Origin of the sequence: Streptomyces zhihengii, from assembly GCF_016919245.1 — a bacterium.
Taxonomy (GTDB): domain Bacteria; phylum Actinomycetota; class Actinomycetes; order Streptomycetales; family Streptomycetaceae; genus Streptomyces; species Streptomyces zhihengii.
The window spans coordinates 5047501-5162843 of the sequence record NZ_JAFEJA010000001.1; the positions used below are offsets into that span (position 1 = coordinate 5047501).

Genomic DNA, 115343 nt, shown 5'->3' on the forward strand with positions numbered 1-115343 from the left:
GGGTGAAAGGCCAATCAAACTCCGTGATAGCTGGTTCTCCCCGAAATGCATTTAGGTGCAGCGTCGTGTGTTTCTTGCCGGAGGTAGAGCACTGGATAGGCGATGGGCCCTACCGGGTTACTGACCTTAGCCAAACTCCGAATGCCGGTAAGTGAGAGCACGGCAGTGAGACTGTGGGGGATAAGCTCCATGGTCGAGAGGGAAACAGCCCAGAGCATCGACTAAGGCCCCTAAGCGTACGCTAAGTGGGAAAGGATGTGGAGTCGCAGAGACAACCAGGAGGTTGGCTTAGAAGCAGCCACCCTTGAAAGAGTGCGTAATAGCTCACTGGTCAAGTGATTCCGCGCCGACAATGTAGCGGGGCTCAAGCGTACCGCCGAAGTCGTGTCATTGCAGCGTATAGCCCCAACGGGTGCTGTGATGGGTAGGGGAGCGTCGTGTGCCGGGTGAAGCAGCCGCGGAAGCGAGTTGTGGACGGTTCACGAGTGAGAATGCAGGCATGAGTAGCGATACACACGTGAGAAACGTGTGCGCCGATTGACTAAGGGTTCCTGGGTCAAGCTGATCTGCCCAGGGTAAGTCGGGACCTAAGGCGAGGCCGACAGGCGTAGTCGATGGACAACCGGTTGATATTCCGGTACCCGCTTTGAAACGCCCAATATCGAGCCCATTAATGCTAAGGCCGTGAAGCCGCCGGCTGAGTCTTCGGACGAGGTCGGAGTGGTGGAGCCGCTGACCCAAGGTGGTAGTAGGTAAGCGATGGGGTGACGCAGGAAGGTAGTCCAGCCCGGGCGGTGGTTGTCCCGGGGTAAGGGTGTAGGCCGTGTGATAGGCAAATCCGTCACACATTAAGGCTGAGACCTGATGCCGAGCCGATTGTGGTGAAGTGGATGATCCTATGCTGTCGAGAAAAGCCTCTAGCGAGTTTCATGGCGGCCCGTACCCTAAACCGACTCAGGTGGTCAGGTAGAGAATACCGAGGCGTTCGGGTGAACTATGGTTAAGGAACTCGGCAAAATGCCCCCGTAACTTCGGGAGAAGGGGGGCCATTCTTGGTGATCCGATTTACTCGGTGAGCTGGGGGTGGCCGCAGAGACCAGCGAGAAGCGACTGTTTACTAAAAACACAGGTCCGTGCGAAGCCGTAAGGCGATGTATACGGACTGACGCCTGCCCGGTGCTGGAACGTTAAGGGGACCGGTTAGCTTGGATTCGTCCAGGCGAAGCTGAGAACTTAAGCGCCAGTAAACGGCGGTGGTAACTATAACCATCCTAAGGTAGCGAAATTCCTTGTCGGGTAAGTTCCGACCTGCACGAATGGCGTAACGACTTCTCGACTGTCTCAACCATAGGCCCGGTGAAATTGCACTACGAGTAAAGATGCTCGTTTCGCGCAGCAGGACGGAAAGACCCCGGGACCTTTACTACAGTTTGATATTGGTGTTCGGTTCGGCTTGTGTAGGATAGGTGGGAGACTGTGAACTCTGGACGCCAGTTCAGGGGGAGTCGTCGTTGAAATACCACTCTGGTCGTGCTGGATGTCTAACCTGGGTCCGTGATCCGGATCAGGGACAGTGTCTGATGGGTAGTTTAACTGGGGCGGTTGCCTCCCAAAGGGTAACGGAGGCGCCCAAAGGTTCCCTCAGCCTGGTTGGCAATCAGGTGTTGAGTGTAAGTGCACAAGGGAGCTTGACTGTGAGACCGACGGGTCGAGCAGGGACGAAAGTCGGGACTAGTGATCCGGCGGTGGCTTGTGGAAGCGCCGTCGCTCAACGGATAAAAGGTACCCCGGGGATAACAGGCTGATCTTCCCCAAGAGTCCATATCGACGGGATGGTTTGGCACCTCGATGTCGGCTCGTCGCATCCTGGGGCTGGAGTCGGTCCCAAGGGTTGGGCTGTTCGCCCATTAAAGCGGTACGCGAGCTGGGTTTAGAACGTCGTGAGACAGTTCGGTCCCTATCCGCTGTGCGCGTAGGAGTCTTGAGAAGGGCTGTCCCTAGTACGAGAGGACCGGGACGGACGAACCTCTGGTGTGCCAGTTGTCCTGCCAAGGGCATGGCTGGTTGGCTACGTTCGGAAAGGATAACCGCTGAAAGCATCTAAGCGGGAAGCCTGCTTCGAGATGAGGACTCCCACCTCCTTGAGAGGGTAAGGCTCCCAGTAGACGACTGGGTTGATAGGCCGGATATGGAAGCCAGGTAACTGGTGGAGTTGACCGGTACTAATAGGCCGAGGGCTTGTCCTCAGTTGCTCGCGTCCACTGTGTTAGTTCTGAAGTAACGAACTCGCCTTTGCCGGCTGGTAGTTCGACATCTTCATAGTGTTTCGGTGGTCATAGCGTTAGGGAAACGCCCGGTTACATTCCGAACCCGGAAGCTAAGCCTTTCAGCGCCGATGGTACTGCAGGGGGGACCCTGTGGGAGAGTAGGACGCCGCCGAACAATCATTGTGGGGAAGCCCCGGAACACTGTTCCGGGGCTTTTCTGCGTTCACGGCCCGATGAGGGCCGCACGCATTCGTGCCCGGTCACCCTCAATGCGTGTGGCGACCAGGCACGAATGCGCGGAGAGTCAGAGCCGGCCGGCCGCCTTGAGCGCCAGGTACACATCCGCCACCGCCGGTGCGAGCTTCTCCGGGGTGGCGTCGACGACCGTGACGCCATGCCGTTGCAGCAGCTCCGCTGTGCGCCGCCGCTGTGTGTGCGCCTGGGTGCCGGCGGCCGCCTCGTAGACGTTCTGGGCGCTGCCGCGCGACCGTGTCATCCGCTCGATGCGGGGATCGGCCACGGAAGCCACGACCACCGTGTGGCGCCGGGTCAGCTGGGGCAGCACGGGCAGCAGGCCGTCCTCGACGGGGGCGGCGTCCAGGCTGGTGAGAAGGACGATCAACGAGCCACGCGGAGCGTTCCGCAGCGTGGCCGCACTCAGGCCCCGTGCATCCGTCTCCACCAGCTCCGCCTCCAGCGGAGCCATCGCGGTGACCATCGCCGGGAGCACGTCTCCCGCGGAACGGCCCTGCACATGCGCCCGTACCCGGCGGTCGTACGCCAGCAGGCCCACCCGGTCCCCTGCGCGGGACGCCAGGGCCGCCAGGAGGAGCGCGGCGTCCATGGAGGCGTCGAGGCGCGGAACGTCCCCCACACGGCCCGCCGCGGTGCGGCCGGTGTCCAGGACCACCAGGATGTGGCGGTCGCGTTCGGGGCGCCAGGTCCGGACGGCGACCGCGCTCCTGCGGGCGGTCGCGCGCCAGTCGATGGAGCGGGTGTCGTCGCCGGGGACGTAGTCCCGGAGGCTGTCGAACTCCGTTCCCTGGCCCCGGACCAGGACACTGGTGCGGCCGTCGAGTTCACGGAGCCGGGCGAGACGGGACGGGAGGTGCTTGCGGCTCTCGAAGGCCGGCAGGACCCGTACCGTCCAGGGGATCCCGTGGTTGCCCTGCCGCGCGGCCAGACCCAGCGGGCCGTAGGAACGGACGGTGACCCGGGCCGAGTGCCGGTCGCCGCGTCGGGAGGGCCGCAGCAGGGTGGTGAGGCTGCGCCTCTCCCCGGCGGGGACCCGCACCCGGTGCCTGGATGCCTCCGTCGTCGCGTCGGCGGGCCAACTGCTCGGCGGCCAGGCGTCGCGGAGGTCGGCGCGCAGCGGACGCGGCGAGGGATTGGTGACGGTCAGGTGCACCTGAGCCTCGTCACCGAGTCGAACTGATGTGTCACCGGATCGGGTGAAACGAAGCGTGCGCACTGGCGCGGCGAGTGCGTAGTCGCACAGGATTGCCAGTGAGAGCGGCGCGTTGACAGCGAGCATCCCCGTCCAGCTGGGGGCGAGGATGCCTACGGGGAGTGAGCCGAGAGCCGCGAGCAGTGCGGTCCGTCCGGTGAGGGCCATCTGGACGCCTCAGCGGGGTACGGGGACGTGGGCGAGGATCGCGGTGATGACGGAGTCCGGGGTGACACCTTCCATCTCCGCCTCGGGCCGGAGCTGGACACGGTGGCGCAGCGTGGGGAGTGCGAGGGCCTTCACATCATCGGGGATGACGTAGTCGCGACCGGTGAGCCAGGCCCAGGCACGGGCGGTGGAGAGCAGTGCGGTCGCGCCACGGGGTGAGACGCCCAGGGTGAGTGACGGGGATTCACGGGTTGCGCGGCAGATGTCGACGACATAGCCGGCGATCTCGGCCGACACCGAGGTCTTGGCGACGGCGTCCCGGGCGGCCTCCAGGTCCTCGGGGCCGGCCACCGGGCGGACGCCCGCGGCCGTGAGGTCCCGCGGGTCGAAGCCGGCGGCGTGACGTGTGAGGACGCTGATCTCGTCGTCGCGCGTGGGCAGGGGCACCGTGAGCTTGAGGAGGAAGCGGTCCAACTGGGCTTCGGGCAGCGGATATGTGCCCTCGTACTCGACGGGGTTCTGCGTCGCCGCCACCAGGAACGGCTCTGGCAGCGGGCGCGGTGTGCCGTCGACCGTCACCTGACGCTCCTCCATTGCCTCGAGGAGGGAGGACTGGGTCTTGGGAGGGGTGCGGTTGATCTCGTCGGCGAGAAGGAGGTTGGTGAAGACCGGCCCCTGCTGGAAGGAGAACTCCGAGGTGCGGGTGTCGTAGACCAGCGAGCCCGTGACATCGCTGGGCATGAGGTCGGGGGTGAACTGGACGCGCTTGGTGTCGAGTTCGAGGGATGCGGCGAGCGCGCGGACCAGGAGGGTCTTCGCGACACCGGGTACGCCTTCGAGCAGCACATGGCCCCGGCAGAGAAGGGCGACGACGAGACCGGTCACGGCGGGGTCCTGGCCGACCACGGCCTTCGCGATCTCGGTGCGCAGGGCCTCGAGGGAGGTCCGGGCGCGGTCCGGGTGATCGGCGGTCTCGGGGGTCGAGGCGCTCATGCGGTGCGTACCTCTCTTTCGAGGGCGTCGAGTTGGTCGGCCAGAAGGACGAGGGAGGTGTTGTCGGCCGGCGGAGGGCCGAACAGCAGATCGTGGATGTCCCGTTCGGGACGGTCCAGTTGGGCGGCGACGGCCGGGAGCAGGACGGCCGGTGTCTGGGCGTCGGCGGTGGACACGCCCAGTTGCGGAGCGAGGCGTGCGCGCGCCGCGGAACGGAGGGAGGCCGCGGCCCGGTCGCGGGCGTTCGCCTTGTGGTAGAGGCGGGCGCGTCCCTCGGTGGCCTCGGACGCGCGGACGGCGACCGGCAGGCGCTCGGTGACCAGCGGACCGAGCCGTCGGCCTCGCCAGACGGCGGCGAGTACGGCGGCGAGGGTGAGCTGGAGTGCCGCCCAGAGCCAGCCGGACGGGACGAGGTCGAGGAACGACTGCTCGCCGTCGGTCTCCTCGCCGGGGGTCTCTCCGCTCTGCCCTGCCGCGGCGGGGTCGTTGAGAGACGGCATGTACCAGATCAGCTCGGGCCGGGACCCGAGGAGTTGCAGGGCAAGGGAGGCGTTGCCGTGTTCGTCGAGATGTTCGTTGCGCAGCAGGTCGGAGGAGCCGAGGAGGACGGTGTCACCGCCGCTTGCCGTGTTCAGCCTGAGCAGGCTGGGCAGGCTGGGCAGGCTGGGCAGGCCGTCACCGGGGTAGCAGCCATCGGCTTCCGCCGCGTCGGTGGAGTAGCGCTCGCCGCCGAGGGTGACGTCACCGGCCCGCCGGGCGGGGGCGTAGTCGCACCGCGGGTCACGGGCCGAGATCCGAGCGGGGTCCTCGGCCGTCACGCCGGGGGCCAGGGCGTCCAGCGAGGCGGGGCCGGGGGAGAGGAGGACGGTGCGGCCGCTGGCGGATCCGGTGGCCGTGGCGAGCGTGGCCTGTTGGGAGCCGGTGAGGAGATCCGGATCGGTCAGCAGGATCGTGACGCCGGGGCCTGCGGCGTCCGAGGCGTCGCCCACCGTGGTGACGACGCGGATCGAGACGCCTTGCGCCTTGAGCAGCTCGGCGAGCGCACGGCTGCCGGCGGGGTCGGCCGAGCGGGGGTCCAGTGCGCCGTGATGCGTCCCCGAGCGCAGGGCGGCCATGGTGATGCCGGCGACGACGAGGAGCAGCACGGCCAGGAGCAGGCCCCGGGCGCGGGTCCAGACCTGGCGGCCGGTGAGGGACAGGGATGTGGCGGAGGTCCCGGTCACGAGGCGCCTCCCGGGCCGGCGTCCGCGAGGAGCGGCTTGGTGCCGTCGACGGCGTCGTCGAGGTGGCGTATGCGCTCGTACATCTGCTGGTCGCCGGTGCGGCCGCCGTATGTGACGTCGTCGAAGGAGCGGGCCGCGGCACGCAGTTCGCCGGCGTGGGAGGGGAGGGCGCGGCCTGCTTCGGCGGCGGCCTCGTCGGCGGTGCGGCCCGGGCGGGGGGTGAGCAGGGCGCGTTCCTCGAGAGCCCGGACGATGGCGCGCATCCGCTCCTGCACGGCCTGGTTCCAGCGGCCGGCGGAGGCATGCTCCGCGGCCGCCGTGCGGTGTTCCGCGGCGCTGCGGGGGCCGTCGTGGAAGAGGGAGTCCGAGGCGGTGGCGCCGCGCCGCGGCGTGCCGAGCCGCCACCAGAGGCCGCCCACGAGGGCGGCGGCGAGGAGCACGACCACGATCAGACCGACGGTGCCGCCGGGCCCGCCGCCCACCCCTTCGAAGATGCCGCCGACCCAGTCCCAGAAGCTGTCGAGAGCCCGCTGGAGCAGGTTCGGTTCGCCTTCGCCGTACTCCGGTCTGGACAGCTCGCGTTCCGCCGCCTCACGGGCGGGGACACGCGAGATGTCCACCGGTATGTCGTCCCTCGCCAGGACCGGCAGACGCCCTGCCGTCCCGCCCCCCGCGCCGGGCACCGCATCAGCCCCCGGTGGAGACGTTGCGGGGCGGCTCGGTCCCGTAGCCCGGCACACCCGCGGCACGGGCGAGTTCGAGGTCGAGGGCCTCGCGGCGGATGCGCTGGTCGACGTAGAGCAGCGCCGTCACCCCGGCCGAGATCGGGTACGTGATCGACGAGGCGATCACCGCGCCGATGCCGGTGATGATCAGGAAGGGCCAGCCGATCGCGGAGTCGCCGCCGTCGAGGAAGTCACCGAGGGAGACCCCGTCCACGGCGAAGCCCGCGATCGCGAAGGGGATGCCGATGACCATGCTCACGAGGAAGGAGATCAGCACGGTCAGCGCGGTGATGCCGAAGATGCGCCACCACGTGCCCTGCACCAGCTTGGCCGAGCGCCGCAGGGAGGCGAACACGCCCTGGCGCTCCAGCACGAGCGCAGGCGGGGCGAGCGCGAAACGGATCATCAGCCAGACGACGACCACGATCGCACCGATGCCGCCGAGGACGGAGAGCAGCACACCGGCACCGCCGATGAGCAGGCCCGGAAGGATGCCGACGGTCATGATCGCCGCGCTGCCGAGGGGCAGCAGGAAGGTCAGACCGAGCAGGTGGGGCAGTCGGGGCCGGGCCTCGCGCCAGGCCTCGGACAGCGTGACCTGGCGGCCCAGCACGGACCGGCTGATGACCACGGTGAGCACGGCGGTGGTCAGCAGGGTGCCGATCAGCGTGATGAGCAGCGCCGGGCCCATGGCGATCATGCTGGACTGCAGGGACTCCAGCGACTGCTCGAGCGCCTCCTCGGGCGTCGCGTCGGGGTCGACGACCGGCGGTGCGGGGAGGAGATAGCGCTCCACGAGGATGCTGGCGATCTGCGTGATGACGGAGACGGTCACGGTCACCGCGAGGACGGTGCGCCAGTGGGTCCGCAGGGTCGCCACAGCGCCGTCGAGGATCTCCCCGACGCCGAGCGGGCGCAGCGGGATCACTCCGGGCTTCGCGGCGGCCGGCGGGCGTCCCCAGGCTCCCGGGGGCCGGCCCCCTCCCCAGCCGGGAGGAGGCGGCCCGGGCACGTGGCCCGGGCCGGTCGGCGCGGACCACTGCCCCGCGGGCGGCTGCTCCTTGGACCACTTCGCGGACGGACCGTCCGCGGGCGCGGCTGGGCGCGGTACGCCCGGGGTCTGCCCGTCGGGGGAGGGAGCCGATCCGGGCGAGGCCCAGCCCGGAGAGTCGTTCACGGTCGTCCACCTCATGCGTTGGTCACGGGGCCGGAGTGGGGGACCGGCACCTTCACGGTGTGCGTCCGCCAGGCAGGGCGGCCGGTTGGCAGCCATCGTGCCACGCGCGGGCTGCCGGTGGGCGGGGGCCCGTATCTCGTTCGTGCCTTCTCTGCCGGAGCGGCGGCGGGCAGACTGGGCGGATGGCTGATCAGCAGGTACACGACGCCCCGGGTCCGGTACCACCGCAGCTTCCGGTGCTGCGCTGGGCACAACCGCCCGAAGGGCCGGTGCTGGTGCTTCTCGATCAGAGACGGCTGCCGGCGCACGAGACCGAACTGGTGTGCACCGACGTCCCGGCCCTGGTGCACGCCATCCAGACACTGGCCGTCCGCGGTGCGCCGCTGCTGGGCATCGCGGGGGCGTACGGGATCGCCCTCGCCGCCGCGCGGGGGTACGACGTCGTCGAGGCCGCCGGCCTGCTGGAGGTCGCGCGGCCCACCGCGGTGAATCTTCGGTACGGGGTGCGGCTGGCGGCCGACGCCCACGGGCGGGCGGAGGCGGCGGGCGCGACACCGGAGCAGGCGGCGGGCGCCGCGCTGGAGGCCGCGCGGGCGCTGCACCGGGCCGATGCCGAGGCCAGCCGTCGAATGGCCGCCCACGGGCTGGCGTTCCTCGGCGAGCTGCTGCCCGGAGGCGGGCACCGGATCCTGACCCACTGCAACACCGGGGCGCTGGTCTCCGGCGGGGAGGGCACGGCGTTCGCGGTCGCGCTGGCCGCGCACCGGGCCGGTGAGCTGCGGCACCTCTGGGTGGACGAGACCCGGCCGCTGCTGCAGGGAGCCCGGCTGACGGCCTGGGAGGCGGCGCGCAACGGCATGCCGTACAGCCTGCTCTCCGACAACGCGGCGGGTTCCCTGTTCGCCGCGGGCGAGGTGGACGCGGTGATGATCGGCGCGGACCGGATCGCCGCCGACGGCTCGGTGGCGAACAAGGTCGGCAGCTACCCCCTCGCGGTGCTGGCGCGGTACCACCATGTGCCGTTCGTGGTCGTGGCGCCCACGACCACGCTGGACCTCACCACGCCGGACGGCTCGGCGATCGAGGTGGAGCAGCGCCCCGCCCGGGAGGTCACGGAGGTGCCCGTGCCCAGGGGAGCTGTTGCCGAGGCCGGAAGCGGGGTGTCCGTGGCGCCGCTCGGCACGAGGGCGTACAACCCGGCGTTCGATGTCACACCGCCCGAGCTGGTGACGGCCGTCGTCACCGAGGAGGGGGTACTGTCACCCGTCACCGGGGACGGCATCGCCCGGCTCTGTGCCGCTGCCCGGCGCGGGAGCGAGGGCTGACCGGAGAGCACGACGGGGGCCTCGGCGCCGCGGCCGGACGAAGCGTTGCCTTCCGTCCGGGCCCGGCGACGGTCGGCGGCGGGCCCGAATCACCCGGACGGCGACGCTCCGGAGCCGGCCGGTCCCGCTGAGCGGCGGGAAACCCGGGCGGCGACCACGCACGGAAATCGGCCGGTACGACTATCGTCACTGGCCAGTGAGCTACCTCACCAGCACGTCGGACACTGTTACGAGAATGGGATGATGTCGATTATGAAGGGACGAGTCCTTGTCGTCGACGACGACACCGCACTGGCCGAGATGCTCGGGATTGTGCTGCGTGGTGAGGGTTTCGAGCCGTCGTTCGTGGCGGACGGCGACAAGGCGCTGGCCGCCTTCCGCGAGGCCAAGCCCGACCTGGTGCTGCTCGACCTGATGCTGCCCGGCCGGGACGGCATCGAGGTGTGCCGGCTGATCAGGGCCGAGTCGGGTGTGCCGATCGTGATGCTCACGGCCAAGAGCGACACCGTCGATGTGGTGGTCGGGCTCGAATCCGGGGCCGACGACTACATCGTCAAGCCGTTCAAGCCGAAGGAGCTCGTGGCCCGCATCCGGGCACGGCTGCGCAGGTCGGAGGAGCCGGCGCCGGAGCAGCTCGCCATCGGTGACCTGGTCATCGACGTCGCAGGTCACTCGGTCAAGCGTGACGGCCAGTCGATAGCGCTGACGCCGCTGGAGTTCGACCTGCTGGTCGCGCTGGCCCGCAAGCCCTGGCAGGTGTTCACCCGCGAGGTGCTGCTGGAGCAGGTGTGGGGCTACCGCCACGCCGCCGACACCCGGCTGGTGAACGTGCACGTGCAGCGGCTGCGCTCCAAGGTCGAGAAGGACCCCGAGCGCCCGGAGATCGTGGTGACCGTGCGGGGCGTCGGTTACAAGGCGGGGCCGAGCTGACATGTCCGGTGGCAGCATTGCTCCGAAGCCCGGGGGTCCGGGAGTCCGTACGGGGCGGGCTGCCGGAGGGGGACGGGGACGCGCGCGGTTCGGGCGCCTCCTCCAGGACGGCGCGCAGGGCGCGCCGATACCGAGGCTCTTCATGCGCTGGCTGCGGCGCCCGTTGCTGCCCGCCCTGCGGCTGTGGCGGCGGAACATCCAGCTCAGGGTGGTCGCCAGCACGCTGCTGATGTCACTCGGCGTGGTGCTGCTGCTTGGTTTCGTGGTGATCGGCCAGGTCCGCAACGGTCTGCTGGACGCGAAGAGCAGGGCCGCCCAGAGCCAGGCCGCCGGCGGATTCGCCGTCGCCAGGGAGCTGGCCAACGCCCCCGCGGGCCCCGCCGGCCAGGACGGATCGGCCTCGGGTGCCAGGAACGCCAACTCGTGGCGCTCCGACCTCGTGGCCCAGCTCGCGAGCGGCGGGCAGGGCTCGTACAACGTCGTCGCGCTGAGCGCCGACTCGGAGCGGAACGGCCCCGGCCGCGCGCCGCGCACCTCGGGCCTGGTGGACCCGGCGTCCATCCCGCAGGTCCTGCGGGACGACGTGGGCCAGGGGACCGGGACGTACGAGACGTTCGTGAGCATCCGCTACTGGAACAACGCGTTCGACGCGGAGCCCGGGCTGGTCGTGGGCACCCGGCTCAACGACATCGAGGGCAAGCCCTACGAGCTGTACTACCTGTTCCCGCTGTCGCAGGAGGAGGAGTCGCTGACCCTGGTCCGCGGCACGCTCGCCACGGCGGGGCTGTTCGTCGTGGCGCTGCTGGGCGCGATCGCCTGGCTGGTGGTGCGCCAGATCGTCACACCGGTGCGGATGGCCGCCGGGATCGCCGAGCGGCTGGCCGCGGGCAAGCTCCAGGAGCGGATGAAGGTCACCGGCGAGGACGACATCGCCCGCCTCGGCGAGGCCTTCAACAAGATGGCGCAGAACCTCCAGCTCAAGATCCAGCAGCTGGAGGAGCTGTCGCGGATGCAGCGCCGGTTCGTCTCCGACGTCTCGCACGAGCTGCGGACGCCGCTGACCACCGTGCGGATGGCGGCCGACGTCATCCACGAGGCGCGCCAGGACTTCGACCCGGTGACCGCGCGGTCCGCCGAGCTCCTCGGGGACCAGCTCGACCGATTCGAGTCGCTGCTGGCCGACCTGCTGGAGATCAGCAGGTTCGACGCCGGCGCCGCGGCGCTGGAGGCCGAGCCGATAGACCTGCGTGAAGTGGTGCGCCGGGTGATCGGCGGGGCCGAGCCGCTGGCCGAGCGCAAGGGTTCCCGGATCCGCGTCGTCGGCGACGAGCAGCCGGTGGTGGCCGAGGCCGACGCGCGCCGGGTGGAGCGCGTCCTGCGGAACCTGGTCGTCAACGCGGTGGAGCACGGCGACGGCAAGGACGTCGTGGTGCGCATGGCGGTCGCGGGCGGGGCGGTGGCCATCGCCGTGCGGGACTACGGCGTGGGCCTGAAGCCGGGAGAGGCGACCAGAGTGTTCAGCCGCTTCTGGCGGGCCGACCCGGCACGGGCCAGGACCACCGGCGGTACCGGTCTCGGCCTGTCCATCGCGGTCGAGGACGCCCGTCTGCACGGCGGCTGGCTCCAGGCATGGGGCGAGCCGGGCGGCGGCTCGCAGTTCCGGCTGACGCTGCCGCGCACGGCGGACGAGCCGCTGCGGGGCTCCCCGATCCCGCTGGAGCCCGAGGACTCCCGCCAGAACCGGGAGCGTGCGCACGCGTCGGGTGATCCCGCTGCGAACGGGCACCGGCTGACGTCCGTGCCCGTGCAGCCCGCGCCGGACTTCTCCCGCCTGCCCGCACAGGCACGCGGCGGCGCACCCCTCGGTGTCGACCCCGCGGCACTGCCGGGCAGCGGTTCCCGGGTGGTGCCCCGGTCCGCGGGGGAGCGGGCCGACGAGCCCGCGGAACACGTCTCATCGAAGCGGGAGGGCACGGATCGTGGGCGCTGAGCGTCGTGGGGGCCGGGCGCGGGTGCTGCGCCTGACGGCGCTTCTCGGGTGCGCCGGTGTGGTGCTGACCGGCTGCGCGTCGATGCCGGACAGTGGTGACGTGCACCCGGTGAAGGCGTCGCAGCGCGGCGACTCGCAGGTGCGGGTCTACGCGGTGCAGCCGCGCAAGGGCGCGACACCGGACGAGATCGTCACCGGCTTCCTGGAGGCGATGACCAGCGACGACTCGAACTTCGCCACGGCCCGCTCGTATCTGACGGCCGAGGCGTCCAAGCGCTGGCAGCCGGAGGCGAGCACCACCGTGCTGACGGCCGCGCCCGACCCCGGTGCGCCGATCCTCGGCGGCCGGGACAAGCCGGGCCGCAGCTACCCCCTCTTCGGCCGGCAGATAGCCACCGTCGACGCCCAGCGCGCCTACCAGCCGGTGACGCCGACGGACTACCGCCGGACGATCCACCTGTCCGAACAGAACGGTCCCGACGGCAAGGAGTGGCGCATCGACAGCCTGCCGCCCGGACTGCTGCTGGGCGCGTCCGACTTCGAGCGCAACTACGTGTCGGTCAACAAGTACTACTTCGCCTCGGGGCGCAGTGTCGTGGTCGCCGACCCCGTCTACATCCGCCAGCGGCAGGACCCGGTGACCCGTCAGGACCCGGTGACGCAGGCGGTCTCGGCATTGCTCGAAGGGCCGACGAACTGGCTGAAGCCGGTGGTCGAGTCACGGTTCCCGACCGGGACGGCGCTGAAGAAGGGCACCCGCTCGCTGGAGTTCGACGACCGCAACGGGCTGAAGGTGCCGCTGAACGAGAAGGCGTCCTCGGTGGGCCGTCCGCAGTGCACCAAGATGGCGGCGCAGATCCTGTTCACGCTGAAGGACTTCTCGTCGGCCCGGGTCGACCAGGTGGAGCTGCTGAGGGCCAACGGCTCCCAGCTGTGCGTGCTCAGCAGCGGCCAGGCGGAGGAGTACGCGCCCGACCACGGTTCGGGCCGGCTCGACAGCCAGTACTTCGTCGACGAGCAGGACCGGCTCGCGCTGCTCGCGAGCGGATCCAAGGACGCCGCCGAACCGCACAACGTGCCGGGCCCCTTCGGCGACGGCAGGCTGCGCATGAGCCGGGTGGCCGTCGCCCGCGACGAGCAGACCGCCGCCGCGGTGTCCAAGGACAGCAGCAAGCTGTACGTGGCGTCGATCCTCACCGGCTCGGAGCTGCGGAACGCGGTCGTCGGCAGCTCGGGCGGACAGGCGGAGAACCGTCTCTCCGCGCCGAGCTGGGACGGCAGGGGCGATCTGTGGGTCGCCGACCGCAACCCCTCGGACGCCGCGCTGATGCGGGTGCCGTCCGGGACGGGCACGCCGCAGGACGTACGGATCGTGCCGGGCATCGACGGTGCGCGGATCGAGGCGGTGAAGGTGTCGGCGGACGGCGTGCGCATCGCGCTGCTGCTCACCAAGGACGGCACGACGACCCTGAAGATCGGGCGGGTGGAGCGGCACGGCCCCGAGGACGACCCCGCGGTGACCGTCACCGAACTGCGCCCGGCGGCACCGCACCTGGAGACCGTCACGGCGGTCTCCTGGGCGGGCCCCAGCAGGCTCGTGGTGGTCGGCAAGGAGTCCGGCGGGGTGCAGCAGGTGCGCTACATCCAGACGGACGGCTCGACCGCCCCCAACTCGATCCTGCCGGGTCTGAACCAGGTGCGGTCGGTCGCCGCGTCGGACGACGAGAGCCGGCCGCTGGTGGCGTACTCGCAGGAGGACGGCATCGTCCGGCTGCCCGCGGGCGCGAACTGGCAGACCCTGGTCAAGAGCGGTACCTCGCCGGTCTACCCGGGCTGAATCACGCCTCCGGGAGGCCCCGGCGGTCGTCCCGGAGGCCGTGTCGCCGAGGTCGCCGGCGTTGTCCACAGGGCGTTGTCCACAGGGGTTGGCCCGGCTCCGGTGGCCGGGCACCCTGAGGTCATGCGGGGATGGTGGTGGCGGGAGATCTCCGGCCTGGTGCTGCCCGCCGACTGCGCGGGGTGCGGGCGGCGGCGCACCCTCCTGTGCGAGAGGTGCGCGCGGGTGCTGCACGGCGGGCCGGTGCGCCGGGCGAGACCGGTGCCGGAGCTTGCGGGGCTGCCCGCGGTCCACGCGGCCGCGGCGTACGGGGACGCGGTACGGGCCGTGATCCTGGCCCACAAGGAGCGGGGAGCCATGGGGCTGGCGGCGCCGCTGGGGCGGGCGCTGGCGGGAGCGGTGCGGGCGGCGGCGCCCGGGAGCGCGGGCGGTGCGGGGCCGCTGCTGCTGGTGCCGGTGCCGTCGGCGCGCCGGGCGGTCCGGGCCCGGGGCCACGACGCCGCCCGGCGCATCGCGTGCTCCGCCGCCGCCGAGCTGCGGCGCTCGGGGCGCTCCGCGGCGGTGCTGCCGTTGCTCCGCCAGGTGCGTCCGGTGGCGGACCAGGCCGGTCTCGGGGTGCCCGAGAGGCTGGCCAACGTGTCCGGCTCGATGCGGGCGCGGGACGCCGCGGTACGACTGCCGGCCTGCGGTGTGCCGGTACTGGTCGACGATGTGATGACGACGGGTGCGTCGCTGGCGGAGGCGGCCAGGGCACTGCGTGCCGCGGGCGGCGGCGGGCATCCGGATTTCCCTGGATTCGCACAGGTGAGCGCGGCGGTCGTCGCAACTGTTCCGCTTCCTTCGGTCATAAACCGGAACTGACGGGGAACTCGCAACGTTGCAGGTAGTGAGAGGGCAAAAACGCCTGATCGGAGGTACCTTCGGGTAGCGGGTGCCGACAGTGGCCCGCTGGGACTATGTTCGGTTGTAAGGAATGGTGAATCCGTTCCGAGCCGAATGCAGTGCCGTGTTTTCCGGCCAGGGTTTCGGGACAGAGACCTCTCTGAATTGGGTGGGTGGAGATCTTGTCGACTGGGGAGGAGGAGGTGAAACTCACCGAGTCCGCGCCCCGGTGACCACCGGGGCCTGGTGCCAGAAATTGGGAGAAGCTCCGCGGCCGAGGAGAAGCGGCGGGGCGATCCGGGAACGGAGTTCTGCGTGGACATCGTCGTCAAGGGCCGCAAGACCGAGGTGCCCGAGCGGTTCCGCAAGCACGTGGCCGAGAAGCTGAAGCTGGACAAGATCCAGAAGCTCGACGGCAAGGTGATCAGCCTCGACGTCGAGGTGTCCAAGGAGCACAACCCGCGGCAGGCCGACCGTTCCGACCGTGTGGAGATCACGCTGCGTTCGCGCGGCCCGGTGATCCGCGCGGAGGCGTCCGCCGCCGATCCCTACGCAGCGCTCGACCTCGCCACCGGAAAGCTGGAGGCAAGGCTCCGGAAGGAGCACGACAAGCGCCACACGCGGCGGGGCAACGGGCGTCTCTCGGCGGCCGAGGTCGCCGACGTCGTCCCGGGCGTCGCCGAACTGAACGCCAACGGCCAGCCGGTCGCCCTGGAGGAGACGGACGCCGTTCCCACCACCAGGATCGGCTCGCTCGAAGTGCAGGGCGAGGGACCGCTGGTGGTCCGCGAGAAGCTGCATACGGCAGCCCCCATGACGCTCGACCAGGCCCTCTACGAGATGGAACTGGTCGGTCACGACTTCTACCTCTTCGTCGACGCCGAGACGAAGCAGCCCAGTGTCGTCTACCGGCGGCACGCGTACGACTACGGCGTGATCCACCTGGAGACCGACCCGCTGGCCGGGGCCGAGGCCGGCGGTGCCGGGGGCGCGCTCGGAGGCTGACACCCCGCCTCGCACGCCCGAAGCGGCCGTCGCCGGCCCCGAGCCCATCGCGCTCCGGCCGGCGCTGGCCCCCGGTGGCCGGTTCCGCACCGGCCCCCTGCCAGGGTCAACAGGCCCCGGACACGCACCCGTCGGGGGCACGTCCGGGTGAATCGGGAACAGCAGCAAGGAGTCAGGTGCCCCTGGAGCGCCCCGTGCGCCCCCAGGGGCACCATCGTGCGACCGCGGGATCACCCCTTCGCCGTCCCGGCATGAAAGCATGACCCGGCAAGCCAACGGATGTGCGGCGCACTGAGGTTGGCAGACCAGACATGATCTCGGGCCACGGCCTTCAGGGGGAGGAACGATGGCGGACAGCTTCGGGCCGATGCACGGCGAAGCGGGCCGATCCGGTCGGCCGCTCGCCGTCGACACCGGCGAGGAGCCGGCCGGTCCCCACGCGGCGGAGCCGATCAGGGTGCTCGTCGTGGACGACCACGCGCTCTTCCGGCGAGGACTGGAGATCGTCCTCAAGCAGGAGGAGGACATCCAGGTCGTCGGCGAGGCCGGCGACGGGGCGGAGGCGGTGGACAAGGCGGCGGACCTGCTGCCGGACATCGTGCTGATGGACGTACGGATGCCCAAGCGCGGCGGCATCGAGGCCTGCACCTCCATCAAGGAGGTCGCCCCCAGCGCGAAGATCATCATGCTGACGATCAGCGACGAGGAGGCGGACCTCTACGACGCGATCAAGGCGGGCGCCACGGGCTACCTCCTCAAGGAGATCTCCACCGACGAGGTCGCGACCGCCATCCGCGCGGTGGCGGACGGGCAGTCGCAGATCAGCCCCTCGATGGCGTCCAAGCTGCTCACCGAGTTCAAGTCGATGATCCAGCGCACGGACGAGCGCAGGCTGGTGCCCGCGCCCCGGCTGACCGACCGGGAGCTGGAGGTGCTCAAGCTGGTCGCCACCGGGATGAACAACCGGGACATCGCCAAGGAGCTCTTCATCTCCGAGAACACCGTGAAGAACCATGTGCGCAACATCCTGGAGAAGCTCCAGCTCCACTCCCGGATGGAGGCCGTGGTCTACGCGATGCGCGAGAAGATCCTGGAGATCCGCTGACGGCCGCCCGGGCGGGCTCGCTCAGTCGAGGGCCTTGACCAGGTCCGCGGCGAGCCCCGGGTGGTCGAACCGCTCCACCCGCACCGTGTCGCAGCCCACCCAGGAGGCGGCCTCGCGCAGCGCCTGGGCCATCGGGGCCACGGCCCGGGGGCCCGCCAGCGACACCTGACGTGCGACCAGCGTGGTTCCCTCCCGTGCCGGGTCCACCCGGCCGAGCAGCCTGCCCCCGGCGAGCAGCGGCATCGCGAAGTACCCGTGCACCCGCTTCGGCTTCGGCACGTACGCCTCCAGCCGGTGGGTGAAGCCGAAGATCCGCTCGGTGCGGGCGCGTTCCCAGATCAGGGAGTCGAAGGGGGACAGCAGGGTGGTGCGGTGCCGGCCGCGCGGCACGGACGCCAGCGCCTCGGGGTCGGCCCAGGCAGGCTTCGCCCAGCCCTCCACCGTGACCGGCACCAGTCCGGAGTCGGCGACCACCGCGTCGAACTGCTCGCCCTTGATGCGGTGGTAGTCGGCGATGTCCGACCGGGTGCCCACGCCCAGCGCCTGCCCGGCCAGCCGGACCAGCCTGCGCAGGCACTCGGTGTCATCCAGGTCGTCGTGGAGCACCGCGTCGGGGATGGCGCGCTCGGCCAGGTCGTAGACCCGCTTCCAGCCCCTGCGCTCGGTGCACACCACCTCGCCGTACATCAGCGCGCGCTCCACGGCGACCTTCGAGGCGGACCAGTCCCACCACTCGCCGCCGTTCTTCGCGCCGCCCAGCTCGGTGGCGGTCAGCGGGCCCTCGGCGCGGAGCTGGCCGATGACCGCGTCGTACGCGCCGTCGGGGAGGTCGTGGTGCCACTGGGGGCGGGCCCGGTAGGCGCGGCGGCGGAACGCGAAGTGCGGCCACTCCTCGACGGGCAGGATGCACGCGGCGTGCGACCAGTACTCGAAGCTGTGGCCCTCGGTCCAGTAGGCGTCCTCGACCGTCCGGCGGCCCACGGCGCCGAGCCGCGCGTACGGGATCAGCTCATGGGAGCGGGCGAGCACCGAGATGGTGTCGAGCTGCACCGCGCCGAGGCCGCGCAGCACGCCCCGGACGCCGCCCCGGCGGTCGGGGGCCCCGAGGAATCCCTGGGCGCGCAGGGCGATGCGACGCGCCTCGTCGGCGGAGAGGGTGGCGGAGGGCGGCACAGTGGTCATGCCCGCACCTTAGAGCCCGCCACCGACAGTGCGGGACGCCCCCGGGGGGTTCCGGAACCGGCCGGGAGGCGGCGGCCCGGTGGGGTTCAGGGACCGGCAGGGAGGTAGGCGTGGGTGCCGGTCAGCCCGAGGTCGGACGGGAGCAGGGAGCCGACCCAGGTGTCCCGCAGGGTGTCCTTGTTCAGCAGCGCGGCCCGCAGACAGCCCTCCACCCGGAATCCGGTCTTCTCGGCCACCGCGCGGGAGCCCGTGTTGCCCACCTCGGCCCGCCATTCCAGCCGGGTGGCGCCCAGGCGCATGAAGGACCAGTGCGAGACGGCGGTCACGGCCTCGGCCATCACCCCGCGGCCGCGGTGCTCCTTCCCCGTCCAGAAGCCGATCTCCCAGGTGCCCGAGAAGGTGCGCAGCGTCACGCTGACCGACGCCATGAGCGGCCCGCCCTCGCGGGGCAGCACGGCGAAGGTGCACATCGTGCTGTTGCGCCAGCCGTCGGGGACCATGTGTTCGGTGAACTCGGCGGCGTGCTGCCACTCGTACGGGGAGGGAACCGTTGTCCACCGCTGGATGTCCGGGTCCTGGCAGGACCGGTACACGGCTTCGGTGTCCTCGGCCGTGAACGTCCGCAGCAGAAGGCGCTCGGTGGTCAGTGTGATCGGCTCCATGCGGGGATTGTGGTCAGGTCCCGCGTGCGATGCGAGCACTTTTGCGGCCTTCCCGGCACCTTCCGCGCGCCTTGTGCGTTCTCCTGATGGCGGACAGCGGGGCCTCGATGGCCATGGACCTCCCGGCGCGGCGGGGTCCTCGCTTACGATGGCCGATGCGGTGGGGCCCACCTGCCGTGCCCGCGCCAGTGTCCGTCACACGACCCAGTGCCAGGCCCGACCGGCAAGGAGACCAGCCTCAGTGTCCGTCTTCAACAAGCTCATGCGTGCAGGCGAAGGCAAGATCCTGCGCAAACTGCACCGCATCGCGGACCAGGTCAACTCCATCGAAGAGGACTTCGTCAACCTCTCCGACGCCGAGTTGCGGGCGCTCACCGAGGAGTACAAGCAGCGCTACGCCGACGGCGAGAGCCTCGACGACCTGATGCCCGAGGCGTTCGCCACCGTCCGCGAGGCCGCCAAGCGCGTGCTGGGCCAGCGCCACTACGACGTCCAGCTCATGGGCGGCGCCGCCCTGCACCTCGGCTATGTCGCCGAGATGAAGACCGGTGAGGGCAAGACCCTCGTCGGCACCCTCCCCGCCTATCTGAACGCGCTGTCCGGCAAGGGCGTCCACCTGATCACGGTGAACGACTACCTGGCCGAGCGCGACTCCGAGATGATGGGCCGGGTCCACAAGTTCCTCGGCCTCGAGGTCGGCTGCATCCTGGCGAACATGACGCCGGCGCAGCGCCGCGAGCAGTACAGCTGCGACATCACCTACGGCACGAACAACGAGTTCGGCTTCGACTACCTCCGCGACAACATGGCGTGGTCCAAGGACGAGCTCGTCCAGCGCGGCCACAACTTCGCCTGTGTCGACGAGGTCGACTCGATCCTCGTCGACGAGGCCCGTACGCCGCTGATCATCTCCGGCCCCGCCGACCAGGCCACCAAGTGGTACGGCGACTTCGCCAAGCTGGTGACCCGGCTCGCCAAGGGCGAGGCGGGCAACCCGCTCAAGGGCATCGAGGAGACCGGCGACTACGAGGTCGACGAGAAGAAGCGCACGGTCGCCATCCACGAGGCCGGTGTCGCCAAGGTCGAGGACTGGCTCGGCATCGACAACCTCTACGAGTCGGTCAACACTCCTCTCGTCGGCTACCTGAACAACGCCATCAAGGCGAAGGAGCTGTTCAAGAAGGACAAGGACTACGTCGTCATGGACGGCGAAGTCATGATCGTCGACGAGCACACCGGCCGTATCCTCGCCGGCCGCCGCTACAACGAGGGCATGCACCAGGCGATCGAGGCGAAGGAGGGGGTGGACATCAAGGACGAGAACCAGACCCTCGCCACGATCACCCTCCAGAACTTCTTCCGCCTCTACGACAAGCTCTCCGGCATGACCGGTACGGCCATGACCGAGGCGGCGGAGTTCCACCAGATCTACAAGCTGGGCGTCGTGCCGATCCCGACGAACAAGCCGATGGTCCGCCTCGACCAGTCCGACCTGATCTACCGCACCGAGGTCGCCAAGTTCGCGGCCGTCGTCGACGACATCGCCGAGAAGCACGAGAAGGGCCAGCCGATCCTGGTCGGCACCACCTCGGTCGAGAAGTCCGAGTACCTCTCGCAGCAGCTCAACAAGCGCGGCGTCCAGCACGAGGTGCTGAACGCGAAGAACCACGAGCGCGAGGCGACGATCGTCGCCCAGGCCGGCCGCCGCGGAGCGGTCACCGTCGCCACGAACATGGCCGGCCGCGGTACCGACATCAAGCTCGGCGGCAACCCGGACGACCTCGCCGAGGCGGAGCTGCGCCAGCGCGGTCTCGACCCGGTCGAGCACGTCGAGGAGTGGGCTGCGGCGCTGCCGGACGCGCTGGAGCGCGCCGAGGCGGCCGTGAAGGCGGAGCACGACGAGGTCAAGGACCTCGGCGGGCTCTACGTCCTCGGCACCGAGCGCCACGAGTCGCGCCGTATCGACAACCAGCTCCGCGGCCGCAGCGGCCGTCAGGGCGACCCGGGCGAGTCCCGCTTCTACCTCTCGCTGGGCGACGACCTGATGCGCCTGTTCAAGGCCGCGATGGTCGAGCGCGTGATGGCCATGGCGAACGTCCCCGACGACGTCCCGATCGAGAACAAGATGGTCACCCGGGCGATCGCCTCCGCGCAGTCGCAGGTCGAGCAGCAGAACTTCGAGACGCGTAAGAACGTCCTCAAGTACGACGAGGTCCTCAACCGCCAGCGCGAGGTCATCTACGGCGAGCGCCGCCGGGTGCTGGAGGGCGAGGACCTCCACGAGCAGGTCGTCCACTTCATGGACGACACCATCGACGCGTACATCCAGGCCGAGACGGTCGAGGGCTTCGCCGAGGAGTGGGACCTGGACCGCCTGTGGGGCGCGTTCAAGCAGCTCTACCCGGTGAAGGCGACGATCGAGGACCTGGAGGACGCGGTCGGCGACCGCGCCGGCATCACCGGCGAGTTCATCGCCGAGTCGATCAAGGACGACATCCACGCGCAGTACGAGGAGCGCGAGAAGCAGCTCGGCTCGGAGATCATGCGCGAGCTGGAGCGCCGTGTGGTCCTGTCGGTCCTCGACCGCAAGTGGCGCGAGCACCTCTACGAGATGGACTACCTCCAGGAGGGCATCGGCCTGCGCGCGATGGCCCAGAAGGACCCGCTGGTCGAGTACCAGCGCGAGGGCTTCGACATGTTCACCGCGATGATGGAGGGCATCAAGGAGGAGTCCGTCGGCTACCTGTTCAACCTGGAGGTCCAGGTCGAGCAGCAGGTCGAGGAGGTCCCGGTGCAGGACGCGGCCGAGAAGACCTCGCTCTCCAAGGAGGACGCCGTGCCGGCCGGCACCGGGCGCCCCGAGATCCGCGCCAAGGGCCTGGAGGCGCCGCAGCGCCCCGACCGGCTGCACTTCTCCGCCCCGACGGTGGACGGTGAGGGCGGTGTCGTCGAGGGCGACTTCGACAACGACGGCGGCGAGTCGGCGTCGGGCTCGGACGGCATGACGCGTGCCGAGCGCCGCAAGGCCGCGAAGGGCGGCGGGCGCCGCCGCAAGAAGTAACCGCCCCGGCCACGCCGCACGTGGCCACCGGGCGTCCCGCGGGGCCGGACACACACGCTGTGTCCGGCCCCGCGCGCTTGCCCGACCGCGTGCTTGCCTCCGCATGGGCGGCGGGCCGGGCGCGTTCCTGTCGGGGGAGCGGCGGCGTGCCGGGGCGCGTTCCCGTCGGGGGAGCGGGGGCCGAGGGGCGCCTGCTGCTGGGTGCGCTGGGGTGCGGGGCTCCGGTGCGCGTGCCGGCGGGGTGCCGGAGCCGCCCGTAGCAGGCGCCGTGAGGGCGCTGGGCCGGGTGCACTCCGGGGCACGTGCGCACAGGCGGCGCCGAGGCTGCCCGCAGCCGCTGTGAGGGCGCCGGGGCCTGCTGGAGGAGCCCTCGGGCACTCCCGGCCGCACAAGCCCCGTCCTGCGGCGTTTGCTGGGGTGTCCTGGCGCCCGGTGGCCCCGGGGCTGCTCGGTGCGCGCCACGGCCGCGCAAGCCTGCGCTGCGGCGCTTGCCGGGGCGTCCTGGCGCCCGGCGGGCGGCGGCCCGTCCCGAGGCAGGCCGCGCGGGCGGGCCCGGCCCCCCGGCTCTGCGGCCGTGTGTGCGCGTGCCCAGGTGTCGCGGAACCCGCGTCGGGCCAGGGCGGCTCCCCGGCAGGGGCGGCCGTCCCGCGTCGCCGCGCGTTCGGCCCGGCTGCGCCCCGAGAGGGGGCGGGACCCCGGTCGACGCGGGCCGGGCGGCGGGTGCGGCGCAGCCGACGAGGGCCGCCCGGTGGGCGGCGGGCCGCCGGAGGCGGCCCTACCCGTCGGGCCGGGCCCCGGTCACCGGCCCCGTCCTCAGGGGGCCGGGGTGCGTTCGCCGCCGAGTTCGACGGCGGCACAGCGCCAGCGGTGGTCCGGGCCCTGTTCGAGGCGGAAGGCCATGGCCGCGACGCGTTCGCCGGAGCCGATGCGGGCGAAGGCCTCGATCACGCCGGGGCCGGGGTGGAACTCGCCGCAGTGGCGGACCACCGGTGTCGCGTGGTCGGCCGGCCGCAGCGGCGTCCCCGGGGCGAGGCGGACCAGTTGCTCGTACGCCTCGCCGATGGTGTGCCCGAGCATCCAGTGCACGGGCCGCCGGCCGCTGAGGACCGCCAGCAGGCGGTCGGCGAACCAGTAGTGCGGTTTGTGCTGCCTGCCGCGGGCCCGGGTCAGCGCCGCCGCGGCCGCCGCCGGCCTGCGCTGGTCGTGCCGTCCTGCGGGCCTGGTCCTGTCCATGCGCATCGCCCCGATGTGCCGGTCCCGGGCTGAGTACCGGGAAGTAGCTTCGACGGGGGAACTTCTATGGCGTGCGCCGCGGCACCCGCAACGTGCCCCGAGGCCCCCGGGGCCCCTCGGTCGATGTCACCTATCAGGGTGAACAGGCCCATGGGGCGCCAGGGAAGGAGGCGGACGCCGATCGTGCCGGGTGGACGCCGTGAAGCCGGGGACGGGCACCTCGATCGGGGACGTCGCACGTATCCTGAGGGCGCATTTCCGACTACGAAAGCGGCCCGCATGCGCGTCTACGTCCCCCTGACCCTTCCCGGTCTCGCAGCGGCGCACCAGGCGGGCGAGCTCGGGCCCGGCCCGCTCACCGCCTACGCGGTCACCCCCGGGCTGCGCGAGTGGTACGTCTCCGACGACATCGAGGAGCTGGAGTACGCCGCGCTGAACCGTGCCGCCGCCGCCTCGCTGCGGCTGCTCGCGGGAGCCGTCGGCGCCCCCCGCCGGCGTGTGGTCGTCGCCGTCGACGTGCCCGACCGGGACGCGGTGGCCGACCCCGGCCAGCCGCTCGACGCGAGCGCGCTCGGTGAGGTCCGGATCGCCGGAGCCGTCCCGCTGACCCGGGCCGCGGCCGTCCACGCGGACGCCGACGACGCCGTGGAGGACGTGTCCGCCGCGGTCGACGCGCTGGGTGCCGCCGACCACGGCGACGACGACGCGCAGTTCGTCGTCGACGGGGCGGAGGACCACGAGCTGCTCTGGTTCGGCGTGCAGGAGATCCCCGCCCTCGTGGGCTGACCCCGCTCCGGTGACCCCGCGCCAAACGCACCGGCCGGCACCGCCCCCGCACCAGCCGCCCCCGGGCCGGCACCGGTATCGCCCCCGGGCCGGCACCGGTATCGCCCCCGGGCCGTCACCGGTACCGACCCCGCGCCGGGAGCGCTGTCGGACCCTGCCGGTACCGTTTGCCGACATGGGGAAGACGGGGAATCACGGCGCCCACCTGGTCTGGGACTGGAACGGCACACTGCTCGACGACATCACCGCGGTCATCGGGGCCACCAACGCGGCCTTCGCCGAGGCGGGTGTCGCGCCGATCACGCTGGAGCGCTACCGCGATCTCTACTGCGTGCCGATCCCGCTCTTCTACGAGCGGCTGATGGGCCGCCGCCCCAGCGAGGCCGAGTGGGAGGTCATGGACGCCGCCTTCCACCGCTACTACACCGAGCGCCGCTCCGGCTGCGGGCTGACCGCCGGGGTGGAGGAGCTGCTGCGCGACTGGCAGCTCGCCGGGCGCAGCCAGTCGCTGCTGAGCATGTACGGGCACGAGGAGCTGGTCCCCGTCGTGCGCGGCTACGGCATAGAGAGCCGCTTCCTGCGGGTCGACGGGCGCACCGGGCCGTCCGGCGGGTCCAAGGCCCGCCACATGGAGCGCCATCTGGCGGCCCTGGAGGGCGCCGACCCGCGGCGCACGGTCGTGATCGGTGACGCGGTCGACGACGCGGTGGCCGCCGCGCACGTCGGTGCCCACGCGGTCCTCTACACGGGCGGCTCGCACAGCCGGGCCAGCCTGGAGGCGGTCGGCGTCCCGGTCGTCGACACCCTGGCCGACGCGGTGCGGGAGGCCCTGCGGCTGGCGTCCTGAGCGCGGGGCGCGGGGAGCGGGCCGCCCCCGGCGGAACGGCCCGTCACACGGCGTGAGGCCCGCCCGGGCTCAGGTCGGCGGAGCCGTCGTGCGCAGCAGCTCGACGAAGGCGCGCATCCACGCCGAGTGGTCCGGCCAGGCGCGGGCGGAGACGAGGGTGCCGTCGACCACGGCCTCCGCGTCCTTGAAGGTGGCCCCCGCCGCCTGCATGTCGAGTTCCAGCGCCGGGTAGGCCGTGACCCTGCGGCCCTCCAGCCCGCCGATCGCGGCCGTCAGCAGCGGACCGTGGCAGATCTGGGCGACGGGCTTGTCGGCGTCGAAGAACGCCTTGAGGATCTTGCGCAGCTCGCCGTCGTTGCGCAGATACTCCGGCGCGCGGCCGCCGGGGATGACGACGGCGGCGTAGTCCCCCGCGTCGACCTCGGAGAAGGCCAGGTCGGCGGGCCAGGTGTAGCCCGGCTTCTCGGTGTAGGTGTCGAAGCCCGGCTCGAAGTCGTGCACGACGAACCGGAGCTGTTTGCGGCTGGGGGCGGCGATGTGCACCTCGTAGCCCTCCTCCACCAGCCGCTGGTACGGATAGAGGACTTCGAGGGACTCCGCGGCGTCGCCCGTGACGATCAGGATCTTCGTGGTCATGGCTGCTCCCGGTGGTTGGTTGCCATGAGGGCCTGTGTCGCTGTCCAGAGTGTCAAACTTCGGGCCCCTCTTTTGTACACATACGGCTCATGACGGCGCGGGGGGCAAGGGCGATAGCCTGGGGGCGTGATCAGCGCGATACGCCGTGGGGGCAGCGAAGCCCCCGGCGGCCACCGCCCAGCCACGGCTGGGGGAACGCGCCCGGAGCGCCACAGCGTCCGGGCGGTGCCTGATCATCTTCCCGGTCCGGCCCTTCCGCCTCAATCGGCTCGAAAGCGCCCGGACATCTCTCATCGCGGCATAACGTCGACAGCGACCGGACACCCCGCGTCGTGGCGTTGCGTCGCAGCATCTTTCACCTACGTCACGCAACGGCGCGCGACAGGAGCCAGAGGACATGCAGACCAAGCTGGACGAAGCCAAGGCCGAGCTGCTCGCACGGGCCGCCCGGGTAGCTGAGAACAGCCCGCTCGGGGGGAATCTTCCGACCGGGGCCGAGCAGGGGAAGCGACCCGACCGGGACCTTCTGCTCACCTACCTCCAGCGCTACTACCTGCACACCGCTCCCGAGGACCTCACGGACCGTGACCCGGTCGATGTCTTCGGTGCGGCGCTTTCCCACTACCGGCTCGCCGAGAACCGCCCGCAGGGCACGGCGAACGTGCGGGTCCACACGCCGACCGTCGAGGAGAACGGCTGGACGTGCAGCCACTCCGTGGTCGAGGTGGTCACCGACGACATGCCGTTCCTGGTGGACTCGGTCACCAACGAGCTCTCGCGCCAGAGCCGCGGCATCCATGTCGTGATCCACCCGCAGGTCGTCGTCCGCCGTGACGTGACCGGCCGGCTGATCGAGGTGCTGCCCGAGGGCACCGGCCTCAAGAAGCTGCCGCACGACGCGCTCGTCGAGTCCTGGATCCATGTCGAGATCGACCGGGAGACCGACCGCGCCGACCTCAAGCAGATCACCGCCGATCTGCTGCGGGTGCTGTCCGACGTCCGCGAGGCCGTCGAGGACTGGGAGAAGATGCGCGACTCCGCGCTGCGCATCGCCGACGGCCTGGCCGACGAGCCGACCGCCGAGGACCTGTCCGCGCAGGAGGTCGAGGAGGCCCGCGAGCTGCTGCGCTGGCTCGCCGCCGACCACTTCACCTTCCTCGGCTACCGCGAGTACGAGCTCACCGAGAACGACGCGCTCGCCGCCGTCGCCGGCACCGGGCTCGGCATACTGCGCTCGGACCCGCAGCACTCGACCGACGAGGACCACCCCGTCAGCCCGTCGTTCAGCCGGCTGCCCGCCGACGCGCGCGCCAAGGCCCGTGAGCACAAGCTGCTGGTGCTCACCAAGGCCAACAGCCGGGCCACCGTCCACCGCCCGAGCTACCTGGACTACATCGGCGTCAAGAAGTTCGACGCCGAGGGCAACGTGATCGGTGAGCGCCGCTTCCTCGGCCTGTTCTCCTCGGCCGCGTACACCGAGTCGGTGCGCCGGGTGCCGGTGATCCGCCGCAAGGTCGCCGAGGTCCTCCAGGGCGCCGGCTTCTCGCCGAACAGCCACGACGGGCGCGACCTGCTCCAGATCCTGGAGACGTACCCGCGCGACGAGCTGTTCCAGACGCCCGCCGACCAGCTCCGCTCCATCGTCACCAGCGTGCTCTACCTCCAGGAGCGCCGCCGGCTGCGGCTGTACCTGCGCCAGGACGAGTACGGGCGCTACTACTCCGCGCTGATCTACCTGCCCCGGGACCGCTACACCACCGGTGTGCGGCTGCGCATGATCGACATCCTGAAGGAGGAGCTCGGCGGCACCAGCGTCGACTTCACCGCCTGGAACACCGAATCGATTCTGTCCCGGCTGCACTTCGTCGTCCGGGTCCCGGCGGGCACCGAGCTGCCCGACCTCACCGACGCCGACGCCGACCGGGTCGAGGCCCGGCTGGTCGAGGCCGCCCGGTCCTGGGCCGACGGCTTCGGCGAGGCGCTCAACGCGGAGTTCGGCGAGGAGCGCGCAGCCGAGCTGCTCCGCCGCTACCAGCACGCCTTCACCGAGGGCTACAAGGCCGACCACTCGCCGCGCTCGGCCGTGGCCGACCTGGTGCGCCTCGAGCAGCTCACCCACTCCGACAAGGAGTTCCAGCTCTCCCTCTACGAGCCGGTCGGCGCCGCGCCCGGCGAGCGCCGCTTCAAGATCTACCGGACGGGCGAGCAGGTCTCGCTCTCCGCGGTGCTGCCGGTGCTCCAGCGGCTCGGCTGCGAGGTCGTCGACGAGCGCCCCTACGAGCTGCGCTGCGAGGACTCCACGCACGCGTGGATCTACGACTTCGGCCTGCGGATGCCGCTGGCCGGGGGCAACGGCGACTACCTCGCCGACGACGCGCGCGAGCGCTTCCAGGACGCCTTCGCCGCGGTGTGGACCGGCCAGGCCGAGAACGACGGCTTCAACGCGCTGGTCCTCGGCGCCGGGCTGGACTGGCGCGAGGCCATGGTGCTGCGCGCCTACGCCAAGTACCTCCGCCAGGCAGGGTCGACTTTCAGCCAGGACTACATGGAGGACACCCTCCGCAACAACGTCCACACCACCCGGCTGCTGGTCTCCCTGTTCGAGGCCCGGATGTCGCCGGACCGCCAGCGCGCCGGCACCGAGCTGACCGACGGCCTGCTGGAGGAGCTGGACGGCGCGCTCGACCAGGTCGCCTCCCTCGACGAGGACCGCATCCTGCGCTCCTTCCTCACCGTCATCAAGGCGACGCTGCGCACCAACTTCTTCCAGACCACCAAGGACGGCGGCCGGCACGGCTACGTGTCGATGAAGTTCGACCCGCAGGCCATCCCCGACCTGCCGGCCCCGCGTCCCGCCTTCGAGATCTGGGTGTACTCGCCGCGGGTCGAGGGCGTGCACCTGCGCTTCGGCAAGGTCGCGCGCGGCGGTCTGCGCTGGTCCGACCGGCGCGAGGACTTCCGTACCGAGATCCTCGGCCTGGTCAAGGCGCAGATGGTCAAGAACACCGTCATCGTGCCGGTCGGCGCCAAGGGCGGCTTCGTCGCCAAGCAGCTCCCCGACCCGTCCGTCGACCGTGACGCCTGGATGGCCGAGGGCATCGCCTGCTACCGCACCTTCATCTCGGCGCTGCTCGACATCACCGACAACATGGTCGCGGGCGAGGTCGTCCCGCCGGAGCGGGTGGTCCGCCACGACGAGGACGACACCTACCTCGTGGTCGCGGCCGACAAGGGCACCGCGTCCTTCTCGGACATCGCCAACGAGGTCGCGGTCGCCTACGACTTCTGGCTCGGCGACGCCTTCGCGTCCGGCGGTTCGGCCGGCTACGACCACAAGGGCATGGGCATCACCGCCCGCGGCGCGTGGGAATCCGTGAAGCGGCACTTCCGCGAGCTGGGCCACGACACCCAGACCGAGGACTTCACGGTCGTCGGCGTCGGCGACATGTCCGGCGACGTGTTCGGCAACGGCATGCTGCTCAGCGAGCACATCCGGCTGGTGGCGGCCTTCGACCACCGGCACATCTTCGTCGACCCCGCCCCCGAGGCGGCGGCCTCCTACGCCGAGCGCCGGCGCCTGTTCGAGCTGCCGCGCTCCTCGTGGGCCGACTACGACACCGGCCTGATCTCGCAGGGCGGCGGCGTCTTCCCGCGCAGCGCCAAGTCGATCCCGGTCAGCTCCGCGATGCGCACGGCCCTCGGCATCGAGCCGGGCATCGCCAAGATGACCCCGGCCGAGCTGATGCAGACCATCCTCGAGGCGCCGGTCGACCTGCTGTGGAACGGCGGCATCGGCACCTATGTGAAGTCGGCCGCCGAGACCCACGCCGACGTCGGCGACAAGGCGAACGACGCCATCCGCGTCAACGGCGAGGACCTGCGGGTCCGTGTCGTCGGCGAGGGCGGCAACCTGGGCTGCACCCAGCTCGGGCGCATCGAGTTCGACCGCACGGGCGGGAAGATCAACACCGACGCGATCGACAACAGCGCCGGTGTGGACACCTCCGACCACGAGGTCAACATCAAGATCCTGCTCAACGGGCTGGTCGCCGAGGGCGACATGACCGTCAAGCAGCGCAACAAGCTGCTGGCGCAGATGACCGACGAGGTCGGCTCGCTGGTGCTGCGCAACAACTACGCGCAGAACACCGCCCTCGCCAACGCCGTCGCGCAGTCGCCCTCCCTGCTCCACGCCCACCAGCGCTTCATGCGGCGGCTGGAGCGGGACGGATTCCTGGACCGGGGCCTGGAGTTCCTGCCCAGCGACCGGCAGATCCGCGAACTGCTGAGCGGCGGGCGCGGGCTGAGCCAGCCGGAGCTGGCCGTTCTGCTGGCCTACACCAAGATCACGGTGGCCCAGAACCTGATCGGCACGGACCTGCCGGACGACCCGTACCTGCGCCGGCTGCTGCACGCCTACTTCCCGAAGCCGCTGCGGGAGAAGTTCGCCGAGGCGATCGACGGGCACGCGCTGCGCCGGGAGATCGTGACGACCGTCCTGGTCAACGACACCGTGAACACCGGTGGTTCGACCTTCCTGCACCGGCTGCGGGAGGAGACCGGCGCCTCGCTGGAGGAGATCGTGCGGGCGCAGACCGCGGCGCGCGAGATCTTCGGTCTGAGCGCGGTCTGGGACGCCGTCGAGGACCTGGACAACAAGGTCGACGCGGGCGTCCAGACCCGGGTGCGGCTGCACTCGCGCCGGCTCGTCGAGCGCGGCACCCGCTGGCTGCTCGGCAACCGGCCGCAGCCGCTGGAACTGGCCGGGACGATCGAGTTCTTCGCGGAGCGCGTGGAGCAGGTCTGGGCCTCGCTGCCGAAGATGCTGCGCGGCGCGGACCTGGAGTGGTACCAGGGCATCGTGGACGAGCTCACGTCGGCCGGTGTGTCGGAGGACCTGGCGCTGCGGGTCGCGGGCTTCTCGTCCGCCTTCCCGACGCTCGACATCGTGGCGATCGCGGACCGCACGGGCCAGGAGCCGCTGGCGGTGGCCGAGGTCTACTACGACCTGGCCGACCGGCTGTCCATCACCCAGCTCATGGACCGCATCATCGAGCTGCCGCGGGCCGACCGCTGGCAGTCGATGGCCCGCGCCTCCATCCGCGAGGACCTGTACGCGGCCCATGCCGCGCTGACGGCGGACGTGCTGTCGGTCGGCAACGGCTCGTCCACGCCGGAGGAGCGCTTCAAGGACTGGGAGCAGAAGAACGCGGCGCTGCTGGGACGGGCGCGGACCACCCTGGACGAGATCCACGGGTCGGACACGTTCGACCTGGCGAACCTGTCGGTGGCGATGCGGACGATGCGCCAGCTCCTGCGGGCGCACAGCTGATCCGGTGACACCGGGGCGGGGCGGGGATCCTCCCCGCCCCGCCCTTCGTCGTCTCCGCCCGGCCGCCGCCGCGCGGGCGGTCAGGGGCGCAGGCGCAGCCAGGGGAAGGTGCGGGGGTCGGTGGCGCGGGCCAGGGCGGTGATCGCGGAGGCCAGCGGCCGGGGCAGCCAGTCGCGGGCCGGGGCCGCGGCGGCGAGGGCGTCGCAGAGGGACGCCGTCTCCGCCGCCGTCGGGCGGTCGGCGGGCCGCGGGGCGAGCGTCGCCGCGATCAGCTCCCGCAGCGGGGCGGGGTGGGCGCCGAGGTCCGGCGGGTCGTGCTCGGTGCCCGCGATCCGGGTGGCCACGACCAGACCGCCGCCCTCGCCGTAGGGGTGGCGCCCCGTGACGGCCTCGGCGGCGACCAGGCCCAGGGTGAACACGTCCGAGGCGGAGGTCAGGTCGCGGCCGAGGGCGTGCTCGGGCGACATGTACCGGGGGGTGCCCACCATCCGCCCCACCGTGGTCAGGGCGGAGGTGTTGCCGGTGTCACGGGCGATCCCGAGGTCCATCAGCCAGGGCCCCTCGGCGGCCAGCAGCACATTGGCCGGTTTCACATCCCGGTGGACCAGCCCCGCCGTGTGCACCGCGGCCAGCGCGTGGGCCGCGCCCGCCGTCAGGCGCAGCGCCGCGCCCACCGGCAGCGGCCCGAACTCCCGCAGCGCCTCGTCGAGCGGCACCCCCGGTACGTAACGGGTGGCCAGCCAGGGCAGTTCGGCCTCCGCGTCATGGTCGACGACCGGGACGAGATGGGGCCCCTGGACGGAGCGGGCCACCTGGACCTCGCGGGCGAAGCGGCGGCGGAACCGCTCGTTCTGCGCATGCTCGCGCCGGATCAGCTTCAGGGCGACGGGCCGCCGCCCGTCCCGCTCCCGGGTGAGGAAGACGGTCCCCATGCCGCCCTCGCCGATCCTGGCCCGCAGCGTGTATCCCGCGACCTCGCGCGGATCGTCCTCGCGCAGCGGCTGTGGCCCCCGTGTCCCGCTCATTGACTCCCCCTCGGTCGACGGCAGCAGGGGAGCCTACCCGGATCGGCCGCCGGATCAGCGCCGCCCGGCCGGTGGGCCGGTGAACTCCTCGTACGCCGCCACCACCTCCCTCGCGGGCCCGTCCATCCGCAGCCGCCCCGCCTCCAGCCAGATCGCCCGGTCGCAGGTCTCGGTGACGGCCGAGTTGCTGTGGCTGACCAGGAAGACCGTGCCGGCCAGCGCCCGGAGTTCGTCGATGCGCTCCCGGCTGCGGCGGCGGAAGCGGGCGTCGCCGGTGGACAGCGCCTCGTCGACGAGCAGCACGTCGTGGTCCTTGGCGGCGGCGATCGAGAAGCGCAGCCGGGCGCCCATGCCGGAGGAGTAGGTGCGCATGGGCAGCGAGATGAAGTCGCCCTTCTCGTTGATGCCGGAGAACTCGACGATGCCGTCGTAGCGTTCGCGGACCTGCTGCCGGCTCATGCCCATCGCGAGAGAGCCGAGCACCACGTTCCGTTCGCCGGTGAGGTCCGACATCAGCGCGGCGTCGACACCGAGCAGCGAGGGCCGGCCGTGCGTCCAGACCGTGCCCCGGGCGGTCGGCAGCAGACCGGCGATCGCCTTGAGCAGCGTCGACTTGCCGGAGCCGTTGGATCCGATCAGCCCGATCGACTCCCCCCGGTAGGCGGCGAAACTGACGCCCTTGACGGCGTGCACCTCGCGTACGCCGGGCGCGGCACGGCGGGAGACGATCCGGCTGAGCGCCGAGGTGGCGCTGCCGCGCCCGGTGCGCCCGCCGTTGACCCGGTAGGTGATGTGGACGCCGTCGACGACGACGGTCGGGACCCGCTCGGTGTCAGCCACGGCCGTACCTCTCCTCCGCCTTCCAGAACCAGACGAACCCGGCGGCCGCGCACCCCACGGCCCACAGCGCCGCGGCGGCCCAGACGTGCGGGGGCAGCCGGTCGGCGGTGAACGACCCGATGAACGCGAAGCGCGTCAGATCGATGTAGAGCGCGGCCGGGTTGTAGCGGATGAGGGCCGCCACGGCCCCGGGCACCCGCCCGTCGGCGAGCACCGTGTCGATCGACCACATGACCCCCGAGGCGTACATCCAGGTCCGCAGCAGGAACGGCATGAGCTGCGCGATGTCCGGGATGGCGGCGGCGATCCGGGCCATGGCGAGGGCGACGCCGGTGACGAAGAGCGCCTGGAGCGCCAGCGCGGGGACGGCCAGCAGCCAGGAGGCGCGCGGGAACTCGCCGAAGCAGCACAGGATCACCGCCAGCGCGCCCAGCGAGAACAGCAGCTGCTGCACCTGCTGGAGGGCGAGCGCGAGGGGCAGCGAGGCGCGCGGGAAGTGCAGCGCGCGCACCAGGCCGAGGTTGCCCGAGACGGCACGGGTCCCTGCCATCACCGAGTTCGCGGTGAAGGTCCAGATGAAGACGCCGGTGACCAGGAAGGGGACGAAGTCGGGCACGTCGTCGCCGGTGCCGAGCAGGACGCCGAAGATCAGGTAGTAGACGGCCGCGTTGAGCAGCGGTGTCGCCAGTTGCCAGACCTGGCCGAGGCGGGCCTGGCTGTACTGCGCGGTGAGCCGGGCCGTCGCGAACGCGGCGATGAAGTGACGCCGCGACCAGAGGCTGCCGATGTACACCCCGAGGGAGGGGCGGGCGCCGCTCACGCCGAGCACGTGCCGGGCCGCGAGCGCCGCGAGGTCCACCGGCGGCGCGGGCTCCGCAGCGGGTGACGGCGACGGAGGCGGCGCGGACTCGGCAGGGGGCGGCGGCGGTGCGGGCTTGCCCGGCGGTGACGGCGGGGGTGGAGCGGCCTGAGGGCGTCCGGGGGCCGCGGGGGCGGTGGGGGCTGTGGTCACGCGAGGTCGCTTTCGGTGGCGGTGGTCAGGGCCTGAAGCGGTGACGGTGCGGCCGGTGACGCGGTGCCGGGGCGGCTCCGGACGGACGGGAGCCGTGCCCGGGCGACGCGGGGCGGCGGTGGTCTCCACGACGGAACGGGACCGTTTCGTCGCTACGGTGACACTAGGACGCTCGCACGTCGGGACGCAACCGTTTCGTCGTCGCGGGTATGCTTCCGGGCATGGCCGAGACCCCGGGAACCACCCGCCGAGCCCCCGCCGGAGCCGCCGTGCTCCGGGAGGACGTCACCGACGCGATCCGGACCGCCGTGTTCGAGGAACTCGCCGCCGTCGGCTTCGCCCGGATGTCGATCGAGGGCATCGCCCGCCGGGCCGGCGTCGGCAAGACGGCCGTCTACCGGCGCTGGAAGTCCAAGCTCGCCCTGGTGCTCGACCTGGTGACGGCGGTCGCCGTGCAGGGGCTGCCCGCGCCCGCGACCGGGTCGCTCCACGGGGACGTGCGCGCGCTGCTGGAGGTCGCGGCGCACGCGCTGCGCCACCCCGTGGCCTCGCAGGTCATCCCGGACCTGCTGGTGGAGGCCGCGCGCAGCCCCGAGATCGCCGACGCCGTCAAGGCCGCCCTGCTCGACGGCCGGCAGGGCGTGGCCGCCGTCGTCGTGCGCGAGGCGGTGGCCCGCGGCGAACTGCCCGAGGGCGCCGACCCGGACCGTGCCCTGGACCTCATCGTGGGACCGCTGTACTGGCGGCTGGTGGTGGTACGCGGCGACCTGCCGAAGGGCTACCTGGACGGCCTGGCGGCCTCGGCGGTGGCCGCGCTCAAGGCCTGACCGCGGCCGCCCAGGGCCCGCGGCCCCCTCCCGCCCCGGGCCTCTCCCCGCCGCCTCCCCGCCCGTCCGTGTCCGGCGGCGCATGGGTGGCGGACCCTCGGCCGTCCGGGTGATTCGCGCGCCGCGGCCCCGCCGGGAATCGCGGTGAAGTCCCCCTGGAGACCGTCCGGTGTGATGGTCGGTCCGCCTGATCCGCGGCGTCCGTTGCTACGTTCGGCCGCCATGGACCAGCGGACCGGGACGGCATCGGCGGTGGAGACGGGGACGTCCGGCGTGCGCCGGGCGAGAGCCGTCGTCCTCGCCGCCGCGGTGGCCGCCCTCGTCGCCAAGACCGTCATCGCGGCGGTGACCCGGGGACCGGCCGACGTCCGGATCTTCGACGCCTTCGCCGCCGCGATCGCCCGGGTCGGCCCGCTGCGGATCTACGAGCACCCGATGCCGCAGCAGCCGGTCTACAACCATCCGCCGCTCACCGGCTGGATGCTGCTGGGCTTCGACGAACTCCGGCAGCTCGGCATCCCCTTCGGCAGCCTGATCCGCGCCCCCGCCACGCTCGCCGACCTCGTCTCCGCGCTGCTGGTGCTGGAGATCCTGCGCCGCCGCAGGAGCCTCGGGTCCGCCACCGCCTGCGCGGTGGGATGCGCCCTCAGCCCGGTGCTCCTCGCGACCTCCGGGCACCACGGCAACACCGACTCCGTCGCCGTGATGTTCGCCGTGCTCGCCGCGTACCTCCTCGCCGACCGGCGGCGTCCGCTCGCCGCCGGTGTCGCCGCCGCCGTGGCGGTCGGCGTCAAGCTGATCCCCGTCGTCGCCGTCCCCGCGCTCCTGGTGGCCGCCGCGCGCGGCGGCCGTCCCGTCCTGGTGCGCTTCGCCGCCGGGCTGACCGCCGCGCTGGCCGTGGTGTGGGGACCGGCGGTGGCCACCGTGCCCGAAGGGCTGTGGCACAACGTCCTCGCCTACGAGGGCGGCAGCGCACGGCTCTGGGGCCTCGTCCGGTTCGCCGACTGGGCGGGCGCGTCCGACGGGTTCACCGAGGCCCTGCACGCCGACTTCCCGCTGCTGTTCGTCGGCGTCTGCGCGGCGGCCGGCGTCTGGTGCGCCTGGGTACGGCCGGCCTCGCCCGCGTACGCCGTGGCGCTCTCCACCACGCTGCTGCTCCTGCTGTCCACCGCGTCCGCCGTCCAGTACCTGGCCTGGCCGGTGGTGGGGCTCTTCCTGTTCGGCGCGGTGGGGGGCTGGCTGTACTCCGCCGTCGCCGGCGCCGCCGCGGTCGTCGTCTACGCCGGTGCCAGTGCCGTCCGCTGGGACGACTGGGCGCTGCACCTCGCCGAGGCCGCCTGGCTGCTGCTCGCCGCCGGGATCGCGACCGGGCTGCGCCGGGTCCTCGCGGAGCCGCCGCCGGGCGCGGACGGCAGACCCCCGGCCGTCGTCCCCCGGGCCGCGACGGAGTCCGCCCCGCGGTCCGCGCCCACCGCGCCCGTGCCCTGACGTCCGGCTCCCCGCCCCGGGACGGCCGCCGCACCGCACCCCCGTCCCGCCCCCGCCGCGTCCGGCGCCGTCCCCCAGCACCGCGTCACCGCACCGCCTCGCGCCCACCGCACCGACCCGAACCGCACCCGTCCCCGACGAGGGAGAGTGGAGAACCCCGTGATGGAGAGCCACGCCGACAGCCCGCCCCGGGGCCGGCCCGCCCTGCCCGCCCAGGGGGCGGGGCCGCGCATCGGCATCCTCGTCGTGGCCTACAACGCCGAGGCCACCCTGGAGAGGACGCTCGACCGCATCCCGAAGGACTTCCGCTCCCGGATCGCGGAGATCCTCATCCTCGACGACGCCAGCAGCGACGGGACGTTCACGGCCGGCTGCCGGTGGTCGCAGCTGGAGGGCATGCCGCCCACCGTCGTCATGCGCCACACCAAGAACCTCGGCTACGGCGGCAACCAGAAGGCGGGGTACGCCCTGGCCGCCGAGCGCGGCCTCGACATCGTCGTGCTCCTCCACGGCGACGGCCAGTACGCCCCCGAGCTGCTGCCCGAGATGGTCGCCCCCATCGAACGCGGCGAGTGCGAGGCGGTCTTCGGCTCCCGGATGAAGGATCCCGGCGGGGCGCTGGGGGGCGGCATGCCGCTCTACAAATGGCTCGGCAACCGCGTGCTCACCCGGATCGAGAACGGCCTGCTCGGCTCCTCGCTCAGCGAGTTCCACTCCGGCTACCGGGCCTACAGCGTCGCCGCCCTGCGCCGGCTGCCGATCGACCGCAACACCGACGCCTTCGACTTCGACACCCAGATCATCGTCCAGCTCCTCGACGCGGGCATGCGGATCCGGGAGATCCCCGTCCCGACCTACTACGGCGACGAGATCTGCTACGTCAACGGCCTGCGCTACGCCAAGGACGTGGTCAAGGACGTGCTGGAGTACCGGCTGGCGCTCAAGGGCTTCGGCACCTGCCCGTGGATCCCCAAGCCGGCCGAGTACGCCTTCAAGGAGGGCGACGGCTCCTCGCACGCGGCCGTGCTGCGCGTCATGCGCACGATGCCGCCCGGGCGGGTGCTCGACGTCGGCTGCTCCGGCGGGGAGTTCGCGGCCCGGCTGGAGGAACTCGGGCACACCGTCACCGGGCTGGACTTCATCGAGGTCCCCGGTGTGCGGGAGCGGTGCAGCCGGTTCGTCCTCGCCGACCTGGAGCAGGGCCTGCCGGCGGAGATCGGCGAGGAGTACGACTACGTGGTGGCCGCCGACGTCATCGAGCACCTCTCGCGGCCCGAGGAGGTGCTGCGCGGACTGCGGGACGTGCTCGTCCCCGGGGGCCGGCTGCTGCTGTCCGTGCCGAACTTCAGCCACTGGTACGCGCGGCTGCGGGTCGCCGTGGGCGCCTTCGGCTACGACCGGCGCGGCATCCTCGACGAGACCCATCTGCGCTTCTTCACCCGGGCCGGTCTGCGCCGCACGATCCGCGCGTCGGGCTTCGACGAGCTGCGGCTGACCTCGACCGGCTCGCCGTTCTGGTCGGTGCTCGGCGCGGGCCCGGTCGCCGGCGGCCTGGGCGCGGCCTCCCGGCTGCTGACCCGGGTGCGGCCGACCCTCTTCGGCTACCAGTACGTCGCGGTGCTCACCCCGCACGCGGCGCAGACCATCGTCGCGGGGGAGCACGTCGATGTCCAGGACATCCTCAACCGCCAGTACGCCCCCGCCGAGCGAGCCGGACGCGTGGGTGCGCCGTCCTGACCCCGCGGCCCGCCCGGACGTGCGGGCGCCCGGCACCCGGGCCGCACCGGCCGGGCCGCCGCAGCCGAGGAGGACCACCGTGACCCTGCCGAGCCTGGCGCTGCTGCTCTTCGCGGTGTTCTCGTCCGCCGCCGGGCAGATCATGCTGAAGCACGGGATGCGTTCGGCGTCCGCCGCGGCCCCCGACGGCGGTGTCCCGCTCGCGATGCGGGCGGCGACCACCCCGTGGGTCGTCCTCGGGCTGACGGTGTTCGCCCTCTCCGCGGTGGCGTGGATGTCCACCCTGGCCCGGGTGCCGCTGAGCACGGCGTACCCGTTCAACGCCCTCGGCTATCTGCTGATCGTGATCGCCGCCTCCACCGTGCTGCACGAGCGGACGTCCCTGTGGACCTGGGCCGGTTCGCTGGTGGTGGTGGCCGGGCTGCTGATGGTCATGGCGGGCCGCCAGGGCTGAGCCCGCCGGGGCGCGGTCCGGCCCACCCGCCCGCGTCCGTGCCCGCCGGGGGCGCGGTCCGGCCCACCTGCCCCACCCGTCCCCGCCGGGGGCGCGCGCCGGCGCGCCCCCGGCGGTCCGTCACTTGACGGCGCCCGCCATCACTCCGTTGACGAACTGCCGCTGGAAGGCGAAGAACACCACCAGCGGAATGATCATCGACACGAAGGCCCCGGGCGCCAGCACGTCGATGTTGTTGCCGAACTGCCGGACCTGCCGCTGGAGCGCCACCGTGATCGGCGCCGACTCGGAGTCCGCGAAGATCAGCGCCACCAGCATGTCGTTCCACACCCACAGGAACTGGAAGATGCCGAGCGAGGCGATCGCCGGGCCGCCGAGCGGCAGCACCACCCGGGTGAACAGCCGCAGCTCACCCGCCCCGTCGAGCCGGGCCGCCTCCAGCAGCTCCCGCGGGATCTCCGCGAAGAAGTTCCGCAGCAGGAAGATCGCGAACGGCAGCCCGAACGCGACGTGGAACAGGACCACCCCGAGCGTGGTCTCGAAGACGCCGATCGCGCCGAACAGCTCCGAGACCGGTACCAGCGCCACCTGCACCGGCACCACCAGCAGGCCCACCACGACGATGAACCACCAGTCGCGGCCCGGGAAGTCCATCCACGCGAAGGCGTATCCGGCGAGCGCGCCGATCACCACGACCAGCACGGTGGCCGGGAGGGTGATCATCAGGGTGGAGACCAGGGAGTCGGTGATCGCCTCGTTCTCCAGCAGCCGGGTGTAGTTCTCGGTGGTGAGCTGCGCGGGCGCCGACAGCACCTCCCACCAGCCGCTCTCCGCGATGTCCCCCGGGCTGCGCAGCGAGGAGAGCAGCAGCCCCACGGTCGGCATCAGCCAGAACAGCGCCGCGAGGACGAGGAAGACCCGCAGCGCGCCGCCGCCGGTGCGGGCGGCGAGCCGGGAGCCCAGGGACCGCCGGGGCCGGGCCCCGGTCCGCGCGGGACCGCCCCCGGCGCGGGGCCGGCCGGCCTTCGCCGTCGTCGTGCTCATCGCCGGCCCTCCCTTCGCATCCTGCGGATGTTGAGGATCATCACCGGCAGCACCAGCAGGAGCAGCAGCACCGCGATCGCGCTGCCGAGACCGAGGTTCGCGTCGGTGCCGAACGACGACCGGTAGAGCTGGAGCGCCAGGACGTTGGCGTCGTCCTGCGAGGAGCCCGGCGCGATGACGAACACCAGGTCGAAGATCTTCAGGACGTTGATCATCAAGGTCACCAGGACGACCGCGAGCACCGGCGCCAGCAGCGGCACGGTCACCCTGCGGAAGACCTGCCACTCGTTGGCGCCGTCCACCCGGGCGGCCTCCAGCAGTTCGCGGGGCATGCCGGCCAGACCGGCGGCGATCAGCACCATCGCGAAGCCCGCCCACATCCACACGTAGCTGCCGATGACGGCGGGCGTGACCAGGCTCGGGCCGAGCCAGTTCACGCCGTTGTAGGGCTCCCGGAAGTTCTCCGCCGGCAGCCGCAGCAGCGCGCCGTCGGCCGCCGCGGGCAGGGTGAAGGAGCCGTCGGGGCCGGCCCGGGTGGCGGCCACCACCCTGCCGTCCTTGACGGCCTCCACCAGGAGGCCGGCGAGGCCGAGTTCCGCCGGGTCGACGGTGTTCGGCCGGCCGCCCCCGCCCCGGGTGAAGTCCAGCCAGGCCGTTCCCGCGATCCCGTCGCCGGACGGCTCGGGGGGCCGGGCCGGCCGGGCGTCGGACGGCATGCTGCCCGGTGCCACCCCGACCAGCGGCAGCAGCGCGGGGCTGCCCGCCCTGACCGGCTCCTCGGTGACGAACGTCCCGCCGCCGCCCGCCTTCAGCGGGTGCACCGGCAGCGGGCGGGCCCTGGGGAAGCCGGCCGACTCGTCGAAGGTGTCGTGCACCCCGACCCAGACGGCGTTCGCGACCCCGCGCTGCGGGTCCTGCTCGTAGACCAGCCGGAAGATGATCCCGGCGGCGAGCATCGAGATCGCCATCGGCATGAAGACGATCAGCTTGAACGCCGTGCCCCAGCGGACGCGTTCGGTGAGCACCGCGAAGATCAGGCCGAGTGCGGTGGCGACGGTCGGGGCGACCACCACCCAGACCGCGTTGTTGCGCACCGCGGTCAGGATGGTGTCGTCGGTGAAGATCTCCGTGTAGTTGTCCAGCCCGGCGAAGCCCCCGGACCCGTCGAGGAAGGACCGGTGGACCGAGTACCCGATGGGGTAGACCACGAGCGCGCCGAGCAGCACCAGGGCGGGCAGCAGGAACGCCGCCGCCACCGCCTTGCGTGTGCCCGTGACGCTCCTGCGCTTGTCGGCGGGGGGCGCCGGACGGTCCGGCCGTCCCCCCGCGGTCGCGGCGGTCACGCGGTCAGTCCCTGTACGCCTTGGCCGCCTCGGACTCCAGCGCGCGCTGGGTCCCGGCGACGTCCTTCGGGTTCTTCAGGAAGTCCTGGAGCGCCTTCCACTCGCCCTTGCCCGGCGTGCCGCCGAACGACTGGGGCATCTGGTCCGACATGTCGAAGCGGAAGTCGTCGCCCGCCGCGATCAGCGCCTCGGCGATGTCGCGCTGCACGTCGTTCGGGTAGACCGAGGTGTCCAGAGCCTTGTTGGGCGAGATGAAGCCGCCCGCGGCCGCCGAGATCGCCGCGGCGTCGGGCGAGGCCAGGAAGGTGAGCAGCGCCTGCGCCCCCTTGCCGTCCTTCAGCGCCACGGCGGCGTCGCCGCCGGTCACCACGGGCGGCTCGGCGCCGACCGCCGGGAACGGGAACACCTTGGCGTCCTTGCCGATCTCCGCGTCCGTCTGGGCGATGTTGACGGTGACGAAGTCGCCCTCGAACACCATCGCGCCCTTGGGCTGGTCGCCGCCGGTGAACGTCTGCGTGACGGAGGCGGGGAACTCCGTCTGGAGCGCGCCGTCCGCGCCGCCCGCGATCAGCGAGGCGTTGCCGAAGAGCTGGCCGAGGGTGGTGAGGGCGTCCTTCACGGACGGGTCGGTCCACGGGATCTCGTGCCGGGCGAGCCGGTCGTACTTCTCGGGGCCCGCCTGCGAGAGGTAGACGTTCTCGAACCAGTCGGTCAGGGTCCAGCCGTCGGCACCCGCGACCGAGACCGGGGTGACGCCCGATGCGGAGATCGTCTCCGCCGTCGACAGGAAGTCCTTCCAGGTCGCCGGCGCACTCGCGCCCGCGTTCTCGAAGACGGTGTCGTTGTACCAGACCAGGGACTTGTTGGCGGCCTTGTAGTAGACGCCGTACTGGGTGCCGTCCACGGCGCCGAGGTCCTGCCAGCCCTTGGCGTAGTTCTTCGTCAACTGGGCCGTGGCCTCGGGGCCGGCGGGCTTGGCCCACCCCCGTTCCACCGCCTGCCGGATCGCGCCGACCTGCGGCAGCATCGCGACATCGGGCGGGCTGCCGCCCGCGATCTTCGTGCCGAGGAAGTTGACGATCGGGTCCTGCGCGGGGACGAAGGTGACCTCCGCGCCGGTGCGCTTCTCGAACTCGTCGAGGACCTTGGTGAAGTTCTCCTGCTCCGGACCGCTCCAGACCGCGGCGACCTGTAACTTCTCGCCCTCCAGTCCGGGCAGTCGCACGCTCGCGGCCGGTGCCTTGCTCCCGCCGTCCCCGGGTGCCGGTTCGTCGTCGCCGCCGCTGCCGCATCCGGCGAGGGCGAGTGCGCCGATCGCGGCGAACACCGTGGCGGCCCTGCCCGTACGAAGAGTTGTGCGCATCGCTGCCCCGTCTCTCCCGTGCGCTGCTGCCCCGTGACAGAAGGTGTACGCCCGTGCACCGGGAGTCGCAATACCGCCCTCGGCGTCGACCGGACTTTCGTGATGGCCTTGTGACGCTGTGTCAGAAACCGCTGGTGCGAGCGGGTCGCCCGTGGCGGCGGTGCCGGCAGGGGATGCCGTGGCGGGGCGGGTGCCCGCCGGTTCCGGGCGGGGATCAGGGGCGGACCTCGGTCCGGTCCGGGCGGGGATCAGGGGCGGACCTCGGTCCGGTCCGGGCGGGGATCAGGGGCAGGTGGGCCCTCGGGTCCGGGCGGGGATCAGGGGCGGACGTCGGTCGGGTCCGGGCGGGGCCGGCTCGGGCATCCGGGCGGGCGGGTGTCCGTCAGGTCTGGGCGGGGATCAGGGGCGGCAGCGGACCGGCGTCGACCGACTGCGCGGCGCGCTGGAGGGCGCTCGCGAGCAGCGCGAGGTCCGTGGGGCCGTTGCCGAGTTCACGGACGGGGCGGCGGGTGGGCGGGTCGCCCATCCGCTCCCACTCCAGCGGGACCACGGTGGGACGCAGGGTCGCCGTGCGCGGGATCCTTCCGGAGACGCGGCCGGTCTGGAACGCCGTCACCCGCCCGTCCGGATGTCCGAGCCGGCCCCGGCCCGGTGCGGGGTCGTCCGGCCCCGGAGAGACGGGCGGGGCCTGGAGCACCACCCGCAGCCGCGCGCCCTCGGCGAGCCGGGTGTCGGCCGTCCGGTCCGGGCGGGACGACGTCGCGATCAGATGGACCCCGAGCCGTCCGCCGTCCCGGGCGACCGCCTCCAGGGCCCGCACCACGGAACCGGCCGCCGGGCGGCCCGGGCTGCCGAGCGCGGGGGCGACCAGCGCGTCGTAGTCGTCCACCAGGACCACCAGCCGCGGCAGCGGATCGGGCCCCGGCCGCTGGGTGCGGCCGCCGGGGCGCAGCCGGAGCGTCCCCGACGAGGGCGAGTGGAGGTCGCCCCGCTGGTCGGTGCCGTCCGGCGCGGTGCGCTGGCCGACCATGCGGTCCGACACCTCGCGGCGCGCGTGCCACTCGGCGAAGTCGGTGCCGTCGAGCAGTTCCGCGCGGCGCTTCAGCTCGCCGCCCAGGGCCTGTGCGAAGACCCGCATCCGCACCGGGTCGCTCGCCACCAGATGCTCGGTGACATGGGGCAGTTCCGTGCACGCGGCGAGACCCTCGCCGCGTTCGCCGCCCGCGCCGTCCACCAGCAGCAGGCCCAGCCGGTCGGGGCGGCCCGCGGAGGCGAGGGAGGCGGCGAGCGCGCGCAGCAGCTCCGTCCGGCCGCTGCCCGCGGGGCCCTCGACCAGCAGGTGCGGGCCCTCGGCCGTGAGGTCCACGGAGAGCGGGCCGTGCGGACCGGCTCCGAGGACGACCGTGCCCTCCGTCGCCGACGCCCAGCGGGCCATCAGGGAGGCCGGTGTGGCCCGCGCCAGGCCCAGTTCGTCCAGCAGCCGGGCGGTGCCCGGCAGTGCGGTGGCCCGGCCCGGTGCCGTCTGCGATCCCTCGGTGCGCAGCGGTGCCAGGGCGCGGCCGAACCGCTCGGCCCACGCGGCGGACACCGCGTCCACCGAGCCGACCGTGCCGTGCCCCGCGGCCCGGCCCCCGGCCACCCGCAGCACCCGCAGCGCGGTCGCCACGTCACCGCTCAGCAGCGCGACGGCGCCGCACTCGCGGAACGGCAGCGACGCCGCGCAGGCGGCCTCGTAGGTGGCGGCGACGGGCGACACGGGGGACGCCGACGGCGTCTCGGCGAGGCAGATCAGATGGATACCGGCCGCGGGCCCGGCGCCCGCGAGGCGCGCCGTCGTCTCGCGCAGCGCCGCCGAGCCGGGGTCCCCGTCGACGACGACGACCGTGCGCGGGCCGGTGTGGCGTGCGGCGGCCTCCGCCACCGCCGTGCGGTCGGCACTCGGCCAGCCCGGGCCGAGCGGCCCGTCGTCCAGCCGCCGGGTCAGCTCGGCCGTCCGCGCGGTGGCCTGGTCGCGGTCGTAGGCGAGCAGCAGCCGGCAGTCCTGGCCGTGCGCGGGACGCAGATGGGGCAGCCAGCCCAGCCACGCCCAGTCGCCCCTGCGGGCGTCGAGGCCGTGGGCCCGGTCCGTGCTGATCAGCACGATCTCCAGATCGGACGGCGCGTGCAGCGCGGCGAGCTGCGCCACGGCGGAACGCGCCAGCCCCAGCAGCCGTGGCCGCGGCCCGGCGAGCCCCAGCGAACCCGCCTCCGGCAGGGCGACCGTGACCGGGACCGAGGGCAGTTCGGCGCGGTCGGCCGTGCCCAGCCGGATCACCAGCGACTCGGGGTGACCGGGGGCGCGCTCCCACAGCCGGGGGCCCGGTCCTATGGCGGTCAGCAGGACGGCGGCCGGGTCGGGCCAGCTCTCGCCGCCCGGGCCGGGGTCCGCCGCCCCGGGAGCGGCCGCCGCCGGGGCCTGGGCGGCGCCGGTGTCCCGGCCGCCGGTCAGCCGGCGGGCCCAGGCGCCTATGCCGCGCCGCCGTGGGGCGTCGGCCGCGGGCGGTTCCGCGGGGGCGTCGTCCGCCGCGCGTGTGCCGCGTTCCCCGGGGGCGTCGGGCCGCAGGTCGATGGGGCGGCCGTGGGTGGCGCCGGGAGCGGGCGCGTACTGCGCGGGCACCCGCGGGGGCGCGCCCGCGGCGCGGTCGCCCTGACCGGGAGCCTCCGGCCACGGGGCGGTGCCGGGGGTGCCGGCGTCGTGCGGGTGCGGCCACGGGGCGGCGCCGCGGCCGTCCCCGGGGGCGCCCGGCGCGCGGTCGTCCGCGCCGGGGTAGCCGGTGCCCGGTGCTTCGGGGGTACGGCCGTGGCCCGTCGGCCAGGGGGCCTGCTCGTGTTCGGCGGATCCGGTGCGGGCGTGCGGCCACGGGGCGGTCCCGCCGTCGCTCCCGGAGGTGCGGGCGCCGCCCTGCCCGGCCGCGGTGCGGCCGGACGGATCGCGATGGCCATGACCGTCCGTGCCCTGCGCCGCTGCGGTGCGGCCGTGACCGGCCCCAGCCGAGCCGGCCGCGCCCGATGCCGGGCTTCCGGAGGAGGCGGGGCCACCGGAGGCCGCCCCACCCGGGTACGCCGCCCCACCGGGGGAGCCTGCCGTGGGGGAGCCCGCCCGCCCGGGGACCGAACCCCGGCCGGAGGCAGCGCCGCCGGAAGCGGCGCTCCCGGGGAACGTCCGCTCGCCGGAAGGCGGCCGCTGGGAGCCCGCGTCCCCCGGGAACGCACCCGGGGCGGAGCCCGTCCCGCCCGAGGTCACCCCGCCGGGGTACGCCGGGGCACCCCCACCGGGTGCGCCTGCCGCGGGGGAGCCCGCCCGCTCGGGGAACGAACCCCCGCCGGAGCCCACCCCACCGGCGCCCCCGCCCGCGGCGGGGAACGCGTCGCGGGGTGGGACCGGTACGCGGAGGTGGCCCTCGCCGTCCGGGGTGGTGGCGGGGCCCGCGGGGGCGGGGCCGGCGGCGAGCCGCAGCGCGGACTCGCCCACGCGCAGCAGCGCGCCGGCCGGCAGCCGCACCGGACGGGTGCCCACGGGGGCGCCGTCGACGGTCGTGCCGTTGGTCGAGTCGAGGTCGGCGACGGTGACCCGGCCGTCCTCCGAGACCGTCACCTCGCAGTGCAGGCGCGAGACGTCCGGGTCGTCCAGGGGCACGTCGGCGTCGGCCGAGCGGCCGACGCTGATCCGGCCCCCGTGCAGCAGATGGACGCCGCCCGCGTCGGGCCCGGCGACGACGTGCAGTTCGGCCGGGACGTCCGCGTCGTGCGGCTCCTCGCCGGCCGGGGTCTGGAGGGCGAGCACCGCGCCGTCCACCAGGGGCGGTTCGCCGAGGGTGCGCCGCTGGAGGTCGAGCCGCTCCTGGCCGGCCCAGAGCACCACGGCCCCCGAGGCGTCGGGGCCGCAGGCGGCCGACGCGAGGGCGGAGGCCACGGCGGCGAGCGCCGTGCCCGCGGGCGCGGTGACCAGGACGTCGCAGGCGCGCCCGGGCGCGGACTGTCCGCCGCGCGGCGCGAGCACCGTGAGCCGGATCTGCATCGCCGTCAGCAATCCCTTCTGCGCGGGGCACCCGGCCAGGGACCGCCCCGATCGCCCCCGCCCGGCAGGTCGGCACGAGCCATGGGATCCGGGCCCTCGCCGAAGGCGCGCCGGAGGGAACCGTCCACACGGCTGTGTGCTGAGGGCATCCTCGCACCTGCCGCCGACAACACGCCCGGGACCCACCCTCAAGTGATCTTGAATGGTCGGCTCTGGACCCAAAAATGCCTGCTTGGGAACCGGCCCCTGATCGAGCCCGTCCGAAAAGTGAGCTTCGCTGCACTTGCGACCGGCAACCATCCGTACGGGAGTCGCGTCTCCATTCGAGAGGACCCGGGCGGCACCGGGCGGATTGGGGCGGCGCCCGCCAGGAAAGAGATGGGCGGCGAGGCCGCCGGTGATCCGTGCCACGGCATTACAGTGGGCCGGACACGCGGGCGGCCGTCAGGATCAAAGGATCATCGGCGGGCCCGGACCATGTGAGGACCCCTATCAGCAGGGAGCGCGACGTGCGGCCGGTAGGCAGCAAGTACCTGCTCGAGGAGCCGCTCGGACGCGGCGCCACGGGCACCGTCTGGCGAGCGCGCCAGCGGGAGACCGCGGGCGCCGAGGCGGCCGTACCCGGCCAGCCCGGCGAGACCGTCGCGATCAAGGTCCTCAAGGAGGAGCTCGCGAACGACGCGGACGTCGTCATGCGCTTCCTGCGGGAGCGCTCGGTCCTGCTGCGGCTGACCCACCCGAACATCGTGCGCACCCGCGACCTCGTCGTCGAGGGCGATCTGCTCGCCCTGGTGATGGACCTGGTCGACGGCCCCGACCTGCACCACTACCTGCGCGACAACGGTCCCCTCTCACCGGTCGCCGCCTCGCTGCTGACCGCGCAGATCGCGGACGCGCTCGCCGCCAGCCACTCCGACGGCGTCGTCCACCGCGACCTCAAGCCGGCGAACGTCCTGCTGAAGACCGACGCCGACGGCCAGATGCACCCGATGCTGACCGACTTCGGCATCGCGCGTCTCGCGGACTCCCCGGGCCTGACCCGCACCCACGAGTTCGTCGGCACCCCGGCGTACGTCGCCCCGGAGTCCGCCGAGGGCCGGCCGCAGACCTCCGCCGTCGACATCTACGGCGCGGGCATCCTGCTGTACGAGCTGGTCACCGGCAGGCCCCCGTTCGCCGGCGGCACCGCCCTCGAGGTGCTCCACCGCCACCTGAGCGAGGAGCCGCGCCGCCCCAGCACCGTCCCCGAGCCGCTGTGGACGGTCATCGAGCGCTGCCTGCGCAAGGAGCCGGGCGAGCGCCCCAGCGCCGAGAACCTGGCCCGGGGGCTGCGCACGGTCGCCGCGGGCATCGGTGTGCACGCCAACTCCGCCCAGATCGACGCCGCCCTCGGGGTCGCCGCGCTGCTCGCGCCCGACCCCTCGCCCGCCCCCGTGCCGGACACCCCCGGCGCCGCCGACCCGACCCAGGTCCTGCCGAACACCGGACCGGGCGGCGCCTCCGCCTACGACCCGTCCGCGGCGACCAGCGTCATGCCGCAGACCGGGCCGCGCGGCGGCGGGGCCGACCCGACGTCCGTGATGCCCCCGGTGCCCGGCCCCGAGGAGCCGCACCCCTGGCAGTCGCAGCTCCGCGCCGCCCGCGACCGCAACGAGCAGACGCAGGTCCAGTACCTGGACCCGAACCAGGACCCGCTGCGCCGCCGCCCCCAGCGGCAGCCGCAGCAGCCGCCCCAGCGCCAGCAGCCCCCGCAGCGCCAGCAGCCGTACCCGCCGGCGCCGCAGCCCTACGCCGCCCCCCAGCAGCCGCAGCGCAGGCAGCCGCCCCAGCGCCAGCAGCACCAGCCGCAGCCCTACGCGCCGGCGCAGCAGCCGTACGCCCCGCAGCAGCCGCCGCCCCAGCAGCCCCCGCAGCGCGAGCCGCGCCGGCGCAGCGCCAACCCGGTGCGCATCCCCGGCCTCGGCTGCCTCAAGGGCTGCCTGGTCATGGTCGTGCTGTTCGTCGTCGGCGGCTGGCTGATCTGGGAGCTCACCCCGCTCCAGGACTGGATCGCCCAGGGCAAGAGCTACTGGGAGGCGATCGGCGACGGCATCTCCACCGTCACCGACTGGATCTCCACGATCGGCGACGCCAAGGACACCGCCGACCAGATCACCGAACCGCAGTAGCGGGCGGCGTCCGGCCCCGCCGGACGCGGGCGCGGCGGCGGGAGCCGTCCGCCGCGCCGCACGCGACTCTGTGTATTTGTCGACTTCCGCGGGCTGATTTATCCCGCAGAAGTGAAGGTCGGCGACATCCGGGGCACACACCTCCCCGATGCCCGCGTACTTTGGGGGCAACGCCAGCCGCTGAGGGAGCAGTCTTGGCACGGAACATCGGCAGCCGGTACACGGCGCATCAGATCCTGGGGCGGGGCAGCGCGGGCACGGTGTGGCTCGGCGAAGGCCCCGAAGGGCCCGTCGCGATCAAGCTGTTGCGCGAGGACCTCGCCAGCGACCAGGAGCTCGTGGGCCGCTTCGTCCAGGAGCGCACGGCGCTGCTCGGACTCGACCACCCGCGGGTCGTCGGCGTCCGCGACCTCGTCGTCGACGGCAACGACCTCGCACTCGTCATGGACCTGGTGCGCGGCACCGACCTGCGCACCCGCCTCGACCGCGAGCGGCGGCTCGCGCCCGAGGCCGCGGTCGCGATCATCGCGGACGTCGCCGACGGCCTGGCCGCCGCGCACGCCGCCGGGATCGTGCACCGCGACGTGAAGCCGGAGAACATCCTGCTCGACATGGAGGGGCCGCTCGGGCCCGCCGGGTCCCACCCGGCGCTGCTCACCGACTTCGGCGTCGCCAAGCTGATCGACACCCCGCGCCGCACCAAGGCCACCCGGTCCGCCGGCGGCGGCGCCCCGAACGCCTCGGGCATCATCGGCACCCCCGACTACATCGCCCCCGAGATCGTCGAGGGACTGCCGCCCCGCGCCGCCGTGGACATCTACGCGCTGGCCACCGTCCTCTACGAACTCCTGGCCGGGTTCACGCCCTTCGGCGGCGGTCACCCCGGCGCGGTCCTGCGCCGGCACGTCACCGAGACGGTAGTGCCGCTGCCCGGCATCCCCGACGAGCTGTGGCAGCTCATCGTCCAGTGCCTGGCCAAGGCGCCGGCCTCCCGGCTCCGGGCGTCCGAGCTGGCCCAGCGGCTGCACGACCTGCTGCCGCTGCTGCGCGGCATGCCCCCGCTGGACGTCGACGAACCCGACGCCGAGCCGGCCGCGGAGGTCCACGAGGACACCGAGCCCGAGCAGGCCGACCGGCCCCGCCGCAAGGGCGCCGTCTCGCTGGTCCCCGGCGCCGCCTCCGCGGACTCCAACCGGGACACCCACACCTCGATGCGCGTCCCGGCGCCCGACGAGCTCGCGGGCGGCGCCCACGGCACGGCCCGCGCGCCCCGCGCGCCGGGGCAGCGGCGCCCCGGCTCTGCCCGCAACAAGGCGGCCGCGGTCCGTAAGCGCCGGATCACGCTGGGCGCGGCCGCGGTGGCCGTCGCAGCGGTCGTCGGTGTCGGCGGCTGGCTCGTCGCCGGCGGCGACGACGGCGACAGCAGGCCCCACGACCAGCGGCAGTCCGCCCCCTCGGAGCCCTGAGCCGCCGGAGCCCCGCGCGGCGGGGCTCCGGGCCCCGCCGGCCCCGGCTCCGGCCGCCGGAGCAGGGGTGGACGGCCGCCAGCACGGTCTCCTCCGCTCAGCCGTTACGCTGGACCCGTGGCAGTCGTCGATGTTTCCGAAGAGCTGAAGTCCCTTTCCTCGACCATGGGGTCGATCGAGGCCGTTCTGGACCTCGACAGGATGAGGGCAGACATCGCCGTGCTCGAGGAGCAGGCGGCGGCACCGTCCCTGTGGGACGACCCCGAGGCGGCGCAGAAGATCACCAGCAAGCTTTCGCACCTCCAGGCCGAGGTCCGCAAGGCCGAGGCCCTGCGCGGCCGGATCGACGACCTCGAGGTGCTCTTCGAGCTCGCCGAGGCCGAGGACGACCCGGACACCCGCGCCGAGGCCGAGACCGAGTTGGAGGCCGTGCGCAAGGCGCTGGACGAGATGGAGGTCCGCACCCTCCTGTCCGGCGAGTACGACGAGCGCGAGGCCCTGGTCAACATCCGCGCCGAGGCCGGCGGCGTCGACGCCGCGGACTTCGCCGAGCAGCTCCAGCGCATGTACCTGCGCTGGGCCGAGCGCCACGGCTACGGCACCGAGGTCTACGAGACGTCCTACGCGGAGGAGGCCGGCATCAAGTCGACCACCTTCGTGGTGAAGGCCCCGTACGCCTACGGCACCCTCTCCGTCGAGCAGGGCACCCACCGGCTGGTGCGCATCTCGCCCTTCGACAACCAGGGCCGCCGCCAGACCTCCTTCGCCGGCGTCGAGATCCTGCCGGTCGTCGAGCAGTCCGACCACGTCGAGATCGACGAGTCCGAACTGCGCGTGGACGTCTACCGTGCCTCCGGCCCGGGCGGCCAGGGCGTCAACACGACCGACTCCGCGGTCCGCATCACCCACCTCCCGACCGGCATCGTCGTCTCCTGCCAGAACGAGCGCTCCCAGATCCAGAACAAGGCCAGCGCGATGAACGTCCTCCAGGCGAAGCTGCTGGAGCGTCAGCGCCAGGAGGAGCGGGCCAGGATGGACGCCCTCAAGGGCGACGGCGGCAGCTCCTGGGGCAACCAGATGCGTTCGTACGTCCTCCACCCGTACCAGATGGTCAAGGACCTGCGGACGGACTTCGAGGTGGGCAACCCGCAGTCGGTGCTGGACGGGGAGATCGACGGCTTCCTTGAAGCCGGAATTCGCTGGCGCAAGCAGCAGGACAAGTAGTCCGGCGCTTTGTCGACAAGGGAACTGCCGCCCCCGGGGCGGCAGTTCCCTTTTATGTCACAGTTGCATCCCCGCAGGTCAGGCAACTGACAGCATTTCGGGCATCGCGCCCGCAACGACCTTGACGGTCCTGCGAAAACTCGGAAGGGTGACGGGCGGCATGCGTGTTTCCGGGGCGTGTGCGAGCGGGGGAGTCACGACGGATCCGAGCCTGCTGTAGCTCCGGACGCTGCTCCAATGACGAGAAGCTACTGGGGGTAGCAGCCAGATGACGAAGAAGACGCGGATTCGCGTCGCGCGTATAGCCGCCGGCGCTGTGATCGCCGCGGGTGCGTCGCTGACCGCCGCAGGTGCCGCGCAGGCGCTCGACATCAACGTGGGCCCGCTCCAGGTGTCCGCCAACGCCGACGAGAACGGCATCGACGCCGGCATCGGCATCCAGGGCGACGGCGACCCGGGCGGTGTCGACGGTGGCGCCGATGGTGGTGCTGACGGTGGTGCTGACGGTGGTGCTGACGGCGGTGCCGATGGTGGTGCTGACGGTGGTGCTGACGGTGGCGCCGATGGTGGTGCTGACGGTGGCGCCGATGGTGGTGCTGACGGCGGTGCTGACGGCGGTGCTGACGGTGGCGCCGATGGTGGTGCTGACGGCGGTGCCGACGGCGGTGCCGATGGTGGCGCTGACGGCGGTGCCGACGGCGGTGCTGACGGTGGTGCCGACGGCGGTGCCGATGGTGGCGCCGATGGTGGTGCTGATGGTGGTGCCGATGGTGGTGCCGATGGTGGTGCTGACGGTGGCGCCGATGGTGGCAACGACAACGGTGGCAACCAGAACGGTGGCACCGACGGCGGTAACGACAACGGCGGCAACGGCAACGGTGGCGGCAACGGTGGCAACGACACCGACCCCAACGGTGGCGTGATCGACGGTGACGCCGGCACGGGCACCGACACCGACAGTGCGGGCTCGCAGCCGGTCGAGCAGGGCGAGGCCAAGGAGGAGCTGGCGGAGACCGGCGCCGCCGAGACCACGTTCCTGCTGCTGGGCGCCGCGACCATGATCGCGGGTGGCATCGGCTTCCGTATGCTGCCGCGCCTCGTGGGTGGCGGACGCACCGTCGCCTGACACGCACAGTGACACGGTGAAGGCCCGGGGTGCCGAGCACCCCGGGCCTTTCCGTGTCCGCAGTTCTCCGCGCCGCGCCCTACACGGCCAGCAGCGCCACCGCGGCCACCAGCAGCACCAGGAGGGCGAGCAGGGCCGCGGGGCTCACACCCGCGAGAGGTCCGTCCTGCTGGAGGCGCTCACGGTTGGCCCGGCAGACCGGGCAGCGGCCCTCGGCCACAGGTGCCGCGCAGTTCGCGCACACCAGTCGGTCGTAGGTCATGCGCTCTCCTTTCCGCGCGCCGAAGCCGCAGGCGCGGACCGTCAGCACAGTTCTCTTCCGACAACGCACAGGGAAACGCGACTGTTCCCCTACCACTGTGCCAGCTCGGGCGCTTTTCGGCGCGCCCCGTCGGATTACGCCCGATCCGTGACCGGACAAAACGCGCAACTCAGGAGCGCGACTGCACGGCCTGTGCCGGTTCGCGTATGGTCACGCTCACCTACTCCCGGCCTACCCGTGGTGCACCCGTGATCCGATTCGACAACGTCTCCAAGAGCTACCCCAAGCAGAACCGACCTGCCCTGCGCGACGTCTCCCTCGAAATCGAGAAGGGGGAGTTCGTCTTCCTCGTGGGGTCGTCCGGTTCCGGCAAGTCGACGTTCCTGCGGCTGCTGCTGCGCGAGGAGCGCGCCAGCCAGGGGTTGGTCCACGTCCTCGGCAAGGACCTGGCCCGGCTGTCCAACTGGAAGGTGCCCCACATGCGCCGCCAGCTCGGCACCGTCTTCCAGGACTTCCGCCTGCTGCCCAACAAGACCGTCGCGGAGAACGTGGCGTTCGCCCAGGAGGTCATCGGCAAGCCGCGCGGCGAGATCCGCAAGGCCGTGCCGCAGGTCCTCGACCTCGTCGGCCTCGGCGGCAAGGAGGACCGGATGCCCGGTGAGCTCTCCGGTGGTGAGCAGCAGCGGGTGGCCATCGCGCGTGCCTTCGTCAACCGCCCGATGCTGCTGATCGCGGACGAGCCGACGGGCAACCTCGACCCGCAGACGTCCGTCGGCATCATGAAGCTGCTCGACCGGATCAACCGCACCGGTACGACCGTGGTGATGGCGACCCACGACCAGAACATCGTCGACCAGATGCGCAAGCGCGTCATCGAGCTCGAGAAGGGCCGTCTCGTACGCGACCAGGCGCGCGGCGTCTACGGCTACCAGCACTGAGCCCGGACAGACTGAAAGGCTGAAAGCACGCCATGCGCGCCCAGTTCGTCATGTCGGAGATCGGTGTCGGTCTCCGTCGCAACCTCACGATGACGTTCGCCGTCGTCGTCTCCGTCGCCCTCTCGCTCGCCCTCTTCGGTGGCGCCCTGCTGATGAACAAGCAGGTGAACACCATGAAGGACTTCTGGTACGACAAGGTCAACGTCTCCATCTTCCTGTGCAACAAGAACGACGCGGCCACCTCGCCCCAGTGCGCCAAGGGGGCCGTCACGTCGGCGCAGAAGGAGCAGATCCAGGGCGACCTGAAGAAGCTGGACGTCGTCGACACCGTCCAGCACGAGACGGCGGAGGAGGCGTACAAGCACTACAAGGAGCAGTACGGCGACACCCCCATCGCGTCGACGATCACGCCGGACCAGATGCAGGAGTCGTTCCGGGTCAAGCTGCACGACCCGGAGAAGTACGAGGTGGTGGCCACCGCGTTCGCCGGCCGTGACGGTGTGCAGTCCGTCCAGGACCAGCGCGGCATCCTCCAGAACCTCTTCGACCTGATGGAGGGCATGCGGATCGCCGCGCTCTGCGTGATGGGTCTGATGCTGGTGATCGCGATGATGCTGATCGTCAACACGGTGCGGGTGTCGGCGTTCAGCCGCCGGCGCGAGACCGGGATCATGCGGCTGGTCGGCGCGTCCAGCTTCTACATCCAGACGCCGTTCATCGCGGAGGCCGCGTTCGCCGGGCTCCTCGGCGGCGCGCTCGCCTGCGTCATGCTGCTGGGCGGGCGGTACTTCCTGATCGACAACGGCCTGGCGCTCGCCGAGAAGATGAAGTTGGTCAACTTCATCGGCTGGGACGCCGTGCTGACGCAGCTCCCGCTGATCCTGGCGATCAGCCTGCTGATGCCCGCAGTTGCGGCTCTGCTCGCGCTGCGCAAGTACCTCAGGGTGTGACAAACGCCCCCGGCGCCGTGCGGTCAACCTCCGTACGGCGCCCTTCGCTTGTCCTAGACTCGTCGCCATGTCGGACCCCGATACCAGTCCCCGCCCCCACGGCAGCCGCCGTGGGGCGGCGCTGACGCTGGTCTTCGCGACCGTGCTCGCCACGGCGGCCGCCACCGGCGGCCTGCCCCGCGCCGAGGAGCGGCCCGACGACACCGCACCCGCCGTGCGTTCCGCCGCGGCCACCCTGGACCGCGAGGACGTCGCCCGTGCCGCGGCCGAGGCGATGGCGGACGGGAAGTCCGGTACGGAAGCGGCCGAGCAGTTCGTCAGCCGCAGCGGCGACCGCTGGTCGGCGGTGTACGACAGCGAGGAGTACGAGGAGTTCGAGGACGCCCTCGACGGCGAGTACACCGGCGTCGGCCTCGGCGCCCGGCGCACCCGCGACGGCGGGGTGGAGGTCTCCCAGGTGCAGCCGGGCGGGCCGGCCGCCGGTGCGGGGATCCGGCCCGGTGACCGGCTGCGCACCGTCGACGGGCAGGACGTCGCCATGCGCCCGGTGACCGAGGTGGTGGGGCTGCTGCGCGGCGAGGCCGGCTCGCGGGTGGCCGTCGGCCTGGAGCGGGGCGACCGGACGTGGACCGCCGCCCTCACCCGTGCGCGGCTGACGACGCAGTCCGTCACCGTGCGCCGGGTCGACGGCGCCGTGGTGATCAAGGTCGACTCCTTCACCAAGGGCACCGGCGCCCAGGTGCGGGACGCGGTGCGCGGCGCCCCCGAGGGCGCGGGCGTCCTGCTGGACCTGCGGGGCAACGCGGGCGGGCTGGTCGCCGAGGCCGTCACCGCGGCCTCCGCCTTCCTCGACGGCGGCCTGGTCGCCACCTACGACGTCCGCGGCGACCAGCAGGCCCTCTACGCGGAGGCCGGCGGGGACACCGCGCGGCCGCTGGTCGCGCTGGTCGACGGGGGCACCATGAGCGCGGCCGAGCTGCTGACCGGGGCGCTCAAGGACCGCGGCCGTGCGGTCACCGTCGGATCGCGGACCTTCGGCAAGGGCTCGGTGCAGATGCCCAGCCGGCTCCCCGACGGCTCGGTCGCCGAGCTGACCGTGGGCCACTACCGCACACCGGCCGGTCACAGCGTCGACGGACAGGGGATCACCCCCGACCTGGTGGCGGCCGAGAGCGCGGAGAAGCGGGCCCGGACGGTATTGGGTGGCCTCAAGGGGGCCCCGTAGTGCGAAAATGACCGCACTATGGCAAAGGAAACAGGGCGCAAGCTGATCGCCCAGAACAAGAAGGCGCGGCACGACTACCACATCCTCGACACCTACGAGTGCGGTCTGGTGCTGACGGGGACCGAGGTGAAGTCGCTGCGCCAGGGGCGGGCCTCGCTGGCCGACGGCTTCGTCCAGATCGACGGCGGCGAGGCGTGGCTGCACAACGTGCACGTCCCGGAGTACGCGCAGGGCACGTGGACCAACCACAGCGCGCGCCGCAAGCGGAAGCTGCTGCTGCACCGCGAGGAGATCGACAAGCTGGAGGCGAAGTCGCAGGAGACGGGGCACACCATCGTGCCCCTCGCCCTGTACTTCACGAACGGCCGGGCGAAGGTCGAGATCGCGCTGGCGAAGGGCAAGAAGGAGTACGACAAGCGGCAGACGCTGCGCGAGAAGCAGGACCGCCGCGAGGCGGACCGGGCGATGTCGGCGGTCCGCCGCAAGCAGCGCGCCTGATCGCGGCCCTGCCGGGCCCGGCGGAATACGCTGGCATCGGCGTGCGTTGGTCACGTACGATGGCAACGCCCCCCGAGGGGGGCTTGAAAAATCAACATGGGGATGATCGGTTTCGACAGCGGATGTCGAGGCAGGGGAAGCGTGTCGAGGAAGCGGCAATGATCTCGTAAACCATATGTCGCAACCAATAATCGCCGATTCCAAGCGCGATAACTCCGAAGCCTTCGCCCTCGCTGCCTGATAAGCAGTAGAGACGAACCTTCACTCATGGAGCGTCAGCCCGGGGCTGTTCCCGACCCGGTTCCTGGCGTCAACTAGGGAACTAAACCTCTAGACCCGGTCACGGGGTCCGGAGGGAAATCAAACAGTGACTGAGCCCGTCGGAGACTTGTCCGCGTGATCTCCGGGGCTGAGAAAATCGCAGCGGACTGCACACGGAGAAGCCCTGGTTCTGCACCGTTGGACGCGGGTTCGATTCCCGCCATCTCCACCGATGGAGCCCGGAGGCCACGGCCCCCGGTTCCGCATCCCATGTGGGCGAAGGCCCGCCGGCACCTGCCGGCGGGCCTTCGTCATGCCCGGCCTCCCGCGTGCCCGGACGCCGAGCCCGGCGCCCTGCCGCGCCCTGCCGTGGCGGCCGCCAGTGCCAGGGCCAGTGCCGCCGCGCAGACCGGGACGCCGTATCCGGCCACCGGGCCGAGGTGCTCCACCGTCCAGCCGCCGCTCGCCGACCCCGCGGCGATGCCGCCGAGCAGGGCCGTGACGGCCAGGGTCATGCCCTCGTTCGCGCGGCCCCCCGGGGTGAGCTTCTGCACCCGGGTCATCCCCGTCACCATCGTCGGCGCCGTCGCCATGCCCGCCACCAGCAGCGCCGCCGCCACCGCCCAGACCGCGCCGGTGCCCGCCGCGGCCAGCAGCGGCAGGGACATCAGGACGGTCATCGCGGCCAGGCAGACCACCAGCCCGGCGGACCGCCGGACCCTGCCGTAGACCAGCCCCGCGGCGCAGGAGCCCGCGGCCTGGAGGGCGAGCACCGCGCCGGCGGCCGGCCCGTCGACGAACGCGAGGGTGACGACCTCCATGGAGCCGAAGACCGCCCCCGTCGCCAGGAACACGGCGAGCAGCGGCCGCATGCCCGGGGCGCGCAGCGGTGCGCCGGAGGCTGTGCGCGGGGCGGGCGGCGGCTCCGTCGCCCGCTGGGCGGCGAACACCAGCACCCCGGTGAGCAGCAGGAACGCTCCGCCCAGGGTGCCCGCCTGCGGGAAGAGGGCCGAGCACAGGAACGCGGCGAGCACCGGGCCGAGCATGAAGCACAGCTCGTCGACGGCCTGCTCGAAGGAGTTCGCCGTGTGCAGGGCGGCGGGGTCGTCCCGGTACAGATGGGCCCAGCGGGCCCGGGACATGCCGCCGGTGTTGGGGCAGGTCGCGGTGGCCGCGTAGGCGGCGAACAGCGTCCAGGCCGGGGCCTCGCGCCAGACGCACACCACCAGCGCGAGCTGGCCGAGGACGGCGAGCGCCGCCGCCGGCACCGCGATCCGCGCCTGGCCGTACCGGTCGACGAGCCGTGCGGTCCAGGGCGCCACCAGGGCGGTCACCGCGAGCCCCGCCGCCGTCACCGAGCCCGCCAGGGCGTACGAGCCGTAGGCGCCGGCGATCATCACGACGGCGCTGACCCCGAACATGCCCATGGGCAGCCGGGCGAGCAGGTTCCCCGCCGTGAAGGCCCGGGTGCCGGGGATGTCGAACAGCCGCCGGTACGGGCCCGCCGGACGCCGCCGGGCCGCCGGCCGCCCGGGACCGGGGCCGAAGCGCGGTGCGAAGGCGGGGGCGCCGGGCGGTATCGCGGGCGGCGCGGGTCGTGGCGCCGTCGTCGGCGGGGAGGTCCGGTGCATGGTCCCCACCCTGGTCCGCGCGCCCGCGAGCGGTCCAACACCTGCTCGATGGCCATTCACGCATCCGTGTTGTTGAATGCGCTGTGACCCGAGACCTGGACCCCCGGCTGCTGCGCGCCTTCGTCGCCGTGGCCGAGGAACTGCACTTCACCCGTGCCGCCGCCCGGCTCTACGTCGCCCAGCAGGCCCTCAGCCGCGACATCCGCCGGCTGGAGCGGGAGCTCGGCGTCGAGCTGTTCGTCCGGACCACCCGGCAGGTCACGCCGACCGCCGACGCCGAACGGCTGCTGCCCTACGCGCGGCGGCTGCTCCTCGCCCAGGACGAGCTGCTCGCCGCCGCCGCGGGCACCGGGCGTCCGCTCCTCGTCGATCTCAACTCGGCGGGCATGACCTCCGGCCGGGTGCTCGCCCTCGCGCGCGAACTGGCCCCGGAGTGCGAGCTGATGGCGCGCTACGAGAGCGGCCTGACGGGGGCGGCGGCGGAGATCGCGGCGGGCCGCCTCGACGTGTCGTTCGGCCGCGTCGCCGGTCTCGCCCCGGCCGCCCGGGCCGCCCTGGCCCACCAGCCCGTCCGGCTGGAGCCGATGGCCGTCCTGCTGCCCGAGGACCATCCGCTCGCCGCCCGGGAGAGCGTGCCGCTGGACGCCCTGGCGGGGGAGAGCGTCTACGCAGGGGCCGGCAACCCGCGCACCCGCGAGTGGACCGACCTCGCGGGCCTGCTGTTCGAGGGGCGGGGCATCGCCGTGGCCCCGCCCGCGCCGATGGCGGTGGGGGCGGAGGAGTTCCGGCGGGTGATGGCCAAGAGCCGCACCCCGGTCCTCGCCGTGGTGGACTTCCCCGCCATGCCCGGCACGGTGCGCCGGCCGATCACCGCCCCCGTGCCGCTGTCCCCGCTGTCCATGGTCTGGCGCGCGGGGCTGCGGCACCCCGGCCTCGACGCCCTGCGGACGGCCGCCGCCCGGCTCGCGGCCGAGGAGGGCTGGCTGCGCAGGATCCCGGGGGACTGGCTGCCCGACCAGGACACCGCCGTGATGCGCGCCCCCGAGCGCGCGGGCGCCCGCGCCGGGGCCCTCACCACGCGGGCCTCCGCCGAGTGAGAGCAACGTTCCGCACCGGTCACCTCGTGCCACCGGGCTGAAACGAGCTGTCCCTACCGTCGTGCCCACGACCAGACCCAGGTGGAGGCGCACGATGGCAGGCCGGTGGATCGACGAGTGGGACCCCGAGGACGAGACCTTCTGGCGGACGAAGGGGGAGCGGATCGCCCGGCGGAACCTCGCCTTCTCCGTCCTCAGTGAGCACATCGGCTTCTCGATCTGGAGCCTGTGGTCCGTGATGGTCCTCTTCATGGGGCCCGAGTACGGCATCGACCCGGCGGGCAAGTTCTTCCTGATCGGGACCGCGACCCTGGTCGGCGCCGTGATCCGGGTGCCGTACACCTTCGCCGTCGCCCGCTTCGGCGGCCGGAACTGGACGATCTTCAGCGCCCTGCTCCTGCTGCTGCCGACCGGCGCAGCCTTCGCCGTGATGGAGCCGGGCACCTCCTACGGGACGTTCCTCCTGGTGGCCGCCCTCACCGGCGTCGGCGGCGGCAACTTCGCCTCGTCGATGACCAACATCAACGCCTTCTTCCCGCTGCGCAGGAAGGGCTGGGCCCTGGGCCTCAACGCGGGCGGCGGCAACATCGGCGTCCCCGTGATCCAGCTCGTGGCGCTGCTGATCATCGGCACCGCGGGCGCGGCCCACCCGCGGATCGTGCTCGGCGTGTACCTCCCGCTGATCGTCGTCGCCGCGCTCTGCTCGGCGCTGTGGATGGACAACCTGACCCCGGTGAAGAACGACACCGGTGCGTTCAAGGCGGCCTCCGGGGACGGCCACACCTGGATCATGGCCTTCCTCTACATCGGCACCTTCGGCTCCTTCATCGGCTACAGCTTCGCCTTCGGCCTGGTGCTCCAGACCCAGTTCGGGCGCACCCCGCTCCAGGCCGCCTCGCTCACCTTCATCGGTCCGCTGCTGGGCTCGCTGATCCGGCCGGTGGGCGGTCTGCTCGCCGACCGCTTCGGCGGCGCCCGCATCACGCTGTGGAACTTCGTCGCGATGGCGGGGGCGACCGGCGTGGTGATCGCCGCCTCGCTGGCCGAGTCCCTGCCGGTCTTCCTGGTCGGCTTCACGGCGCTGTTCGTGCTCAGCGGGCTCGGCAACGGGTCGACCTTCAAGATGATCCCGGGCATCTTCCAGAACAAGGCCCTCGCGCAGGGCATGACCGGTGAGGCGGCCGCGGCCTACGGGCGCCGGCTCTCGGGCGGTTCGATGGGGCTCATCGGGGCGGTGGGCGGCATCGGCGGCCTCGCCATCAACCTGGCCTTCCGCCAGTCCTTCCAGACGGCGGGCACCGGCACCGCCGCCTTCGTCGCCTTCCTCGCCTACTACGCGGTCTGCTGCCTGGTCACCTGGGCGGTATACCTTCGCCGGCCCGTCGTGGTCCCGGTCCGCGCCGCGCGGGACGAGACGGCGCCGCAGCCCGAGTACGCCCGGGTGTGACACACCCGGCCGCGCTGGCCCGGTCGGGGCCGTCCGCGTAACAGCAGGGAAATATGAGCGATCCGGGCCTGTCACGCGCCTTTGACAGGCTCGGTCGCCAGTTCACCGCCCCGTGGGGCACCGCCCGCGAGGGCGGGCCGCGACGGGGCACATCCAGTGGGGACGACTGAGATGCACGACCACGGCCAACCGCACGGCCCGCTCGCGGGCTTCACCGTCGGCGTCACCGCCGCCCGCCGCGCCGACGAGCTCGGCGCGCTGCTCCAGCGGCGGGGAGCGGCCGTCGTGCACGCGCCCGCCCTGCGCATCGTGCCGCTGGCGGACGACGCCGAACTGCTCGCCGCCACCAGGGAACTGATCGACCACGCGCCCGACGTCGTCGTCGCCACCACCGCGATCGGCTTCCGGGGCTGGGTGGAGGCAGCGGACGGCTGGGGCATCGGCGAGCAGCTGCTGAACCGGCTGCGCGGGGTCGAACTGCTGGCCCGCGGGCCCAAGGTGAAGGGCGCCATCCGGGCCGCCGGACTGACGGAGGAGTGGTCCCCGGCCTCCGAGTCCATGGCCGAGGTCCTCGACCGGCTGCTGGAGCAGGGCGTGGCGGGCCGCCGGGTCGCCCTCCAGCTGCACGGCGAGCCGCTGCCCGGCTTCGTCGAGTCGCTGCGGGCCGCCGGCGGCGACGTGGTCCTCGTGCCCGTCTACCGCTGGATGGCGCCGGAGGACATCGGCCCGCTCGACCGGCTGCTGGACGCCACCCTCGCCCGCGCCCTCGACGCGGTGACCTTCACCAGCGCCCCCGCCGCGGTCTCGCTGCTCTCCCGGGCGGAGAGCCGGGGCGTGCTGCCGGAGCTGCTGCACACCCTCGACCACGGCGTGCTGGCGGCGTGCGTCGGCCCCGTCACCGCCCTGCCGCTCCAGGCCGCCGGGGTCAACACCGTGCAGCCGGAGCGGTTCCGGCTCGGACCGCTCGTGCAGCTCCTCGGCACCGAACTGCCCGCCCGGGCACGGGTGCTGCCGGTGTCGGGGCACCGGGTGGAGATCCGCGGCCACGCCGTCCTCGTCGGCGAGGAGCTGCGCCCGGTGCCGCCCGCCGGGATGGCCCTGATGCGGGCCCTGTCCGACCGCCCCGGCTGGGTCGTCTCCCGGGCCGACCTGCTGCGCGCGCTGCCCGGCGCCGGCAAGGACGAGCACGCCGTCGAGACGGCCATGGCCCGGCTGCGCACGGCGCTGGGCACGCCCAAGCTGATCCAGACCGTCGTCAAGCGCGGCTACCGGCTGGCCCTGGACCCGGCGGCGGCCACCAAGTACGACGGCCCCTGACCGGGCGCCCCGCGCCCGCCCCCGGCAGCGGGCGGAAGGCGGCGCGGGGGGAGGTCTTCCGGGCGTCACCGCGGACGGGCACTCTGGGAGGAGACACCCGGCGGTGGGACGACCGAGGCGGTGACAGGGACATGGCGGTCGGTGCGGGCCCTCCCCGGACCAAGCGGCAGCGCGGCACACCGTGGCGGTTCGACTCCGGACGCGTGTGCCTCGACCTCGTCGCCACGGCGCCCGGCCCCGACACCCCCGGCGGACCGGGCGAACCGCTCGCCGGAGCGGACCGGCTCGCCCGCTGGCTGATCGGCGCCGGACTGGTGCCCGCCGCCACCCGGCTCACCGGACTGGGCGCCGAATGGGTCGACGGCTTCGTCGAACTGCGCCGCTGCGTCACCCAGTTGGTGGGCGCCGCACTCGACGGGGACGCCCCCGGGCCGGCCGCCGAGCCCGTCCTCGCCACCGTCAACGCCCTCGCCGGTGAACCCCCGCCCGGGATCAGGGCGGTACGGGACGTGGACGGCACCCTCGTCCGCGCCCTGTGCGCGGCACCCGGCCTCGACGCGCTGCTCGCCGCCGTGGCCCGGGACGCCGTCGAACTGCTCACCGACCCCGTCGCCCGCGGTCGCCTGAGGCGCTGCGAGGGCGACGGCTGCGACCGCGTCTACCTCGACACCTCCCGTGGCAGGCGCCGCCGTTGGTGCTCCAGCGAGGTGTGCGGCAACCGCGAGCGGGTCGCACGCCACCGGCGGCGGACGACCGCCCCGTCCGGCGGCCGCCCCTGACGGGACGGCCGGGAAGCCGCGCGCGACCGCCGAAACCTCCGCCGCCGAAAAGATCTTGAAGTTTCTCCCCCGCGCGTTGAGTGATCCTCCGGCCGCCCCCGTAGTGGAGGGGGACAAGCAGCAGCCGTGCAGTGAGCAGGGTCTCGACCGGGAGGTTCAGGTGCGCAAGGATGCCGCCGTGGCCGATGACCGTCCGCAACGGGCCCGCCATCGCAGAGGGCATCTCCCTCGTCCCGGTGACACCGGGGAGGAGAAGCCGCGCACCGACACCTCCGTCCCGGACGAGGAGTTGATGCGCGCGCTCTACCGCGAACACGCCGGACCGTTGCTCGCCTACGTACTGCGCCTCGTCGCCGGCGACCGCCAGCGCGCCGAGGACGTCGTACAGGAGACGCTCATCCGTGCCTGGAAGAACGCCGGCCGGCTCAACCGGGCCACCGGCTCTGTCCGACCCTGGCTGGTGACGGTCGCCCGGCGCATCGTCATCGACGCTCACCGCAGCCGGCAGGCCCGGCCGCAGGAGGTCGACCCGTCGCCGCTGGAGGTCATGCCCGCGGAGGACGAGATCGACAAGGCGTTGTGGCTCATGACGCTCTCGGATGCGCTCGACGATTTGACACCCGCTCACCGGGAAGTCCTTGTCGAGACGTATTTCAAGGGGCGTACGGTCAATGAGGCGGCCGAAACGCTCGGCATACCCAGCGGGACCGTGCGGTCCCGCGTGTTCTACGCACTGCGTTCCATGAAGCTCGCACTGGAGGAGAGGGGGGTCTCGGCGTGACCAGGTACGAGCAGGAGTCCGTGCACGACGCCGTCGGCGCGTACGTGCTCGGAGTGCTCGACGAAGCGGACGCCTCCGCCTTCGAGGCGCATCTGGCCGGCTGCGACCTGTGTGCCGCCCGTCTCGACGAGTTCTCCGGCATGGAACCGATGCTGGCGATGCTGGCCGACGCGCCCGCCGCGGCACCCCCGCCGCAGGGCGACCCCTGGGGCATGCCGGGCGCGACGGACTTCCCGCCGCCGCGGCCCGCGCCCGTGGTCCCGTCCTCGCCCAGCCCCCGGGTGCTCGACGGCCTGCTGAACGAGGTCGCCGTGAAGCGCGCGGCGAAGCGCCGGCGCGGGATGTACCTGCTGGCCGCCGTCGCCGCGCTGATCATCGGCGGCCCGGCGGTCGCCGTCGTGGTCACGGCCGACGACACCACCGGCAGCCAGGCGGCCGACCCGCACCCGACCAGCCCGGCCGAGGACGCCTTCTTCAACCACATGGAGGAGAAGGTCGAGGGCACCGACGCGACGACCCGGGTCAGCGCGGTCGTGGGCATGGAGAAGAAGGGCTGGGGCACCCACACGGTCCTGGAGCTGAAGAACGTCAAGGGCCCCCTCAAGTGCAGCCTGGTCGCCGTCTCCACCACGGGCGAGGAGGAGGTCGTCACCTCCTGGGCCGTCCCCGCGTGGGGGTACGGCATCGCCGACAGCCCCCACGAGGCGGCCAAGAACCCGCTCTACGTCCACGGCGGAGCCGCCATGGACCGCGACGACATCGACCGCTTCGAGGTCCGCACCTTCGACGGCACCCGCCTGGTGGAGGTCGACGCGTAGGCACCCCGGCCGGCCCCTCCCCTCGGTCCCGCGGGCCCGGGGCGTCTCCGTGTGCTCCCACGGCCCGCGGCGGACGCCCGCCGCGGGCCGGACACAGGTGTCATTCCCGCCCCCCTTGGCGTACGGTTGACGGCTGCCCAGTGCACGTCAGAAGGGGGCCTCGGTGGCCGCGCAGGATGCCGCTGATTCCGTAGTCGATTCCGTGACCGTTCCGGCGGCCGCGTCCGCCGCCGACTCGGTGCGAGACCGTGAGATCGGCGTCGAACAGGTCCATCTGGACCGGGTCTACCGCCGGCTGGAGGAGAAGATCCACGAGGCGGAGTTCCTCATGGACGACGCCGCCAAACGGGGCCAGGTCGGTACGCCCGGCGCCCTCGCCGAGCGGGACGCCCAGGTCTTCCGGGCCGGGATCCACCTCAACCGGCTCAACAACGAGTTCGAGGACTTCCTCTTCGGCAGGATCGACCTGCTGTACGGCAAGGACGGCGAGCGCGGCCCCGACGGGGCGTACACCTCCGTGGAGCCCGCCGACGACGCCGTGCGGGCCGACGGCACCGCGCCCATCGGCGAGACCCTGCACATCGGCCGGATCGGCGTCCTCGACGCCGACTACGCACCCCTGGTGATCGACTGGCGCGCCCCGGCCGCGGCCCCCTTCTACCGGTCCACGCCGGTCGAGCCGGGCCGGGTCGTGCGCCGGCGCGTCATCCGCTCGCGGGGACGCAAGGTGCTGGGCGTCGAGGACGACCTGATGCGCCCCGAACTCAGCGCCTCCCTCGACGGCGTGCCGCTGGCCGTCGTCGGCGACGGCGCCCTGATGGCCGCGCTCGGCCAGGCCCGCAGCCACACCATGCGCGACATCGTCGCCTCCATCCAGGCCGAACAGGACCTGGTCATCCGCGCCCCCGCCGCGTCCGTCACCTATGTGGAGGGCGGCCCCGGCACCGGAAAGACGGCCGTGGCGCTGCACCGGGCGGCGTACCTCCTCTACAAGGACCGGCGCAGATACTCCGGCGGCATCCTCATCGTCTCGCCGACGCCCCTGCTGGTCGCCTACACCGAGGGCGTGCTGCCCTCGCTGGGCGAGGAGGGGCAGGTCGCCATCCGCGCGGTCGGCTCGCTCGTCGACGGCGCGGAGGCCACCGCGTACGACGAACCCGCGGTCGCCCGCGTCAAGGGCTCGTCCCGGATGCTGAACGTGCTGCGCAAGGCCGCGCGGGGCGCGCTGGAGCAGCCGTCCGCGCCCGCCGGGGGCCAGCTCGCCCTGGGGGAGGAGCCGGCCGCCCAGGGCACCCCGGACCGGCTGCGGGTGGTCGTCTTCGGCCGCCGCCTGGAGCTGGAGGCCGACGAACTCCAGCGCATCCGCCACAACGCCCTCGGCGGCACCACGCCCGTCAACCTGCTGCGCCCGCGGGCCCGCCGGCTGCTGCTGGACGCCCTGTACGCCAAGTCGGGCGCGGCCGGCCGCCACCCGGGCGACCCCGAGCTCGCCGCCGAGCTGCGCTCCTCCTTCGACGAGGACGTCACCTCGGAGGACAGCTTCCTCGCCTTCCTGGACGCCTGGTGGCCCGAGCTGACCCCGCGCGGGGTGCTCGCCGCCATGGCGGACGAGCGGCGGCTCGGCCGCTGGGCCCGGCGGGTCCTCAACCCCGGCGAGGTGCGCCGGGTGGCCAGGTCGCTGCGGCGCGACGCGCTGTCGGTCCACGACGTCGCGCTCCTCGACGAGCTCGGCAGCCTGCTCGGCGCACCCGCCCGGCCGCGCAGGAAGCGCGAGCTGGACCCGCTGGACCAGCTCAGCGGGCTGGAGGAGCTGATGCCGCAGCGCGAGGAGTCGCAGCGGGAGCGGGCCGACCGGCTGGCCGCCGAACGCACCGAGTACGCCCATGTCATCGTCGACGAGGCGCAGGACCTCACCCCGATGCAGTGGCGGATGGTCGGCCGCCGCGGGCGCCACGCCACCTGGACGGTGGTCGGCGACCCCGCCCAGTCGTCCTGGTCCTCGCCGGACGAGGCCGCCGAGGCACGCGACGAGGCGCTCGGCACCCGCCCCCGCCGGCGCTTCGAGCTGACCGTGAACTACCGCAACCCGGCCGAGATCGCCGAGCTGGCCGCCAAGGTCCTCACCCTGGCGATGCCCGGGATGCGGTCGCCCGCCGCGGTGCGCTCCACCGGTGTGCGCCCCCGCTTCGCGGTGGTCCCCGACGGCGGGGACCTCGCGGACGCCGTGCGGGCCGAGGCGGAGCGGCTGCTGGCCGGGGTCGACGGCACGGTCGGCGTCGTGGTGGCGATGCACCGCCGCGAGCAGGCCGCCCGCTGGCTCGCCGGGCTCGGCGAGCGGGTGGTGGCCCTGGGCTCGCTGGAGGCCAAGGGGCTGGAGTACGACGCCACGGTGGTGGTCTCCCCGGCGGAGATCGCCGACGAGAGCCCGGCCGGACTGCGGGTGCTCTACGTGGCCCTCACCCGGGCGACCCAGCAGCTCACCGTCGTCTCGGCGCGGCGCGACCAGCCCGACGCGGACGGGGTGCCGGACCTGCTGCGGGACTGAGCGACCGGGGCCCCGGGCGGGCGGCGTGCGGTCGCAGGGCCGCCGTGCGCCCGTCCGGGCCCGGCCGTGCGGGCGTCCGGTCCCGGCCGTGCGGGCTTCCGTGGCGGGTGCCGGAACGCGGGGTTCGCACCGACGGCGAGTCAACGTGCCGTACGGGAATCACTTCCCCGGGTGGTGCGTTAGCCTGGGTGTGGCACCGGCTCGATCCAAGCCCCCGGGCCCAACCTTCGTCGCTACGAGCGACCACTTGCCGCGAGGCGAGCATGGCGGGTCGGTGCCACTTATCCGTCCGGACAGAGGTCCGGGTCACCCTTCGGTGACCCGGACCTCTTCTGTTTCCCGTCGACTTCCCGTACGGTGGGTTTCGTATCGTGGAAGTAAGTTTCCGAAAACTAAATGACCGCATTACCTGCTACTCGCGGGTAGGTGTCACCATCGGAGGGCGCTGCCCGGGCCACGGCCGCGGTGCGGCGCAGCAACGAAGCTAGGGAAAGCAGAGGAACCCGGTCATGGCAACGGCGCCAAGCGTCTCGTACTCGATGACGGTCCGGCTGGAGGTGCCCGCGAGCGGAACCGCGGTCTCCCAGCTCACCACCGCCGTGGAATCCTCCGGCGGGTCCGTGACCGGCCTCGACGTGACCGCATCCGGTCACGAGAAGCTGCGCATCGACGTCACGATCGCCGCCAGCTCCACCGCGCACGCCGACGAGATCGTCGAGGGCCTGCGCGACATCGAGGGCGTCGTCCTCGGCAAGGTCTCCGACCGTACGTTCCTGATGCACCTCGGCGGCAAGATCGAGATGGCGTCCAAGCACCCCATCCGCAACCGTGACGACCTCTCGATGATCTACACCCCGGGTGTGGCGCGGGTCTGCATGGCGATCGCCGAGAACCCCGAGGACGCCCGCCGCCTCACCATCAAGCGCAACTCCGTTGCAGTGGTGACGGACGGCTCCGCCGTCCTCGGCCTCGGCAACATCGGCCCCAAGGCCGCACTGCCCGTCATGGAGGGCAAGGCGGCCCTCTTCAAGCGCTTCGCCGGCATCGACGCCTGGCCGATCTGCCTGGACACCCAGGACACCGACGCCATCGTCGAGATCGTCAAGGCCATCGCCCCCGGCTTCGCGGGCATCAACCTGGAGGACATCTCCGCGCCGCGCTGCTTCGAGATCGAGGCCCGGCTGCGCGAGGCCCTGGACATCCCCGTCTTCCACGACGACCAGCACGGCACCGCGATCGTCGTCCTGGCCTCGCTCACCAACGCCCTGCGGGTGGTGGGCAAATCGGTCTCCGACGTGCGGGTCGTGATGTCCGGAGCGGGTGCGGCCGGCACCGCCATCCTCAAGCTGCTGCTGGCCGCCGGCGTCAAGCACGCCGTCGTCGCCGACATCCACGGAGTGGTGCACGCCGACCGCGAGGACCTCGTGGGCGCGGCCGCCGACTCGCCGCTTCGCTGGATCGCCGACAACACCAACCCCGAGGGCGTCACCGGCACGCTCAAGGAAGCGGTCGTGGGCGCGGACGTGTTCATCGGCGTCTCGGCGCCCAACGTGCTCGGCGCCGAGGACGTCGCGGCCATGGCCGACGGCGCCATCGTGTTCGCGCTCGCGAACCCGGACCCGGAGGTCGACCCGGCAATCGCCCGCCAGACGGCGGCAGTTGTGGCCACCGGGCGGTCCGACTTCCCGAACCAGATCAACAACGTGCTGGTGTTCCCGGGCGTGTTCCGCGGTCTGCTGGACGCCCAGTCCCGCACCGTGAACACCGAGATGATGCTCGCCGCCGCGGCCGCGCTCGCCAACGTCGTCACCGACGACGAGCTCAACCCGAACTACATCATCCCCTCCGTCTTCAACGACAAGGTCGCGGGTGCCGTGGCCGGGGCCGTGCGCGAGGCCGCGAAGGCGGCGGGCGCGACGGCGACGGCCTCCACTCCGGTCTGACCCGGCCCGACATACGGCGCGTCGCGGGTCGCAGCATCCCAAATCCCCCTCTAGGGTGGCGGATCATGAGCCCGCGACCGCTCCGAGGAGTCCCGGCACAGTCGACGCAACGTCACCACGACGGGGCTGTGGCGCTTTTCGTGTGACTCAGGAGAGTGCCGGATTGGCGTTCCCGCCGGTGGTGGGGGCAGGATGCTTATTCGGGCGCGAGGGTCTGACAGCAGACCCGGGTCCGGGGAATGTCCGAGGGCCCTGGCAGCATCGGCTTTGCTGTGCCTCCTGCGGCCCTGCCGCGTGGCACGCCTCAACAGCAAGAAGAACACGGGAGTAACAACATGAACCGCAGTGAGCTGGTGGCCGCGCTGGCCGACCGCGCCGAGGTGACCCGCAAGGACGCCGACGCCGTTCTGGCCGCTCTCGCCGAGACCGTCGGCGAGGTCGTCGCCAAGGGCGACGAGAAGGTCACCATCCCCGGCTTCCTGACCTTCGAGCGCACCCACCGTGCCGCTCGCACCGCGCGCAACCCGCAGACCGGCGACCCCATCCAGATCCCGGCCGGCTACAGCGTGAAGGTCTCCGCGGGCTCGAAGCTCAAGGAAGCCGCCAAGGGCAAGTAAGCAGCCGGGCGCCTCAGGCGCCTCAGGCACACGGAGGGCGGGTACCGGAACCGGTACCCGCCCTCCGGCACGTGCGGGGGCGTACGGGGGCCTACGGGCGCCTACGGGGCTTTTGCGCGTGCCGTGGGGGCCGGTGCGCGGGCGGCGGGCGCCTGCGGCGGGCCTCTCCCCGCCCCGCCCCTTCCCGCAACCGGGGCTCCGCCCCGCACCCCGCGCCTCAATCGCCGGCGGGGCTGGGGTGGTCGTTCCGCCCCCGGACACGATCTCCCCCTCGGCCCGGCGGCCGTGGGAGGTACCCCGATGGACGGGCTGGCTTTGTCAGCCCGTCCGGCGATTGAGGACACCGCGCGGAGCGCGGTACGGGGCCGGGCGGAGCCCGGTTTCGGTGAAGGGGCGGGGTGGGGGACAGCCCGCGCAGCGCCCCCGCCCCCGCACACACCGACGGCCCCCGCGGAGCGAACCCCGCGAGGGCCGTGCGTGCCGTGCGTGTGCCGGTGAGGCGAAGACGCGAAGACGCGTCAGACGATCGCGCCGCCCGGCAGCTCCACCTTCGCCCCGAGCTTCTCCAGCTTCTCCATGAAGTTCTCGTAGCCGCGGTTGATCAGGTCGATCCCGTGCACCCGGCTCGTGCCCTGCGCGGCGAGGGCCGCGATCAGGTACGAGAAGCCGCCGCGCAGGTCGGGGATGACCAGGTCCGCGCCCTGGAGCTTGGTCGGGCCGGAGACGACCGCCGAGTGCAGGAAGTTGCGCTGGCCGAAGCGGCAGTCCGAGCCGCCCAGGCACTCGCGGTAGAGCTGGATGTGCGCGCCCATCTGGTTGAGGGCGGAGGTGAACCCGAGGCGCGACTCGTAGACCGTCTCGTGGACGATGGACAGGCCGGTCGCCTGCGTCAGCGCCACGACCAGGGGCTGCTGCCAGTCGGTCTGGAAGCCGGGGTGCACGTCCGTCTCCAGCGCGATGGACTTCAACTGGCCGCCGGGGTGCCAGAAGCGGATGCCCTCGTCGTCGATCTCGAAGGCGCCGCCGACCTTCCGGTACGTGTTGAGGAAGGTCATCATCGAGCGCTGCTGCGCGCCGCGGACGTAGATGTCGCCCTCGGTCGCCAGCGCCGCCGACGCCCAGGACGCGGCCTCCAGCCGGTCCGGGAGCGCCCGGTGGGTGTAGCCGCCGAGCTTGTCGACGCCGGTGATCCGGATGGTCCGGTCGGTGTCGACGGAGATGATGGCGCCCATCTTCTGCAGCACGCAGATGAGGTCCTCGATCTCCGGCTCCACGGCCGCGTTGGTCAGCTCGGTGACGCCCTCGGCGAGCACGGCCGTCAGCAGCACCTGCTCGGTCGAGCCGACCGAGGGGTAGGGCAGACGGATCTTCGTGCCGCGCAGGCGCTGCGGGGCCTCCAGGTACTGGCCGTCCGCGCGCTTCTCGATCGTCGCGCCGAACTGCCGCAGCACGTCGAAGTGGAAGTCGATCGGCCGGCCGCCGATGTCGCAGCCGCCGAGGCCGGGGATGAACGCGTGGCCGAGGCGGTGCAGCAGAGGGCCGCAGAACAGGATCGGGATGCGCGAGGAACCGGCGTGGGCGTCGATGTCCGCGACGTTGGCGCTCTCGACGTGGGTCGGGTCGAGGACCAGCTCGCCGGGCTCCTCGCCCGGGCGGACGGTGACGCCGTGGAGCTGGAGCAGCCCCCGCACGACTCTCACGTCACGGATGTCGGGCACATTGCGCAGCCGGCTCGGTCCGCTGCCGAGCAGAGCGGCGACCATCGCCTTGGGCACGAGGTTCTTCGCGCCGCGGACGCGGATCTCGCCCTCGAGCGGGGTGCCGCCGTGGACAAGCAGTACATCGTCTGTGCCGGTCATGAATCTCGCGTTCCGGAGTCGTGGTCGGGTGGCCAGAGAAAAGGGTAAGGGGCCCGGACCCCTGTCGGGTAAGGGCGAGGCGGCCCCTGACGCGTAATGAATTGGGCACAACACGGTGCGTCCGCGATCTCTCGCACAGGGTCACGGGGCTCTTCGGGGGCCGTGGCCGCGCGCCGCGCCCCGACCTGCGTCCACGTCCACTGTGCCGCTGTGGCCACGCGGAGGGCGAAGATGCGGGATCATGTGTCGCATGACCGAGGTGTCCTCGCTCACAGGGCGGCTGCTCGTCGCCACTCCTGCCCTCGCGGATCCGAACTTCGACCGCGCGGTCGTCCTGCTGCTCGACCACGACGACGAGGGCTCGCTCGGCGTGGTGCTGAACCGGCCGACGCCGGTGGGGGTGGTGGACATCCTGGAGTCCTGGGCGGCCCTCGCGGGCGAGCCCGGGGTCGTCTTCCAGGGCGGACCGGTCTCCCTCGACTCCGCGCTCGGGGTGGCGGTGATCCCCGGTGACGAGGGGCCGCTCGGCTGGCGCCGGGTGTACGGGGCGATCGGCCTGGTCGACCTGGAGGCGCCCCCGGAGCTGCTGGGCTCGGCGCTCGGCTCGCTGCGGATCTTCGCGGGATACGCGGGATGGGGTCCGGGCCAGCTGGAGAGCGAGCTGGAGGAGGGGGCCTGGTACGTGGTGGAGTCCGAACCGGGAGACGTCTCGTCGCCGGAGCCGGAGGGTCTGTGGCGGTCGGTGCTCCGGCGCCAGCGCAGTGAACTGGCCATGTTCGCCACGTATCCGGACGATCCCAGCCTCAACTGACATCACCGGCGGCCCGCCCCGCGGCGGGCGCTCCCGCGGCTCCCGCGACGCGGCGGGGTCTCGCTCCCGTACGGGCCGCGGCGTGGGTACCCTTGGAGCTCATGAGCACTCTTGAGCCCGAGCGCGGGACAGGCACCGGGACCCTGGTAGAGCCGACGCCGCAGGTGTCGCACGGCGACGGCGATCACGAGCGCTTCGCCCATTACGTCCAGAAGGACAAGATCATGGCGAGTGCCCTCGACGGCACTCCCGTGGTGGCGCTGTGCGGGAAGGTCTGGGTGCCGGGGCGCGACCCCAAGAAGTACCCGGTCTGTCCCATGTGCAAGGAGATCTACGAGTCGATGGGCTCCGCCGGCGGCGGCGACAAGGGCAAGGGCGGCGACAAGAAGTAGTCCCACCCCCCTCCCGTCCCACGACGACGGCCCCCGGGCGCGCTTGGCGCGCCCGGGGGCCGTCGCGCGTTCCCGGGCAGTGGCGCCCCGCCGTGCCGCACCGCGCCCCCGCCGTGCCGTACCGCGCCTCACCGCGCCCCTCCGTGGCGCGTCATGCCTCGTCGGAAGCCCTCAAGCGCCGCCGCCGGGCGGGGTGCGTTGCACGGGCTGCGTCCGCTGGTCACAGAGTGGTTGAGACCTCTTGTCGGTCCGTTCGCCCGCCTCTAGCCTCCTGCGTGTTGTGCAGTACGAAACACCCGTTGCGCATGTTGCAACGTCATGTCTGCCGATCGTAGGGGACCCCCGTATGAAGCTCATCGCCAGGTTCACCGCCCCGGTCGCCGCGCTCGCGCTGGCCGGCCTCACGGCCACCGCCTGCGCCCCCCAGACCTCCGACAACGGCGCCGGCCGTGACGACAGGAGCGGCACCCTGCGGGTCTGGCTCTTCCAGGAGGTCAACAACAAGCCCAAGGAGCAGGTCGTCGACGCGGCCGTCGCCGCCTTCGAGAAGTCCCACGAGGGCGCCGAGGTCGAGGTGGAGTACATCCCCGTCGACACCCGCGCCCAGCGCATCAAGGCCGCCTTCAACGACCCCGACAGCGCGCCCGACGTGATCGAGTACGGCAACACCGACACCGCCGGCTACGTCAAGGACGGCGGACTCGCCGACGTCAGCGCCGAGTTCGGCGCCTGGGACGAGGCGAAGGACACCGACCCCACCGCCCGGCGGTCGGTCACCGTCGACGGCAAGGTCTACGGCGCGCCGCTCTTCGTCGGCGTCCGCGCGCTCTACTACCGCACCGACGTCCTCGGCGAACTCGGGCTCGACGTGCCCACGACCCAGGACGAACTGATCTCCACCGCGAAGAAGATCCGCAAGGAGCGCCCCGAGCTGTACGGCCTCGCCGTGGGCGGCGCCTACACCTACGGAGCGATGCCCTTCATCTGGGCCAACGGCGGTGAGATGGCCGTGGAGAAGGACGGCGGCTGGAAGGCGGCCATCGACGGCGCCGAGGCGCAGAAGGGCATCGCCGCCTACACCTCGCTGTTCGGCGACGACAACTGCCCCGCCGCCAAGTGCGCCGCCATGGGCGGCAACGCCACCGCCACCGCCTTCGCGGCCGGCAAGGCCGCCATGGTGATCGGCGGCGACTTCAGCCACCAGGCGATCGAGGCCGGGTCCGTCAAGGGCAAGTACGCCGTCGTCCCGCTGCCCGGCCTGAAGAAGGGCGAGATCGCCCCCGCGTTCGCCGGCGGCAACAACATCGGCGTGCTCCGCAGCACCGGGCACCGCACCCTCGCCGTCGACCTGATGAAGGAACTGGCGGGCAAGCGGACCCAGGCGGCACTCTTCGACGCCATGGGCTTCCTGCCCACGTACACCGACGTGCGCGACACGGCGGCGAAGAAGGAGCCGTTCGTCGCCCCCTTCATCGAGACCCTCGCCGCCGACACCAAGTTCGTCCCCGCCTCGCCGGCCTGGGGGCAGATCGACGCCTCGCTGGTGCTGCCCACCATGTTCCAGGAGATCGTGAGCGGCAAGAAGGACGTCCCGGCCGCGGCCGGCGACGCGGCGGAGAAGATGGACGCGGCCTTCGCGTCCGCGGGCTGATCCATGGCGACGACCCCCGCGCACGACACCGTCCCGGGCACGGGCCGCCCCGGCGTCCCGGCCCCGCGGAAGGCCCCCGCGGCCCGTCCCGCGCCGGGCCGCGGCCGGCCCGGCCCGGGCCGGCGGCACGGCGCCTGGACCCCCTGGCTCTACCTGGCCCCCGCCCTGGTGGTGCTGGCCGCCCTGCTCGTCTACCCCATCTACCAGCTCGGGCTGATCTCGTTCCTGGAGTACACCCAGGCCCAGGTCAGCGGCGGCGAGCCGACCAGCTTCCAGGGGCTCGGCAACTACCGCGAGCTCTTCTCGGACGCCCAGTTCTGGCAGGTCCTGCTGGCGACCGTGGTCTTCGCGGCCGCCTGCGTCGTCACCACCCTGGCCGCCGGCTGCGCGCTGGCCGTCCTGCTCACCCGGATCAGGGCACTGCCCCGGCTCGTCCTGATGCTCGCCGCGCTGGGCGCGTGGGCGACACCCGCGATCACCGGCTCCACGGTGTGGGTCTTCCTCTTCGACCCCGATTTCGGACCGGTCAACAAAGTGCTGGGACTGGGCGACTTCTCCTGGACCTACGGGCGCTACAGCGCCTTCGCGCTGGTCCTCCTCGAAGTCGTGTGGTGCTCGTTCCCGTTCGTGATGGTGACCGTCTACGCGGGCATCAAGGCGATTCCCGGGGAAGTGCTGGAGGCGGCCTCGCTGGACGGCGCCTCGCAATGGCGCATCTGGCGTTCCGTCACGGCGCCGATGCTGCGGCCCATTCTCGTCGTGGTCACCATTCAGTCGATCATCTGGGACTTCAAGGTCTTCACGCAGATCTACGTCATGACGGGCGGCGGCGGCATCGCCGGCCAGAATCTCGTGCTCAACGTCTACGCCTACCAGAAGGCGTTCGCGTCCTCCGAGTACAGCCTGGGCTCGGCCATCGGCGTGGTCATGCTGCTCATTCTGCTCGCGGTCACCCTCGTGTATCTGCGACTGCTGCGACGCCAGGGAGAAGAGATATGAGCCTCGTCCCGAGCGGGCTGCGCATCCGCCGCCCCGGCCGTCTCGCCGCCGAGGCGACGGCCCTCGTCGTCGCCCTGGCCGTGGCCTTCCCGCTGTACTGGATGGTCCTCTCGGCCTTCAAGCCGGCCGGCGAGATCCAGTCCACCGACGCCCGGCCCTGGACCCTCTCCCCGTCGCTCGATTCGTTCCGGCGCGTCTTCGAACAGGAGGAATTCGGACGGTATTTCGTCAACTCGCTCGTCGTCGCGGTGAGCGTGGTGGTGGCCTCGTCGCTCATCGCCTTTCTGGCGGCCACCGCCGTGACGCGGTTCCGCTTCCGGCTGCGCACCACCCTGCTCATCATGTTCCTCGTCGCGCAGATGGTGCCCATCGAGGCGCTCACCATTCCGCTGTTCTTCCTGATGCGCGACTTCGGACAGCTCAACACCCTCGGCTCGCTGATCCTGCCGCACATCGCCTTCTCGCTGCCGTTCGCCATCTGGATGCTGCGCGGATTCGTGAAGGCGGTCCCCGAGGCGCTGGAGGAGGCCGCGTACATCGACGGCGCGAGCCGCACCCGCTTCCTGTGGCAGATCCTCTTCCCCCTGGTCTTCCCGGGGCTGGTGGCCACGAGCGTGTTCTCGTTCATCTCGACCTGGAACGACTTCCTCTTCGCCAAGTCGTTCATCATCAGCGACACCTCCCAGTCGACGCTGCCCATGGCGCTGCTGGTCTTCTTCAAGCCGGACGAGAACGACTGGGGAGGCATCATGGCGGGCTCCACCGTGATGACGGTCCCGGTGCTCGTCTTCTTCGTACTCGTACAGCGACGCCTGGTCTCCGGACTGGGCGGAGCAGTGAAGGACTGACGCGATGACCGACCACGGTCCCGACACCGACAACGACACCGACACCGGCACCGGCACACGGGCCGCCGTGCCCGCCCTCGTCCCCGCGCCCCGCCGCGCCGCCTGGGCGCCCGCCTCCGGCGGGGCGTTCGTCCTCGGCCCGCGCACCCGGATCGACGCGGGACCCGGCACCGAGCAGGCGGCGCGGTGGCTGCGGTCGTCCGTCGGCGCGGCCACCGGCCTGCCGCTCGCCCCCGGCGACAGCGAGGGCGGCGACCGCCTCGTGCTCGCCGTCGACCCGCACCTGCCCGCCGAGGGCTACCGGCTCGCCGTCGGCGAGGACGCCGTCCGCCTCGACGGCGGCAGCGCGGCGGGCGTCTTCTGGGGCGCGCAGACCCTGCGCCAGCTCCTCGGCGCCGAGGCGTTCCGCCGGGCCCCCGTACGGCCCGGGCACACATGGGCGCTGCCGCCGGGCACCGTGGAGGACGCGCCCCGCTTCGGCTGGCGCGGGCTGATGCTCGACGTGGCACGGCACTTCATGCCCAAGGACGACGTGCTGCGCCAGCTCGACCTGATGGCGGCCCACAAGCTCAACGTCCTCCACCTCCACCTCACCGACGACCAGGGCTGGCGCATCGAGATCCTGCGCCACCCGCGGCTGACCGAGGTCGGCGCCTGGCGCGCCCGCAGCAAGCACGGCCACCGGTTCTCCGAGCTCTGGGACGACACGCCCCACGGCGGCTGCTACACCCAGGACGACATCCGCGAGATCGTCGCCTACGCCGCCGAGCGGCACATCACCGTCGTCCCCGAGATCGACGTCCCGGGCCACTCCCAGGCGGCCATCGCCGCCTACCCCGAGCTGGGCAACACCGACGTCGTCGACACGGCCGCCCTGACGGTCTGGGACGACTGGGGCATCAACCCGAACGTCCTCGCCCCCACCGACCGCACCCTCCGCTTCTACGAGGGCGTGCTGGAGGAGGTGCTCGACCTCTTCCCGTCCCCGTTCGTGCACATCGGCGGCGACGAGTGCCCCAAGGACCAGTGGCGCGCGTCGCCCGCCGCCCAGGCCCGCATCGCCGAACTCGGCGTCGACGGCGAGGACGGTCTCCAGTCCTGGTTCATCCGGCACTTCGACGGCTGGCTGGCCGAGCGGGGCCGCCGGCTCATCGGCTGGGACGAGATCCTGGAGGGCGGCCTGGCGCCCGGCGCGGCCGTCTCCTCCTGGCGCGGCTACCGGGGCGGTGTCGCCGCCGCCGAGGCCGGCCACGACGTGGTCATGTGCCCCGAGCAGCAGGTGTACCTGGACCACCGGCAGGCGCCGGGCGACGACGAGCCGATCCCGATCGGCTACGTACGGACCCTGGAGGACGTCTACCGCTTCGAGCCCGTCCCGCCGTCCCTGTCGCCCGAGGCCGCCGCCCACGTCATCGGCACCCAGGCCAACGTCTGGACCGAGGTGATGCAGAACCGCTCGCGGGTGGACTACCAGGTGTATCCGCGTCTCGCGGCCTTCGCCGAGGTCGCCTGGTCCGAGCTTCCCCCGTCCCGGGACCGGGTGTTCGCCGACTTCGAGCGGCGGATGGAGAGCCACTACGCCCGCCTCGACGCCCTGGGCGTCGGCTACCGGCCGCCGGCCGGCCCCCGCCCCTGGCAGCGGCGCCCCGGGGTCGGCGGTCGCCCGATCGAGGGCACGCCCCCCGTGGTCTGAGTCCGCGCTGCGAGTCCCGGTCACGGCCCGGTCACCCGTTCCCGCCGCGCGCGGACCCGTTCCCCCGCGTGTTCCCGGGGTGTTCGCCACGTGCGCGAAACGGGTAATCGGGCCGTAAAGGATTCATGGGGTGAACACCCCTTCGCGGACCCTCTCGACGGACGGCCCGGAAGATGTGCCAGAGTTGCCACGTCCGGCATGTGAGCACGTACGGTACGGCCACACAGGCGGGATGGCCTGGACACCGGGAAGGGGCAACTGGGTGACCACGCACGCACCGCGGACGGGGCGGTCGGTGACGCTGCCGGACTCGCTCGACGAGGCCGTGGCGGCCCTCACCGCGATGCCCGCCGCCGTGCCCGTCGCCGGAGGCACCGACCTCATGGCCGCCGTCAACCGGGGCAGGCTCCGCCCCGCCGGCCTCGTCGGACTCGGCCGCATCAGCGAGATCCGCGGCTGGCGCTACCAGGACGGACACGCGCTCCTCGGCGCCGGACTCACCCACGCGCGCATGGGACGGCCCGACTTCGCGGCCCTCATCCCCGCGCTCGCGGCCTCCGCCCGCGCCGCCGGACCGCCCCAGATCCGCAACGCCGGCACCCTCGGCGGCAACATCGTCACCGCGGCGCCGACCGGCGACACCCTGCCCGTGCTGGCCGCCCTGGAGGCGGACCTCGTGATCGCGGGCCCCGAGGGCGCCCGCCGCGAGATCCCCGTCTCCCATCTGCTGGCCGGCCGCGAGATGCTCGGCCCCGCCGAACTCATCGCCTTCGTGCGGGTACCGCTGCTGCACGCGCCCCAGGTCTTCCTCAAGGCCACCGGCCGCACCGGCCCCGGACGCGCCACCGCCTCCGTCGCCGTGGTGCTCGACCCGGCGCGCCGCGGCGTGCGCTGCGCGGTCGGCGCCATCGCCCCGATGCCGCTGCGCCCGCTGGAGGCCGAGCGCTGGATCGCCTCCCTGATCGACTGGGACGGCGAACGCGGCCTGGCCGGCGAGGCGCTGGCCGCCTTCGGCGAGTACGTCGCCACGGCCTGCATCCCGGATCCGGCACCGGCGGCACCGGGCGAGGAGCAGCAGGTGCTGCCGCCCGCCGTACTGCATCTGCGGCGCACCGTCGCCGCGCTGGCCCGACGGGCACTGGGGAGGGCACTGTCATGAGCGACGAGGACCGGCGGCAGGGGAACCGCCCGCACGGGGAGGGTGCCGACGGCCGCGAGGCCGGCGAGGACCTGCGCCTCCCGGACGGCTTCGTCCGGGACCGGCGGGACGGCTCCGCGGAGCCCGGCCCCGGCGGACAGGGCACCGACGGCTACGGCCGGGACTGGACGGCGGAGTACGGCGGCGCGTACGAGGCCGACTACGGCCCCGAGTACGGCGGCTACGCCCAGGGCGGGCAGGACCAGCAGGGCTGGACGCGGGACTACCCGCAGGACGCCTCCCAGGGGTACGGCGAGAACTACGCGCACGAGTACGGCTCCTGGCAGCAGACCGCGCCCGGCTCCGACTACGACGGCGAGTCGACCACCTTCCTCCAGCTGCCGCCCGACGACGCCGCGGGCACGGCCCCGCTGGAGGCGCCGGGCCACGGCTACACACCGCCGATGATCCTTCCGCTGAAGCCGCTTCCCGGTGCTGCCGGCACGGACCCGGGCGCGCCGGGCGGCTGGTCCGCGCAGCCCGCACCGCCCGCACCGGGTGACGGCGCCGGTCAGGGCCGGACGCCGGACGCCGGGCAGCAGGGCGCGGAGGTGCGGTGGCCCGACGCGGGCGCCGGCGCCGGCGACCCGCACGCGACCGGGCAGTGGACCTTCCCGGAGGAGCCCGGCCCCGCGCCGGGCGCCGCCGAGATGACCGGCCAGTGGTCGGTCCCGATAGCGGACGGCGACCTGCCCGAGGAGTCGGGCGAGTACCTGCGCACCGCGCCGAGGGCGGCGGAGCCGGCGGCGTACCCGCAGGCGGCCACGCCGCCGGCGACGCTGCCCGGCGGCGCCCCCGCCCCCTGGACGACGCTGCCCGGCGGCGCGTCCGCCCCTGGGCGCCCGCCGCCCCCGAGGCCACGGGCCACGGCCCCGGGGCCGGCACGGACGGCTCCGGCGCCCCCGCGGAGTCCTACGGGACGGGCCCCGGCGACGCGTACCCCGCGGCCCCCGAGGGCCCCGAGGGCCCCGGCGAGCGGCTCGGCAGCGGAGCCGGCGACGGGGCGACGGCCCACGACGCCGGTCACACCCCGGCCGCGGGCGTGCCCGCCGCGGCCTTCGCCCCCCGGGAGCCCGAGGCCCCCGAAGCGTCCGAAGTCCCCGAGGCCCACGCCCCGGACGCCGCGGCGTACCCCGTCGCGGCCGGACACCCGGAGCCCGCGGACGGCGCCCCGGCGGCTCCCCGGGACCCCGCGCAGGCCCCGGACCCGGCCCACGCCCCGGACGCCCGGGACGCCGCGCACGGCCCCGAGTCCGGCCACGCCCCGGACGCCCAGGCGCCGACGCACGCCCCGGACGCCCCCCGGGCGGAGCCGGCCGCGGACGGCGACGGCGACGCTCCGGCAGGCGACGCGGCCCCGGTCCCCGAAGCCGGACCGTCCGCGGGCGCCCCGGACGAGGGCGCGGACACCGACGGCACGGGCCAGGACGCCGACGGCGTCCCCGCCGCCTCCGACGAGCACCCCGCCACCTCCTACGTGCTGCGGGTCAACGGCACCGACCGCCCGGTCACGGACGCCTGGATCGGCGAGTCGCTGCTCTACGTCCTGCGCGAGCGCCTCGGCCTGGCGGGCGCCAAGGACGGCTGCTCCCAGGGCGAGTGCGGCGCCTGCAACGTCCAGGTCGACGGCCGGCTGGTCGCCTCCTGCCTGGTCCCGGCGGCGACCACGGCCGGCAGCGAGGTCCGCACCGTCGAGGGCCTCGCCACCGACGGCGAACCGTCCGACGTGCAGCGGGCGCTGGCCGGCTGCGGCGCGGTGCAGTGCGGCTTCTGCATCCCCGGCATGGCCATGACCGTCCACGACCTGCTGGAGGGCAACCACGCCCCCACCGAGCTGGAGACCCGGCAGGCCCTGTGCGGCAACCTCTGCCGCTGCTCCGGCTACCAGGGCGTGCTGGCCGCCGTGCGCGAGGTCGCCGCCGGGCGTGCCGAACGCGCCGCGGCCGCAGCCGCCGGGACGGCCCCCGACGGCGGGTCCGCCGAACCGGGCCGGGACGAGGCACGGATCCCGCACCAGGCGCCCCCCGGCGCCGGTAGTGTGCAGGCCCACCCGCACGACGGAGGCATGGCGTGAGCAACGACGCGGCCACCACGGCGCCGGCGCCCCGGGCCGCCGACGCCCCGGGGCCGTCCCCGGAACCGCCCGCACACGGCCTCGGCGCCTCGCTGCCGCCGGCCGACACCCGGGCCAAGACCGAGGGCACCTTCCCCTACGCCTCCGACCTGTGGGCCGAGGGCCTGCTGTGGGCCGCCCTGCTGCGCTCGCCGCACCCCCACGCCCGGATCCTGTCCGTGGACACCTCGGCCGCGCGCCGGATGCCCGGGGTGCACGCCGTGATCACCCACGAGGACATCCCCGGGGACGGGGCGTACGGGCGGCGCATCGCCGACCGGCCCGTCTTCGCCTCGGAGATCGTCCGCCACCACGGCGAGGCGATCGCCGCGGTGGCCGCGGACCACCCCGACACGGCCCGGCTCGCCGCCGCCGCCGTCACCGTCGAGTACGAGATCCTCGACCCGGTCACCGACCCGGAGAAGGCGTTCGCCGCCGAACCGCTGCACCCCGACGGCAACCTCGTCCGCCACATCCCGCTGCGCTACGGCGACCCGGACGTCACCGGCGAGGTGATCGTCGAGGGCCTGTACCGCATCGGACGCCAGGACCCCGCCCCCATCGGCGCCGAGGCCGGCCTCGCCGTGCCCCGCCCCGACGGCGGCGTCGAGCTGTACCTCGCCTCCACCGACCCCCACACGGACCGCGCGCTCGCGGCCGCCTGCTTCGGGCTGGAGCAGGAGCGGGTCAAGGTCGTCGTCACCGGTGTCCCCGGCGCCACCGGCGACCGCGAGGACCCCGGCTTCCAGCTCGCCCTCGGGCTGCTGGCGCTGAAGACGGGCTGCCCGGTCAAGCTGACCGCCACCCGCGAGGAGTCCTTCCTCGGCCACGCCCACCGCCACCCCACGCTGCTGCGCTACCGCCACCACGCCGACGCCGAGGGCCACCTGGTCAAGGTGGAGGCCCAGCTGCTGCTGGACTCGGGCGCCTACGCCGACGCCTCGGCGGAGTCGCTCGCCGCGGCCGTCGCGTTCGCCTGCGGCCCCTACGTCGTGCCGCACGCCTTCATCGAGGGCTGGGCGGTGCGCACCAACAACCCGCCGTCCGGACACGTCCGCGGCGAGGGCGCCATGCAGGTCTGCGCCGCGTACGAGGCGCAGATGGACAAGCTCGCCGCCAAGCTCGGGGTCGACCCGGCCGAACTGCGGCTGCGCAACGTCCTCGCCACCGGCGACCTGCTGCCCACCGGCCAGACGGTGACCTGCCCCGCGCCCGTCGCCGAACTCCTGCGCGCCGTCCGGGACACCCCGCTGCCCTCGCTGCCCAAGGACACCCCCGAGGACGACTGGCTGCTCCCCGGCGGCCCCGAGGGAGCCGGCGAGCCGGGCGCGGTGCGCCGGGGCGTCGGCTACGCGCTCGGCATGGTCCACATGCTCGGCGCCGAGGGCACGGACGAGGTCTCCACGGCCACGGTCAAGGTCCACGACGGCGTCGCGACGGTCATCTGCGCCGCCGTGGAGACCGGTTCGGGCTTCTCCACGCTCGCCCGCCAGATCGTCCAGGAGACCCTGGGCATCGAGGACGTGCGGGTGGCCGCCGTCGACACCGACCAGCCCCCGGCCGGCCCGGCGGCCCACGGCCGCCACACCTGGGTCTCGGGCGGGGCCGTGGAGCGGGCGGCGAAGATGGTCCGCACCCAGCTCCTGGCGCCGCTGGCCCACCAGTTCGGCATGTCCACCGAGCTGCTCCAGATCACCGACGGCAAGATCACCTCCTACGACGGCGTGCTCTCCACGACCGTCGCCGAGGCCATGGAGGGCAAGGAGCTCTGGGCGACGGCCCAGTGCCGCCCCCACCCGACCGAGCCGCTCGACGAGTCCGGGCAGGGCGACGCCTTCGTCGGCCTCGCCTTCTGCGCGATCCGCGCCGTCGTCGACGTGGACATCGAGCTCGGCTCCGTCCGCGTCGTCGAGATGGCGGTCGCCCAGGACGTCGGCCGCGTCCTCAACCCGGCCCAGCTCGCGACCCGCATCGAGGCCGGCGTCACCCAGGGCATCGGCGCGGCCCTCACCGAGAACCTGCGCACCGCCCGCGGCCTGATCCGGCACCCCGACCTCACGGGCTACGCCCTGCCGACGTCGCTGGACGCCCCGGACATCCGGATCGTGAAGCTCGTCGAGGAACGCGACGTGGTCGCCCCCTTCGGCGCGAAGGCGGCGAGCGCGATCCCCGTCGTCACCGCCCCGGCCGCGGTCGCCTCCGCCGTCCGCGCCGCGACCGGCCGCCCGGTGAACCGCCTCCCGATCCGCCCCCAGGCGGCGGTGGCCTCCCCGAAGTCCTGACCTCCGCCCGGCCCCGGACGGGGGCCGGGCCGGACACGGCGAAGCGGCGGCCCCCGGAGGGACCGCCGCTCGTCGTGGAGGCCGTGGCGGGGATCGAACCCGCGTAACACGCTTTGCAGGTCTGCTGACCGCAGCCGCTCGGTCGTGCGGTGCGGTTCAGCTCCGTTCAATCGGGAGGCTCCGCCCGGCGCGTGAACCGCTGCGGACGCCCTTGAACGCGGCTGAATGAGACGGAAACTGAGACGCTGTCTGTTGGACTGACCTGTGCCTTAGCCCTCTCGGAGGTGTCCTGCACAGCTGTCCAGGGCGGCGACCACCGCCGCCGTGTCCCCGTCGTACAGGATGTGCGGCTCGTCGTCGCTGGGCGGAAAGAAGCGGGCGCGGTACCGCTGTAGATCGCTCTCTGAGAAGAAGATCGCGTTGGCGTCATTCGCGTGGAATTCGTTGCGTCTGCTGACCCTCGCCCACAGCTCTTCATGGCTGACCGCTAGATAGACGAGCACGGGTGTCGCTCCGGCGTCGACGACCACATCCCGCCACTTGCGACGTTCCTCCGGCGTCCAGAAGCCGTGGTCAACGACCACGTTCCGGCCTGCCTTCAGCTCATCACTCAACTGATGAGCGGTGTCCTCAAGGATCGGTCGTTCGAGGGTGGGGAAAGTGCCTCGCGGGAAGTCCACGCCGTAGACGCCGTGGCGTCGATACATCTCTTCGTCTGGGCACAGCCGCACGAATCCTTGCGCTGTGAGGGCCCGGGAAAGGGTGGTCTTACCTGACCCGGGCAGGCCGACCATCAGGACACAGAAGGGTGGGGAAGGTGTCGTCACGCAGACACCTCCGACTCCGTGCGCCACGTACGTCCGGGGCCGCCGAGGTCGACGCCGTACTCCACGGTGCTGCCCTCGTTGTCGACGAACGTTGCGGTCATCACGACCACGGGGTCTGCCGGCGTGTTGTCGGGTGCCAGCTCAAGGAGCTGAGCGAGCTCCGGCGTCAAGTGTCGGGCCGACGCCGTGTCGATGCGGTGACTGATCGGGTGGCCGGTCGCCTGGGCGATTAGCTGGAGCGAGGTGCCCCCTGTAAGCCTCTCGCTCTCCGCCAACTGGGGGATGAGCTTCCCGTACCGGCCAGGAATCCACGAAGTGCTGTGCGCCACGATGCCGTGGCGGTCACGGTAGACGCGGCTGCGTCGGATGACGTCAGAACCAGGTGGGATGTCCAGTGCCTGCGCTACGTCGGCGGGCGCGGGTACGACGGCCGCCTGGTGTGAATCGGACCTCTCACCATCGCCCCAGCTGGACCCGGTACGGCGGCCCCGGTCCTGTCGCTGAGATCCGGACGACATAGGGGCCGGGCGGTCGATCACCTCGGTTCCGATGCCGTGGATGCCGCGCACGAGTCCTTCATTGCGAAGCTTGCGCAGAGCCTTCTCCGCTGTGGCGGTGCTCACCTTCCACTCTTCGGCGAGGTTCTTGATGCTCGGCAGGAGTGCCCCCGGTTGCAGCTCGCCAGTGGCGATCAGCTCCGTGTAGTGGGCGGCAATCTTCGCGTACGGAGCCCGATTGTCAGCCTGACCTGCCATGTCGCTCACTCCCTGTCGTGACATCCCTTAGGTTCCCTAGCTTACTGCTTGACACCGCAGGGAACCCTAGGGAACCTTAGGGATGTGCCTGCCAGGCGGATCGAATGTCTGGCAGACATGCCGATCCAGCTATGCCTGTCGCCTGGAGAGCCCCGTGAAACGGGCCCGAAGGAAGCGCCAGTTCCTTGACAACTAAATGGGGATAACGCCGCCTCTCCTCGGCCAAGTAGGTGGCCACACGGGATCTCCCGTGTGACGTACAGCGCGATTCGACCTCTCCGCAGCCCGTGTGCTGCGGCCGGTTGCCTCCGCTGCTCGTCTCGTACGAGCAGCGCTGAGGGGAGCCGGATGTTCCGGATCTTCAGTGGAGGGGAGTGCCCTATGTGGGCGAGTGTGATCGCGGTGGCAGGGACCTTACTCGGGTCGGTCACCGCCTACCTGCTTCAGCAGCGTGGCAGCGAGCGGGCCGCGCTGCGGCGTGAGCGGCTCGCGGCCGTGACCGCGCTGACGTCGGCGCTGGCCGACCACCGCCGTGCGATGTGGGTCCGCGAGGACCTGCGCCTGTCCGGTGCGGACGCCGCCTCCTACGAGGCGGCCCGCGCCGAGAGCCATGCAACCCGGAGCGCGATCACCGCGCCCATGACCACCCTGGCTGTCCTGGCGCCCACCCTGCTCGGCTCCGCGCAGGGCGCGGCTTCCGCCGTCTACGCCCTGCGCGGCGCGGCGAGCACCGAGACGCTCGCCGCCGCCCGCACCGCCGCGATCGTCGCGTGCGACCACTTCGTCACCCACGCGGCCAACGCCGCCTGACCCACCCACCCCATGCACGGCGCGCGGCCCCGGTGCTGTAACACCGGGGCCGCTGTCGAGCCGTGAAACCTGCTAGGGAGACCACGACTCATGAAGCCCATCGTTGCACGTCAGACCGCCGTTACCGCCGCCGTCCCGGACGCCGGGCCGACGGCCGCTGAGCTGGACGCGATCGACCGGGAGATGCCGCTGATCCTGGCGGAGGTCGAGTTGCTGGACGCACAGATCACTACCCTGGACCGCGTCCCGAACGAGCTGGACACCCGCCGCATCCGCCGGGCCCGTAACCGGGTCCTCGCCGCCCGTCGGGAGCTGACCAACCGCACCGCCGGCACGGTCGGCGGTGCGGCATGAATGAGACCACCATGGTCCGGCTCGATGACCTGTCCGGGCCGCTGCGGGTGCTGCGGCTGCTCGCCGTCGACTTCGGTCACCTGCCCGCACCCGAACTACAGGTCTCGTCGATCGACCCCGACGGCCTGCGGCTGAGCTTCCACGACGACCTGAGCGCGTTCGAGCAGTGGCGGGCCGCGCTCGGCATCCCGGACGCGGCGGTGTCCTACGGCGAACAGTCGGCTGGCCGCACCCGTGTGCTGAAGGCGACCGTCGACTACGCGGGCGCTACCGTCGCGCTGATCGGCTTCTCCGGCATCCCCGCGGCTGCGATGGCCGGGGGTGCGCGGTGACACCGACTCTGTTGGAGAGCGGCCTCACCGCTGCGCATGCGGAGGTGAAGGCGGAGATCGCCCGGATCGACACGAAGGCGTCGCTGCTGCTGGCGTTCATCGGCGTCGTGCTGGCCGGTGCCGCGACCCTCGCCAAGGACGCCAACCCGTCGGTCCTCGCGATCGTGGTCGGGGCGGCCGGGGCGGGGGTGCTGCTGGTCTCGGTCGTTCTGCTGCTGCGGGCGGTGCGCCCGAACCTGAGCGGCCGTCCGGTGGCGGGGTTCCCGTTGTGGGCGACGCTCACCGGCGACCAGGTCCGCACCGTCCTGTCCGAGGACCGGCGAGGGCAGGACATCGCGAACCTGTCCCGCATCGCCGTCGCCAAGTTCCTCCGCTTGAAGCGGGCCGTCGACTGCATCTGTGCCGGCGGCGCCCTGCTCGTCCTCGCCATCCTGATCACCGCCGGGGGTGCCCTGTGAAGACCAAGCTTCCCGCCGTCTTGATGACGGCCGTTTCCATGGTGCTCACCCTCGCCGTGGTGGTGATGTGGCTGGGCGGCTCGATGCCGGTGCTGGTCGCCCTGGTGGTCGGTCTCGGGATCGACGGCGGCTGGCTCGCCACCCTCGCCTACGAACGCCGCCTCGCCGCCCAGGGCGACCACTCCGCCCCGGTCACCGCCGTGGGCTGGTTCTTCGGCCTGATCGCCACCGCCGTCCTGATCGCCCACGCAGCCGGGGAACAGTCGCCGGGCGCGTGGCTCGCCGTAGCCTGGCTCCCGCTCGCGGCGAAGGCCCTGTGGCTGGTGCACGGCCTGTGGGAGCGCACCGCGCTCACAGGGGCCGCGCTCCACTCGATTCAGGGCATCCAGCAAGAAGCCCGCGACGACGCGGCCGTGGCGCGGGCCCGGCTGCGGGCCGAAGCCGCGACCGAGGAGACGCGGCTGACGGCCGTGACGCAGGCGGGGGCACGCGTCGCACGCGTCCAGGCGAAGACCGCGCAGACCCTCTCCCGAGCATGGTCCACCCTCGAAACCACGCGGGCCGGGAAGGACACCGGTAGGGCGCTGACCTGCGTGACGAGCCGCGTCACACCCGACGTCACACCCACCTGGGAACTCCCCGTCTGGGGACCCGTCGAGCCGGTCCCGGTGCCCGCGCTGGAACCGGGACCGGCCCTGACGGATGCGGAGCTGGACCGGCTCGTCGACGACATCCGCACCAGCGAGACCCCGGCACTCTCCTACCGAGACATGGCCATCCGCTTCCGTTCCGCCGGGCACTCCGCCTCCGAAGTCCGTCTTCGGGCCGCGTGGAAGCGCGTCGCCTGATGGGCGCGCTGCCGGTGTTCCGGTGGCACCTCGCCCCGGACGGCCTGGCGACCCGCCGACAACTCCGCGCGCTCGGGCTCCGGCCCGGCGGGCAGGACGTCGTCGCCCAACTGGAGCGCCCCCGCAAGCGCCGGGGCCCGCTGGTCGCCTACCTCTACCGCATCGACCACGCCAAGCCCGTCCGCCCCATGACCCCACGCCGCTGGGCCGCGCTGGAACGGGCGAACGCCGCCCGCCGGCAGTGCCTCGACTGCGGGGCCGATGCGGGCTACGTCATCCCCGCCTCGCTCGGCACCTGCGTGCCCTGCGCCTACCCCGAAGGGACCAGCGATGGAATCGCTGCCTGACATCCCGCGCGTGGTGCAGCTCCCCGACGGCACCCACGCCTACCTCCCCGCCCACCCGGCACCGGCCGTGCCGCCCGCGACGTTCGCCGGGCCGCAGGTCGTGCACCAGCACATCCACCAGGCGCCGCCGGACCGCACCGTGCAGCGCCTCGCCCTCGGCACTGGCATCGGCGCCGGGACCATGGCGGCCGGGGTGTACTTCGGCCCGCTGCTGGTCGGCGTGCTGACCGCCATGGCCGCGAACCTCGCCCTGCTCGCGCTTCTCGCCGCCGTGTGCGCCTGGGGCGTCGTCACCGTCGTGAAGTCGGTCGGCGGGGCGGACGGCAAGGCGGCAGCGAAGACCGTGCGCAAGGCTCGTGGCCGTCGCCGCTGACCCGGAGGGAGCCCTGCTCATGACGTTCACGGCAGGTCAGCGGGTGCGGATCGTCGGGTGTGAGGACGACCCCCGCGCGGCCGGGCGCACCGGCCGGATCGTCGACGAGGTACCGCCCGGCGTGCTGACCGGCGGCCGGTGGACCGTGCACGGGGCCGGTCTGCTGATCGGCCCCGTGCTGTGCCACCCGCACGAGCTGCGGCCCGCCTGACGGTCGCCTGTCCCCACCCCGCCCTTCCTGGGCCGGGTGGGGGCAGGGAGCCGGACAGTCCGGCCCGGACGGGAGACACGAAGTGAACAGCCACGACTACCGCACCGAGGCCGAACGCCTGCTGAACCGGCGCAGGGTCACGCCGGCCGAGGTCGCGCAGGCCGATGTGTGGGCCCGCCTCGCGACCGCCGCCGCCATCACCGAAGCCGCACAGACCACCCCGGCCGCCCCGGCCGAGGACGCGGGCATGTTCGCCGACTACGAGGCCGCTGACCAGGCCGAGTACGCCCAGTTCATGGGCGAGACGGAGGGCGTGTGATGGCCAAGCGCTACGACGACGAACCTCGGATGACGGCCGCAGAGACGGCCGAAGTCGCTTACTACGTGGCGCGGATGGCCAAGCGGGGCATCGCGGGTGAGCACGTCTACCAGGGCGACCTGGAGCGCAAGGTCGAGCGCGTCATCGACCGCGCCCGCAAGCGCGAGGAACGCGACGCGAAGAGGAACAGCGCGGGCAAGTAGTTGTGCCCCGGGACGGCCGCACCCGGCCAAGGAATCCGGCCGTCCCGGGCCCCTGACCACCCAACTGAGCAGCAGGAGAGACCCAGCATGACGGAGAACGTCGTTCCCCTGTTCAAGAACCCCACCACCAGCACGGACGAGCCGCCGGCAGAAGCCGCGGCGCCGGTCCTGATCGTGGTCGACGAGCCGCCGATGGTGCGGCCGGTGCCGTTGTGGGTGCGCACCGGCCGCACCGCCCGCACGATCGCCACGCACGAGCGCACCCGGACGGCGGCCGGTGTCGTCGTCCGGCACGGCTCGTACGTCCTCGGCGGCACGCGGGTCGTGGCGAAGCGGGCGTGGGACGGCCGCACGGCGGCCCGGTACGAGCGGATGATCCGGGCGGCGGAGGCGGCCGGGAACTACGAGGCTGCCGCCGACTGGGAGGCCCGTGGCGCAGCGTTCCGCGCGGCCCGTCACAAGCGGCGCATGGATCTGATCACGTCGCCTGAGCGGTTGGCGAAGAACGCCGCCTACGGCACCGGCGGCACCATCGGCGGGCTGCTCCTGGTCGGCATCGCCCTGGCCATAGCGACCAAGGACCCTGCGGACGTGGTCACGCCGCTGATGGCGCTGGTCGACCTGATTCACTTCCTGGTCGTCTTCGTCACCGTCATGTGGGGCCCGCTCGTCGCGGTCGGCCCGTGGCTCGCCCTCGCGGGGGTGTGGGCCGTCGGCCGGCACCGGCAGGCCGCCCCGAACTGGGCCCTCCCGGCGACCGCGCGGAGCACGGATGGTGAGCCCATCACGCCGTCGATCGTGGTCAAGGCCCTGCGCGACCTCGGCATCGGACCGCTGCGGAACGCCATCAAGGAGATGGGCGACGCCGGAGCGTCGATGCTCGGACCGATCCGGATCGCCGGGTGCGGGGTCGAGGTCGACGTGACCCTGCCCTCCGGAGTGGCCACGAACGAGGTGCAGAACAAGCGCCGCAAGCTCGCCGAGAACCTGACCCGGCACGAGCACGAGGTGTTCATCACGATCCCCGAGGCGGCACGGACGGTGCGGCTGTGGATCGCCGACTCGGGGGCGCTGGACGAGCCGATCGGCCCGTCCCCGCTGGTCACCGACGAGACGCTGACCGCGAACTACAAGACCGGTCGGGCCCCATGGGGCCAGGATCTGCGCGGTGACGCCGCTGAGCTGAGCGTCTACCAGCGCCACCTGCTGGTCACGGGCCTGTCCAACCAGGGCAAGACGGCCGCCCTGCGGGCGCTCGCCCTGTGGCTGGCGCTGGACCGCACGGTGCAGTTCTGGATCGCCGACCTGAAGGGCATCGGCGACTGGGCCCCGTTCGACGGCATCGCGAAGGTCCTGATCGAAGGTCCCTCGGACAGCCACTGCATTCAGGCGACCGAGATGGTTGAGGACGCGGTCGAGGAGATGAACCGTCGGATCGAGGAGCGCCGGCAGAACCCGACCGTGGTGTTCGAGCCGCTGATCGTGGTGGTCGATGAGGCGCAGAAGGCGTTCATGTGCCCGGCCAAGGGCGAGGACGGCCGCCCCTACGGAGGAGCCAAGGCCACCTCCCGGTACTTCATGGCGGTGCGTGAGATCCACAACCAGGGCCGTGCGGTCGACGTGCTGATGTGGCAGGGCACGCAGGACCCCACCGACCAGAACCTTCCCAAGCTGGTCCGCGAGGGTGCCCACACCCGTGCTTCCCTCGTGGTCGGCACCGAATCGCAGGCAGAGATGGCGCTCGGAGCCAAGGCCGTCAACGCCGGCGCGGCCCCGCACCTGCTGCGCCAGGGACTGGACAAGGGCACCCTCGTGGTCGCCTCCGACGGCATCGCCATCCCCGCCGGCCAGTCCTCCATCACCGTGCGCACCCACTTCATCGACGACGAGCCGGCCGCCGAGATTGCCGCTCGGGCGAAGGCCCTGCGCGACGGAGTGGCCACCCTGCGCGCCATCGAGCGCACCGAGGAGCGTGACGCGCTCGCCGACGTGGCGGCCGTCATCGGCGACGCGGCGCGGCTGCGCACCGATGAGGTGCTGAAGCGGCTGCACGCGCTGGACACGGCCGTCTACCGCGAGTGGAACAACGGCCGCCTGAAGCGGCTGCTGGAGGAGCACGGCGAGGAGCCGAAGAAGTCCCACGGGGTCATGGTCGTGCGCCGCGACGACCTGGCCCGCGCGCTCGCCAACCGCGACGCAGATGGTTCCGCTTCCGCCTCCCTGTAGCGGGGAGCAACACCCGCCGCTGCCGGGGAGGCGGGGAGAACTCCCCAACAGCCTCCCCCAACCGCCTCCCCCACTCTGATCAGCGAAAACACCCCTTCGGGGAGGCGGGGAGGCACCGCAGGTCAGGACCCCGAAACCCCCTCCACAAGCCCCCGGCAAGGGGGTACTGCTCCCTCCCCGCTCCACCCGGAGCGCAGATTCCGCATACGCCGAGAGCGGCCCCCAATCCGTCCAAGAACCGGGGCCGCTCTCGTCTACCAGCATCCAGAGAACTGGAGACACCAAGGATGACCCAACCCACCACGATCCGGCGAGAGCACGGCCGCCGGCCGTTGCTGCTGGACCTGTTCTCCTGCGCCGGCGGCGCAGGCATGGGCTACCGGCGGGCCGGGTTCGACGTCGTCGGCGTCGACATCGTCCCCCGACCGAACTACCCCTTCACCTTCCACCAGGGCGACGCGCTCGCCTTCCTCACAGCCCTCATCACCTCCGGCAAGATCCGCTGCTTCGCAGCCGTGCACGCCTCGCCGCCGTGCCAGGCCGGATGCGCGCTCACCGTCGGCACCAACGCCTCACAGGGCTGGGGCGGCACCCACATCGACCTCGTCCCGCCCACCCGGGCGCTGCTGGAACAGACCGGTCTTCCGTATGTGATCGAGCAGCCGAACGGCCGCGCGGAAATCCGCAAAGACCTCTCCCTGTGCGGGGAGATGTTCTCGCTCGGGGTGCTGCGGCACCGCAACTTCGAACTCGGCGGCTGGACCATCGAGCAGCCCGCCCACCCCAAGCACCGGGGGCGTGTGCGCGGCTACCGGCACGGCCGCTTCTACGACGGCCCCTATGTCGCCGCGTACGGATCCGGCGGCGGGAAGGCCACCGTCCCGGAGATGCAGACCGCCATGGGCATCGGCTGGACCGACGTCCGCGAGGAACTGACCGAAGCCATCCCGCCCGCCTTCTCCGAGCACATCGGCCGCGCCCTGCACGCCACCCTCCGGACGGGGGTTGCGGCATGAGCGACCACCTGAACGTCGCGCTCGGGCTCGCCGCCCTGGGCGTGCCGGTCCTGCCGCTGCGGGCCGGGAAGGTCCCGTTCGGCAACTGCCCCGACTGCCGGGACAACGCCTGCGGCGGCCGGCCGAACATGAAGACCGCCGGGACCTGCGCGTGCCCGCGGCCGTGCCACGGCTGGGCCGCCGCCAACACCGACCCCGTCATCCTCGGGTCACGGGAGTGGGCGGCACCGTGGCGCACCGCGGGCGCCGTGGCCTACCACCCGGGCGGGGCCGGGCTCACCGTCGTCGACCTCGACGACACGGACGCCATCGGCTGGGCCCGCGCCGCGCTCCCGCCCACCCGCACCGTGGCCACGACACGGGGCGAGCACTGGATCTACCGGGGCGTGATGCGGTCCGTGAACGCGGTTCGGCCGGGCGTGGACATCAAGTCCACGATGTCCTACACCCGCTACCTCGGCCCCGGCACCGGCACCATGACCGCCCTCCCGGACACGGTGCGCGCGCTCGCCGAGCGGGCCCCCACGGTTCGGCCGGCCCCATCCGCCGCAGATCCGGCAGTGCCGGTCGGCGGCGGGGAGTGCCGCCACCGCTCCCCGGTCTTCCTGGAGCGCGGCGTCGCCATGGCGGAGCAGCGCATCACCGAGGCCCGAACAGCCATCCACGCGACCGTGTACCGGACGTTCCTCGCGGTGCTGTCCACGCATGGCCGGTGCGGCTGCCTGAGCGAGACGCACGTTGCCCGGCTGTTCACGGCCGCGCAGACCCGGGGCGAGAGCCTGCGGCACTGCACCGACGCGTGGACCAACGCCCGCACCGCACTGGGGATGTGAACTCGTGTCCGACGACGACAAGAACCCTGCACGGCAGATCATCACCGACTACGCGCAGACGCACTTCCGGTACTTCCGCACCGCCGACGGCACCGTCTACGCCCAGCGCAACGGCCACCCGGTGGCGCGACCGATCCGCTCGCAAGGCACCACGGGCAGCCACCGGCAGGAACTCATGGTCGGCCTGTTCCGTGACGGGCTCGGCGTGTTCAACGGAACCGCGCTCAAGGAAGCACTCGACCTCATTGAGGCCCTGGCGCTCACCGAGGAGACCCAGGCCGTGCACATCCGCGTTGCGCCCGGCTTCGACGGTGCCACCTGGCTCGACCTCGGTCGCACCGATGGACAGTCCGTGCGCATCCACCCCACCGGCTGGACCGTCACGGTGCCCGACCCGCGTGAGGTGTGCTGGCGGCGCACCCAGCTCACCGGCGAACTCCCCCTCCCCGTCAAGGACACCGACGGCAAGGGCATCGACCTGCTCTTGAGGCTGACGAACTTCGCCACGGCGGAGACCGAGTGCCTGGCTCTCGCCTGGCTGGTCGGCTGCCTGGGCCCGTCCGTCCCCGTCCCGGCCCCGTTCCTCACCGGCCCCCAGGGCGCGGGCAAGTCCACCGCCGGGCGGATGCTCGTGCGCATCATCGAAGGCATGAGCGGCGATCTGCGCCGCGCCCCGAAGGACGAGGAGAACCTGACGGCCGCCGTCGCCGCCGGATGGGTCACCGCCCTGGACAACCTCTCCCACATGACCCCCGACCTCTCCGACGCCATGTGCTGCATCGTCACCGGCGCCGAGAACGTCAAGCGCGCCCTGTTCACCGACGGCGACGTCTTCCGCGCCCGCTACCGCCGCCCCATGCTGCTCACCGGCATCGACGTCGGCGTCATCCGCCCCGACCTCGCCGAACGCCTCCTTCCCCTGCGGCTGGAACGCCCGACGGTGCGGCGCACCGAAGCGGAGCTGTGGACGGAGTACGAAGAGGTGCTGCCCGTCATCCTCGGCTCGCTGCTGGACCTGACGGTGCAGGTGCGGGCCGCCCAGGCAGACATCCCGACCGACCTCCGGATGGCCGACTTCGCCCACCTGTGCGCGCAGCTCGACACCGCGACCGGCTTCAGCTCCCTCGCCGCCTACCGGGCCAGCCTGGACGACCTCAACGACGACGTCATTGAAGGCGACCTGCTCGCGCAGACGGTGCTGAAGCACGCCGCCGGCATGACGCCCGGCGAAGAGACCCGCATGTCGTCCTCGGAATGGCTGTACGCCCTCACCGGCCTCTACAGCGGCGACGACTGCCGCGCCCTGCCCAAAGGCTGGCCCACGACGGGCAAGGTCCTCTCCGACCGGCTCAAGCGCCTCCAACCCACCCTCGCCGCCCGCAGCGTGGTCGTCGACTGGGGCCGCACCGGAGCCGCCCGCTACATCGCCATGACCCGCCCCGCAGCGCCGCCCGCACACCAGCAGGACCCGCTGCACTGACCGCGCCACCGCGGCGCTGCTTGGACAAGCAAGAAGAGCACCCGGCGCCACGCGGGGGAGGTGCTCCTCTTGTAGTTCGGCGGCTCGCCGCCGCCGATGGTCGCGCCGCGAAGCGGCTCCCCAATGCACTTCCGAAGCCGCACCGGCACCACTACAGACACCCCTCCCTCTTTTTCCTAAGTAGGAGAACCTGCGTCACCTGCGTCACCAGACGGCCCGAAACGGCCGGTGACCAGCCACAACGGCAGTGACGCAGAGCCCGAATCCTGCGTCATCCCGTGTCACCTGCGTCATGGGTGACGCACGCCCTGCGTCACCCATGACGCACCCGCACCCCGCTGCGTCACGACAAACCCGCAGGCCAGACGCGCGCAGTGACGCAGATGACGCAATGACGCAGAAATCCCAACCTCGGACACACACGCGCCCTGCCCGGCCCTGACGCCACGAGGAGTGCACCGGATGAACCCGTCCCACCCAGACCATGAGGACCCGACGCTGATCCTGCTCAAGGTGGAAGAGGCGGCCCGACGCCTTCGTATCGGCCGCACCACCTGCTTCGCGCTGATTCGCTCGGGAGCACTTGAGTCCCTGCTCATTGGTGGACTCCGGCGAGTCCCCGCTGATGCCCCGGCCGCGTACCTCGCTCGCCTTCGGGCCGAGCAGCAGCGCGCCGCCTGATCGCTGAGAACCGGGACGCCGCCTCATGGTGGGGCGGTGTCCTGGTCGTTTCCGCAATCCCCCGACCGAAGGAGTCCGCCCATGGCGGAAGAGCAGAAGCGCACCCGGCAGCCCAACGGCCGTAGCTCCATCTACCTGGGCAAGGATGGCAAATGGCACGGCCGCGTCACGGTTGGTGTCCGCGACGATGGCAGTCCCGACCGTCGCCATGTCGAGCGCAAGACCCGTACCGAGGTCGCCGCTGCTGTGCGGGAGCTGGAGAAGGCTCGCGACGCCAAGACCGTACGAAAGCCCGGCAGGGCGTGGACAGTCAGCACATGGCTGACGCACTGGATCGACCACGTTGCGCCCCTCGGCGTCAGCGATAACACGACGGCTGGATACGGCGTCGCCGTGCGAAAGCACCTGATCCCCGGGCTGGGTGCTCACCGGCTCGACAGGCTCAAGCCCGAGCACATTGAGGCCTTCTACGCGAAGATGCAGGCCAACGGCAGCAAGCCCGCAACCGCGCACCAGGCGCACCGCACTTTGCGTACGGCCCTCAACGAGGCTGTCCGCCGCGGTCACCTCGGACAGAACCCTGTGCGGCTCGCCAAGGCGCCGAAGTCGGGCGAGTACGAAGTGGAGCCGTACAACATTCGTGAGGTTCAGCGGTTGCTCAAAGCAGCTGACCAGCATCGCAATTCGGCACGCTGGGCGGTCGCCCTGGCTCTCGGCCTGCGTCAGGGGGAGGCGCTCGGGCTGGTGTGGGAAGACGTGGACCTTGAGGGTGGCTTCCTGGTGGTGCGACGGAGTCGTAACCGGCCCAAGTACAGCCATGGATGCGCGCAGCCGTGCGGACGCAAGGGGGCTGGCTACTGCCCGGACCGGCGTCGCACGAACGCGGAGTCGTCCAAGACGAAGTCGCGCGCAGGCCGGCGTGCCGTCGGGTTGCCCGCGCAACTTGTCGACCTGCTCCGCTCACACCTCAATGCTCAGCAGGAAGAGAGGAGGACAGCGGGAGACCGGTGGGTGGACGGCGGGCTCGTCTTTCCGGACGAGTGCGGCCGGAGCCCGTCTCACCGGCGGGACTGGTCGGAGTGGAAGGCTCTCCTTGCAGAAGCGCAGGTGCGGGACGGGCGGTTGCATGACGCCCGCCATACTGCGGCCACGGTCCTGCTCATCCTGGGAGTTCCCGAGCGTGCCGTGATGGGGCTCATGGGCTGGTCCACCACAGCCATGGCCGCCCGCTATCAGCACATGGTGGACGCCGTGCGGACGGACATTGCGAGGCAGGTGGACGGCCTGATCTGGCGCCCCGAGGCAGAGCGGCCGCACGATGGGGACGGTGGTGCGGCGGACGAACCCGCGCAAGCCAACTGAGACGGGAACTGAGACGGAAGACGAGAAGGGCGGCACCCTCGGCAGGGTGCCGCCCTTCGGTTCTGCCTGGTCAAGGCTGGTGGAGGCCGTGGCGGGGATCGAACCCGCGTAACACGCTTTGCAGGCGTGCCCCTGAGCCACTCGGGCACACGGCCGTGTTCTTCAACTCCTCGACCGTAGGCCGCCGTCGAGGGGCCGTTCAAGGATTCCGGCGGCGCCGCAACACGACTGCCATGTGCCGTTCACGACCGGCGCCCCGGTCCTACGACCAAGGGCCTGTTCCGGCCCCGACCAACGACAGGGTCCATTCCCATGGACGCCCCTTACTCTGGTGGGCATGACCACCCCCGAGCCGCGTGACACCGACGTCACGCCCACGCCCCGTGCCGCCGCGTCCCGCCCCCTCGGGGGCGATGCCGTCCACGGCGGGGACGGCGGCGACGGGGGAGTGCTCGGGCCCGCCCACCGGGCGCTGAGCATCGGGATCGTGGCCGTCGTCTTCCTGATCGCCTTCGAGGCGACCGCCGTCGGCACCGCCATGCCCGTGGCCGCGCGCGAGCTGCACGGCGTCGCGCTCTACGCGTTCGCCTTCTCCTCCTACTTCACGACCAGCCTCTTCGGCATGGTGGTGGCCGGCCAGTGGGCGGACCGGCGCGGGCCGCTCGGGGCGCTCGCCTCGGGCATGGCCGCGTGGGCCGCGGGCCTGGCGCTCTCCGGGACCGCCGGGGCGATGTGGGTGTTCGTGGCGGGGCGCGCGGTCCAGGGGCTCGGCGGCGGGCTGGTCATCGTCGCCCTGTACGTCGTCGTCAGCCGGGCCTACCCGTCCCGGCTCCAGCCCGCGATCATGGCCGCGTTCGCGGCGAGCTGGGTGATCCCCTCCGTGGTGGGGCCGCTGGCCGCCGGTACGGTCGCCGAGCACCTCGGCTGGCGGTGGGTCTTCCTCGGCATCCCGGCGCTGGTCGCCGTCCCGCTCGTGCTCGCCCTGCCCGCGATCCGGCAGCGCGCCTCCGGGCCCGCCGACCCCGGGGCGCCCGTCCCCTCCTTCGACCGCCGGCGGATCCGGCTCGCCCTCGGCATCGCGCTCGGCGCGGGACTCCTCCAGTACGCGGGACAGGACCTGCGGTGGCTCTCCCTGCTGCCCGCCGCGGCCGGCGCGGCCCTGCTGGTGCCGTCCGTGCTCGGCGTCCTCCCGAAGGGCACCTACCGGGCCGCCCGGGGCCTGCCCTCCGTGGTGCTGCTGCGGGGCATCGCCGCGGGCTCCTTCATCGCCGCAGAGTCCTTCGTCCCGCTGATGCTGGTCACCCAGCGCGGCCTCTCCCCGACCCTCGCCGGTCTCTCCCTCGCGGCGGGCGGCGCGACCTGGGCGCTGGGCTCGTTCGTGCAGTCCCGCCCGCGTGCCGAGGCGCACCGCGAACGGCTCGTCGTCCTCGGCATGCTGCTCGTCGCGGGGGCCATCGCCGCCGCCCCGACCGTCCTGATCGACGGCGTCCCGGCCTGGACCGTCGCCGTCGCCTGGACCTTCGGCTGCTTCGGCATGGGCCTGGTGATCGGCTCGACCAGCGTGCTGCTGCTCAAGCTGTCCGCGCCCGAGGAGGCCGGGACCAACTCGGCGGCCCTCCAGATCTCCGACGCCCTCTCCAACGTCCTGCTCCTCGCGGCCGGCGGCGCCGCCTTCGCCGCCCTCGGCGGCGGCGAAATCGGCACCGCCACCCACACCGCCACCACGACCGGCTCCCACCCGGCCGCTTTCACCGCGGTCTTCCTCCCGATGGCGGGCGTGGCACTGGCGGGGGCATGGGTGGCGACGCGGCTGGGGGTGCGGGGGAAGGCGGCGTCGCGCTGACACCGGCGGGCCCTACCCTCGCCTCATGGTGAATCATCCGTCTCCGGCCAGGGCCCCGGAACAGGGTCTGGGGCCTTCGCGCGGGGGCGCAGAAGCAGACCCGTACACGAGGCTGGGGCACGCCCTGCGCACACACTCCGACCGTACGCACCGCGCCGAGGTGCGGAGGGCCGCCGAGAAGCAGGTCGCCACATGGGAGGCCCTTCTGCGACGCATGAGATGACTCCCGCGGGTGACCAGGGAGCTCGCCGGACCGGAAGTGTGACATGGGCCGCAAGACCCGTGGAGGCGGTGGCGTTCACGGCGGGGTCCGCCGCGCCCCCGGTAGGGTGGCCCGGTTGTCGTACAGCACCCCGTCCAGCCGAGCCCGTACCCGGAGACCGTGACTACTACCGCCTCCCACCACCTCTCACCCGCCTTCCCCGGCCGTGCCCCCTGGGGTACCGCCAACAAGCTGCGTGCCTGGCAGCAGGGGGCCATGGAAAGGTACGTACAGGAGCAGCCCCGAGACTTCCTCGCCGTCGCGACGCCCGGCGCCGGGAAGACGACCTTCGCGCTGACCCTGGCCTCGTGGCTGCTGCACCACCATGTGGTCCAGCAGGTGACGGTGGTCGCGCCGACGGAGCACCTGAAGAAGCAGTGGGCCGCGGCCGCCGCGCGGATAGGGATCAAGCTGGATCCCGAGTACAGCGCGGGTCCGCTGAGCAAGGAGTACCACGGCGTCGCGGTGACCTACGCGGGCGTCGGCGTGCGGCCCATGCTCCACCGCAACCGCTGCGAGCAGCGCAAGACGCTGGTGATCCTCGACGAGATCCACCACGCCGGTGACTCCAAGTCCTGGGGCGAGGCGTGCCTGGAGGCGTTCGAGCCGGCGACCCGGCGGCTCGCGCTGACCGGTACGCCGTTCCGTTCGGACACCAACCCGATCCCGTTCGTCACCTACGAGGAGGGCACCGACGGCATCCGGCGCTCCTCCGCCGACTACACCTACGGCTACGGCAACGCGCTCGGCGACGGCGTCGTGCGGCCGGTGATATTCCTCAGCTACAGCGGCAACATGCGCTGGCGCACCAAGGCCGGCGACGAGATCGAGGCCCGGCTCGGCGAGCCGATGACCAAGGACGCGATCTCGCAGGCCTGGCGCACCGCCCTCGACCCGCGCGGCGACTGGATGCCCAATGTGCTGCGCGCCGCCGACAAGCGGCTGACCGAGGTCCGCAAGGGCATCCCGGACGCCGGCGCGCTCGTGATCGCCACCGACCAGGACTCGGCCCGCGCCTACGCCAAGCTGATCCGCGAGATCACCGGCACCAAGGCGACCGTGGTGCTCTCCGACGAGGCCGCCGCCTCCAAGCGGATCGAGGAGTTCAGCGAGAACGAGGACCGCTGGATGGTCGCGGTCCGCATGGTGTCCGAAGGCGTGGACGTCCCGCGCCTCGCGGTCGGTGTCTACGCCACCACCATCTCCACGCCCCTGTTCTTCGCCCAGGCCGTCGGGCGCTTCGTGCGTTCCAGGCGCCGCGGCGAGACCGCGTCCGTCTTCCTGCCGACCATCCCCAACCTCCTCGGCTTCGCCTCCGAGATGGAGGTCGAGCGCGACCACGCCCTCGACAAGCCCCGCAAGGAGGGCGAGGAGGACCCGTACGCCGAGTCCGAGAAGGAGATGGCGGAGGCGGAGAAGCAGCAGGACGAGGACACCGGCGATCAGGACATGCTGCCCTTCGAGGCACTGGAGTCCGACGCCGTCTTCGACCGGGTGCTCTACGACGGCGCCGAGTTCGGCATGCAGGCCCACCCCGGGAGCGAGGAGGAGCAGGACTACCTCGGCATCCCCGGCCTGCTCGAACCGGACCAGGTGCAACTGCTGCTCCAGAAGCGGCAGGCACGGCAGATCGCCCACAGCCGCAAGAAGCCCGACACCGAGGCCGATCTCCTCGAACTCCCCGCCGAGCGGCGGCCGGTGGTCTCCCACAAGGAGCTGCTGGAGCTGCGCAAGCAGCTCAACACCATGGTCGGCGCCTACGTCCACCAGAGCGGCAAACCGCACGGAGTGATCCACACCGAGCTGCGCCGGGTGTGCGGCGGGCCGCCGAGCGCCGAGGCCACCGCCGGGCAGATCCGCGAGCGGATCAAGAAGGTGCAGGAGTGGGCCACGCGCATGCGCTGAGCCACGGGCCCGCCGACGGGCGCCCCGGCGCGGGCACTTCCGGTGCGCGTGCCGGAAATCGGTGACATGCCGCCTTTCGGTGCGGTAGAAAAGCAAGCGACCGGCATGCGGCCGGCTGTTCGAGGGTTACGCGCACGGCGTGACGACAGAACTCCCGAAGACGGACCAATAACGCGTCGTCAGAAGAAGATCGCCCGGATTCTGGACGAGGTCTTCCGCTGAGCGGTGCCGGTCGCTACTGTCCCGGCCATACACACGCCCCGTGGCAGCGCCGCCGCGGAGCGCAGTCGGTGTGCCATGGCCTGCCGGCGGCCTCTGGGTGCGTCGCCGATGGGACCGGTGCCGCCACCTCCGTCGGGGGACCGCCGTCACTCACTCCTAAGGAGGGGGCGTCGTGACCGCGGAAACCTCTCAGACGCTCGACCGGGGACTTCGTGTCCTCAAGCTGCTCGCCGATACCGACCACGGGCTGACCGTCACCGAGTTGTCCAACAAACTCGGCGTCAACCGCACCGTGGTCTACCGCCTGCTCGCCACCCTGGAGCAGCACGCCCTGGTACGCCGCGACCTCGGCGGCCGGGCCCGCGTCGGGCTCGGCGTGCTCCGCCTCGGCCGCCAGGTGCACCCCCTGGTGCGCGAGGCCGCGATGCCCGCGCTGCGCTCGCTCGCCGAGGACATAGGGGCCACCGCCCACCTCACCCTCGTCGACGGGGCGGAGGCCCTCGCGGTCGCCGTCGTCGAACCGACCTGGACGGACTACCACGTCGCCTACCGGGCCGGCTTCCGGCATCCGCTGGACCGGGGGGCGGCCGGCAAGGCCATCCTCGCGGCCCGCCAGACCGCCCACAACGAGCCCGGATACACCCTGACCCACGGGGAGTTGGAGGCGGGCGCCTGCGGCGCGGCCGCCGCGCTGATGGGGGTCACCGGGATAGAGGGCAGCGTGGGCGTCGTCATGCTCGCCGACGCCGTCCCGGAGCGGGTCGGCCCCCGGGTGGTCGACGCGGCCCGCGAGGTCGCGGACGCCCTGCGCTGAGCGCTGCGGGGGAGGGCCGCGGGACGCGGCGGCCCGGCCCCCGGGCGGGCAGATAGATTGGCGTCGTGTTCTCCAGCCTCACGCGCCCCCGCGCCCTCGCCCTCAGCGCCGTGCCCGTCGTCGCGCTCCTCGCCGTCGTCGGGTTCGCGCCGCTGCCGTTCGTCGTGGCGCAGCCGGGCGGGACGGCGGACGTGCTCGGTGACGACCGGGGCAAGCCGATCATCACCGTCACGGGAGCCCCGACCCGCACCACCGAGGGCGAGCTCCGGATGACGACGATCGTCGCCTCGGGGCCGTCCGTGGACGTCGGGCTCGACGAGGTCGTCGACGGGTGGTTCCGCACCGACCGGGCGGTGCTGCCCCGGGACGCGGTCTACCCGCCGGGCAAGTCCGACCGGGAGGTCGAGCGCCACAACACCGAGGACATGGAGGAGTCGCAGGACGACGCCACCCGCGCGGCGCTCGCCTACCTCGACGAGGATCCCGCGAAGGTGAAGGTCTCCCTGCACCTGGCCGACGTCGGCGGCCCCAGCGCGGGCCTGCTGTTCGCGCTCGGCATCGTCGACAAGCTCGACGGCGACGGCTCCGGAGGGGACCTGACCGGCGGACGCACCATCGCCGGCACGGGGACGATCACCCCGGAGGGCGAGGTGGGCCCGGTCGGCGGCGTCTCCCTCAAGACCCAGGCGGCCAAGCGCGACGGCGCCACGGTCTTCCTCGTCCCCGAGGCGGAGTGCGCGGACGCGCAGGCCGAACTCCCCGAGGGCCTGCGCCTGATCCCCGTCACCACCCTGGAACGCACCGTGGAATCCCTGCGCGCCCTCGAGCGCGGCGGCAAGGTCCCCTCCTGCTGACCCCGCCCCACCCCGGAGCCGGCCCCACGGGCCGGTGACCGGGTGCCGCGCCCCCTGCGCGCCGGCGCGGCCTGCGGCCGTGCGGTCAGCGGCCCCCGTGCCCCGCGCCCACGTCCTCCCCGGCGCGAGCGGGCGGCCCCCCGCCGGCCGCGCCGCCGGGCGGGGCACCCGCCTTCGGCGAACCGCAACCTGAACCCGCGGGCGCACCGCCCCCCGAACCGCCCCCCGCGCCCGCAGGCGCGCCCGCGGGCGCACCGTCCAGCTCGCGCCAGGCGGGGAACACCGCCGGAGCCAGGGTCGCCAGCAAGTACAGCCCGCCCATGACCAGCAGCGCGGTCGCCAGGCCGCTGCGCTCGATGAGCTGGCCCGCCGCGAGGCCGCCGAGCGGTGTCGTCATCAGGACGCCCGCGGTCGAGACGCTCATGACCCGGCTGCGCAGTTCCTCCGGCACCCGCTCGAACATCACGGTCGTCAGGATCGGGTTGAGCATCCCCGCCCCGAGCCCGCCGACCGCCATGGTGGCGGCCAGCGGCACCGTCCCGTCGACCAGCGCGGCCACCACGAAGCGCGGCATCCCGCACAGCACGAACGCCACCGTGAACACCGCCCGCCGCGGGAAGCGGTGCCCGACCGCCGCGTACAGCAGGGCGCCGAGCAGCGCGCAGGCCCCGAAGACGGCCGCGAGCAGCCCGAGGTCCCGGGCGCCGCCCAGATTCTCCTTGGCGTGCACGGGCAGCAGCACCGAACTCCAGCCCTGGTCGATGCCGTTGGTGAGCATCACCATCAGCATGACCCCCAGCAGCAGCCTGCTGCGCAGCAGGAACGCGCACCCTTCCCGCAGCTCGGCGCGGTAGGCGCCGAACGACACCGGGGGAGCGTTCCGCCGCGGCTCGGCCGCGGGCACCCCGCGTACGCCGCCCGCGATCAGCAGGGCCGAGACGCCGAAGGTCACCGCGTCGACGATCAGCACGGCCTCGGCGCCCAGCACCGCGATCAGCACACCCGCCAGGGCGGCGCCCGTCATCCGGGCGCCCCGGGAGACGGCGTCGAAGAGACTGGCGGCACGCGAGAGCGGCGTGCCCGCCAGCTTCGCCAGGTCCGGGACGAGGACATGGCGCGAGGTTTCGCCCGGCGCGTGGAACAGGCCGGTGAGTGCCATCAGCGCGCACAGCATCCAGAAGCGCAGCGACCCCGTCCAGTGCAGCAGCGGGATCGCGCCGATCGCGACGGCGCAGACGAGGTCGCTCGCGACGCTGACCCGGCGGCGGCCGATCCGGTCGATGACGGGGCCGCCGACGATCGCCGAGACCACCACCGGGAGCGTCGCGCAGAAGGCGACCACCCCGGCCCTGGCGGGGCTCCCCGTGGTCTGGAGCGTGAACCACGGGACGCCGATGAGGGTGAGCGCGTTGCCGCTGATCGACACGGCGTTGGCCGTCAGCACGGTCGCCAGCGGACGCCGGTCCCTCACGTCGGCGTCCCGTCCCCCGTGGCCGTCCCGTCCCCCCTGGTCGTTCACGCGAGCCGGGCCCTGGTCGTGGTCGTCCCGTGCCCGGCGGGGCGGCGGACGAGGTAGAGGCCCAGCCCGACGAGGGTCCAGCCCAGCCTGGTGCGTATCGGCTCACGCGGCACGGCGCGCGCGGCCTCGGCGCGCAGCTCGTCGGCGCGCAGACGGTGCAGTGTCAGATGAACGTCGGCCACGTGCATGACGACGGGTCCCCTCGGGTCGGTGGCGCATGGGTCGGGCGGTGCGGCGGGCGGGCGGTTCACTCCAGGAGGCGCGGCAGCACGTGGTGGTGCAGCCGGACCTGGGCGACGCCCTCGGTGCCCGGCGGGGGAGCCGCCTCGCGGTAGGTGTCGATCAGCGCGTGGACCCGTTCGTTCAGCTCGCGGGCCTGGGCGGGGGTCAGTCGGAGGGTGAAGTCGCTGAGGTCCGACCGGAGCCGCCACTCGTCGGGCCACTCGTGCTGGGTGCCGAGCCAGGTGGCCACCTCCTGGGTGTGCATGGTGGCGACCTCGTGGATGAAGAGGTCGGCCGCGCCCCGCACGGCCGGGTCGGGATCGGTGCGCAGGCTGTCGCTGAAGCGGGTGCCGTGCGTCGCGGCCTTCCACCAGCGCTCCCGGCCCTTGCCGTGTTCCGGCGCGTCCTCGACGAAGCCGTGCGCGGCGAGCTGGCGCAGGTGGTAGCTGGTGGCGCCGCTCGACTCGCCCAGCAGGGCAGCGAGCCCGGAGGCGGTGGCTGGGCCGTCGTGGCGCAGCGTCGACAGCAGCCGCATCCGCAGCGGGTGGGCGAGGCCGCGCAGCGAATGCGGGTCCAGCGTCCGCATCGTCAGCTCGGGCGCGGCCTCGTCGAACTCGTCGCTCTCGCCGTTCTCGTTCTTCGCGGCGTCGTTCTCCGCGTCGTTCTCGCCGGGGACGGGGCGCTCGTCGCCCGGTCCGTGCCGCTCGTCCCGCTCTCGGGGGTCACCGTGCTCGCTCATGATGCAAAGATAGCTTTGCATCCATTCCCTTGCAACGGTTTCTTTGCAACCAGTCCTTTGCGTTCCCGTCCGACCTCGACCTGGACCCCGCCCCCACCTCCGGCGCTCACCGCTCCGCGGAGTCCTCCGCCGCCTGCTCCACCAGCGGGATGACACGCAGCGGTACGGGGTTCTCCATCACGATCGCGGTGGACGCGCGCACGATCCCCTCGAAGCCCACCACCCGGTCGATCACCCGCTGGAGGTCCGCGTTGGAGCGGGCGACCAGCCGGCAGAGCATGTCGCCGTGCCCCGTCGTCGTGTGCAGCTCCAGCACCTCGGGGACGGTCGCCAGATGGGCCCGCACGTCCGCGCCCTGGCCCTGCTTGATCTCCAGCGTCGCGAAGGCGGTCACCGGGTAGCCCAGCGCCGCCGGGTCCACGTCCGGCCCGAAGCCCCTGATCACGCCGTTCGCCTGGAGCCGGTCGAGGCGCGCCTGCACCGTCCCGCGCGCCACCCCCAGCCGCCGCGACGCCTCCAGCACGCCTATCCGCGGCTCCCGCGCCAGCAGCACGATGAGCCTCCCGTCCAGATGATCGATCGCCATGGCCGCCTCCCTGATGGTCATCCTGTACACAACGCCCGATGCACCGCCCGATCGGCTGTACACATTGACCAGGCGGTACGCGAACTATTGCGCACCTTGCCGTCCGGGGGGAGCCTGCTGCCATGACTGAGACCACGCATCACACCCCCGACACCGCGCGCGAGGCAGACCCCTTCCCGGTCAAGGGAATGGACGCGGTCGTCTTCGCCGTGGGCAACGCCAAGCAGGCCGCGCACTACTACTCGACGGCGTTCGGCATGAAGCTCGTCGCCTACTCCGGACCGGAGAACGGCAGCCGGGAGACCGCGAGTTACGTCCTGACCAACGGCTCGGCCCGCTTCGTCCTCACCTCGGTGATCAAGGCGAGCACCGACTGGGGCCGCTTCCTCACCGACCACGTGGCCGCCCACGGCGACGGCGTCGTCGACCTCGCCATCGAGGTGCCCGACGCCCGCGCCGCCTACGCGTACGCCGTGGAGCACGGGGCCACCGGCATCGTCGAGCCGCACGAGGTCAAGGACGAGCACGGCGTCGTCGTCCTCGCCGCCATCGCGACCTACGGCAAGACCCGGCACACCCTCGTGGAGCGCAAGGACTACGACGGCCCCTACCTGCCGGGCTTCGTCGCCGCGGACCCGATCGTCGAGCCGCCGGCCAAGCGCACCTTCCAGGCGATCGACCACTGCGTGGGCAACGTCGAACTCGGCCGGATGAACGAGTGGGTCGGCTTCTACAACTCGGTGATGGGCTTCACCAACATGAAGGAGTTCGTGGGCGACGACATCGCCACCGAGTACTCCGCCCTCATGTCGAAGGTCGTCGCGGACGGGACGCTGAAGGTCAAGTTCCCGATCAACGAGCCGGCGATCGCGAAGAAGAAGTCGCAGATCGACGAGTACCTGGAGTTCTACGGCGGCGCCGGTGTCCAGCACATCGCGCTGGCCACCAACGACATCGTGGCCACGGTCCGGTCGATGCGGGCGGCGGGCGTCCAGTTCCTCGACACCCCCGACTCGTACTACGACACCCTCGGCGAGTGGGCCGGCGAGACCCGGGTGCCGGTCGAGACGCTGCGCGAGCTGAAGATCCTGGTCGACCGCGACGAGGACGGCTACCTGCTCCAGATCTTCACCAAGCCGGTGCAGGACCGGCCGACGGTCTTCTTCGAGATGATCGAGCGCCACGGGTCGATGGGCTTCGGCAAGGGCAACTTCAAGGCCCTCTTCGAGGCGATCGAGCGCGAGCAGGAGAAGCGCGGCAACCTCTGATCCGCCCCGCCTCCCCACGACGACGGCCCGCCGGCCCCTGCGCCCGGCGGGCCGCCGCCCGTCCGGCGCCGCCGCGCGCTGCCCGGCCCGGGGGGCTTGGGCGATGCTTCAGCGTCTGCGCGGCGCCCCGCTCGCCGTCTCCGCCGGGGTGGTGACTCCGGGTGTCCGTGCGCTGCCCGGCCCGGGGGGCTTGGGCGGTGCTTCAGCGTCTGCGCGGCGCCCCGCTCGCCGTCTCCGGCCCATCGCGCGCTGCCCGGCCAGGGGCTTGGGCGGCCCTCCGCGTCAGCGCGGCCCGGCGTTCGCCGTCTCCAGCGGGGTGGCGACTCCGGGCGGCCGTGCCCGGGCCGGGCCCTCGGCGTCGCCCTCCGCGTCAGCGCGGCGCCCTCCGCGTCAGCGCGGCGCCCTCCGCGTCAGCGCGGCCCCGTGCTCGACGTCTGCGACGGGGAGGCCGACTCCGGCCGTGGCCGGGATGCCGGCGCCCCGGCCGACGGTGACGCGGCCCCCGCGGACGCGGACGCCGACGCGGCCGGCGCCCCGGAGGCGTCCCCGGCCCCCGCCCCCTCCTCGGCGGCCTCCGCCGCCTCCCCCTCGTCGCCCCGCGTGATCTCGTCGGGGCCGTCGCCCCACAGGTCCGACGGGCCGCCCGCCGCGGGCTCGCCCAGGTCCTCCAGGGCCTCGCGGGCCGCCGGGGCGAGCAGCGGGGAGAAGTCGGGGTTGGTGCGCAGCGCCTCCCCGATGTGCCGACGGGCGGGCCCGTAGGAGCCGAGCTTCCGCTCGATCTCGCCCCGGTGGTACGAGAACAGCGCGCTGCGCAGCCCCTGCCCGGTGGCCAGCTTCGCGAACGGCAGCGCGTCCTCGGCCCGCCCCGCCCGGTACAGCGCCCAGCCCATCGCGTCGGCGACGTGCGCGCTGCGGTGCCCCTGCCGCCACTCGCCCTGGAGGAGCCGCACCGCCGCCGCCGGGTCGCCGTGGTCCGCCTCGTACCGCGCCAGCACCAGATCCCCGTCGACACCGTGCTGGCGCGCCCCGGCCACCAGCGTCCGCACCTGGGCGTACCGGGTGCCCGCGTCCCCGTCGAGGCCGAGGGCGTCGTCGAGCTCGCCCGCCTCCAGGGCGTACTCGGCGAGCGGCAGCTCCTCCAGCACCGTGCGCCAGTCGCGCTGCGCCTCCCCGGTGCGGCCCAGCGCCGCCAGCGCGCGCGCCCGCCCCGCGAGCGCCCTGCGCGCCTCCGGGTCCTCCTCCAGCGCCGCCTCGTGGTGCTCCAGCGCCTCGGCGGCCTCGCCGCGCTCCCACGCCAGTTCGCCCTGCCGGCTGAGCGCCGCCGCCTTCTCGGCCCGGGTCGACGAGGTGAGCGCCGCGTCGTAGGCGAGGGCCGCGGCGTCCTCCCGCCACCCCTTGTCCCGGTAGACCAGCGCCTCCCGGCCCTTCACCTGCGGGCCCGACGCCAGTTCCTGGAGCGTGTCCATGGCCTTGCCCGCCGCCCCGTGGTCGCCCAGTCCGTTGTTCGCGTCGACCAGCACCGGGTAGACCGCCCAGGACTTCCGGTCCAGCTCGCGGGCCTTCTCGCCCCAGGTCCTGCCCGCCGCCCAGTCGTGCCGGGCGTTGGCCAGCGACCCCAGGCCGACCAGGGCCGCCACGTTCCCCTTCGCGGCGGGCCGCACCTCCAACGAGCGGCGCAGCGCCCGGTCGGCCTTCGGGTAGAGGGCGAAGTCGCCGGTCTGCGCGGCCCGTTCCACATAGGCCGCCCCGAGCACGGCCCAGGCGCCGGCGTCCTCCGGACGGGCGCGCACCCGGTCCTCACGGTCGGAGATGAGCGCCTTCAGGTCCGCCGGAGCCGCCGGAGCGCCCGCACCGGCGGCCGCCAGCGCGCGGGCGGCCGGACCCGCCGGGGCGCCGCCCTCCTCACCCCACCCGGGCGCGAGCAGGACCGCTCCGGTGACCAGCGTCGCGCCGACCAGCGTGCTCACCGCGGCGTTCTTGAGGGTTTCGCGTCTCATGGCGCTCACTGTGCGTCAGCGGTCCGCCCATACGAAGAACACACTCGGAGGTGGGAAGCGGAAGGCAGACGGGTTCACACCGATGGCCCCCGGTGCGACGCTGGGATCATGGACGATCTCCTGGAGCGGCTGCGAACCGGTCTCCCCGACGGCGCACTGATCACCGACCCCGACGTGACGGCCTCCTACGGGCGCGACATGGCGAGCTTCTGCGACGCGGGCACCCCCGCCGTGGTGGTCCTGCCGCGCACGGTCGAGGAGGTCCAGCACGTCATGCGGACCGCGACCGCGCTGCGTGTCCCGGTCGTCCCGCAGGGCGCCCGTACGGGCCTGTCCGGTGCGGCGAACGCCTCGGACGGGTGCATCGTCCTCTCGCTGACCAGGATGGACCGGATCCTGGAGATCAACCCGGTCGACCGGATCGCGGTGGTCGAACCGGGCGTCGTCAACGCGACGCTCTCCCGCGCCGTCAACGAGCACGGCCTCTACTACCCGCCGGACCCGTCGAGCTGGGAGACGTGCACCATCGGCGGCAACATCGGCACCGCCTCGGGCGGCCTGTGCTGCGTCAAGTACGGGGTGACCGCCGAGTACGTGCTGGGCCTGACGGTCGTGCTCGCCGACGGGCGCCTGCTGAACACCGGCCGGCGCACCGCCAAGGGCGTCGCCGGCTACGACCTCACCCGGCTGTTCGTCGGCTCCGAGGGCAGCCTCGGCATCGTGGTCGAGGCGGTCCTGGCGCTCAAGCCGCAGCCGCCGGCCCAGCTCGTGCTGGCCGCCGAGTTCCCCTCCGCCCGCACGGCCTGCGACGCGGTCTGCGCGATCATGGAGCGCGGGCACACGCCGTCCCTGCTGGAGATCATGGACCGCACCACGGTCCACGCCGTCAACAAGCTGGCCAACATGGGGCTCCCGGAGAGCACCGAGGCCCTGCTGCTGTGCGCCTTCGACACCCCCGACCCGGTCGCCGACCTCGCGGCCGTCGCCGGGCTGTGCGAGGCGGCGGGCGCGAGCGAGGTCGTCCCCGCCGACACCGCCGCCGAGTCGGAACTGCTGCTCCAGGCCCGCCGGTTGTCACTGACCGCGCTGGAGACCGTCAAGTCGGCGACGATGATCGACGACGTCTGCGTGCCGCGTTCCCGGCTCGGCGAGATGATCGAGGGGACGGCGGCCGTCGCGGCGAAGTACGACCTCACCATCGGCGTGTGCGCGCACGCGGGCGACGGCAACACCCACCCCGTCGTCTGCTTCGACCACCTCGACCCGGACGAGTCGCGCCGGGCCAGGGAGTCGTTCGACGAGATCATGGCGCTCGGCCTGGAACTGGGCGGCACCATCACCGGCGAACACGGCGTCGGCGTCCTGAAGAAGGAGTGGCTGGCCAGGGAACTCGGCCCGGTCGCGCTGGAGTTGCAGCGCGGCATCCGCGAGACCTTCGACCCGCTGGGCATCCTCAACCCCGGCAAGCTGTTCTGACCCCGACCCGCAGCCGCACACGCGTCGCAGCCCCGCCCGCCCCACCCGGACGGGGGCTGGGCGCGGTGCGGCCCCCGGCCCTCACGCCTCGCCGTCCGCCGTGGGGGCCAGCAGCTCCGTCAGCTCCTCGTCGATGCGCAGCAGCCCGGCCTCCGTCCCCGGCGGGACCGCCCGCAGCGTCCGCTCCAGCCACGCGGACACCACCGAGGACGGCGCCTCCAGCAGCGCGTCGCCGTCGGGGGAGCTGAGCGCCATCAGGACCACGCCGCGCCCCTCCGACGTCGACGGCCACACCCGTACGTCCCCGCCGCCGGACGGCCGGAACACCCCCTCCACCAGCAGCTCGCGGGCGAAGGTCCAGCGGACGGGGAAGTCCGACCCGACATGGAAGACGACGTGCACGGCGTACGGGTCCGCCGTGCGGTACGTCAGCCGTGCGGGTACCGGGACGCTGCGCTCGGGGGAGAGCACCAGGTTCAGTTCCAGCTCGCGTTCCACCACGGTGTTCGTCATCGGTCGGTCCCTCTCTCCGCTGTCCGCGGGCCCGCCGTCCGCGGGCCCCACCCAGGGAGAGCGCCCTGCCCGCCCGCTCTTACGCGACTTGAGGCGGTAACTTTCCGTGACTGTTCCCTTACCTGAAAGTGGCCGTTACCGGCGGACCGGCCCAGCCGCACGCACGGGTCTGATAGATGTAAACCCTGTATTGAGGCCACGAAGAGATACGGGACCACGGTGATGAGCGCCCCAACCCCGGCCACCGGTGACAGCAGCCCCACACCCGGCTATTACCCGGACCCCTCCATTCCCGGATATGTCCGGTACTGGAACGGCGGTGCCTGGGTGCCCGGTACGAGCAGGCCCGCGCCCACCTCCGGCGAGGAGATCCCCGTCCCGCCCCCGTCGGACGACGCCCTGCCCGCCCAGGGCCCGGTGACCCCGCCGGCGCCCGCGGTCGAGGAGACGGGGCCGGTCTTCCTCGACGAGGAGGAGCCGGCCGGCCAAGGCCCCGCCCGTCCCGCGGCCGCCGCGCCGTGGCAGTCCGAACCCGCCCGCAGCGAACCGGCGTCCGCCTGGCAGGCCGATGCCGCCCGGCAGACCGGTTTCGGCGGCGACCTCGACAGCCGGGTCTCCTGGGGCGGCGCCCCCGGCCCGGCCGCCGACGGCGCGGCCCCCGACCCCCGGCGTCCGGCCGAGCCCGCCGCCCGGGCCCCGGAGGACCCGTCGGGCGGCATGCTGCCCGGGATGCGCTCCGTGCCGCCCGGTACCCCGGCGGCCCCGGCCGACCCCGCGCCCGCCGCCCCGGCGGCCGACGCCCCCGCACTGCCGGCCGGCGCCGAGGGCACGGTCGCGATCCGGGCACTGCGCCCCGGCGGCGCCGCGGCCGGGGCGCCCGAGCACACCGTCGCCATCCGCCCTCAGCGCCCGGGGGCCACGGGCCCCGGAGCCGGCGAGGGCACGATGACCATCCGCTCCCTCGGCGGCGCCCCCGCCCCGGCGCAGCCGTCGCCCGCCGTCCCCGCCCAGCCCGCGCAGCCGCAGCCCCCGGCCACCGCCCAGCCCCAGTCCGCCCTGCCCGGCGCCACGGCCCCCGCCCGGCCCGCCCCGGCGCAGCAGCCTCCGGCGCAGCAGTCCGCCCCGGCGGCCGGGCAGCAGGCAGCCCCCGGGGCATCGCCCGCCGCGGGGTCGCCGCTCACCAGCGGCCCCGGCGGGGGAGCGGCCTCCTGGCCGCAGCAGGTCCACCGGCTCGCCCCGTCCGGGCCGGCGGCCGGCGGCGACCAGCCCGTCGTGCCGTGGAAGCCCCCGGTCGACGACCCCTTCCTGCGCGCGGCCCAGGCGCAGGCGAACGCCCGCCCGGCCCCGCTCGGCAAGCGCCTCGCGGCCCGGCTGCTCGACACCCTGCTGCTCGGCGCCCTGGTCTCCGCGGTGGCGGTCCCGGTCGGCATGAGCGCGTTCGAGCACATCGACGCCAAGATCGAGGCCGCGAAGCTCTCCGGCCGGACGGTCACGGTGTGGCTGGTCGACGGCACCACCGCGGGCCAGATCGGCATCGTCCTCGGCGCGCTGCTCGTCCTCGGAGTCCTGTACGAGGCGCTGCCGACGGCCAGGTGGGGCCGGACGCTCGGCAAGAAGCTGTGCGGGGTGCGGGTGATGGGCATCGAGTCCCACGAGCCCCCGTCCTTCGGCGCGGCCCTGCGCCGCTGGCTCCTCTACAGCGTGCTCGGCCTGCTCGTCATCGGGCTGCTGAACGTGCTGTGGTGCCTGTTCGACCGGCCGTGGCGCCAGTGCTGGCACGACAAGGCGGCGGGCACCTTCGTCAGCGGCTGACCCGCCGTCACACCCGGCCCGCGCGCGTTCCCCCGAACGCGCGCGAGCCGTTGCGGGGCCCTGTGCCCCGGTATGCACTGCCGACATGAGCAACGACCAGCCGCCCGGCACCCCGCCTCCCGACGACGACCCGTTCCGCAAGCGGCCCGAGGGGCCGACGCCGCCCCCGGACGGCAGCGGCGCCGGCGGCCCGCCGCCCGGCGGCGGCTCTCCCTACGGCAGCGGTGGCGGCTCCCCCTACGAACCGCCGCCCGGCGGCTCCCCGTACGACACCCCGGGCGGCGGCGCGGGCGCGCCGGGCGGTCCCTACGGCGGGGGGCAGCCGCCGCCGTACGGGCAGGGGCCCTACGGCGGGCAGGACCCGCTGGCGGGCATGCCGCCGCTGGCGCCCTTCGGCAAGCGGCTGGTGGCCCGCATCATCGACATCCTGATCATCGCCGTGCCGCTCGCGCTGATCTCCCTGCTGCTGGGCGGCTGGGACTGGACCACGAACGGCGGCGACGACTGGGACGAGTTCACCGATCAGGTGAACACCGGACGGCAGTGGCTGTTCACCCTGATCTCCCTCGTGGCCTACATCGGCTACGACACCCTCATGACCAAGAAGGACGGGCGGACCGTCGGCAAGCGGCTGATGAAGCTGCGCACCGCGATGCTCAACGACGGGCGCACCCCGGACACCAGTGCCGCCCTGATGCGCGCGGTCGTGCTGTGGGTGCCCGCGCTGGTGTGCTGCTACTGCGTCTGGTGGCTGGTCATCCTGATCACGGTGGTGGCCGACAAGCCGTACAAGCAGGGTCTGCACGACAAGGCCGGCAAGACCGTCGTCGTCTCGGCCCCGTAGCCGGACCGCGGCGGAGCGCCGTACGTCGGCCGCGTGCGGCAGCGGTGTACGTCGGCCGCGTACGTCCGCGCCGGACGTCAGCGGCGCAGGGAGTGCCCGCCGACCCGTGCCTCCGCGCGCGGCGCGGGCATCCTGGGCGCGATCTCACCGGCCCGGGCCGCGGGCGCCGGGGCGGAGGACCCGGGGGCCGGGCGTCGCCGGGCGGCGGCGCGGCGCGCGGGGGCTGCCACGGCGACCGCGAGCCCCAGGCCGAGCGCGAGGGTGCCGACGACGGCGACGGCGGCGGGGCCCGTCGCTCCGGTCAGCAGGAGCAGGGCGACGGCCGAGAAGACGACGGTGGCCGAACCGTAGGCGTACTGTGCGGCAGTCGGACGCGGCATCACGGTAATCCGTCCTCGGGGGCAGGGTCGGGGGAGGCTGGGCGCCAGTCGTACCGGCACAGCACTCTACGGTCCTGGATGCCCGGGCGGAACGCCGAGTAAGCGTGACCTTACCCGTGGTGCCGGAGCAAGGGGGGCGCACGGAGTCATCGGGCGGCTCAAGTGGCCTGAAGTGAGCGCCTGTTGACCGACAGGGCTCTCGTCCGGATAGCGGATCGGTGCTCCTGCATAGTGTCTTGGCCTGTTCAAGTCAAGGACTGTCTTTTCTTCTTCAACTCCGGTCGAATGTCGTCACTTGAGACGCGTACCCCGTGCGCGCGGACGACCCCACCAACCGGTCCGCGGCGGCGATACGGGACGCGGGGGAGGACACCATCAAGTGACCAGCAAGCGAAGGACGTTCAGAGCATCCGCCGTCGTCGTGGCCCTCGCCGCGACGACCGCGACGGCATCGGCGTTCACCTTCGCCCAGGCCGACGGCCAGAAGTCGTCGGACCCTGCGGCCATCGAGCGGCACGACCCCGCGCCGCACAAGGGCCACGTCGAGCACGACCTCGAAGGACCCTTCAGCAAGCAGCAGGAGCAGCAGCGCCAGGCCGCCCTGGAGCAGGTCATATCCGGCGACGCCACCGTGCAGACGCGTGGCGGCTCCAAGGTCGTCAAGCTCGACGACAAGAAGTACGTCGAGCTCGCCCGTGAGAAGACGGACAAGATCTTCACCATCCTCGTGGAGTTCGGCGACAAGGTCGACGACACCACGATGTTCGACCCGGACGGCCCCGACGGCCCCGAGGCGCCCGTCAAGAAGTACGGCGGCGAGCCCGGCCCGCTCCACAACCAGATCGCGAAGCCCGACCGCAAGGTCGACAACTCGACGGCCTGGCAGGCGGACTACAACCAGAAGCACTTCGAGGACCTGTACTTCGCCACCGGCAAGGACAGGAACGGCAAGCCGAAGCAGTCCCTCAAGACCTACTACGAGAAGACCTCGTCCGGCCGGTACTCGGTCGACGGCGCCGTCTCCGACTGGGTCAAGGTCGACTACAACGAGGCCCGCTACGGCTCCAACTACTGCGGCGACACCAACTGCGCCAACGTGTGGGACACCGTCCGCGACGGCGTGACCGCCTGGGCCGCCGACCAGAAGGCCAAGGGCAAGACCGACGCCGAGATCAAGCAGCAGCTCGCCGGCTACGACGAGTGGGACCGCTACGACTTCGACGGCGACGGCAACTTCAACGAGCCCGACGGCTACATCGACCACTTCCAGATCGTCCACGCGGGCGAGGACGAGTCGGCCGGCGGCGGCGCCCAGGGCGAGAACGCCCTGTGGGCCCACCGCTGGTACGCCTACGGCACCGACGCCGGCGCCTCCGGCCCGGCGAACAACAAGGCCGGCGGCACCCAGATCGGCAACTCCGGCATCTGGGTCGGCGACTACACCATGCAGCCGGAGAACGGCGGCCTCGGCGTCTTCGCCCACGAGTACGGCCACGACCTCGGCCTGCCGGACCACTACGACACCTCCGGCGGCGGCGAGAACTCCACCGGCTACTGGACCCTGATGTCGGCCGGCTCCTGGCTCGGCACCGGCAAGGACTCCATCGGCGACCTCCCCGGCGACATGACCGCCTGGGACAAGCTCCAGCTCGGCTGGCTCAACTACGAGACGGCCAAGGCGGCGACCGCGTCCACCCACACCCTGGGTGT

Annotated in this window: 95 protein-coding genes, 1 tRNA gene, 2 rRNA genes and 1 other RNA gene (2 of these 99 only partly in view); 70 read left to right on the forward strand and 29 right to left on the reverse strand. The window is 72.8% G+C overall.

Annotated elements, in window-relative coordinates; translation table 11 throughout:
- A 23S ribosomal RNA gene (locus JE024_RS21380) occupies positions 1–2246 on the forward strand (it extends 880 nt beyond the left edge of the window).
- Positions 2247–2325: 79 nt separating this feature from the next.
- Positions 2326–2442 (forward strand): 5S ribosomal RNA (gene rrf / locus JE024_RS21385).
- A gap of 129 nt (positions 2443–2571) precedes the next feature.
- Here the strand turns inward: rrf and JE024_RS21390 are convergent.
- From JE024_RS21390 to JE024_RS21410, 5 genes are read right to left on the reverse strand one after another with little or no spacing between them, the layout of a single operon-like run.
- Positions 2572–3882: a DUF58 domain-containing protein gene (locus tag JE024_RS21390; protein WP_205375133.1), complete on the reverse strand. Its 1311-nt coding sequence runs from the start codon at positions 3880–3882 to the stop codon at positions 2572–2574.
- 9 nt (positions 3883–3891) lie between these two features.
- Positions 3892–4875, reverse strand: coding sequence for an AAA family ATPase (locus JE024_RS21395; protein WP_205375134.1), 984 nt, complete (start codon positions 4873–4875; stop codon positions 3892–3894).
- Positions 4872–6098: a DUF4350 domain-containing protein gene (locus JE024_RS21400; protein ID WP_205375135.1), complete on the reverse strand. Its 1227-nt coding sequence runs from the start codon at positions 6096–6098 to the stop codon at positions 4872–4874. The genes JE024_RS21395 and JE024_RS21400 overlap by 4 nt, the downstream gene beginning before the upstream one ends.
- Positions 6095–6781, reverse strand: a complete 687-nt coding sequence (locus tag JE024_RS21405; RefSeq protein ID WP_205375136.1) for a DUF4129 domain-containing protein — start codon at positions 6779–6781, stop codon at positions 6095–6097. Before JE024_RS21405 ends, JE024_RS21400 begins: the two co-directional genes overlap by 4 nt.
- A gap of 4 nt (positions 6782–6785) precedes the next feature.
- Complete coding sequence (locus tag JE024_RS21410; RefSeq protein ID WP_205375137.1) at positions 6786–8000, reverse strand: glycerophosphoryl diester phosphodiesterase membrane domain-containing protein; 1215 nt, start codon at positions 7998–8000, stop codon at positions 6786–6788.
- A 182-nt stretch (positions 8001–8182) separates the two neighbouring features.
- Between JE024_RS21410 and mtnA the strand changes: the two genes are divergently transcribed.
- From mtnA to JE024_RS21445, 7 genes are all read left to right on the forward strand, one after another.
- Positions 8183–9325: an S-methyl-5-thioribose-1-phosphate isomerase gene (mtnA, locus tag JE024_RS21415; RefSeq protein WP_205375138.1), complete on the forward strand. Its 1143-nt coding sequence runs from the start codon at positions 8183–8185 to the stop codon at positions 9323–9325.
- Between the two features lie 240 nt (positions 9326–9565).
- Positions 9566–10255, forward strand: coding sequence for an MtrAB system response regulator MtrA (gene mtrA / locus JE024_RS21420; protein WP_205375139.1), 690 nt, complete (start codon positions 9566–9568; stop codon positions 10253–10255).
- A gap of 1 nt (position 10256) precedes the next feature.
- Entirely contained in the window at positions 10257–12245 is a 1989-nt protein-coding gene (gene mtrB, locus JE024_RS21425) for an MtrAB system histidine kinase MtrB (RefSeq protein WP_205375140.1), read from the forward strand.
- Positions 12235–14082, forward strand: a complete 1848-nt coding sequence (locus JE024_RS21430; protein WP_465270496.1) for an LpqB family beta-propeller domain-containing protein — start codon at positions 12235–12237, stop codon at positions 14080–14082. The genes mtrB and JE024_RS21430 overlap by 11 nt, the downstream gene beginning before the upstream one ends.
- A gap of 123 nt (positions 14083–14205) precedes the next feature.
- A complete protein-coding gene (locus tag JE024_RS21435; protein ID WP_205375141.1) occupies positions 14206–14943 on the forward strand; it encodes a ComF family protein in 738 nt (245 codons plus the stop codon).
- 336 nt (positions 14944–15279) lie between these two features.
- A complete protein-coding gene (gene hpf, locus JE024_RS21440; protein WP_205375142.1) occupies positions 15280–15969 on the forward strand; it encodes a ribosome hibernation-promoting factor, HPF/YfiA family in 690 nt (229 codons plus the stop codon).
- A gap of 346 nt (positions 15970–16315) precedes the next feature.
- On the forward strand, positions 16316–17074 hold the full coding sequence (locus JE024_RS21445; RefSeq protein ID WP_205375143.1) for a response regulator: 759 nt from the start codon (positions 16316–16318) through the stop codon (positions 17072–17074).
- Between the two features lie 21 nt (positions 17075–17095).
- Here JE024_RS21445 and JE024_RS21450 read toward each other — a convergent pair whose 3' ends face one another.
- Together JE024_RS21450 and JE024_RS21455 are read right to left on the reverse strand one after the other, a co-directional pair.
- Positions 17096–18256, reverse strand: a complete 1161-nt coding sequence (locus tag JE024_RS21450; protein ID WP_205375144.1) for a winged helix-turn-helix domain-containing protein — start codon at positions 18254–18256, stop codon at positions 17096–17098.
- Positions 18257–18342: 86 nt separating this feature from the next.
- A complete protein-coding gene (locus JE024_RS21455) occupies positions 18343–18918 on the reverse strand; it encodes a GNAT family N-acetyltransferase (protein ID WP_205375145.1) in 576 nt (191 codons plus the stop codon).
- 241 nt (positions 18919–19159) lie between these two features.
- Between JE024_RS21455 and secA the strand changes: the two genes are divergently transcribed.
- Positions 19160–21979, forward strand: coding sequence for a preprotein translocase subunit SecA (gene secA, locus JE024_RS21460; protein WP_205375146.1), 2820 nt, complete (start codon positions 19160–19162; stop codon positions 21977–21979).
- 813 nt (positions 21980–22792) lie between these two features.
- Here secA and JE024_RS21465 read toward each other — a convergent pair.
- Complete coding sequence (locus JE024_RS21465) at positions 22793–23218, reverse strand: Rv3235 family protein (RefSeq protein WP_205375147.1); 426 nt, start codon at positions 23216–23218, stop codon at positions 22793–22795.
- 273 nt (positions 23219–23491) lie between these two features.
- Between JE024_RS21465 and JE024_RS21470 the strand changes: the two genes are divergently transcribed.
- Both JE024_RS21470 and JE024_RS21475 read left to right on the forward strand, forming a co-directional pair.
- Positions 23492–23998 carry a DUF6912 family protein gene (locus JE024_RS21470; protein WP_205375148.1) on the forward strand — a complete coding sequence of 169 codons (507 nt, stop codon included), beginning with the start codon at positions 23492–23494 and terminating at the stop codon, positions 23996–23998.
- Positions 23999–24173: 175 nt separating this feature from the next.
- Positions 24174–24845: an HAD family hydrolase gene (locus JE024_RS21475; protein ID WP_205375149.1), complete on the forward strand. Its 672-nt coding sequence runs from the start codon at positions 24174–24176 to the stop codon at positions 24843–24845.
- Between the two features lie 69 nt (positions 24846–24914).
- Here JE024_RS21475 and JE024_RS21480 read toward each other — a convergent pair whose 3' ends face one another.
- Entirely contained in the window at positions 24915–25481 is a 567-nt protein-coding gene (locus tag JE024_RS21480) for a DJ-1/PfpI family protein (protein ID WP_205375150.1), read from the reverse strand.
- Positions 25482–25878: 397 nt separating this feature from the next.
- On the opposite strand from JE024_RS21480, the gene JE024_RS21485 reads away from it, so the two are divergent.
- Complete coding sequence (locus tag JE024_RS21485; RefSeq protein WP_205375151.1) at positions 25879–30813, forward strand: NAD-glutamate dehydrogenase; 4935 nt, start codon at positions 25879–25881, stop codon at positions 30811–30813.
- 80 nt (positions 30814–30893) lie between these two features.
- Here the strand turns inward: JE024_RS21485 and JE024_RS21490 are convergent, their stop codons facing one another.
- From JE024_RS21490 to JE024_RS21500, 3 genes are read right to left on the reverse strand one after another with little or no spacing between them, the layout of a single operon-like run.
- Positions 30894–31838, reverse strand: coding sequence for a serine/threonine-protein kinase (locus JE024_RS21490; protein WP_205375152.1), 945 nt, complete (start codon positions 31836–31838; stop codon positions 30894–30896).
- Positions 31839–31892: 54 nt separating this feature from the next.
- Complete coding sequence (locus JE024_RS21495) at positions 31893–32678, reverse strand: ABC transporter ATP-binding protein (protein WP_205375153.1); 786 nt, start codon at positions 32676–32678, stop codon at positions 31893–31895.
- Positions 32671–33537, reverse strand: coding sequence for an ABC transporter permease (locus JE024_RS21500; RefSeq protein ID WP_205375154.1), 867 nt, complete (start codon positions 33535–33537; stop codon positions 32671–32673). The genes JE024_RS21495 and JE024_RS21500 overlap by 8 nt, the downstream gene beginning before the upstream one ends.
- A 374-nt stretch (positions 33538–33911) precedes the next feature.
- On the opposite strand from JE024_RS21500, the gene JE024_RS21505 reads away from it, so the two are divergent.
- From JE024_RS21505 to JE024_RS21520, 4 genes are all read left to right on the forward strand, one after another.
- Entirely contained in the window at positions 33912–34517 is a 606-nt protein-coding gene (locus JE024_RS21505; protein WP_244883020.1) for a TetR/AcrR family transcriptional regulator, read from the forward strand.
- Positions 34518–34739: 222 nt separating this feature from the next.
- A complete protein-coding gene (locus JE024_RS21510) occupies positions 34740–36005 on the forward strand; it encodes a glycosyltransferase 87 family protein (RefSeq protein WP_205375156.1) in 1266 nt (421 codons plus the stop codon).
- Positions 36006–36167: 162 nt separating this feature from the next.
- Positions 36168–37742, forward strand: a complete 1575-nt coding sequence (locus JE024_RS21515; protein ID WP_205376655.1) for a glycosyltransferase — start codon at positions 36168–36170, stop codon at positions 37740–37742.
- A 79-nt stretch (positions 37743–37821) separates the two neighbouring features.
- The gene (locus tag JE024_RS21520) at positions 37822–38196 is read left to right on the forward strand and encodes an EamA family transporter (RefSeq protein WP_244883022.1); all 375 of its coding nucleotides are present in this window, start codon (positions 37822–37824) and stop codon (positions 38194–38196) included.
- Between the two features lie 120 nt (positions 38197–38316).
- Here the strand turns inward: JE024_RS21520 and JE024_RS21525 are convergent, their stop codons facing one another.
- From JE024_RS21525 to JE024_RS21540, 4 genes are all read right to left on the reverse strand, one after another.
- Positions 38317–39240 carry a carbohydrate ABC transporter permease gene (locus tag JE024_RS21525; RefSeq protein WP_205375157.1) on the reverse strand — a complete coding sequence of 308 codons (924 nt, stop codon included), beginning with the start codon at positions 39238–39240 and terminating at the stop codon, positions 38317–38319.
- Complete coding sequence (locus JE024_RS21530; protein WP_205375158.1) at positions 39237–40583, reverse strand: carbohydrate ABC transporter permease; 1347 nt, start codon at positions 40581–40583, stop codon at positions 39237–39239. The genes JE024_RS21525 and JE024_RS21530 overlap by 4 nt, the downstream gene beginning before the upstream one ends.
- Before the next feature lie 4 nt (positions 40584–40587).
- Positions 40588–41946 carry an ABC transporter substrate-binding protein gene (locus JE024_RS21535; RefSeq protein WP_205375159.1) on the reverse strand — a complete coding sequence of 453 codons (1359 nt, stop codon included), beginning with the start codon at positions 41944–41946 and terminating at the stop codon, positions 40588–40590.
- A 382-nt stretch (positions 41947–42328) separates the two neighbouring features.
- The gene (locus JE024_RS21540; RefSeq protein ID WP_205375160.1) at positions 42329–46003 is read right to left on the reverse strand and encodes an FHA domain-containing protein; all 3675 of its coding nucleotides are present in this window, start codon (positions 46001–46003) and stop codon (positions 42329–42331) included.
- Between the two features lie 509 nt (positions 46004–46512).
- On the opposite strand from JE024_RS21540, the gene JE024_RS21545 reads away from it, so the two are divergent.
- From JE024_RS21545 to JE024_RS42105, 5 genes are all read left to right on the forward strand, one after another.
- Complete coding sequence (locus tag JE024_RS21545; RefSeq protein WP_205375161.1) at positions 46513–48171, forward strand: serine/threonine-protein kinase; 1659 nt, start codon at positions 46513–46515, stop codon at positions 48169–48171.
- 194 nt (positions 48172–48365) lie between these two features.
- A complete protein-coding gene (locus tag JE024_RS21550; protein ID WP_205375162.1) occupies positions 48366–49637 on the forward strand; it encodes a serine/threonine-protein kinase in 1272 nt (423 codons plus the stop codon).
- A 117-nt stretch (positions 49638–49754) separates the two neighbouring features.
- Entirely contained in the window at positions 49755–50861 is a 1107-nt protein-coding gene (prfB, locus tag JE024_RS21555; RefSeq protein WP_205375163.1) for a peptide chain release factor 2, read from the forward strand.
- 479 nt (positions 50862–51340) lie between these two features.
- Positions 51341–51784, forward strand: a complete 444-nt coding sequence (locus JE024_RS42100; RefSeq protein ID WP_307840706.1) for a hypothetical protein — start codon at positions 51341–51343, stop codon at positions 51782–51784.
- Positions 51781–51987, forward strand: coding sequence for an LPXTG cell wall anchor domain-containing protein (locus tag JE024_RS42105; RefSeq protein ID WP_307840707.1), 207 nt, complete (start codon positions 51781–51783; stop codon positions 51985–51987). The genes JE024_RS42100 and JE024_RS42105 overlap by 4 nt, the downstream gene beginning before the upstream one ends.
- Before the next feature lie 79 nt (positions 51988–52066).
- On the opposite strand, the gene JE024_RS21565 is transcribed toward JE024_RS42105, so the two are convergent.
- Positions 52067–52249, reverse strand: coding sequence for a hypothetical protein (locus JE024_RS21565; protein ID WP_205375165.1), 183 nt, complete (start codon positions 52247–52249; stop codon positions 52067–52069).
- Positions 52250–52497: 248 nt separating this feature from the next.
- Between JE024_RS21565 and ftsE the strand changes: the two genes are divergently transcribed.
- The 5 genes from ftsE to ssrA all read left to right on the forward strand — a co-directional run bounded on the left by ftsE (position 52498) and on the right by ssrA (position 56353).
- Positions 52498–53187, forward strand: coding sequence for a cell division ATP-binding protein FtsE (gene ftsE / locus JE024_RS21570; RefSeq protein WP_205375166.1), 690 nt, complete (start codon positions 52498–52500; stop codon positions 53185–53187).
- 32 nt (positions 53188–53219) lie between these two features.
- Positions 53220–54137 carry a permease-like cell division protein FtsX gene (gene ftsX / locus JE024_RS21575; protein WP_205375167.1) on the forward strand — a complete coding sequence of 306 codons (918 nt, stop codon included), beginning with the start codon at positions 53220–53222 and terminating at the stop codon, positions 54135–54137.
- A 67-nt stretch (positions 54138–54204) separates the two neighbouring features.
- Positions 54205–55362 (forward strand): S41 family peptidase, encoded by a 1158-nt coding sequence (locus JE024_RS21580; RefSeq protein WP_205375168.1) that lies wholly within the window; start codon positions 54205–54207, stop codon positions 55360–55362.
- A gap of 18 nt (positions 55363–55380) precedes the next feature.
- On the forward strand, positions 55381–55860 hold the full coding sequence (gene smpB / locus JE024_RS21585; RefSeq protein WP_205375169.1) for an SsrA-binding protein SmpB: 480 nt from the start codon (positions 55381–55383) through the stop codon (positions 55858–55860).
- Between the two features lie 98 nt (positions 55861–55958).
- Positions 55959–56353, forward strand: a transfer-messenger RNA (tmRNA) gene (ssrA, locus tag JE024_RS21590).
- Positions 56354–56432: 79 nt separating this feature from the next.
- Here ssrA and JE024_RS21595 read toward each other — a convergent pair.
- The gene (locus tag JE024_RS21595; RefSeq protein WP_244883023.1) at positions 56433–57752 is read right to left on the reverse strand and encodes an MFS transporter; all 1320 of its coding nucleotides are present in this window, start codon (positions 57750–57752) and stop codon (positions 56433–56435) included.
- 83 nt (positions 57753–57835) lie between these two features.
- On the opposite strand from JE024_RS21595, the gene JE024_RS21600 reads away from it, so the two are divergent.
- The 9 genes from JE024_RS21600 (at position 57836) to JE024_RS21640 (ending at position 69096) form a co-directional block, all read left to right on the forward strand.
- Positions 57836–58849: a LysR family transcriptional regulator gene (locus tag JE024_RS21600; protein WP_205375170.1), complete on the forward strand. Its 1014-nt coding sequence runs from the start codon at positions 57836–57838 to the stop codon at positions 58847–58849.
- A gap of 94 nt (positions 58850–58943) precedes the next feature.
- Positions 58944–60296 carry a nitrate/nitrite transporter gene (locus tag JE024_RS21605; RefSeq protein ID WP_205375171.1) on the forward strand — a complete coding sequence of 451 codons (1353 nt, stop codon included), beginning with the start codon at positions 58944–58946 and terminating at the stop codon, positions 60294–60296.
- 171 nt (positions 60297–60467) lie between these two features.
- The gene (locus tag JE024_RS21610) at positions 60468–61613 is read left to right on the forward strand and encodes a uroporphyrinogen-III synthase (RefSeq protein WP_205375172.1); all 1146 of its coding nucleotides are present in this window, start codon (positions 60468–60470) and stop codon (positions 61611–61613) included.
- Positions 61614–61744: 131 nt separating this feature from the next.
- Positions 61745–62392: a CGNR zinc finger domain-containing protein gene (locus JE024_RS21615; RefSeq protein ID WP_205375173.1), complete on the forward strand. Its 648-nt coding sequence runs from the start codon at positions 61745–61747 to the stop codon at positions 62390–62392.
- Positions 62393–62552: 160 nt separating this feature from the next.
- Entirely contained in the window at positions 62553–63173 is a 621-nt protein-coding gene (locus JE024_RS21620; RefSeq protein WP_147988926.1) for a sigma-70 family RNA polymerase sigma factor, read from the forward strand.
- A complete protein-coding gene (locus JE024_RS21625; RefSeq protein WP_205375174.1) occupies positions 63170–63991 on the forward strand; it encodes a zf-HC2 domain-containing protein in 822 nt (273 codons plus the stop codon). The genes JE024_RS21620 and JE024_RS21625 overlap by 4 nt, the downstream gene beginning before the upstream one ends.
- A 202-nt stretch (positions 63992–64193) precedes the next feature.
- Entirely contained in the window at positions 64194–66536 is a 2343-nt protein-coding gene (locus JE024_RS21630) for a HelD family protein (protein ID WP_205375175.1), read from the forward strand.
- 509 nt (positions 66537–67045) lie between these two features.
- Positions 67046–68479, forward strand: coding sequence for an NAD-dependent malic enzyme (locus JE024_RS21635; protein WP_205375176.1), 1434 nt, complete (start codon positions 67046–67048; stop codon positions 68477–68479).
- Between the two features lie 335 nt (positions 68480–68814).
- The gene (locus JE024_RS21640; RefSeq protein ID WP_004571953.1) at positions 68815–69096 is read left to right on the forward strand and encodes an HU family DNA-binding protein; all 282 of its coding nucleotides are present in this window, start codon (positions 68815–68817) and stop codon (positions 69094–69096) included.
- 518 nt (positions 69097–69614) lie between these two features.
- On the opposite strand, the gene murA is transcribed toward JE024_RS21640, so the two are convergent.
- The gene (murA, locus tag JE024_RS21645) at positions 69615–70955 is read right to left on the reverse strand and encodes a UDP-N-acetylglucosamine 1-carboxyvinyltransferase (RefSeq protein ID WP_205375177.1); all 1341 of its coding nucleotides are present in this window, start codon (positions 70953–70955) and stop codon (positions 69615–69617) included.
- A gap of 250 nt (positions 70956–71205) precedes the next feature.
- Between murA and JE024_RS21650 the strand changes: the two genes are divergently transcribed.
- The 9 genes from JE024_RS21650 (at position 71206) to JE024_RS21690 (ending at position 82942) form a co-directional block, all read left to right on the forward strand.
- Positions 71206–71766 carry a YqgE/AlgH family protein gene (locus JE024_RS21650; RefSeq protein WP_205375178.1) on the forward strand — a complete coding sequence of 187 codons (561 nt, stop codon included), beginning with the start codon at positions 71206–71208 and terminating at the stop codon, positions 71764–71766.
- Between the two features lie 101 nt (positions 71767–71867).
- Complete coding sequence (locus JE024_RS21655; protein ID WP_205375179.1) at positions 71868–72158, forward strand: DUF3039 domain-containing protein; 291 nt, start codon at positions 71868–71870, stop codon at positions 72156–72158.
- Between the two features lie 346 nt (positions 72159–72504).
- Positions 72505–73809 carry an extracellular solute-binding protein gene (locus JE024_RS21660; protein WP_205375180.1) on the forward strand — a complete coding sequence of 435 codons (1305 nt, stop codon included), beginning with the start codon at positions 72505–72507 and terminating at the stop codon, positions 73807–73809.
- Between the two features lie 3 nt (positions 73810–73812).
- The gene (locus tag JE024_RS21665) at positions 73813–74808 is read left to right on the forward strand and encodes a carbohydrate ABC transporter permease (RefSeq protein WP_205375181.1); all 996 of its coding nucleotides are present in this window, start codon (positions 73813–73815) and stop codon (positions 74806–74808) included.
- Positions 74805–75656, forward strand: coding sequence for a carbohydrate ABC transporter permease (locus tag JE024_RS21670; protein WP_205375182.1), 852 nt, complete (start codon positions 74805–74807; stop codon positions 75654–75656). The genes JE024_RS21665 and JE024_RS21670 overlap by 4 nt, the downstream gene beginning before the upstream one ends.
- Before the next feature lie 4 nt (positions 75657–75660).
- The gene (locus JE024_RS21675; protein WP_205375183.1) at positions 75661–77349 is read left to right on the forward strand and encodes a beta-N-acetylhexosaminidase; all 1689 of its coding nucleotides are present in this window, start codon (positions 75661–75663) and stop codon (positions 77347–77349) included.
- A 262-nt stretch (positions 77350–77611) separates the two neighbouring features.
- Entirely contained in the window at positions 77612–78508 is an 897-nt protein-coding gene (locus JE024_RS21680) for an FAD binding domain-containing protein (RefSeq protein ID WP_205375184.1), read from the forward strand.
- Positions 78509–79208: 700 nt separating this feature from the next.
- Positions 79209–80621: a 2Fe-2S iron-sulfur cluster-binding protein gene (locus JE024_RS21685; RefSeq protein ID WP_372449823.1), complete on the forward strand. Its 1413-nt coding sequence runs from the start codon at positions 79209–79211 to the stop codon at positions 80619–80621.
- The gene (locus JE024_RS21690; protein WP_205375185.1) at positions 80618–82942 is read left to right on the forward strand and encodes a xanthine dehydrogenase family protein molybdopterin-binding subunit; all 2325 of its coding nucleotides are present in this window, start codon (positions 80618–80620) and stop codon (positions 82940–82942) included. The genes JE024_RS21685 and JE024_RS21690 overlap by 4 nt, the downstream gene beginning before the upstream one ends.
- A 269-nt stretch (positions 82943–83211) precedes the next feature.
- Here JE024_RS21690 and JE024_RS21695 read toward each other — a convergent pair whose 3' ends face one another.
- Complete coding sequence (locus JE024_RS21695; RefSeq protein WP_280521565.1) at positions 83212–83769, reverse strand: P-loop nucleotide/nucleoside kinase family protein; 558 nt, start codon at positions 83767–83769, stop codon at positions 83212–83214.
- Entirely contained in the window at positions 83766–84524 is a 759-nt protein-coding gene (locus tag JE024_RS21700; RefSeq protein ID WP_205375186.1) for a GntR family transcriptional regulator, read from the reverse strand. The genes JE024_RS21695 and JE024_RS21700 overlap by 4 nt, the downstream gene beginning before the upstream one ends.
- A gap of 402 nt (positions 84525–84926) precedes the next feature.
- Here JE024_RS21700 and kilB point away from each other — a divergent pair, with 402 nt between their 5' ends.
- From kilB to JE024_RS21780, 16 genes are all read left to right on the forward strand, one after another.
- On the forward strand, positions 84927–85334 hold the full coding sequence (gene kilB / locus JE024_RS21705) for a plasmid transfer protein KilB (RefSeq protein WP_507232744.1): 408 nt from the start codon (positions 84927–84929) through the stop codon (positions 85332–85334).
- A 90-nt stretch (positions 85335–85424) separates the two neighbouring features.
- A complete protein-coding gene (locus JE024_RS21710; RefSeq protein WP_205375188.1) occupies positions 85425–85688 on the forward strand; it encodes a DUF6284 family protein in 264 nt (87 codons plus the stop codon).
- Complete coding sequence (locus JE024_RS21715) at positions 85685–86020, forward strand: hypothetical protein (RefSeq protein WP_205375189.1); 336 nt, start codon at positions 85685–85687, stop codon at positions 86018–86020. The genes JE024_RS21710 and JE024_RS21715 overlap by 4 nt, the downstream gene beginning before the upstream one ends.
- A complete protein-coding gene (locus JE024_RS21720) occupies positions 86017–86478 on the forward strand; it encodes a Pycsar system effector family protein (RefSeq protein WP_244883024.1) in 462 nt (153 codons plus the stop codon). The genes JE024_RS21715 and JE024_RS21720 overlap by 4 nt, the downstream gene beginning before the upstream one ends.
- Complete coding sequence (locus JE024_RS21725) at positions 86475–87326, forward strand: protein spdB (RefSeq protein WP_507232745.1); 852 nt, start codon at positions 86475–86477, stop codon at positions 87324–87326. Before JE024_RS21720 ends, JE024_RS21725 begins: the two co-directional genes overlap by 4 nt.
- The gene (locus JE024_RS21730) at positions 87326–87673 is read left to right on the forward strand and encodes an RRQRL motif-containing zinc-binding protein (RefSeq protein ID WP_205376661.1); all 348 of its coding nucleotides are present in this window, start codon (positions 87326–87328) and stop codon (positions 87671–87673) included. The genes JE024_RS21725 and JE024_RS21730 overlap by 1 nt, the downstream gene beginning before the upstream one ends.
- Positions 87657–88046 (forward strand): DUF6251 family protein, encoded by a 390-nt coding sequence (locus JE024_RS21735; protein WP_205375190.1) that lies wholly within the window; start codon positions 87657–87659, stop codon positions 88044–88046. The genes JE024_RS21730 and JE024_RS21735 overlap by 17 nt, the downstream gene beginning before the upstream one ends.
- A gap of 19 nt (positions 88047–88065) precedes the next feature.
- On the forward strand, positions 88066–88257 hold the full coding sequence (locus tag JE024_RS21740) for a hypothetical protein (protein WP_205375191.1): 192 nt from the start codon (positions 88066–88068) through the stop codon (positions 88255–88257).
- A gap of 82 nt (positions 88258–88339) precedes the next feature.
- A complete protein-coding gene (locus tag JE024_RS21745) occupies positions 88340–88576 on the forward strand; it encodes a hypothetical protein (RefSeq protein ID WP_205375192.1) in 237 nt (78 codons plus the stop codon).
- On the forward strand, positions 88576–88779 hold the full coding sequence (locus tag JE024_RS21750) for a DUF6257 family protein (RefSeq protein WP_205375193.1): 204 nt from the start codon (positions 88576–88578) through the stop codon (positions 88777–88779). The genes JE024_RS21745 and JE024_RS21750 overlap by 1 nt, the downstream gene beginning before the upstream one ends.
- Positions 88780–88866: 87 nt before the next feature.
- Positions 88867–91005: an FtsK/SpoIIIE domain-containing protein gene (locus JE024_RS21755; RefSeq protein WP_205375194.1), complete on the forward strand. Its 2139-nt coding sequence runs from the start codon at positions 88867–88869 to the stop codon at positions 91003–91005.
- 287 nt (positions 91006–91292) lie between these two features.
- On the forward strand, positions 91293–92021 hold the full coding sequence (locus tag JE024_RS21760) for a DNA cytosine methyltransferase (RefSeq protein ID WP_205375195.1): 729 nt from the start codon (positions 91293–91295) through the stop codon (positions 92019–92021).
- Positions 92018–92854: a bifunctional DNA primase/polymerase gene (locus JE024_RS21765; RefSeq protein WP_205375196.1), complete on the forward strand. Its 837-nt coding sequence runs from the start codon at positions 92018–92020 to the stop codon at positions 92852–92854. The genes JE024_RS21760 and JE024_RS21765 overlap by 4 nt, the downstream gene beginning before the upstream one ends.
- Positions 92855–92858: 4 nt before the next feature.
- A complete protein-coding gene (locus JE024_RS21770) occupies positions 92859–94334 on the forward strand; it encodes an AICE element replication initiation protein (protein ID WP_205375197.1) in 1476 nt (491 codons plus the stop codon).
- A gap of 462 nt (positions 94335–94796) precedes the next feature.
- Entirely contained in the window at positions 94797–95015 is a 219-nt protein-coding gene (locus tag JE024_RS21775) for an excisionase family DNA-binding protein (protein ID WP_205375198.1), read from the forward strand.
- Between the two features lie 81 nt (positions 95016–95096).
- Positions 95097–96377 carry a tyrosine-type recombinase/integrase gene (locus tag JE024_RS21780; protein WP_205375199.1) on the forward strand — a complete coding sequence of 427 codons (1281 nt, stop codon included), beginning with the start codon at positions 95097–95099 and terminating at the stop codon, positions 96375–96377.
- Between the two features lie 80 nt (positions 96378–96457).
- On the opposite strand, the gene JE024_RS21785 is transcribed toward JE024_RS21780, so the two are convergent.
- Positions 96458–96532, reverse strand: a tRNA-Cys gene (locus JE024_RS21785).
- A 182-nt stretch (positions 96533–96714) separates the two neighbouring features.
- Here JE024_RS21785 and JE024_RS21790 point away from each other — a divergent pair.
- The 4 genes from JE024_RS21790 to JE024_RS21805 all read left to right on the forward strand — a co-directional run bounded on the left by JE024_RS21790 (position 96715) and on the right by JE024_RS21805 (position 102277).
- Positions 96715–98220, forward strand: coding sequence for an MFS transporter (locus JE024_RS21790; RefSeq protein WP_205375200.1), 1506 nt, complete (start codon positions 96715–96717; stop codon positions 98218–98220).
- Between the two features lie 382 nt (positions 98221–98602).
- Complete coding sequence (locus tag JE024_RS21795) at positions 98603–100387, forward strand: DEAD/DEAH box helicase (RefSeq protein ID WP_205375201.1); 1785 nt, start codon at positions 98603–98605, stop codon at positions 100385–100387.
- 394 nt (positions 100388–100781) lie between these two features.
- A complete protein-coding gene (locus JE024_RS21800) occupies positions 100782–101423 on the forward strand; it encodes an IclR family transcriptional regulator (RefSeq protein ID WP_147986678.1) in 642 nt (213 codons plus the stop codon).
- 65 nt (positions 101424–101488) lie between these two features.
- Complete coding sequence (locus JE024_RS21805) at positions 101489–102277, forward strand: S16 family serine protease (RefSeq protein WP_205375202.1); 789 nt, start codon at positions 101489–101491, stop codon at positions 102275–102277.
- A gap of 85 nt (positions 102278–102362) precedes the next feature.
- Here the strand turns inward: JE024_RS21805 and JE024_RS21810 are convergent, their stop codons facing one another.
- The 4 genes from JE024_RS21810 to JE024_RS21825 all read right to left on the reverse strand — a co-directional run bounded on the left by JE024_RS21810 (position 102363) and on the right by JE024_RS21825 (position 105343).
- Positions 102363–103796 (reverse strand): MFS transporter, encoded by a 1434-nt coding sequence (locus JE024_RS21810; RefSeq protein WP_372449824.1) that lies wholly within the window; start codon positions 103794–103796, stop codon positions 102363–102365.
- Positions 103793–103984, reverse strand: coding sequence for a hypothetical protein (locus tag JE024_RS21815; RefSeq protein WP_205375203.1), 192 nt, complete (start codon positions 103982–103984; stop codon positions 103793–103795). The genes JE024_RS21810 and JE024_RS21815 overlap by 4 nt, the downstream gene beginning before the upstream one ends.
- A gap of 59 nt (positions 103985–104043) precedes the next feature.
- Positions 104044–104604, reverse strand: a complete 561-nt coding sequence (locus tag JE024_RS21820; RefSeq protein ID WP_205376663.1) for an ArsR/SmtB family transcription factor — start codon at positions 104602–104604, stop codon at positions 104044–104046.
- Between the two features lie 259 nt (positions 104605–104863).
- Positions 104864–105343: an Lrp/AsnC family transcriptional regulator gene (locus tag JE024_RS21825; RefSeq protein WP_205375204.1), complete on the reverse strand. Its 480-nt coding sequence runs from the start codon at positions 105341–105343 to the stop codon at positions 104864–104866.
- 122 nt (positions 105344–105465) lie between these two features.
- Between JE024_RS21825 and hppD the strand changes: the two genes are divergently transcribed.
- On the forward strand, positions 105466–106611 hold the full coding sequence (gene hppD, locus JE024_RS21830) for a 4-hydroxyphenylpyruvate dioxygenase (protein ID WP_205375205.1): 1146 nt from the start codon (positions 105466–105468) through the stop codon (positions 106609–106611).
- A gap of 410 nt (positions 106612–107021) precedes the next feature.
- Here the strand turns inward: hppD and JE024_RS21835 are convergent, their stop codons facing one another.
- On the reverse strand, positions 107022–108608 hold the full coding sequence (locus JE024_RS21835) for a tetratricopeptide repeat protein (RefSeq protein WP_205375206.1): 1587 nt from the start codon (positions 108606–108608) through the stop codon (positions 107022–107024).
- A gap of 108 nt (positions 108609–108716) precedes the next feature.
- Here JE024_RS21835 and JE024_RS21840 point away from each other — a divergent pair, with 108 nt between their 5' ends.
- Complete coding sequence (locus JE024_RS21840) at positions 108717–110084, forward strand: FAD-binding oxidoreductase (RefSeq protein WP_205375207.1); 1368 nt, start codon at positions 108717–108719, stop codon at positions 110082–110084.
- Positions 110085–110165: 81 nt separating this feature from the next.
- Here JE024_RS21840 and JE024_RS21845 read toward each other — a convergent pair whose 3' ends face one another.
- Positions 110166–110597, reverse strand: a complete 432-nt coding sequence (locus JE024_RS21845; RefSeq protein ID WP_205375208.1) for an SsgA family sporulation/cell division regulator — start codon at positions 110595–110597, stop codon at positions 110166–110168.
- A gap of 222 nt (positions 110598–110819) precedes the next feature.
- Here JE024_RS21845 and JE024_RS21850 point away from each other — a divergent pair, with 222 nt between their 5' ends.
- Both JE024_RS21850 and JE024_RS21855 read left to right on the forward strand, forming a co-directional pair.
- Entirely contained in the window at positions 110820–112409 is a 1590-nt protein-coding gene (locus tag JE024_RS21850) for an RDD family protein (protein ID WP_205375209.1), read from the forward strand.
- Between the two features lie 85 nt (positions 112410–112494).
- On the forward strand, positions 112495–113253 hold the full coding sequence (locus tag JE024_RS21855; RefSeq protein ID WP_205375210.1) for an RDD family protein: 759 nt from the start codon (positions 112495–112497) through the stop codon (positions 113251–113253).
- A gap of 77 nt (positions 113254–113330) precedes the next feature.
- Here JE024_RS21855 and JE024_RS21860 read toward each other — a convergent pair whose 3' ends face one another.
- Positions 113331–113633 carry a hypothetical protein gene (locus tag JE024_RS21860; RefSeq protein WP_205375211.1) on the reverse strand — a complete coding sequence of 101 codons (303 nt, stop codon included), beginning with the start codon at positions 113631–113633 and terminating at the stop codon, positions 113331–113333.
- A gap of 379 nt (positions 113634–114012) precedes the next feature.
- Between JE024_RS21860 and JE024_RS21865 the strand changes: the two genes are divergently transcribed.
- A protein-coding gene (locus JE024_RS21865; protein ID WP_205375212.1) for an immune inhibitor A domain-containing protein crosses the window boundary here: on the forward strand, positions 114013–115343 show its 5' portion. It continues 1087 nt past the right edge of the window; 1331 of the gene's 2418 nt are visible here — the first part of the coding sequence; it begins with the start codon at positions 114013–114015; its stop codon lies beyond the right edge, outside the window.

What these genes read in the sequence shown, in the direction of transcription:
- JE024_RS21390 (WP_205375133.1), bottom strand. Translation starts at nt 3,882, where the DNA reads ATGGCCCTCACCGGACGGACCGCACTGCTCGCGGCTCTCGGCTCACTC.
- JE024_RS21395 (WP_205375134.1), bottom strand. Translation starts at nt 4,875, where the DNA reads ATGAGCGCCTCGACCCCCGAGACCGCCGATCACCCGGACCGCGCCCGG.
- mtnA (WP_205375138.1), top strand. Translation starts at nt 8,183, where the DNA reads ATGGCTGATCAGCAGGTACACGACGCCCCGGGTCCGGTACCACCGCAG.
- mtrA (WP_205375139.1), top strand. Translation starts at nt 9,566, where the DNA reads ATGATGTCGATTATGAAGGGACGAGTCCTTGTCGTCGACGACGACACC.
- mtrB (WP_205375140.1), top strand. Translation starts at nt 10,257, where the DNA reads ATGTCCGGTGGCAGCATTGCTCCGAAGCCCGGGGGTCCGGGAGTCCGT.
- JE024_RS21435 (WP_205375141.1), top strand. Translation starts at nt 14,206, where the DNA reads ATGCGGGGATGGTGGTGGCGGGAGATCTCCGGCCTGGTGCTGCCCGCC.
- JE024_RS21445 (WP_205375143.1), top strand. Translation starts at nt 16,316, where the DNA reads ATGGCGGACAGCTTCGGGCCGATGCACGGCGAAGCGGGCCGATCCGGT.
- JE024_RS21450 (WP_205375144.1), bottom strand. Translation starts at nt 18,256, where the DNA reads ATGACCACTGTGCCGCCCTCCGCCACCCTCTCCGCCGACGAGGCGCGT.
- JE024_RS21455 (WP_205375145.1), bottom strand. Translation starts at nt 18,918, where the DNA reads ATGGAGCCGATCACACTGACCACCGAGCGCCTTCTGCTGCGGACGTTC.
- JE024_RS21465 (WP_205375147.1), bottom strand. Translation starts at nt 23,218, where the DNA reads ATGCGCATGGACAGGACCAGGCCCGCAGGACGGCACGACCAGCGCAGG.
- JE024_RS21470 (WP_205375148.1), top strand. Translation starts at nt 23,492, where the DNA reads ATGCGCGTCTACGTCCCCCTGACCCTTCCCGGTCTCGCAGCGGCGCAC.
- JE024_RS21475 (WP_205375149.1), top strand. Translation starts at nt 24,174, where the DNA reads ATGGGGAAGACGGGGAATCACGGCGCCCACCTGGTCTGGGACTGGAAC.
- JE024_RS21480 (WP_205375150.1), bottom strand. Translation starts at nt 25,481, where the DNA reads ATGACCACGAAGATCCTGATCGTCACGGGCGACGCCGCGGAGTCCCTC.
- JE024_RS21485 (WP_205375151.1), top strand. Translation starts at nt 25,879, where the DNA reads ATGCAGACCAAGCTGGACGAAGCCAAGGCCGAGCTGCTCGCACGGGCC.
- JE024_RS21490 (WP_205375152.1), bottom strand. Translation starts at nt 31,838, where the DNA reads ATGAGCGGGACACGGGGGCCACAGCCGCTGCGCGAGGACGATCCGCGC.
- JE024_RS21505 (WP_244883020.1), top strand. Translation starts at nt 33,912, where the DNA reads ATGGCCGAGACCCCGGGAACCACCCGCCGAGCCCCCGCCGGAGCCGCC.
- JE024_RS21510 (WP_205375156.1), top strand. Translation starts at nt 34,740, where the DNA reads ATGGACCAGCGGACCGGGACGGCATCGGCGGTGGAGACGGGGACGTCC.
- JE024_RS21515 (WP_205376655.1), top strand. Translation starts at nt 36,168, where the DNA reads ATGGAGAGCCACGCCGACAGCCCGCCCCGGGGCCGGCCCGCCCTGCCC.
- JE024_RS21525 (WP_205375157.1), bottom strand. Translation starts at nt 39,240, where the DNA reads ATGAGCACGACGACGGCGAAGGCCGGCCGGCCCCGCGCCGGGGGCGGT.
- JE024_RS21535 (WP_205375159.1), bottom strand. Translation starts at nt 41,946, where the DNA reads ATGCGCACAACTCTTCGTACGGGCAGGGCCGCCACGGTGTTCGCCGCG.
- JE024_RS21540 (WP_205375160.1), bottom strand. Translation starts at nt 46,003, where the DNA reads ATGCAGATCCGGCTCACGGTGCTCGCGCCGCGCGGCGGACAGTCCGCG.
- JE024_RS42100 (WP_307840706.1), top strand. Translation starts at nt 51,341, where the DNA reads ATGGTGGTGCTGACGGTGGTGCTGACGGTGGTGCTGACGGCGGTGCCG.
- JE024_RS21565 (WP_205375165.1), bottom strand. Translation starts at nt 52,249, where the DNA reads ATGACCTACGACCGACTGGTGTGCGCGAACTGCGCGGCACCTGTGGCC.
- ftsX (WP_205375167.1), top strand. Translation starts at nt 53,220, where the DNA reads ATGCGCGCCCAGTTCGTCATGTCGGAGATCGGTGTCGGTCTCCGTCGC.
- JE024_RS21580 (WP_205375168.1), top strand. Translation starts at nt 54,205, where the DNA reads ATGTCGGACCCCGATACCAGTCCCCGCCCCCACGGCAGCCGCCGTGGG.
- smpB (WP_205375169.1), top strand. Translation starts at nt 55,381, where the DNA reads ATGGCAAAGGAAACAGGGCGCAAGCTGATCGCCCAGAACAAGAAGGCG.
- JE024_RS21595 (WP_244883023.1), bottom strand. Translation starts at nt 57,752, where the DNA reads ATGCACCGGACCTCCCCGCCGACGACGGCGCCACGACCCGCGCCGCCC.
- JE024_RS21605 (WP_205375171.1), top strand. Translation starts at nt 58,944, where the DNA reads ATGGCAGGCCGGTGGATCGACGAGTGGGACCCCGAGGACGAGACCTTC.
- JE024_RS21610 (WP_205375172.1), top strand. Translation starts at nt 60,468, where the DNA reads ATGCACGACCACGGCCAACCGCACGGCCCGCTCGCGGGCTTCACCGTC.
- JE024_RS21615 (WP_205375173.1), top strand. Translation starts at nt 61,745, where the DNA reads ATGGCGGTCGGTGCGGGCCCTCCCCGGACCAAGCGGCAGCGCGGCACA.
- JE024_RS21635 (WP_205375176.1), top strand. Translation starts at nt 67,046, where the DNA reads ATGGCAACGGCGCCAAGCGTCTCGTACTCGATGACGGTCCGGCTGGAG.
- JE024_RS21640 (WP_004571953.1), top strand. Translation starts at nt 68,815, where the DNA reads ATGAACCGCAGTGAGCTGGTGGCCGCGCTGGCCGACCGCGCCGAGGTG.
- murA (WP_205375177.1), bottom strand. Translation starts at nt 70,955, where the DNA reads ATGACCGGCACAGACGATGTACTGCTTGTCCACGGCGGCACCCCGCTC.
- JE024_RS21650 (WP_205375178.1), top strand. Translation starts at nt 71,206, where the DNA reads ATGACCGAGGTGTCCTCGCTCACAGGGCGGCTGCTCGTCGCCACTCCT.
- JE024_RS21655 (WP_205375179.1), top strand. Translation starts at nt 71,868, where the DNA reads ATGAGCACTCTTGAGCCCGAGCGCGGGACAGGCACCGGGACCCTGGTA.
- JE024_RS21660 (WP_205375180.1), top strand. Translation starts at nt 72,505, where the DNA reads ATGAAGCTCATCGCCAGGTTCACCGCCCCGGTCGCCGCGCTCGCGCTG.
- JE024_RS21665 (WP_205375181.1), top strand. Translation starts at nt 73,813, where the DNA reads ATGGCGACGACCCCCGCGCACGACACCGTCCCGGGCACGGGCCGCCCC.
- JE024_RS21670 (WP_205375182.1), top strand. Translation starts at nt 74,805, where the DNA reads ATGAGCCTCGTCCCGAGCGGGCTGCGCATCCGCCGCCCCGGCCGTCTC.
- JE024_RS21675 (WP_205375183.1), top strand. Translation starts at nt 75,661, where the DNA reads ATGACCGACCACGGTCCCGACACCGACAACGACACCGACACCGGCACC.
- JE024_RS21700 (WP_205375186.1), bottom strand. Translation starts at nt 84,524, where the DNA reads ATGGCAGGTCAGGCTGACAATCGGGCTCCGTACGCGAAGATTGCCGCC.
- JE024_RS21710 (WP_205375188.1), top strand. Translation starts at nt 85,425, where the DNA reads ATGAAGCCCATCGTTGCACGTCAGACCGCCGTTACCGCCGCCGTCCCG.
- JE024_RS21715 (WP_205375189.1), top strand. Translation starts at nt 85,685, where the DNA reads ATGAATGAGACCACCATGGTCCGGCTCGATGACCTGTCCGGGCCGCTG.
- JE024_RS21730 (WP_205376661.1), top strand. Translation starts at nt 87,326, where the DNA reads ATGGGCGCGCTGCCGGTGTTCCGGTGGCACCTCGCCCCGGACGGCCTG.
- JE024_RS21735 (WP_205375190.1), top strand. Translation starts at nt 87,657, where the DNA reads ATGGAATCGCTGCCTGACATCCCGCGCGTGGTGCAGCTCCCCGACGGC.
- JE024_RS21740 (WP_205375191.1), top strand. Translation starts at nt 88,066, where the DNA reads ATGACGTTCACGGCAGGTCAGCGGGTGCGGATCGTCGGGTGTGAGGAC.
- JE024_RS21750 (WP_205375193.1), top strand. Translation starts at nt 88,576, where the DNA reads ATGGCCAAGCGCTACGACGACGAACCTCGGATGACGGCCGCAGAGACG.
- JE024_RS21755 (WP_205375194.1), top strand. Translation starts at nt 88,867, where the DNA reads ATGACGGAGAACGTCGTTCCCCTGTTCAAGAACCCCACCACCAGCACG.
- JE024_RS21760 (WP_205375195.1), top strand. Translation starts at nt 91,293, where the DNA reads ATGACCCAACCCACCACGATCCGGCGAGAGCACGGCCGCCGGCCGTTG.
- JE024_RS21765 (WP_205375196.1), top strand. Translation starts at nt 92,018, where the DNA reads ATGAGCGACCACCTGAACGTCGCGCTCGGGCTCGCCGCCCTGGGCGTG.
- JE024_RS21775 (WP_205375198.1), top strand. Translation starts at nt 94,797, where the DNA reads ATGAACCCGTCCCACCCAGACCATGAGGACCCGACGCTGATCCTGCTC.
- JE024_RS21780 (WP_205375199.1), top strand. Translation starts at nt 95,097, where the DNA reads ATGGCGGAAGAGCAGAAGCGCACCCGGCAGCCCAACGGCCGTAGCTCC.
- JE024_RS21790 (WP_205375200.1), top strand. Translation starts at nt 96,715, where the DNA reads ATGACCACCCCCGAGCCGCGTGACACCGACGTCACGCCCACGCCCCGT.
- JE024_RS21815 (WP_205375203.1), bottom strand. Translation starts at nt 103,984, where the DNA reads ATGCACGTGGCCGACGTTCATCTGACACTGCACCGTCTGCGCGCCGAC.
- JE024_RS21820 (WP_205376663.1), bottom strand. Translation starts at nt 104,604, where the DNA reads ATGCGGACGCTGGACCCGCATTCGCTGCGCGGCCTCGCCCACCCGCTG.
- JE024_RS21825 (WP_205375204.1), bottom strand. Translation starts at nt 105,343, where the DNA reads ATGGCGATCGATCATCTGGACGGGAGGCTCATCGTGCTGCTGGCGCGG.
- hppD (WP_205375205.1), top strand. Translation starts at nt 105,466, where the DNA reads ATGACTGAGACCACGCATCACACCCCCGACACCGCGCGCGAGGCAGAC.
- JE024_RS21835 (WP_205375206.1), bottom strand. Translation starts at nt 108,608, where the DNA reads ATGAGACGCGAAACCCTCAAGAACGCCGCGGTGAGCACGCTGGTCGGC.
- JE024_RS21840 (WP_205375207.1), top strand. Translation starts at nt 108,717, where the DNA reads ATGGACGATCTCCTGGAGCGGCTGCGAACCGGTCTCCCCGACGGCGCA.
- JE024_RS21845 (WP_205375208.1), bottom strand. Translation starts at nt 110,597, where the DNA reads ATGACGAACACCGTGGTGGAACGCGAGCTGGAACTGAACCTGGTGCTC.
- JE024_RS21850 (WP_205375209.1), top strand. Translation starts at nt 110,820, where the DNA reads ATGAGCGCCCCAACCCCGGCCACCGGTGACAGCAGCCCCACACCCGGC.
- JE024_RS21855 (WP_205375210.1), top strand. Translation starts at nt 112,495, where the DNA reads ATGAGCAACGACCAGCCGCCCGGCACCCCGCCTCCCGACGACGACCCG.
- JE024_RS21860 (WP_205375211.1), bottom strand. Translation starts at nt 113,633, where the DNA reads ATGCCGCGTCCGACTGCCGCACAGTACGCCTACGGTTCGGCCACCGTC.